This is a genomic window from Sphingomonas soli NBRC 100801, assembly GCF_001591025.1.
Taxonomy (GTDB): Bacteria; Pseudomonadota; Alphaproteobacteria; order Sphingomonadales; family Sphingomonadaceae; genus Sphingomonas; species Sphingomonas soli.
In genome coordinates, this window is sequence record NZ_BCTZ01000014.1 from 55872 (window position 1) to 166116 (window position 110245).

At 66.3% G+C, this 110245-nt stretch carries 116 protein-coding genes and 1 tRNA gene (2 of these 117 only partly in view); 51 read left to right on the plus strand and 66 right to left on the minus strand.

Going from position 1 to position 110245, the window contains the following annotated elements:
- The 3 genes from dapD to SSO01S_RS10925 form a co-directional block, all read left to right on the plus strand.
- On the plus strand, nt 1-272 hold the 3' portion of the coding sequence (gene dapD, locus SSO01S_RS10915; RefSeq protein ID WP_066798726.1) for a 2,3,4,5-tetrahydropyridine-2,6-dicarboxylate N-succinyltransferase. It extends 529 nt beyond the left edge of the window; 272 of the gene's 801 nt are visible here — the last part of the coding sequence; the start codon falls outside the window, past its left edge; the stop codon is at nt 270-272.
- Between the two features lie 112 nt (nt 273-384).
- Nucleotides 385-1152 carry a tryptophan 2,3-dioxygenase gene (locus tag SSO01S_RS10920; protein WP_066798727.1) on the plus strand — a complete coding sequence of 256 codons (768 nt, stop codon included), beginning with the start codon at nt 385-387 and terminating at the stop codon, nt 1150-1152.
- Entirely contained in the window at nt 1149-2255 is a 1107-nt protein-coding gene (locus SSO01S_RS10925; RefSeq protein ID WP_218000366.1) for an aminotransferase class V-fold PLP-dependent enzyme, read from the plus strand. Before SSO01S_RS10920 ends, SSO01S_RS10925 begins: the two co-directional genes overlap by 4 nt.
- Nucleotides 2256-2392: 137 nt before the next feature.
- On the opposite strand, the gene SSO01S_RS10930 is transcribed toward SSO01S_RS10925, so the two are convergent.
- Nucleotides 2393-2821 (minus strand): CoA-binding protein, encoded by a 429-nt coding sequence (locus tag SSO01S_RS10930; protein WP_066798728.1) that lies wholly within the window; start codon nt 2819-2821, stop codon nt 2393-2395.
- A gap of 101 nt (nt 2822-2922) precedes the next feature.
- The gene (locus tag SSO01S_RS10935) at nt 2923-3882 is read right to left on the minus strand and encodes a P-loop NTPase (RefSeq protein WP_066798849.1); all 960 of its coding nucleotides are present in this window, start codon (nt 3880-3882) and stop codon (nt 2923-2925) included.
- 71 nt (nt 3883-3953) lie between these two features.
- On the opposite strand from SSO01S_RS10935, the gene hflK reads away from it, so the two are divergent.
- The 5 genes from hflK to SSO01S_RS10960 all read left to right on the plus strand — a co-directional run bounded on the left by hflK (nt 3954) and on the right by SSO01S_RS10960 (nt 11454).
- Nucleotides 3954-5075 (plus strand): protease modulator HflK, encoded by a 1122-nt coding sequence (gene hflK, locus SSO01S_RS10940; RefSeq protein WP_066798729.1) that lies wholly within the window; start codon nt 3954-3956, stop codon nt 5073-5075.
- Complete coding sequence (hflC, locus tag SSO01S_RS10945) at nt 5072-5923, plus strand: protease modulator HflC (RefSeq protein WP_066798730.1); 852 nt, start codon at nt 5072-5074, stop codon at nt 5921-5923. The genes hflK and hflC overlap by 4 nt, the downstream gene beginning before the upstream one ends.
- 106 nt (nt 5924-6029) lie before the next feature.
- Nucleotides 6030-7538 carry a Do family serine endopeptidase gene (locus SSO01S_RS10950; RefSeq protein ID WP_066798731.1) on the plus strand — a complete coding sequence of 503 codons (1509 nt, stop codon included), beginning with the start codon at nt 6030-6032 and terminating at the stop codon, nt 7536-7538.
- A 66-nt stretch (nt 7539-7604) separates the two neighbouring features.
- Complete coding sequence (locus SSO01S_RS10955) at nt 7605-9266, plus strand: helicase HerA-like domain-containing protein (protein ID WP_066798732.1); 1662 nt, start codon at nt 7605-7607, stop codon at nt 9264-9266.
- 160 nt (nt 9267-9426) lie between these two features.
- Complete coding sequence (locus tag SSO01S_RS10960) at nt 9427-11454, plus strand: OPT family oligopeptide transporter (RefSeq protein ID WP_066798733.1); 2028 nt, start codon at nt 9427-9429, stop codon at nt 11452-11454.
- A 46-nt stretch (nt 11455-11500) separates the two neighbouring features.
- Here SSO01S_RS10960 and SSO01S_RS10965 read toward each other — a convergent pair whose 3' ends face one another.
- From SSO01S_RS10965 to queF, 3 genes are all read right to left on the minus strand, one after another.
- Nucleotides 11501-12787, minus strand: a complete 1287-nt coding sequence (locus tag SSO01S_RS10965; protein WP_066798734.1) for a glycoside hydrolase family 130 protein — start codon at nt 12785-12787, stop codon at nt 11501-11503.
- Between the two features lie 38 nt (nt 12788-12825).
- A complete protein-coding gene (locus SSO01S_RS10970; protein WP_066798735.1) occupies nt 12826-15084 on the minus strand; it encodes a glycosyltransferase family 4 protein in 2259 nt (752 codons plus the stop codon).
- A gap of 156 nt (nt 15085-15240) precedes the next feature.
- Complete coding sequence (gene queF, locus SSO01S_RS10975; RefSeq protein WP_066798850.1) at nt 15241-15687, minus strand: preQ(1) synthase; 447 nt, start codon at nt 15685-15687, stop codon at nt 15241-15243.
- A 53-nt stretch (nt 15688-15740) separates the two neighbouring features.
- Between queF and SSO01S_RS10980 the strand changes: the two genes are divergently transcribed.
- From SSO01S_RS10980 to SSO01S_RS10995, 4 genes are all read left to right on the plus strand, one after another.
- On the plus strand, nt 15741-16565 hold the full coding sequence (locus SSO01S_RS10980; RefSeq protein ID WP_066798736.1) for a sulfurtransferase: 825 nt from the start codon (nt 15741-15743) through the stop codon (nt 16563-16565).
- Nucleotides 16562-17749: a cystathionine beta-lyase gene (gene metC, locus SSO01S_RS10985; RefSeq protein ID WP_066798737.1), complete on the plus strand. Its 1188-nt coding sequence runs from the start codon at nt 16562-16564 to the stop codon at nt 17747-17749. Before SSO01S_RS10980 ends, metC begins: the two co-directional genes overlap by 4 nt.
- The gene (locus tag SSO01S_RS10990; protein WP_066798738.1) at nt 17749-19020 is read left to right on the plus strand and encodes a mechanosensitive ion channel family protein; all 1272 of its coding nucleotides are present in this window, start codon (nt 17749-17751) and stop codon (nt 19018-19020) included. Before metC ends, SSO01S_RS10990 begins: the two co-directional genes overlap by 1 nt.
- A 66-nt stretch (nt 19021-19086) precedes the next feature.
- Nucleotides 19087-20220, plus strand: a complete 1134-nt coding sequence (locus SSO01S_RS10995; protein WP_066798739.1) for a GNAT family N-acetyltransferase — start codon at nt 19087-19089, stop codon at nt 20218-20220.
- On the opposite strand, the gene SSO01S_RS11000 is transcribed toward SSO01S_RS10995, so the two are convergent.
- The 7 genes from SSO01S_RS11000 to SSO01S_RS11030 all read right to left on the minus strand — a co-directional run bounded on the left by SSO01S_RS11000 (nt 20221) and on the right by SSO01S_RS11030 (nt 27985).
- Complete coding sequence (locus SSO01S_RS11000) at nt 20221-21909, minus strand: hypothetical protein (protein ID WP_066798740.1); 1689 nt, start codon at nt 21907-21909, stop codon at nt 20221-20223.
- A gap of 44 nt (nt 21910-21953) precedes the next feature.
- Nucleotides 21954-23714, minus strand: a complete 1761-nt coding sequence (locus tag SSO01S_RS11005; protein WP_066798741.1) for a hypothetical protein — start codon at nt 23712-23714, stop codon at nt 21954-21956.
- A complete protein-coding gene (locus SSO01S_RS11010) occupies nt 23711-25222 on the minus strand; it encodes an NAD(P)/FAD-dependent oxidoreductase (protein WP_066798742.1) in 1512 nt (503 codons plus the stop codon). The genes SSO01S_RS11005 and SSO01S_RS11010 overlap by 4 nt, the downstream gene beginning before the upstream one ends.
- Before the next feature lie 95 nt (nt 25223-25317).
- Nucleotides 25318-25527, minus strand: coding sequence for a helix-turn-helix transcriptional regulator (locus tag SSO01S_RS11015; RefSeq protein ID WP_066798851.1), 210 nt, complete (start codon nt 25525-25527; stop codon nt 25318-25320).
- Complete coding sequence (locus SSO01S_RS11020) at nt 25520-25954, minus strand: hypothetical protein (protein ID WP_157073748.1); 435 nt, start codon at nt 25952-25954, stop codon at nt 25520-25522. Before SSO01S_RS11020 ends, SSO01S_RS11015 begins: the two co-directional genes overlap by 8 nt.
- 11 nt (nt 25955-25965) lie before the next feature.
- Entirely contained in the window at nt 25966-26688 is a 723-nt protein-coding gene (locus tag SSO01S_RS11025; RefSeq protein ID WP_066798744.1) for a CPBP family intramembrane glutamic endopeptidase, read from the minus strand.
- A 79-nt stretch (nt 26689-26767) separates the two neighbouring features.
- Entirely contained in the window at nt 26768-27985 is a 1218-nt protein-coding gene (locus SSO01S_RS11030) for an argininosuccinate synthase (RefSeq protein WP_066798745.1), read from the minus strand.
- 149 nt (nt 27986-28134) lie between these two features.
- On the opposite strand from SSO01S_RS11030, the gene SSO01S_RS11035 reads away from it, so the two are divergent.
- A complete protein-coding gene (locus SSO01S_RS11035; protein ID WP_066798746.1) occupies nt 28135-29211 on the plus strand; it encodes a tetratricopeptide repeat protein in 1077 nt (358 codons plus the stop codon).
- A 9-nt stretch (nt 29212-29220) separates the two neighbouring features.
- On the opposite strand, the gene SSO01S_RS11040 is transcribed toward SSO01S_RS11035, so the two are convergent.
- Genes SSO01S_RS11040 through SSO01S_RS11050 form a run of 3 tightly spaced genes read right to left on the minus strand, consistent with a single transcriptional unit; the run spans nt 29221 to nt 30534 of the window.
- Nucleotides 29221-29613 (minus strand): DoxX family protein, encoded by a 393-nt coding sequence (locus tag SSO01S_RS11040; RefSeq protein ID WP_066798747.1) that lies wholly within the window; start codon nt 29611-29613, stop codon nt 29221-29223.
- Between the two features lie 32 nt (nt 29614-29645).
- Nucleotides 29646-30194, minus strand: a complete 549-nt coding sequence (locus tag SSO01S_RS11045) for an SRPBCC domain-containing protein (protein WP_066798748.1) — start codon at nt 30192-30194, stop codon at nt 29646-29648.
- A complete protein-coding gene (locus tag SSO01S_RS11050; RefSeq protein WP_066798749.1) occupies nt 30187-30534 on the minus strand; it encodes an ArsR/SmtB family transcription factor in 348 nt (115 codons plus the stop codon). Before SSO01S_RS11050 ends, SSO01S_RS11045 begins: the two co-directional genes overlap by 8 nt.
- A gap of 131 nt (nt 30535-30665) precedes the next feature.
- Here SSO01S_RS11050 and SSO01S_RS11055 point away from each other — a divergent pair, with 131 nt between their 5' ends.
- Nucleotides 30666-31076: a DUF1801 domain-containing protein gene (locus SSO01S_RS11055; RefSeq protein ID WP_066798750.1), complete on the plus strand. Its 411-nt coding sequence runs from the start codon at nt 30666-30668 to the stop codon at nt 31074-31076.
- A gap of 4 nt (nt 31077-31080) precedes the next feature.
- On the opposite strand, the gene SSO01S_RS11060 is transcribed toward SSO01S_RS11055, so the two are convergent.
- The 5 genes from SSO01S_RS11060 to rlmN form a co-directional block, all read right to left on the minus strand.
- A complete protein-coding gene (locus SSO01S_RS11060; protein WP_066798751.1) occupies nt 31081-32334 on the minus strand; it encodes an SAM-dependent methyltransferase in 1254 nt (417 codons plus the stop codon).
- A 78-nt stretch (nt 32335-32412) separates the two neighbouring features.
- Complete coding sequence (locus SSO01S_RS11065) at nt 32413-33144, minus strand: molybdopterin-dependent oxidoreductase (protein WP_066798752.1); 732 nt, start codon at nt 33142-33144, stop codon at nt 32413-32415.
- Complete coding sequence (locus SSO01S_RS11070; protein WP_066798753.1) at nt 33141-33815, minus strand: cytochrome b/b6 domain-containing protein; 675 nt, start codon at nt 33813-33815, stop codon at nt 33141-33143. The genes SSO01S_RS11065 and SSO01S_RS11070 overlap by 4 nt, the downstream gene beginning before the upstream one ends.
- Before the next feature lie 16 nt (nt 33816-33831).
- On the minus strand, nt 33832-34581 hold the full coding sequence (locus SSO01S_RS11075) for a sulfite exporter TauE/SafE family protein (protein WP_066798754.1): 750 nt from the start codon (nt 34579-34581) through the stop codon (nt 33832-33834).
- A 91-nt stretch (nt 34582-34672) separates the two neighbouring features.
- On the minus strand, nt 34673-35857 hold the full coding sequence (gene rlmN / locus SSO01S_RS11080) for a dual-specificity RNA methyltransferase RlmN (RefSeq protein ID WP_157073749.1): 1185 nt from the start codon (nt 35855-35857) through the stop codon (nt 34673-34675).
- 197 nt (nt 35858-36054) lie between these two features.
- Between rlmN and SSO01S_RS11085 the strand changes: the two genes are divergently transcribed.
- Nucleotides 36055-36402 (plus strand): DUF4168 domain-containing protein, encoded by a 348-nt coding sequence (locus SSO01S_RS11085; protein ID WP_066798755.1) that lies wholly within the window; start codon nt 36055-36057, stop codon nt 36400-36402.
- Between the two features lie 39 nt (nt 36403-36441).
- Here SSO01S_RS11085 and SSO01S_RS11090 read toward each other — a convergent pair whose 3' ends face one another.
- Both SSO01S_RS11090 and SSO01S_RS11095 read right to left on the minus strand, forming a co-directional pair.
- Nucleotides 36442-36900 (minus strand): invasion associated locus B family protein, encoded by a 459-nt coding sequence (locus tag SSO01S_RS11090; protein WP_066798756.1) that lies wholly within the window; start codon nt 36898-36900, stop codon nt 36442-36444.
- Complete coding sequence (locus SSO01S_RS11095) at nt 36897-37571, minus strand: histidine phosphatase family protein (protein ID WP_066798757.1); 675 nt, start codon at nt 37569-37571, stop codon at nt 36897-36899. Before SSO01S_RS11095 ends, SSO01S_RS11090 begins: the two co-directional genes overlap by 4 nt.
- A gap of 143 nt (nt 37572-37714) precedes the next feature.
- Here SSO01S_RS11095 and SSO01S_RS11100 point away from each other — a divergent pair, with 143 nt between their 5' ends.
- The 3 genes from SSO01S_RS11100 to SSO01S_RS11110 all read left to right on the plus strand — a co-directional run bounded on the left by SSO01S_RS11100 (nt 37715) and on the right by SSO01S_RS11110 (nt 40367).
- The gene (locus SSO01S_RS11100) at nt 37715-38314 is read left to right on the plus strand and encodes an outer membrane protein (protein WP_066798758.1); all 600 of its coding nucleotides are present in this window, start codon (nt 37715-37717) and stop codon (nt 38312-38314) included.
- Nucleotides 38315-38451: 137 nt separating this feature from the next.
- Complete coding sequence (gene dnaN / locus SSO01S_RS11105; protein WP_066798759.1) at nt 38452-39564, plus strand: DNA polymerase III subunit beta; 1113 nt, start codon at nt 38452-38454, stop codon at nt 39562-39564.
- A gap of 44 nt (nt 39565-39608) precedes the next feature.
- Nucleotides 39609-40367, plus strand: coding sequence for a Coq4 family protein (locus tag SSO01S_RS11110; RefSeq protein ID WP_066798760.1), 759 nt, complete (start codon nt 39609-39611; stop codon nt 40365-40367).
- Nucleotides 40368-40371: 4 nt separating this feature from the next.
- Here the strand turns inward: SSO01S_RS11110 and SSO01S_RS11115 are convergent, their stop codons facing one another.
- Both SSO01S_RS11115 and SSO01S_RS11120 read right to left on the minus strand, forming a co-directional pair.
- A complete protein-coding gene (locus SSO01S_RS11115) occupies nt 40372-41082 on the minus strand; it encodes a hypothetical protein (protein WP_157073750.1) in 711 nt (236 codons plus the stop codon).
- Complete coding sequence (locus SSO01S_RS11120) at nt 41079-41765, minus strand: hypothetical protein (protein WP_066798762.1); 687 nt, start codon at nt 41763-41765, stop codon at nt 41079-41081. The genes SSO01S_RS11115 and SSO01S_RS11120 overlap by 4 nt, the downstream gene beginning before the upstream one ends.
- A 48-nt stretch (nt 41766-41813) precedes the next feature.
- Between SSO01S_RS11120 and recF the strand changes: the two genes are divergently transcribed.
- The 3 genes from recF to SSO01S_RS11135 all read left to right on the plus strand — a co-directional run bounded on the left by recF (nt 41814) and on the right by SSO01S_RS11135 (nt 46068).
- Entirely contained in the window at nt 41814-42878 is a 1065-nt protein-coding gene (recF, locus tag SSO01S_RS11125; protein ID WP_066798763.1) for a DNA replication/repair protein RecF, read from the plus strand.
- A gap of 50 nt (nt 42879-42928) precedes the next feature.
- Nucleotides 42929-45499, plus strand: coding sequence for a DNA topoisomerase (ATP-hydrolyzing) subunit B (gyrB, locus tag SSO01S_RS11130; RefSeq protein ID WP_066798764.1), 2571 nt, complete (start codon nt 42929-42931; stop codon nt 45497-45499).
- A gap of 149 nt (nt 45500-45648) precedes the next feature.
- The gene (locus SSO01S_RS11135) at nt 45649-46068 is read left to right on the plus strand and encodes a septal ring lytic transglycosylase RlpA family protein (protein WP_066798765.1); all 420 of its coding nucleotides are present in this window, start codon (nt 45649-45651) and stop codon (nt 46066-46068) included.
- Here SSO01S_RS11135 and SSO01S_RS11140 read toward each other — a convergent pair whose 3' ends face one another.
- Entirely contained in the window at nt 46069-46899 is an 831-nt protein-coding gene (locus tag SSO01S_RS11140) for an oxygenase MpaB family protein (protein ID WP_066798766.1), read from the minus strand. It lies immediately after the preceding gene.
- 6 nt (nt 46900-46905) lie between these two features.
- On the minus strand, nt 46906-47469 hold the full coding sequence (locus SSO01S_RS11145) for a TMEM165/GDT1 family protein (RefSeq protein WP_066798767.1): 564 nt from the start codon (nt 47467-47469) through the stop codon (nt 46906-46908).
- Nucleotides 47470-47755: 286 nt separating this feature from the next.
- Here SSO01S_RS11145 and SSO01S_RS11150 point away from each other — a divergent pair, with 286 nt between their 5' ends.
- Both SSO01S_RS11150 and ppc read left to right on the plus strand, forming a co-directional pair.
- Nucleotides 47756-48781, plus strand: a complete 1026-nt coding sequence (locus tag SSO01S_RS11150) for a L,D-transpeptidase family protein (RefSeq protein ID WP_066798853.1) — start codon at nt 47756-47758, stop codon at nt 48779-48781.
- A 59-nt stretch (nt 48782-48840) separates the two neighbouring features.
- Nucleotides 48841-51513 carry a phosphoenolpyruvate carboxylase gene (ppc, locus tag SSO01S_RS11155; RefSeq protein WP_066798768.1) on the plus strand — a complete coding sequence of 891 codons (2673 nt, stop codon included), beginning with the start codon at nt 48841-48843 and terminating at the stop codon, nt 51511-51513.
- 72 nt (nt 51514-51585) lie between these two features.
- On the opposite strand, the gene glpX is transcribed toward ppc, so the two are convergent.
- Nucleotides 51586-52557 carry a class II fructose-bisphosphatase gene (gene glpX, locus SSO01S_RS11160; RefSeq protein ID WP_066798769.1) on the minus strand — a complete coding sequence of 324 codons (972 nt, stop codon included), beginning with the start codon at nt 52555-52557 and terminating at the stop codon, nt 51586-51588.
- A 191-nt stretch (nt 52558-52748) separates the two neighbouring features.
- Between glpX and SSO01S_RS11165 the strand changes: the two genes are divergently transcribed.
- Complete coding sequence (locus tag SSO01S_RS11165) at nt 52749-53081, plus strand: hypothetical protein (protein WP_066798770.1); 333 nt, start codon at nt 52749-52751, stop codon at nt 53079-53081.
- Here the strand turns inward: SSO01S_RS11165 and SSO01S_RS11170 are convergent.
- The 3 genes from SSO01S_RS11170 to SSO01S_RS11180 form a co-directional block, all read right to left on the minus strand.
- A complete protein-coding gene (locus SSO01S_RS11170; protein WP_066798771.1) occupies nt 53078-54370 on the minus strand; it encodes a homoserine dehydrogenase in 1293 nt (430 codons plus the stop codon). The two genes, SSO01S_RS11165 and SSO01S_RS11170, sit on opposite strands and share 4 nt — an antisense overlap.
- Nucleotides 54371-54501: 131 nt before the next feature.
- Complete coding sequence (locus SSO01S_RS11175; protein ID WP_066798772.1) at nt 54502-55452, minus strand: isopenicillin N synthase family dioxygenase; 951 nt, start codon at nt 55450-55452, stop codon at nt 54502-54504.
- Between the two features lie 81 nt (nt 55453-55533).
- Entirely contained in the window at nt 55534-56031 is a 498-nt protein-coding gene (locus tag SSO01S_RS11180; RefSeq protein ID WP_066798773.1) for a hypothetical protein, read from the minus strand.
- 104 nt (nt 56032-56135) lie between these two features.
- Here SSO01S_RS11180 and SSO01S_RS11185 point away from each other — a divergent pair, with 104 nt between their 5' ends.
- The 6 genes from SSO01S_RS11185 to SSO01S_RS11210 all read left to right on the plus strand — a co-directional run bounded on the left by SSO01S_RS11185 (nt 56136) and on the right by SSO01S_RS11210 (nt 63506).
- Nucleotides 56136-57371 carry a multidrug effflux MFS transporter gene (locus SSO01S_RS11185; RefSeq protein ID WP_066798854.1) on the plus strand — a complete coding sequence of 412 codons (1236 nt, stop codon included), beginning with the start codon at nt 56136-56138 and terminating at the stop codon, nt 57369-57371.
- Nucleotides 57372-57448: 77 nt separating this feature from the next.
- A complete protein-coding gene (locus SSO01S_RS11190) occupies nt 57449-57787 on the plus strand; it encodes a DNA primase (protein WP_066798774.1) in 339 nt (112 codons plus the stop codon).
- Between the two features lie 47 nt (nt 57788-57834).
- Complete coding sequence (locus SSO01S_RS11195) at nt 57835-58428, plus strand: YdeI/OmpD-associated family protein (protein ID WP_066798855.1); 594 nt, start codon at nt 57835-57837, stop codon at nt 58426-58428.
- A 7-nt stretch (nt 58429-58435) separates the two neighbouring features.
- Nucleotides 58436-59959, plus strand: coding sequence for an ABC transporter permease/substrate-binding protein (locus SSO01S_RS11200; protein WP_066798775.1), 1524 nt, complete (start codon nt 58436-58438; stop codon nt 59957-59959).
- 44 nt (nt 59960-60003) lie between these two features.
- Entirely contained in the window at nt 60004-62460 is a 2457-nt protein-coding gene (locus SSO01S_RS11205; protein ID WP_066798776.1) for a glycoside hydrolase family 3 protein, read from the plus strand.
- A complete protein-coding gene (locus tag SSO01S_RS11210) occupies nt 62457-63506 on the plus strand; it encodes an aldose epimerase family protein (protein WP_066798777.1) in 1050 nt (349 codons plus the stop codon). Before SSO01S_RS11205 ends, SSO01S_RS11210 begins: the two co-directional genes overlap by 4 nt.
- 39 nt (nt 63507-63545) lie before the next feature.
- On the opposite strand, the gene SSO01S_RS11215 is transcribed toward SSO01S_RS11210, so the two are convergent.
- The 3 genes from SSO01S_RS11215 to SSO01S_RS11225 form a co-directional block, all read right to left on the minus strand.
- Nucleotides 63546-65120, minus strand: a complete 1575-nt coding sequence (locus SSO01S_RS11215; RefSeq protein ID WP_066798778.1) for an aldehyde dehydrogenase (NADP(+)) — start codon at nt 65118-65120, stop codon at nt 63546-63548.
- 72 nt (nt 65121-65192) lie between these two features.
- Nucleotides 65193-65915 carry a FadR/GntR family transcriptional regulator gene (locus SSO01S_RS11220; RefSeq protein WP_066798779.1) on the minus strand — a complete coding sequence of 241 codons (723 nt, stop codon included), beginning with the start codon at nt 65913-65915 and terminating at the stop codon, nt 65193-65195.
- Nucleotides 65916-65998: 83 nt separating this feature from the next.
- Nucleotides 65999-66091: transfer RNA gene (locus tag SSO01S_RS11225), tRNA-Ser, on the minus strand.
- Nucleotides 66092-66250: 159 nt separating this feature from the next.
- Here SSO01S_RS11225 and SSO01S_RS11230 point away from each other — a divergent pair.
- Complete coding sequence (locus tag SSO01S_RS11230; protein ID WP_174520784.1) at nt 66251-67000, plus strand: DUF1134 domain-containing protein; 750 nt, start codon at nt 66251-66253, stop codon at nt 66998-67000.
- 6 nt (nt 67001-67006) lie between these two features.
- On the plus strand, nt 67007-67276 hold the full coding sequence (locus SSO01S_RS11235) for a DUF1294 domain-containing protein (protein WP_066798781.1): 270 nt from the start codon (nt 67007-67009) through the stop codon (nt 67274-67276).
- Here the strand turns inward: SSO01S_RS11235 and SSO01S_RS11240 are convergent, their stop codons facing one another.
- Genes SSO01S_RS11240 through SSO01S_RS11250 form a run of 3 tightly spaced genes read right to left on the minus strand, consistent with a single transcriptional unit; the run spans nt 67277 to nt 69464 of the window.
- Complete coding sequence (locus SSO01S_RS11240; protein ID WP_066798782.1) at nt 67277-67735, minus strand: SRPBCC family protein; 459 nt, start codon at nt 67733-67735, stop codon at nt 67277-67279. It lies immediately after the preceding gene.
- Nucleotides 67732-68145, minus strand: a complete 414-nt coding sequence (locus SSO01S_RS11245) for a hypothetical protein (RefSeq protein ID WP_157073751.1) — start codon at nt 68143-68145, stop codon at nt 67732-67734. The genes SSO01S_RS11240 and SSO01S_RS11245 overlap by 4 nt, the downstream gene beginning before the upstream one ends.
- On the minus strand, nt 68142-69464 hold the full coding sequence (locus SSO01S_RS11250) for a dihydroorotase (RefSeq protein ID WP_066798784.1): 1323 nt from the start codon (nt 69462-69464) through the stop codon (nt 68142-68144). The genes SSO01S_RS11245 and SSO01S_RS11250 overlap by 4 nt, the downstream gene beginning before the upstream one ends.
- Nucleotides 69465-69510: 46 nt before the next feature.
- Between SSO01S_RS11250 and ygfZ the strand changes: the two genes are divergently transcribed.
- Nucleotides 69511-70242, plus strand: coding sequence for a CAF17-like 4Fe-4S cluster assembly/insertion protein YgfZ (gene ygfZ, locus SSO01S_RS11255; protein WP_066798856.1), 732 nt, complete (start codon nt 69511-69513; stop codon nt 70240-70242).
- 112 nt (nt 70243-70354) lie between these two features.
- On the opposite strand, the gene SSO01S_RS11260 is transcribed toward ygfZ, so the two are convergent.
- The 3 genes from SSO01S_RS11260 to SSO01S_RS11270 all read right to left on the minus strand — a co-directional run bounded on the left by SSO01S_RS11260 (nt 70355) and on the right by SSO01S_RS11270 (nt 74262).
- A complete protein-coding gene (locus SSO01S_RS11260) occupies nt 70355-71479 on the minus strand; it encodes an OmpA family protein (RefSeq protein ID WP_066798785.1) in 1125 nt (374 codons plus the stop codon).
- A 111-nt stretch (nt 71480-71590) separates the two neighbouring features.
- On the minus strand, nt 71591-72094 hold the full coding sequence (locus SSO01S_RS11265; protein WP_066798786.1) for a DUF2793 domain-containing protein: 504 nt from the start codon (nt 72092-72094) through the stop codon (nt 71591-71593).
- Complete coding sequence (locus SSO01S_RS11270; protein ID WP_066798787.1) at nt 72094-74262, minus strand: phage tail protein; 2169 nt, start codon at nt 74260-74262, stop codon at nt 72094-72096. The genes SSO01S_RS11265 and SSO01S_RS11270 overlap by 1 nt, the downstream gene beginning before the upstream one ends.
- Here SSO01S_RS11270 and SSO01S_RS18085 point away from each other — a divergent pair.
- Nucleotides 74261-74587 carry a hypothetical protein gene (locus tag SSO01S_RS18085; RefSeq protein ID WP_157073752.1) on the plus strand — a complete coding sequence of 109 codons (327 nt, stop codon included), beginning with the start codon at nt 74261-74263 and terminating at the stop codon, nt 74585-74587. The genes SSO01S_RS11270 and SSO01S_RS18085 overlap by 2 nt on opposite strands.
- A 41-nt stretch (nt 74588-74628) precedes the next feature.
- Here the strand turns inward: SSO01S_RS18085 and SSO01S_RS11280 are convergent, their stop codons facing one another.
- The 21 genes from SSO01S_RS11280 to SSO01S_RS11380 all read right to left on the minus strand — a co-directional run bounded on the left by SSO01S_RS11280 (nt 74629) and on the right by SSO01S_RS11380 (nt 89059).
- Nucleotides 74629-75432, minus strand: coding sequence for a phage/gene transfer agent baseplate hub protein (locus tag SSO01S_RS11280; RefSeq protein WP_066798789.1), 804 nt, complete (start codon nt 75430-75432; stop codon nt 74629-74631).
- Complete coding sequence (locus SSO01S_RS11285; RefSeq protein WP_066798790.1) at nt 75429-77600, minus strand: DUF2460 domain-containing protein; 2172 nt, start codon at nt 77598-77600, stop codon at nt 75429-75431. The genes SSO01S_RS11280 and SSO01S_RS11285 overlap by 4 nt, the downstream gene beginning before the upstream one ends.
- Before the next feature lie 84 nt (nt 77601-77684).
- Nucleotides 77685-78248 (minus strand): tail tape measure protein, encoded by a 564-nt coding sequence (locus SSO01S_RS11290; RefSeq protein ID WP_066798791.1) that lies wholly within the window; start codon nt 78246-78248, stop codon nt 77685-77687.
- Nucleotides 78241-78432: a phage tail assembly chaperone gene (locus tag SSO01S_RS11295; protein ID WP_066798792.1), complete on the minus strand. Its 192-nt coding sequence runs from the start codon at nt 78430-78432 to the stop codon at nt 78241-78243. Before SSO01S_RS11295 ends, SSO01S_RS11290 begins: the two co-directional genes overlap by 8 nt.
- Nucleotides 78429-78749 carry a gene transfer agent family protein gene (locus SSO01S_RS11300; RefSeq protein ID WP_066798793.1) on the minus strand — a complete coding sequence of 107 codons (321 nt, stop codon included), beginning with the start codon at nt 78747-78749 and terminating at the stop codon, nt 78429-78431. The genes SSO01S_RS11295 and SSO01S_RS11300 overlap by 4 nt, the downstream gene beginning before the upstream one ends.
- Nucleotides 78746-79153 carry a phage major tail protein, TP901-1 family gene (locus SSO01S_RS11305; protein WP_066798794.1) on the minus strand — a complete coding sequence of 136 codons (408 nt, stop codon included), beginning with the start codon at nt 79151-79153 and terminating at the stop codon, nt 78746-78748. Before SSO01S_RS11305 ends, SSO01S_RS11300 begins: the two co-directional genes overlap by 4 nt.
- Before the next feature lie 13 nt (nt 79154-79166).
- The gene (locus tag SSO01S_RS11310) at nt 79167-79553 is read right to left on the minus strand and encodes a DUF3168 domain-containing protein (protein WP_066798795.1); all 387 of its coding nucleotides are present in this window, start codon (nt 79551-79553) and stop codon (nt 79167-79169) included.
- Nucleotides 79550-79735 (minus strand): hypothetical protein, encoded by a 186-nt coding sequence (locus SSO01S_RS11315; RefSeq protein ID WP_083942989.1) that lies wholly within the window; start codon nt 79733-79735, stop codon nt 79550-79552. Before SSO01S_RS11315 ends, SSO01S_RS11310 begins: the two co-directional genes overlap by 4 nt.
- Nucleotides 79732-80283, minus strand: a complete 552-nt coding sequence (locus SSO01S_RS11320; RefSeq protein ID WP_066798797.1) for a head-tail connector protein — start codon at nt 80281-80283, stop codon at nt 79732-79734. The genes SSO01S_RS11315 and SSO01S_RS11320 overlap by 4 nt, the downstream gene beginning before the upstream one ends.
- 21 nt (nt 80284-80304) lie before the next feature.
- Nucleotides 80305-81075, minus strand: coding sequence for a hypothetical protein (locus SSO01S_RS11325; protein WP_066798798.1), 771 nt, complete (start codon nt 81073-81075; stop codon nt 80305-80307).
- On the minus strand, nt 81075-81341 hold the full coding sequence (locus SSO01S_RS11330; RefSeq protein ID WP_066798799.1) for a spike base protein, RCAP_Rcc01079 family: 267 nt from the start codon (nt 81339-81341) through the stop codon (nt 81075-81077). The genes SSO01S_RS11325 and SSO01S_RS11330 overlap by 1 nt, the downstream gene beginning before the upstream one ends.
- 181 nt (nt 81342-81522) lie before the next feature.
- Nucleotides 81523-82581: a phage major capsid protein gene (locus SSO01S_RS11335; protein WP_066798800.1), complete on the minus strand. Its 1059-nt coding sequence runs from the start codon at nt 82579-82581 to the stop codon at nt 81523-81525.
- 105 nt (nt 82582-82686) lie between these two features.
- The gene (locus SSO01S_RS11340) at nt 82687-83184 is read right to left on the minus strand and encodes a hypothetical protein (protein WP_066798801.1); all 498 of its coding nucleotides are present in this window, start codon (nt 83182-83184) and stop codon (nt 82687-82689) included.
- Between the two features lie 57 nt (nt 83185-83241).
- Nucleotides 83242-83613 carry an HK97 family phage prohead protease gene (locus SSO01S_RS11345; protein ID WP_066798802.1) on the minus strand — a complete coding sequence of 124 codons (372 nt, stop codon included), beginning with the start codon at nt 83611-83613 and terminating at the stop codon, nt 83242-83244.
- Nucleotides 83610-83918, minus strand: coding sequence for a DUF6127 family protein (locus SSO01S_RS11350; protein ID WP_066798803.1), 309 nt, complete (start codon nt 83916-83918; stop codon nt 83610-83612). Before SSO01S_RS11350 ends, SSO01S_RS11345 begins: the two co-directional genes overlap by 4 nt.
- The gene (locus SSO01S_RS11355) at nt 83915-85033 is read right to left on the minus strand and encodes a phage portal protein (protein WP_066798804.1); all 1119 of its coding nucleotides are present in this window, start codon (nt 85031-85033) and stop codon (nt 83915-83917) included. Before SSO01S_RS11355 ends, SSO01S_RS11350 begins: the two co-directional genes overlap by 4 nt.
- An 84-nt stretch (nt 85034-85117) precedes the next feature.
- A complete protein-coding gene (locus SSO01S_RS11360) occupies nt 85118-85789 on the minus strand; it encodes a spermine/spermidine synthase domain-containing protein (protein ID WP_066798805.1) in 672 nt (223 codons plus the stop codon).
- Between the two features lie 36 nt (nt 85790-85825).
- Nucleotides 85826-86245 (minus strand): BLUF domain-containing protein, encoded by a 420-nt coding sequence (locus SSO01S_RS11365; protein WP_066798806.1) that lies wholly within the window; start codon nt 86243-86245, stop codon nt 85826-85828.
- Nucleotides 86246-86277: 32 nt separating this feature from the next.
- Nucleotides 86278-86778 (minus strand): EF-hand domain-containing protein, encoded by a 501-nt coding sequence (locus tag SSO01S_RS17790; RefSeq protein ID WP_066798807.1) that lies wholly within the window; start codon nt 86776-86778, stop codon nt 86278-86280.
- 389 nt (nt 86779-87167) lie between these two features.
- Complete coding sequence (locus SSO01S_RS11375) at nt 87168-88487, minus strand: DNA-packaging protein (RefSeq protein WP_066798808.1); 1320 nt, start codon at nt 88485-88487, stop codon at nt 87168-87170.
- Nucleotides 88484-89059: a hypothetical protein gene (locus SSO01S_RS11380; protein ID WP_169798351.1), complete on the minus strand. Its 576-nt coding sequence runs from the start codon at nt 89057-89059 to the stop codon at nt 88484-88486. Before SSO01S_RS11380 ends, SSO01S_RS11375 begins: the two co-directional genes overlap by 4 nt.
- Nucleotides 89060-89401: 342 nt before the next feature.
- Between SSO01S_RS11380 and SSO01S_RS11385 the strand changes: the two genes are divergently transcribed.
- A complete protein-coding gene (locus SSO01S_RS11385) occupies nt 89402-89761 on the plus strand; it encodes a hypothetical protein (RefSeq protein WP_066798810.1) in 360 nt (119 codons plus the stop codon).
- Between the two features lie 53 nt (nt 89762-89814).
- Here the strand turns inward: SSO01S_RS11385 and dapF are convergent, their stop codons facing one another.
- Nucleotides 89815-90711, minus strand: a complete 897-nt coding sequence (gene dapF / locus SSO01S_RS11390) for a diaminopimelate epimerase (RefSeq protein ID WP_066798811.1) — start codon at nt 90709-90711, stop codon at nt 89815-89817.
- 11 nt (nt 90712-90722) lie between these two features.
- Entirely contained in the window at nt 90723-91421 is a 699-nt protein-coding gene (locus SSO01S_RS11395) for a glutathione S-transferase family protein (protein WP_066798812.1), read from the minus strand.
- Nucleotides 91422-91603: 182 nt separating this feature from the next.
- Here SSO01S_RS11395 and SSO01S_RS17600 point away from each other — a divergent pair, with 182 nt between their 5' ends.
- From SSO01S_RS17600 to SSO01S_RS11435, 9 genes are all read left to right on the plus strand, one after another.
- Nucleotides 91604-91741 carry a hypothetical protein gene (locus SSO01S_RS17600; protein ID WP_157073753.1) on the plus strand — a complete coding sequence of 46 codons (138 nt, stop codon included), beginning with the start codon at nt 91604-91606 and terminating at the stop codon, nt 91739-91741.
- A gap of 136 nt (nt 91742-91877) precedes the next feature.
- The gene (gene rpmI / locus SSO01S_RS11400; protein ID WP_044334398.1) at nt 91878-92081 is read left to right on the plus strand and encodes a 50S ribosomal protein L35; all 204 of its coding nucleotides are present in this window, start codon (nt 91878-91880) and stop codon (nt 92079-92081) included.
- Nucleotides 92082-92095: 14 nt separating this feature from the next.
- Nucleotides 92096-92461 carry a 50S ribosomal protein L20 gene (gene rplT / locus SSO01S_RS11405; protein WP_066798813.1) on the plus strand — a complete coding sequence of 122 codons (366 nt, stop codon included), beginning with the start codon at nt 92096-92098 and terminating at the stop codon, nt 92459-92461.
- Nucleotides 92462-92558: 97 nt separating this feature from the next.
- The gene (locus SSO01S_RS11410; RefSeq protein WP_066798814.1) at nt 92559-93182 is read left to right on the plus strand and encodes a LysE family translocator; all 624 of its coding nucleotides are present in this window, start codon (nt 92559-92561) and stop codon (nt 93180-93182) included.
- 59 nt (nt 93183-93241) lie between these two features.
- Nucleotides 93242-94339 (plus strand): phenylalanine--tRNA ligase subunit alpha, encoded by a 1098-nt coding sequence (gene pheS / locus SSO01S_RS11415; RefSeq protein WP_066798815.1) that lies wholly within the window; start codon nt 93242-93244, stop codon nt 94337-94339.
- Complete coding sequence (pheT, locus tag SSO01S_RS11420; RefSeq protein ID WP_066798816.1) at nt 94336-96741, plus strand: phenylalanine--tRNA ligase subunit beta; 2406 nt, start codon at nt 94336-94338, stop codon at nt 96739-96741. The genes pheS and pheT overlap by 4 nt, the downstream gene beginning before the upstream one ends.
- A 128-nt stretch (nt 96742-96869) precedes the next feature.
- Nucleotides 96870-97610: an SDR family NAD(P)-dependent oxidoreductase gene (locus SSO01S_RS11425; protein WP_066798817.1), complete on the plus strand. Its 741-nt coding sequence runs from the start codon at nt 96870-96872 to the stop codon at nt 97608-97610.
- Nucleotides 97607-98431, plus strand: coding sequence for an aldose 1-epimerase family protein (locus SSO01S_RS11430; RefSeq protein WP_066798818.1), 825 nt, complete (start codon nt 97607-97609; stop codon nt 98429-98431). Before SSO01S_RS11425 ends, SSO01S_RS11430 begins: the two co-directional genes overlap by 4 nt.
- 17 nt (nt 98432-98448) lie before the next feature.
- On the plus strand, nt 98449-100017 hold the full coding sequence (locus SSO01S_RS11435) for a peptide chain release factor 3 (protein WP_066798819.1): 1569 nt from the start codon (nt 98449-98451) through the stop codon (nt 100015-100017).
- Between the two features lie 578 nt (nt 100018-100595).
- On the opposite strand, the gene SSO01S_RS11440 is transcribed toward SSO01S_RS11435, so the two are convergent.
- Both SSO01S_RS11440 and SSO01S_RS11445 read right to left on the minus strand, forming a co-directional pair.
- Entirely contained in the window at nt 100596-101855 is a 1260-nt protein-coding gene (locus tag SSO01S_RS11440; protein WP_066798820.1) for a spinster family MFS transporter, read from the minus strand.
- Nucleotides 101856-101938: 83 nt separating this feature from the next.
- A complete protein-coding gene (locus SSO01S_RS11445) occupies nt 101939-104296 on the minus strand; it encodes a TonB-dependent receptor (protein WP_066798821.1) in 2358 nt (785 codons plus the stop codon).
- 133 nt (nt 104297-104429) lie between these two features.
- Between SSO01S_RS11445 and SSO01S_RS11450 the strand changes: the two genes are divergently transcribed.
- From SSO01S_RS11450 to SSO01S_RS11470, 5 genes are all read left to right on the plus strand, one after another.
- On the plus strand, nt 104430-105059 hold the full coding sequence (locus SSO01S_RS11450; RefSeq protein ID WP_066798822.1) for a TetR/AcrR family transcriptional regulator: 630 nt from the start codon (nt 104430-104432) through the stop codon (nt 105057-105059).
- 10 nt (nt 105060-105069) lie between these two features.
- On the plus strand, nt 105070-105534 hold the full coding sequence (locus tag SSO01S_RS11455) for a hypothetical protein (RefSeq protein ID WP_157073754.1): 465 nt from the start codon (nt 105070-105072) through the stop codon (nt 105532-105534).
- A gap of 133 nt (nt 105535-105667) precedes the next feature.
- Nucleotides 105668-106045, plus strand: coding sequence for a hypothetical protein (locus SSO01S_RS11460; protein WP_066798824.1), 378 nt, complete (start codon nt 105668-105670; stop codon nt 106043-106045).
- 15 nt (nt 106046-106060) lie between these two features.
- A complete protein-coding gene (locus SSO01S_RS11465) occupies nt 106061-106333 on the plus strand; it encodes a hypothetical protein (RefSeq protein WP_066798825.1) in 273 nt (90 codons plus the stop codon).
- A 60-nt stretch (nt 106334-106393) separates the two neighbouring features.
- Nucleotides 106394-106876 (plus strand): DUF3592 domain-containing protein, encoded by a 483-nt coding sequence (locus SSO01S_RS11470; protein ID WP_066798826.1) that lies wholly within the window; start codon nt 106394-106396, stop codon nt 106874-106876.
- Nucleotides 106877-106880: 4 nt separating this feature from the next.
- Here SSO01S_RS11470 and SSO01S_RS11475 read toward each other — a convergent pair whose 3' ends face one another.
- Together SSO01S_RS11475 and SSO01S_RS11480 are read right to left on the minus strand one after the other, a co-directional pair.
- A complete protein-coding gene (locus SSO01S_RS11475) occupies nt 106881-107612 on the minus strand; it encodes a LytR/AlgR family response regulator transcription factor (protein WP_066798827.1) in 732 nt (243 codons plus the stop codon).
- Nucleotides 107609-108700 carry a sensor histidine kinase gene (locus tag SSO01S_RS11480; RefSeq protein WP_066798828.1) on the minus strand — a complete coding sequence of 364 codons (1092 nt, stop codon included), beginning with the start codon at nt 108698-108700 and terminating at the stop codon, nt 107609-107611. Before SSO01S_RS11480 ends, SSO01S_RS11475 begins: the two co-directional genes overlap by 4 nt.
- A gap of 218 nt (nt 108701-108918) precedes the next feature.
- On the opposite strand from SSO01S_RS11480, the gene SSO01S_RS11485 reads away from it, so the two are divergent.
- Nucleotides 108919-109842, plus strand: coding sequence for a hypothetical protein (locus tag SSO01S_RS11485; protein ID WP_066798829.1), 924 nt, complete (start codon nt 108919-108921; stop codon nt 109840-109842).
- Nucleotides 109843-109942: 100 nt separating this feature from the next.
- Nucleotides 109943-110245, plus strand: partial view of an alpha/beta fold hydrolase gene (locus tag SSO01S_RS11490; protein WP_245646739.1) — the 5' end (the start) only. Its footprint extends 615 nt past the window's final position; 303 of the gene's 918 nt are visible here — the first part of the coding sequence; it begins with the start codon at nt 109943-109945; the stop codon falls past the right edge of the window.

The following is a 110245-nucleotide window of genomic DNA, read 5'->3' on the forward strand; positions in this document are numbered from 1 at the left end:
TTATCGGCGCGCGTTCGGAAGTGGCCGAAGGCGTGCGTGTGGGCGAAGGCGCGGTGCTTTCGATGGGCGTGTATCTGGGCGCATCGACCAAGATCATCGACCGCGCGACGGGCGAAGTGCATCGCGGCTTCGTGCCGCCCTATTCGGTGGTGGTGCCGGGAACGCTTCCGAGCGCGGGCGGCAAGCCCGGGCTCTACTGCGCGGTGATCGTCAAGACGGTGGACGCGCAGACGCGCAGCAAGACCGGGATCAACGAGCTGCTGCGCGATTGATGTAACCGGCTCAGGCCGTCATCCCCGCGAAAGCGGGGACCCAGTGCCGAAAGCGGTGCCGCCTGTAATCCTGGGTCCCCGCTTCCGCGGGGATGACGTATAGGGTGTCCGTATGACCGAACCCACGAATCCGCCCATGACCTATGGCCGCTATCTCGCGCTCGATCAGTTGCTGAGCGCGCAGCATCCGATCTCGGATCGCGACGACGAGCTGCTGTTCATCATCATCCACCAGACCAAGGAGCTGTGGCTCAAGCAGATGCTGGTGGAGGTGCGCGACGCGATCCGGCTTGTGCGCGCGGACAAGGCCGTGGAGGCGTATAAATCGCTCGCGCGGGTGAGCCGCATCCAGGCGGTGATGACGCTGAGCTGGGACGTGCTCGCGACGATGACGCCGAGCGATTATACCCGCTTTCGCGAAGTGCTGGGCACCTCATCGGGCTTTCAATCGGATCAGTTCCGCGCGGTGGAGACATTGCTCGGCGTGCGCGGCGGCGGGGTGCCGGGGCCGCTTACCGATGCGGCGCTGGCCGCGCCGAGCCTGTGGGACGAAGCCAATGCCGCGCTGGCCCGCGCCGGGCTGGCCCAGCCGATGACGCGCGAGTGGAGCCAGCCCTATCAGCCGAGCAAGGCCGTGGAAGATGCATGGGCCGGAATCTATCGCGATCCGCACCATCACTGGGAATTGTATCAGCTCGCCGAAAAACTGGTCGATATCGACGATGCGCTCGCGACCTGGCGGCACAAGCATGTGCTGACGGTCAGCCGCGTGATCGGGATGAAGACCGGCACCGGCGGCACGGCGGGCGTGCCCTATCTCGAATCGACGCTGTCGAAACGGGCGTTTCCCGAGCTCTGGTCGCTCCGGACCCAGCTTTGACCTATAAGCACCTCTTCCAGCGCGCGCTGGCCGCGGCGCCCGAGCGGCTCCATTTCGCGGCGCACTCGCACCATCTGTGGCCCGACGCTTCCTATGTGGGGCAGATCGCCGCGTGGCAGGACGCGGCGCGGCTTGCCGACCGCAAATGGGAGCGGGTGATGGGCGAGGTCTGGCCTGCGGCGCAGGAGCATGTGGCGCGGGAGCTGGGCCTGCCCGATCCGGGCACGATCACCTTCGCGCCCAACACCCACGACCTGTTGCTGCGCATCGTATCGGCGATGCCGCAGCGCCCGTTGCGCATCCTGACCAGCGATGGCGAGTTCCACAGTTTCCGCCGGCAATCGCTGCGCTGGGAGGAAGCGGGCACCGCGATCGTCGAGCGGGTGACGCTGGAGCGGATCATCGATCGCGCCGGATCGGGCGAGCACGACCTGATCTTCGTCAGCCAGGTGCAGTTCAACAGCGGGCGCGTCTTTGAGGGGCTGGCCGAGCTGGCGGCGCTGGCGCGGCCCGAGGGGCCATGGGTGGTGATCGACGGCTATCACGCGTTCATGGCGATGCCAGTAGATTTGTCGGGGGTGGCTGACCGCGTCTTCTACCTCGCGGGCGGCTATAAATATGCGATGGCGGGCGAGGGCTGCGCCTTCCTCCACGCGCCGGCCGGCTTTGGCGCGCGGCCGGAGATTACGGGCTGGTATGCCGAGTTCGAGGATCTTTCCGCCGCGCCGGGCACGATCGGCTACGCGCCCGATGCGCGGCGCTATATGGGATCGACTTTCGATCCTTCGGGCATCTACCGCTTCGTCGCGGTGCGCGACATGCTGGCCGACGAAGGGCTGACCACGGCGGGGATTGCTGGCCATGTCGCCGGCCTGCGGGCGCGGCTGCTGAACGGGATGAAGCTGGACGCGGAATTGCTCAATCCGGGCTCGCCGGCGCGGTTCGTCGCGCTGCGCAGCCCGCACGCGGGAAGCTGGCAGGCGGCGCTGGAGGCGGAGGACATCATCACCGATGTGCGCGGCGACGTGCTGCGGATCGGGCTGGGCCTGTATCAGGACACGCGCGACGTGGACGCGCTGCTGGAGGCGCTGCACGACCTTTAATATCCCTCTCCCCTCGGGCGAGGGAGGGAGCAGCGAAGCCGCGCAAGGGTGAGGGCCACGCTGGATGGCGGCGAAGCACCCTCATCCTTCCCACCGCTTCGCGGCGGGCCCCTTCCTTCTCCCACCGGGAGAAGGACTTAAGCGATCGGCTTCACCCCCAGCCGGGGTATCTCGATCGCCGGGCAGCGGTCCATCACCACCTTGAGCCCCGCCGATTCGGCGCGATCGGCGGCTTCTTCGTTGACCACGCCCAATTGCATCCACACCGCCTTTGCGCCTGCTGCGATCGCTTCGTCCACCGCTTCGCCCGCGGCCTGGGGACGGCGGAAGATATCGACGAGATCGATGGGCTCGCCGATCTGGCTCAGCTCGCGGAACACGAACTCGCCATGGATGTGCTCGCCGGTGATCTGCGGGTTGACCGGGATCACGCGATAGCCGCGGCTCTGGAGATAGGCCATCACGCCATAGCTTGGCCGGTCGGGCCGGTCGGACGCGCCGATCATCGCGATCGTGCGGGTCTCTTCGAGCAGCGCCTTGATATCCTCGTCACGCGTCAACGGCATGCATCACCTCCACCCTTCGTCATCCCCGCGAACGCGGGGACCCAGAGCCAGGGACCGTGCGCGGTGAAACCCTGGATCCCCGCGTCCGCGGGGATGACGGGTTAGAGCGTGCGCAGCCAGTCACCGACCTTTCCGGCCAGATCTGCAAACACCTGCGCCTCGGGCCCGTTCCCTGCGGCGGGCGGCGTGCCCGCATCGGATGCCGCGCGAATCGCCATTTCGAGCGGGACGCGGCCGAGGAACGGAATCTCCAACGCCGCCGCCGCCGCCTCCGCGCCGCCCTTGCCAAAGGGGTCGCTGACCTCGCCGCAATGCGGGCAGGCATAGCCGCTCATATTCTCGATCAGGCCAATGATCGGGATGCCCGCCTTGCGGAACAGATCGATCGCGCGGGTGGCGTCGATCAGCGCCAGATCCTGTGGGGTGGAGACGATCACCGCGCCCGCCGGCTTGTGCTTCTGGATCATGGTGAGCTGCACGTCGCCGGTGCCCGGCGGCAGATCGAGGACGAGCGTGTCGCATGCACCCCAATCGCCATCGACCAATTGGCCGAGCGCTCCGCCCGCCATGGGCCCGCGCCATGCAATCGCCTGCCCCTCCGCCACCAATCCGCCCATCGAGAGCAAGGGCACGCCATAGGGGGTCTCGACCGGCAGCAGCGTCTTTTCGCGCGCCTTGGGGCGTACGCCTTCCACCCCCAGCAGGCGCGGCTGCGAGGGGCCGTAGATATCGGCATCGACCAGCCCGACCTTGCGCCCGCCCTGCTTGAGCGCGATCGCCAGATTGGCGGCGATGGTGGATTTGCCCACGCCCCCCTTGCCGCTGGCCACGGCGATCAGCCGCCGGGTGCGCCGTTCGCTGGTAAGCAGCACGCGGACCTCGCTGACGCCGTCCACGCCGGATGCGGCCCTCCGCACATCGGCTTCCAGCTCGGCGCGCGCGGCCTCACCCAAGCCGGTCACATCGAGCACGATGCTGGCCCGGCCATCTTCCAGACGGGCAGTTGCGCGGCCCGCCGCCAGCGCGTCCAGCGCCGCCTGAATCGTCACGTTATCGGTCATTGCCAGCCAGATAAGGACGTAATCGCCGCATGCCACTGTAAATTCGCGGCGGCAGCCCTATAAAGACGGCTATGGCAATTTTCACGGGCTGGCGATCATGGGCCGGCGCTCTCAAGAACGAACCTCCCAAGAGCCCCTGGGGCGGCGGCGCCGGTAGCGGCGGCGGCGACAAGGGCAGCGGCGGCGGCGATAACGGGAATGGCGGCGGCGGGCCGCGCAATCCCTGGTCGCTTCCCCCCGGCGGCGGCAGGCGCCCGGGACGCGGCGCGGCCGGCACCCTGGACGATCTGTTGCAGCGCGCGCGCAGCGGCGGCGGCCCGGGCATGCCCGGCATGCCGCAGGGCGCCCGCTTCTGGGGCGCCATCCTGGGCGCTCTGATCCTCGGCTGGATCGCGTTCACATCGATCCACTCGATCGGGCCGCAGGAGCGCGCCGTGGTGCAGACGCTGGGCCGCTTCGCCGGCACGCTGGAGCCCGGCTGGCGCTTCACCCTGCCCGCGCCGCTCTCGGTGGTCGAGACAGTCGACGTCCAGGCGATTCGCGACGAGAAATTCCCCGAATCCGACCGCGAAAACCTGATGCTGACCGGCGATCAGAACATTGTGGATCTCGCTTATCTGGTGCAGTGGCGCGTGCGCAGCCCATCGGACTTCGTCTTCCAGGTGCGAAGCCCGCGCGACACCGTGCGCGACACCGCCGAATCGGCGATGCGCGCCGTGGTCGCCAATGCGACGCTCAACGACACCATCACCTCCGGCCGCGCCAAGATCGAAGCCGAGGTCATCCAGCTGATGCAGAAGATCCTCGACGAATATGGTTCGGGGATCATCATCCAGAGCGTGTCGATCCAGAAGGCCGCCGCTCCGCAGGCGGTGGACGAAGAGTTCAAGCAGGTCACCGCCGCGCAGCAGCAGGCGCAGGCCGCGAAGAACAACGCCAATGCCTATGCGCAGCAGGTGCTCGCCGCCGCGCAGGGCGAGGCCGCCGAGTTCGACAAGATCTATGAGCAGTACAAGCTCGCCCCCGAAGTGACGCGCCGCCGCCTCTATTACGAGACCATGGAGCAGGTGCTGTCCAAGACGAACAAGACGATCGTCGAGGCGCCCGGCGTCACGCCCTATCTGGCGCTGCCCAGCCTCTCCAGAAGCGCCACTGCCGCGCCCGAAAAGCCCGCCCAGGGAGCACAACGATGAACGCCGTGTTTCGCCATCCCATCGCCCTGGCGGTGATCGCGCTGCTCGGGCTGATGCTGGTGTTCAGCTCCTTCTCGATCGTGCCCGAAACGCGCCAGGCAGTCGTGCTGCGGCTCAACGAGCCGTATCAGACGGTCAACGCCTATAAGCCCGGCGAGCAATTCGGCCGCACCGGATCGGGCGTGCTCTTCCACATACCGTTCGTCGACCGGGTCGTATGGGTGGACAAGCGCATCCTGTCGCTCGACCTGAGCAACCAGCCGGTGCTCTCGACCGACCAGCAGCGCATCGAAGTGGATGCGTTCGCGCGCTTCCGCGTGGTCAATCCGCTGCGCATGGCGATCAGCGTCGGATCGGTCGAGCGGCTGACCGAGCGGCTCCAGCCGCTGTTCAGCTCGGCGCTGCGCAACGAGCTGGGCAAGCAGCCTTTCTCTGCCCTGCTCAGCGCGGAACGCGGCCAGGTCATGGATAATATCCAGAAGAACCTGCAGGCCTTCGGCACCCAATATGGTGTCGAGATCGTCGACGTGCGCATCAAGCATGCCGATCTGCCGACCGGATCGCCGCTCGACAGCGCCTATGACCGGATGCGTACCGCGCGCCAGCAGGAAGCGGCGACGATCCGCGCCCAGGGCCTGAAGGAAGCACAGATCATCCGCGCGACCGCGCTTGCCGAAGCCGCGCAGATCTATGCCGCCGCCACCAACAAGGACCCGAAATTCTACGACTTCTTCCGCGCGATGCAGTCGTACCGGACGACCTTCATCCCGGCCGAAGGCAAGGGCGAGACCAACATCATCCTGAGCCCGCAGAACAGCTATCTCAAGGAGTTCATGGGACAGCGATAAGCCGGCAGCCAAAAAGCCTGTCAAAGCGTTCATATTCAAACGCCGTTCAGGAATCCGGCGCGAGAATATGTCCAGATAGTTGCGACTTTTAAGAGGATCTACGCCTGTGCGTTACGCCTATGCTCTTACCACTGCCATCCTGCTGGGTGGCGCCGCCACTGCCCTGACGCTCAACCAGCCCGCCGGCGCGCAGACCGCGCAGAATGAACCGGGCACGATCGCGGCCACCGCGCCGCGGCCCGGCGCGCCGATGAGCTTTGCGGACATGGTGGCGAAGCTCCAGCCCGCCGTGGTCAACATTTCGACCACGCAGCGGGTGAAGGTCGAGAGCATCAATCCGTTCGCGGGCACCCCGTTCGAGCAGTTCGGGCCGCGCGGCGGACCGACCACGCAGAAATCCGAATCGCTCGGCTCGGGCTTCATCATCTCTGCCGACGGCTATGTCGTCACCAACAACCATGTGATCTCGGCCGGCAACCAGAAGGGCGTGGTGGTCGAATCGATCACCGTGACCCTGCCTGACCGGCGCGAGTTCAAGGCGCGGCTGATCGGCAATGACACGCTTTCCGATCTCGCCGTGCTCAAGATCGACGGCCAGACCAACCTGCCCTTCGTCAAGTTCGGCGATTCCAACGCGACCCGCGTCGGCGACTGGGTGGTCGCGATCGGCAATCCGTTCGGCCTCGGCGGCTCCGTGACGGCGGGCATCGTATCGGCAGTCCACCGCGCGGCCGGACAGTTCGACCGCTTCATCCAGACCGACGCGTCGATCAATCGCGGCAATTCGGGCGGACCGATGTTCGACCTGAACGGCAACGTCATCGGCATCAATTCGCAGATCCTGTCGCCCACCGGCGGCAATGTGGGCATCGGCTTCGCGATTCCCGCCGATCAGGCCAAGCCGATCATCGCCACGCTGATGAAGGGCGATGCGGTCAAGCGCGGCTATCTGGGCGTCAGCATCCAGGCGCTCAGCCCGGATATCGCGGACGCGTTCGGCGTGCAGAAGGGCCTGGGCGAGCTGATCACCGACGTGCGATCGGGCGAGGCCGCCGAAAAGGCCGGGATCAAGCGCGGCGATATCGTCGTCAAGATCGGCGACAAGGATGTGACGCCGGATCAGACGCTGTCGCTGCTCACCTCCGCGATCGCGCCGGGCACGCGCGTGCCCTTCGTGGTGGTCCGCGATGGCCAGCGCCTGACGATTCCGGTGACGCTCGGCACGCGCCCGCCGGAAGACAAATTGCGCCAGCTGAGCCCGTCCGACTCGGATTCGAACCCCGGCGGCGGCGATCTGGACTCGATGGCCGCCGCATCGCTGGGCCTCAAGGTCGTGCCGATCACGCCCTCCGTCGCCTATGAAGTCGGCATCGATCCCTCGACCAAGGGCGTGATCGTCGCCGGTGTCGCGCCGAACAGCGACGCCGCCAGCAAGATCCAGCGGCTCGACGTGATCCTGTCGGTCAATCGCAAGCCCGTCACCAATGCGGCCGATATCGCAGCGATCGTCGCAGAGGCGAAGAAGGCCGGACGCAGCAGCGTTGCGCTGTACATCCAGCGCCGGATCGAGGGCCAGGTGATCAGCCAGTTCGTGCCGGTAGAGATCCCGCGCTGATCGCTTCGCGCTAGCAACCAGACCCGTTTCTCCCCTATTGCAGCACCTTGATATGGAGGTGCTGCAATGGCGGGCGAAACGGGTATTTTCATTGGAGCTGCCGGCGGCACGCGGATCGAGCTCAACCTGAAGCGCGCCAATCGCCACGGGCTGATCGCGGGCGCCACCGGCACCGGCAAGACCGTGACCATCCAGGGGATGATCGAGAGCCTTTCCAGGGTTGGCGTGCCCTGCTTCGTTTCCGACGTGAAGGGCGACCTGTCCGGCCTCGCCATGGCAGGTTCGCCGACAAGCAAGACGCACGAGATCTTCGCCGCGCGCGCCGCTGAGATCGGCCAGACCGACTGGGCCTATGCCGAAAGCCCGGTGCAGTTCTGGGACCTTTACGGCGAGCAAGGGCATCCGATCCGCACCACCGTAAGCGAGATGGGGCCGCTGCTTCTGGGGCGGCTGCTCAACCTCAACGACGTGCAGGAAGGCGTGCTCACCATCGCCTTTACGCTGGCCGACAAGGAGGGGCTGCTGCTCCTCGATCTCGACGATCTGCAATCCATGCTGGTCCATTGCGCGGAGCGGGCGGACGAGCTGACCGCGACCTATGGCAATGTTTCCAAGCAATCGGTGGGCGCGATCCAGCGGGCGCTGCTCCAGCTGCGTTCGCAGGGGGGCGAGAACTTCTTCGGCGAACCCGCACTGTCGATGGGCGACTTCCTGGGCCTCGACGATCAGGGGCGCGGGGTGGTCAACATCCTTGCGGCCGACAAATTGATGGCGAGTCCCAAGCTCTACGCCACCTTCCTGCTCTGGCTGCTCTCCTCGCTGTTCGAATCGCTTCCCGAGGTCGGCGATCCGGACAAGCCCAAGCTCGCTTTCTTCTTCGACGAGGCGCATCTGCTGTTCGACGATGCGCCCAAGGCATTGCTCGACAAGATCGAGCAGGTCGTGCGGCTGATCCGGTCGAAGGGCGTGGGCGTCTATTTCATCACGCAGAACCCGATCGACATTCCCGAGACCATCGCCGGGCAGCTGGGCAACCGCGTCCAGCACGCGCTGCGCGCCTATACCCCGCGCGATCAGGCCGCGGTCAAATCGGCGGCGACCACGTTCCGCGCCAATCCCGGCGTGGATGTCGCGACCGTGATCACCGAGCTCAAGGTCGGCGAGGCTTTGGTCTCGATGCTGCAGGCCGATGGCGCCCCCGCCCCGGTCGAACGCGCATTGATAAAGGCGCCGGTCAGCCGCGTCGCGCCGGTGACCGCGGTGGAGCGCGGCGTGCTGATCCAGACCGACGCGATCGGCGCCAAATATGACGAGGTGATCGACCGCGAATCCGCCGAGGAACTGCTGGCGGCCAAGGGCGCGGAGGCAGCCGCCGCCGCTGCCGAAGCCAAGGCCAATAGCGAGGCGGAAAAGGCCGCCGCGCACCAGGCGAAGGAAGACGCACGCCTCGCCAAGGAAGCCGAGCGCCAGCGCCTGGCCGAGCAGCGCGAAGCGGACCGCCAGGCGCGGCTGGAGCGGCAGGCCCAGCGCGACGCCGAGCGTGCGGCGGCGAACAATCCGCTCAACCGCGCAATCAACTCGGCGACCAAATCCGCAACGTCGGCAGCGGGCCGCGCGATCGCAGGCGAAGTCAGCAAGGCCGTGTTCGGCAAGAAGAGCGGCATCGGCGCGAGCGTGATCGGCGGGCTGGTGCGCGGCGTGCTGGGGGGATTGTTCAAGGGGCGATAGGAGCATTCGTCGCAAAAATTGCTGTCCTAGACCGCGGACAAGTGCCACGCTGGGACCATGACGGGGCTTTCGATGCGTGACGGAAACCACCTGGCGGATGCCGGGAGGGGGACACGCACGGGCCCGGACCGCAGCTAACCAATTTGCCGGAGCCGCAAGAATGGCAACCAAGCCCGCAGGCGCCATCGCCGAACTAACGATCCGGGGCATCATCCTCGGCGCGATCATCACCGTGCTGTTTACCGCAGCGAACGTCTATGCGGGGCTGAAGGTCGGCCTGACCTTTGCGACGTCGATCCCCGCCGCAGTGGTTTCGATGGCGATCCTGCGCTTCTTCAAGGGCAGCTCGATCCTGGAGAATAATATCGTCCAGACGATCGCGAGCGCCGCGGGCACGCTCGCCGCTATCGTGTTCGTGCTGCCTGGCCTGATCATGGTCGGCTGGTGGTCGGGCTTCCCTTATTGGGAGACGGTGGCGGTCTGCGTATGCGGCGGTGTGCTGGGCGTGATGTTTTCGGTGCCGCTGCGGCGTGCGCTGGTCACCGGCTCGACGCTTCCCTACCCCGAGGGCGTCGCTGCGGCGGAAGTGCTCAAGGTCGGCTCCAACTCCAGCGCGGGCGATGCCGAGAATGCGCGCGGGCTTCGCACCCTGATCACGGGCGCGCTTTTCTCGGGGCTGTTCGCCCTGCTCGCCAAGATGAAGTTCGTGACCGAGGAAGCGGGCAAGAATTTCGCGGTGGGGGGCACCGCCACAGGCTGGTCGGCAAGCTGGTCGATGCTGCTGATCGGCGTGGGCCATCTGGTCGGCATTTCGGTGGGTGTCGCGATGCTCTTTGGCATGCTGATCTCCTGGACGGTGCTCGTCCCCTATTTCGCGTCGAGCGCGGATTATGCCGCCGGCTCGATCGACGCGATCGTCGGCGGCACGTTCCGCGGGCAGGTGCGCTTTGTCGGCGCGGGCGCGATCGGCGTCGCGGCGATCTGGTCGCTGCTGCGGATCATCGGCCCGATCGTCAGCGGTCTGCGCTCGGCGCTCGCGGCGTCGCAGGCGCGCAAGGGCGGCGAAGCGCTCGACATCACCGAGCGGGACATGCCGATCGGCATCGTCGGCGCGGTGAGCGTGCTGATTCTCGCGCCGATAGCCTGGCTGCTATGGGACTTCTCGGTAGGCGGACCCGTCCACCAGAACACCGCGCTCGTGATCGGCGGTACGCTGCTGTACGTCTTCGTGGTCGGCATCCTGATCGCGGCGATCTGCGGCTATATGGCCGGGCTTATCGGCGCATCGAACTCGCCGGTATCGGGCGTGGGCATCCTTGCCGTGCTCGGCGCATCGCTGCTGCTGGTCGCGATCTTCGGCAATCAGAGCGATCCGGCGAGCACCAGCGCGCTGATCGCCTATGCGCTGTTCACCACCGCGATCATCTTTTCGATCGCGACGATCTCGAACGACAACCTCCAGGATCTGAAGACCGGCCAATTGGTGGGCGCTACGCCGTGGAAGCAGCAATTCGCGCTGATCCTGGGCGTGGGCTTTGGCGCGCTGGCGATCCCGGTGGTGCTCAACCTGCTCAACGACACTCTGGGCTTTGTCGGCACGCCGAACGCCGGGCCCGCCGCGCTGGCCGCGCCGCAAGCCGCATTGATCTCGTCGATCGCGCAGGGCGTTCTGGGCGGCGACCTCAACTGGAACCTGATCGGGCTTGGCGTGGCCATCGGGCTCGGCGTGGTGCTGCTCGACGAGCTGCTCGGGCGTTCGGGCAAGATGCGCCTGCCGCCGCTGGCGGTGGGCATGGGCATCTATCTGCCGATGGCGCTCACGCTGCTGATCCCGGTCGGCGCGGTGATCGGCTATCTCTACAATCGCTGGGCGAAGCGCCAGAGGAACCCCGAATTCGCCGAGCGTATGGGCGTGCTGGCGGCAACCGGCCTGATCGTGGGCGAGAGCCTGTTCGGCGTGGCCTATGCCGGCATCCTCGCCTGGGCCAATCGCGACAACCCGATCCCGCCGAACAACGAGCCGCTGGCGCTGATGGGCGCGGATTGGGAGCATCTGGCGCTGTGGATCGCGCCGCTGATGTTCTTCGGGCTGATCGCGATCGCCTATGCGCTCACCCGCCGGATGGTGCGCAGCGCCCCCGCGCAAAGCGAAGCGCCGGTGGATCAGGATATCGCGACCTTCCGCTGAGCGGACTGCGAACGCTTCCCCCTCCCCTGGCGGGAGGGGGAACGCTTCAGCCCATCTGATCGAGGATCGAGCGGATCGGCACGAAGGCGAAGGCGACCGAGCTGTCTGCCACGCCATATGGGATGAAGAGCTTGTCGCCGTGGCGGATGGCGCCGCAGGTATAGACGACGTTGGGCACATAGCCCTCGCGATCCTGGTCCGCGGCGGCGAGCAGGGGTTCGCGCGAGCGGGCGAGAACCTTTGACGGATCATGCTTGTCGAGCAACGCGGCGCCGATCGAATATTTGCGCATCGCGCCCACGCCATGGGTGAGCACCAGCCAACCCTCGTCGATCTCGATCGGCGGGCCGCAATTGCCCATCTGCACGAGCTCCCAGGGATATTGCGGCTTCATCAGCAGCTCGCCGCCTTCCCAGTCAGTCAGCGAGTCCGATGTGTGGAGGAAGATATTCTCGCCGTCCTGGCGGCCGAGCATCATATATTTGCCGCCCACCTTGCGGGGGAACAGCGCCATGCCCTTGTTGCGCGCGGCGCTGCCGGTCATCGGCACCAGATCGAAACTGCGCCAGTCGCGCGTCCGCATCAGCTCCGACTGGATCTGCGAGCCGTTATAGGCGGTGTAGGTGCCGATCCATTCCTCGGTGCCGTCGTCATGGAAGAAATGGCAGATGCGCAGATCCTCCAGCCCGTTCGACTGCGCCTTGGTGATCGGGAAGATGACCGTGCCCGAAAGCGTTGAATCACGGTGGCGGAAAACGGTCACCGGCCCCTCAGGCATGTGATCCTCTTCCTCCTCGCGCGCATCGGCAGCGGTGGCGAAGGGCGGCTCGGGCGCAAGCGTCAGTTCGTTCGCGTCGGTGATGATCCCCTCTCGAAACGCGACAGACGAGATATGCCCCTCACCCACCGCGCGCAGCGACACCAGGATGCGGAGCGACCCCCGGGGCATACCGGACTGGTCGTAATGCGGCACCGCGCTCGGGTTCATCAGCGCGGCGGCGGCATAGCTATATTCGTGGCAGAAATAGGCGCCGATCAACTGCCGCTTCTCATCGCCGATCTGCGCGCCGTCGAGGTTGAGCAGCCCCTCAATCTCGTCATAGCGCGTCATGAACACGCGGCGCGTCTGCCAGTGCCGCGCCTCGAAATCCTTGAGCACCACCTCCAACTGATGCCGCGCCTCGGCAGGCGTCATCCCGAGCACGTTGGCGACCAGCCGCTCGCTGCGGCTCGGGCCCGATCCGTTCGATTGCCACGCAATGTGGAACGGTCGCACCACTACCCGCGAGGGGTCAGCGCGCAATCGGAGATCATGATTGAACAGATCGAGCATCACACCCCCGGAAAGCCGACCGCCCCTTTGGCCAAAAGTCAGGCCACGGCGCGTTCCGGTCCTGCCACGACTTCCGCCGATTTTGAAAGAGCCGAAATCGCGCAATTGGCCAGCTGGAGCGCCAGAATCGATTCGGCGCCCTGATTCCGGTTGAGCCCATGCGGCATCAGGCCATCGAAGCAGCCGCCGTCCTGCGGGCTGGCCAGGGGCATTTCGAGATCGTTGGCGCCCAGATACCAACGATATGCGCGCTTCGCCTCCGCAACCCAGCGCGGTTCAAGGGTGATCTCATAAGCAGCCGCGCATGCCTCGACCGTTGCCTGCGCCTCCAATGGCTGCTGGTCGAAGATCAGCGGCTCGGCATAAGCGCGCCCGAAGCTCTCGGTCCCGACGGCACGGAAGCGTCCTTCCGGCGAAGTCTGACGCTCGACGATCCACTCCAAAGTCTCCAGCCCAACGCTCACAAATTCGCTTCGGCCGAGCGCCGCACCCGCGCGAAGCAGCGCCTCGGGCAGACGGGCATTGTCATAGGCGAGCACGATTTCGAACCAGCTCCATTCGGGACGGCGGGCGACATCGAGAAGCGCGATAAGTTCGGTGCCGAAGCGATCGAGGATCTCACGGCAAAGCGCATGGCCGGGATGCGCATCGAGCATCGCCGCAGCACCCAGCATCGCGAACGCCTTCGCGCGCGGACTGCCGAGTTCGAGCGCGATCGACGCGGTCGAATCGAACAGCGCGGATGCCCAGTCGCGGTGCTTTTGCGCACGCGCGTCCCGCGCCGTGACGCCGAGTGCCCAGAGCGCGCGCCCGTTCGAATCCTCCGAACCGGCATCCTCGCACCAGCTGCGATCGAAATTCATGAAGTTGCGGAAGCGCCGCTCTTCCGGGTTCCACGCATGCTGGACGAATGCGCCATAGATCGTGGTCCATTTGTCACGCAGCGTATCGTCCACATCGTCGATTTTCGACATGAGGATGAGCGCGCGGGCATTATCGTCGATGCAATAGCCGTGGCGACGATCGGGCACCGAATAGATCGAATGCTGGAGCATGCCGGTGGCGTCGCTCATGCGCTCCACCGCAGAGATATCGGGCTTGAGCGTGGCCAGCTCGCTGTTCTTCTTGGTCAGGCGCTGCGGCCGGGCGGCGACAACGTGCTTCAACTCGCGCATCGCGCGCTCGCTGAGCGCCGACCACAACATGGTACGGCCCCGCGCATAGGCCCGGCGGGACAGGGCGCGGAGCTCCGCCGGGTTCGCCAGCAATCCGCCGATCTCACGCGCGAACGCTGCGCTGTCGCCGAAATCAACCAATATGCCGTGCCCGTCGGCGAGGATTTCGGTGGCGTGGACATAGGGCGTCGAGATGACGGCCTTGCCTACGCCGACCGCATAAGAGAGCGTGCCCGAGGTGATCTGCGCCGGATTGCTGTAGGGCGTGGCATAGATATCCGCTGCCTGCAGATAATCGATCAGCCCATTATGCTCGACGAAGACGTCGATGAACTCGACATTTCCGGCAACGCCCTTCTCGGCAGCCAGCGCCTTGAGGCGATCGCGATAAGCCTCTCCCTCATGCGCCACGAGATTAGGGTGCGTCGCCCCGAGCACGACATAGAGCGCCTGCGGGTGCTTCTCGACGACCGCCGGCATCGCCTCGATCATCGTCTCGATGCCCTTGTTCGGCGCGAGCAGGCCAAAGGTGAGGACGACGTCGCGTCCCTCCCAGCCGAACTGCGGCTTGAAATCGTCGGGATCGGCAAAGCTGCGATCCGGCACGCCATGCGGGATCATCACAACCTTGTTGTCCTCGATCCCATGGACCCGCTTCAGGATATCGCGGCCGCGCTCGGCCATCACAATCACGCGCGAGGAGCGGCGCAGCAACGCTTCCATCACGCGGCGCTCATCGGCGTTGGGGCGTTCGAGAACCGTATGTAGCGTTGCGATGACCGGGATCGACAGACGGTTGATCAGCGCGATCAGGAATTCGCCGGCGGGGCCGCCATAGATGCCATATTCGTGCTGGACCCACAGCGCCTGCGCGCCGCTGGCCTCGATCGCGCGCGCGGCACTCAGATAGGCATCGCGATCATTTTGCGGGATCGCGGCCGTGACTGCCCTGGGATATTCGTAACGTCCGGGATGGTCGTCCATCGCATAGACATCGACCTGAAGCTCGGGGTAGCGCAGCTTGAGCGCATTATAGGTGTCGGTGGTGAACGTCGCGATCCCGCACTTCCGCGGCAGGAAGTTACCGATAAGGGCCAGATGCTGGATTGGCGGACGGTTCATTGTCGAATCTCGCTCCTTCGCTAATGCACATCAATAAATCGGCAGGATTGGCGCGGACGCCTGCTTTCCCCTTCTCAACACTCTGTTTTAAGTATGGTTGCACCCATGCTGCATTGCAACATGATTCAACGCGACGAGTCGTTGTAAATCTGGCGTTCAGCCGCGACCGCGATATCCTGGCACATCCTGCCCAGGTATCCAGACACCGGCAGGAGGCTCGCCGGACTGCCAGAACACGTCGATCGGGATGCCGCCGCGCGGATACCAATAGCCGCCGATCCGCAGCCATACCGGCTTCATCTCGTCGAACAGGCGCTGGCCGATGCCGACCGTGCAATCCTCGTGAAAAGCGCCGTGATTGCGGAAGCTGCTGAGGAAAAGCTTGAGCGACTTGCTCTCGACGATGGTATCACCGGGTACATAATCGATCACCAGATGCGCGAAATCGGGCTGGCCGGTAATCGGGCAGAGCGAGGTGAATTCGGGCGCGGCGAAGCGGATCAGATAGCGCGTACCCAGCCGCGGATTCGGCACATAGTCGAGTTCGGCCTCTTCCGGCGTGGCGGGGAGATGCGATGTCTTTCCGAGATGCTTGGCTTCCATCGCCGCCATGTAGCGATTTGCCCCGCGCTTTGCATCCCACTAGACCGATTGCGATGGACGAACTGGTAACGACCGAGTGGCTGGAAGCCGCGCCGCACGCATTGGTGCTCGACGCAACCTATACTTCCACCATCCCGGGATCGCCGACAAGGAACCCGCGCGCGGAATTTGAAGCCGAACATATCGCGGGCGCGCGCTTTCTCGATCTCGACAGCCTGATCGATGAGACGAGCCCCTTGCCTTCCACCATGCCCAGGGTCGCGAAGATTGCCGAACGGCTCCGCGAGCTGGGCGCCGACACCGAGACGCAGATCGTGCTCTACGATAACAGCCCGCACCACACCGCGTGCCGGGCATGGTGGGTGCTGCGGCTCGCGGGAGTCGATGCAGCATTGCTCGATGGCGGGATGGCGAAGTGGAAAGCCGAAGGCCGCCCGATCGAAAGCGGCCCGCACCGCGCCGCGCCCGGCAACTTCGAGCTGCGCGCGGCGAAATCTCAGGCACGCACACTCGATGCAATGAAGACGACGCGTGAGCAGATCGCCGATGCACGCTCCGCAGCGCGCTTCACCGGCGAGGAAGCCGATCCGCGCGGCGACGTCGCCGCCGGCCATATCCCGGGATCGAAGAACATTCCCTATCCGCGCTTCTTCAATCCGGACGGCACATGGAAGCAGCCCGAGGATATCCGCGCGGTGTTTGAAACAAGCGGGATCGACCTTGCGCGGCCTCTGGTCACCACCTGCGGATCGGGCATCACCGCCGCGATCCTCGCTTTTGGTGCGCATCTGCTTGGCAACGAAGCGGCCCTGTATGACGGAAGCTGGACCGAATGGGGTAGCCGCCCGGAGACGGCCAAGGCATTGGGGCCGGCATGAGCCAAGACAAGAAGCCCGCTACCCGCGTCGTCACCGCCGGCCGCCGCAAGGAATGGACGCAGGGGATCGTCAATCCGCCGGTGTGGCGGGCATCGACGATCCTGTACGACGATGTCGCGGCGCTGCGCGCGAACAACAAGGCCGATACGCACCACACGCTGTTCTACGGCCGCCGCGGTACGCCGACGCAGTGGTCGCTCTCCGACGCGCTGACCGAGCTGGAACCGGGTGCCGAGGCGACCTTGCTCTATCCCTCCGGCGTGGCGGCGATCGCGTCGGCATTGCTCGCGGTGCTTTCGCCCGGCGATCATCTGCTGATCCCGGACAGCGCCTATGATCCGACCCGCAACCTGGCCAACGGGCTGCTGCGCAAGTTCGGGGTTTCGACCAGCTTTTACGATCCGCTGATCGGCGGCGGCATCGCCGCGCTCTGCCAGGAGAATACCCGCGCGATCCTGCTCGAAAGCCCGGGCAGCCTGACCTTCGAAGTACAGGATGTCCCAGCGATCGTCGCGGTCGCCAAGGCGCGCGGCATCACCACGCTGATCGACAATACCTGGGCGACCCCCTTGCTCTTCCCGGTGATCGCGCTGGGCGTCGATTATTCGATCCTGGCCTGCACCAAATATATCGTCGGCCATTCGGACGTGATGCTGGGATCGGTGACGGCGGCGAAGGGCAAATATGACACGCTTCGCAATGCCACCTATCAGCTCGGCCAGATGGCCAGCCCCGACGATGCATGGCTGGGCGCGCGGGGATTGCGCACCATGGCAGTGCGGCTGGAGCAGCATGGGCGATCGGCGCTGGCTATTGCCGAATGGCTGAAGTCGCGGCCCGAGGTGGCGCGGGTGCTGCATCCGGCACTGCCGGATTGCCCGGGCCACGAGATATTCCTGCGCGACTTCAAGGGCGCGTCGGGACTGTTCTCGTTCGTGCTGAACGGCGGAGACGAAGCCGCGCGCGCAGCGCTGATCGACGGACTCGAGCATTTCGGGATCGGCTATAGCTGGGGCGGCTATGAGAGCCTCGCCATCCCCGTGGACCCCGAGAAGATCCGCACGGCTACAAAGTGGCAGGCCGACGGGCCTACGGTGCGGCTCCAGATCGGGCTGGAGGATCCGGGCGACCTGATCGCCGATCTCGAGGCCGGGCTCGCCCGCTTCGCACGGGCGCGGGGTTGATGCAGCAGATCGGCGCGTGGCTTGCGGGGCATGGCCTGCCCACCACCGCCGAACTGACCGAAGCGGCCGTCGCGGGCGTGCTCGTCCTGATCGCGCTGGCGATCGGCTGGCTGGCCGGACGGCATCTGGGCACGCGGATCGCCGATCTGCTCGGGCGGCGGACCAGCGGGCTGGGCGAAGGATTGGGCCCGCGCACCTGCACCATCGTCCGCTACGGCACCGCAGCCTTGTTGCTCTCGATCGTCACCGTGGCGTGGCCGTGGCAACCGCTCGCGGCGCTGGTGCTCGGTCTGGCGGGCGGCACGACAACGGCGCTTTGCGCGGTCGCAGTGCTGCGCGGGCTCAACCTTCCGCGCAGCGCGGCCTGGGCGCTGGCTGCGCTGGCCTTCACCTTCATCTTCAGCCAGGCGCTGGGTGGCTTCGCGATGGTGGAGACCACGCTCGACCGGGTGGGCGTCCAGATCGGCGCGCGACGGTTCACCCTGCTCTCGGCGATCACCGTCACGGTCACGATCCTGCTGCTCTTCGCCGCGGTCCGGCTGGTAAACCGGATGCTGGCGCACTCGATCAGCGAGGCGCGCGGCTTCGACCCCACGCAGAAGCTGCTGATCCAGAAGCTGGCGGGAATCGCAGCGGTGATCGTCGCCTTCTTCATCGGCGTCGATCTGCTGGCGATCGACCTGACCGCCTTTGCAGTATTCTCCGGCGCATTCGGCCTCGCCATCGGCTTCGGCATGCAAAAGACGATCGGCAATCTGATCGCCGGGATCATCCTGTTGATGGATCGATCGATCAAGCCGGGTGACGTGATCGTGGTGGGGGACAGCTTCGGCTGGGTGAACAAGATCGGCGTACGCGCCGTCAGCGTCATCACCCGCGACGGCAAGGAGCATCTGATCCCCAACGAAATCCTGATGACGCAGGAAGTGGAGAACTGGTCGTACACCGATCGCAACGTCCGCGTCCGCATCCCGGTGACCGTCGCCTATGACAGCGACCTGACGCTGGCGCAGGACCTGATGATGCGCGCCGTGGTGGAAAGCCCGCGCGCGCTGATCGATCCCCAGCCGACCGTCCGCCTGGCGGCGTTTGGCGAGAACGGCGTGGAGCATGAGATCTTCTGCTGGATCAGCGACCCCGAAGGCGGCGTCGGCAACGTGAAGAGCGACGTGCTCAACCGGCTATGGGTGATGTTCAAGGAAGCCGGGATCCGGATACCGGTGGCGCAGCGCGAAATTCGGATGGCGAAGGACGCGCCGAAGACTCCCTGAGATTCGCGGCAGGGCATTCTACGCGGTCCATTGCGGAATGCCCTGTCCTGTCCCTAACTAGGCGTCGTGCAGCCCTCCATCACCGCCCGCATCGCCCAAGGAGTCACCGCGATTCCCGCAGCCGAATGGGATGCGTGCGCTGGCACGGGCAACCCGTTCCTGAGCCATAATTTCCTGTCGATACTCGAACGTTCGGGATCGGTTTCGCCGCATGCAGGGTGGCAGGCGCTGCCCATCATCATCGACGGTGCGGACGGTGCCCCCGTCGCGATCGCGCCAGCCTATGCCAAGAGCCACAGCCAGGGCGAATATGTGTTCGATCACGCCTGGGCTGACGCATGGGAGCGGGCGGGCGGGAGTTATTATCCGAAATTGCAGGTCGCGGTGCCGTTTACGCCCGTGCCGGGACCGCGGCTGCTGCTGCGCGATGAAGCGCTGGCACCCGCGCTGATCGGCGCGATCGAGGCGGTAACGCAGCAGAACCAGCTGTCTTCGGCGCACGTCACCTTTCTAGACGAGCGCCAGTTGCACTGGTTCGAGGCGGCGGGATGGCTGGTGCGGGCGGGGACGCAGTTTCACTGGCATAACCGGGGCTATGCCACGTTCGACGCGTTTCTGGCCGCCCTGTCCAGCCGCAAGCGCAAGGCGATCCGCAAGGAGCGCGCCGCTGCGCTGGAGGGGCTGAGCGTCCGGCACCTGACCGGCGGCGAGATCAGCGAGGAGCATTGGGACGCGCTCTGGGAATTCTATCAGGATACCGGCAGCCGGAAATGGGGGCGTCCCTATCTGACGCGCGCATTCTTCTCGCTGCTGGGCGCGGAGATGGCGGACAAGGTGCTGCTGATCTTCGCAGAGCGCGACGGCGTGCCGATCGCGGGCGCGCTCAACCTGATCGGGGAAGACGCGCTCTATGGCCGATATTGGGGATGCAGCGAGGACGTGCCGTTCCTCCATTTCGAGCTTTGCTATTATCAGGCGATCGACGCCGCGATCGCGCGCGGGCTGGCGCGCGTGGAAGCCGGGGCGCAGGGCGAGCACAAATTGGCGCGTGGCTATGCCCCCACCACGACCTGGTCTGCGCATTTCATTCCGGATCCGGGCTTTCGCCGGGCGGTGGCGGATTTCCTCGTTCGCGAGCGCGCGGCGGTGGCGGAGGAGCAGGAATTCCTGGGCGAGCTGATGCCGTTCAGGAAAGGCTGATTATTCGACGGGCGACATGGAATTGCGCACCTCGTCCTCGGGCGTGGCGGCGAGCGGCTTGGGCGGCGGGAGATCGCGGACGGTGGGCTTTGCCGGATCGACGCTGTGATCGACCCGGAACAGGCTGCTCGTGCCGCTGCGCCAGACGGGCACCAGTCCCTGCTCCAGCCGCCGGTCATAAGCGGGCGGGCGGATCACCCAGACATAATCGAAGATGTCGCGCGGGAAATTGGCGAGCATGAACGCCACGGGCCGCCAATATTCGCGCGGGCATTGCACGTCGGTGACGATCTGCGACGGATCGTGGACGAAGCGGCGGCGGATATCGCCGCGCGGCCGATCGCTCTGATAGCGCACCGTGAGCAACTGCCCGCCCGCCATCGACCATTGATCATTGGTGTAGGAGAGCTTTCTTTCCAGCGCGAGGCCAGGGATGTGCTGGAGCCGCGTCATCCGCCACTCATTATAGCAGGTCTCGCCCACCAGGCTGAGCAGACGCGAACCTTCGGGTAGATGTTCGAGCGCCTTCAATTCGCGATCGTAGCTGCGATCGTAGAGGAAGAAGCTCCACGTCGTCGCGGCGATGCGAACGGTGAAGAAGGCCATGCCAAGCATCGCCACCGTCGCCGCGCCCCGGATGGAAAGGCCGGGCTTGGGCCGGATCGCGACGATCGCGATGGCGAGCATGAACGGCACCAGCCGCATGTCCGCATAGGCGGAGCCGAAGACGATGCGGGGGAGGAGGATGTACACCGCGAGGAGGAAGAGGGCGGAAAGGCCCAGATTTCGCGAATATTGGATGTTCGGATCGCGGACTGCCTTCAGCAAAAGCAGGAAAAGCACGCCGACCGAGGCGATGTCGAACAATTGCCAGCGATCGCGGAACACCTGGACCACCCAGAGGATCTTGGCCCGCCAGTTGAACATGTCCGCCGTTTCGCCGCCGACATGCCCGCCGCTGCGCCACAGCACCATCAGCAAGGCTGGCGGCGTGAGCGGCAGGCAGTGGAGCCCGGCATAGAAGCCCGGCTTGGCCCAGCCATTGAACAGATCGCGGTACCAGGGCCGCGACGTATCGCGCGCCAGATCATGCTGACGGATCAGCTCGGCGGAAAATGCCAGCACGCCCAGCACACCCCAGCCAAAGGTGTGCGCCACCCAGATCAGGCACGATACCGGCACGAACACGATCGCGCGGAACACCAGCCTGCCCTGCCGCGCGAGGCAGAGCCACCAGCCGAACGCCAGCAGCGCGAGCGCCATCGACAGCGCGAAATTGACGAAGCCGAAATGGAAGGGGAAGGAATAAGCCAGCGGCAGCGCGAACAATGCCGTCGCCGGGATGCGGCCATGCACTTCGCGCGCGATCCACAGCAGTCCCGCGACCGTCATCGCCGGGATCGAAATGACGATCAGCTTTACCGCGAATTCGAGCCCGAAGACCTTGGCCAGCGGGATGATGAGCAGATCCACGCCCAGATTGCCCATCAGGCTCCACTGGAAATTATACCATTGCTGGAGATGCGGATATTGATCGTAGACCAGCTGAACCCGGTAGCGCCCCATATGGCCGGGCAGATCGACGAGCGGGGGGATTTCGGGCCACAGCAAAGGCACCGTCGCAAGAACGGTGCACAGCGCCACAAACCACCGTGTTTGCCACCAATGCGGCACTTCGCCCCTGTCCATTACCGGCTTCTAAGCGCGTGCCGGGCGCGGCTGCAAGCAGATGCTTAGCGGACGACCCGCCAGACCATGACCGGCGACCCCGGAATGGGAACGGGCTGGAGCCAGGCGAAATGTTCGCCGCGTTCGAGCCGCGCCCAGAAACCATCGGGAGCGGTCGCCTTGTACAGCTCGGTCTCGTTCGTTCCGGGGCAGCCGACGACATAATCGGCATGCGAGGCCAGCACCGCAGCATGCGCAGCTTCGGGCGTGGCGAGGAAGGTGGCGAGCACGCGGCGCATCGCTTCGGAATTGCGGTGATAGCCCGCGCCGATCGCGCTGTGCGGGGTCCAGGCGAGCAGATGCGGGCTGACATCGACCGGTGCGAACATGGTGGCGGCGGGAAGCGCGGCGAGATCGGCGATCTCATGCCCCTGATTGCAGGTCGGCACGCCGGGCGCAGTGGGTGACGCGGCGTCGCCGCCGGCCATTCCGAACAAGGCGCTGGCGGCGAGGCCGGGCGTTGCCGCGAGCAAGGCGGCGGCAGTGGCAAGCGTGCGCTTCGGGATCGAAGGCACGGCGCGCGCGCTGGTGAGTAGCCGGTAAAGCAGCCATGCGCCGCCCGGCAGCGCCAGCGCGTTGGCGGTCGCGCCGGTGCGCATGACGAGGATCGAGAGCGCAAAGGACAGCCCGGCAAGCGCGAGCATCATCGCCCAGCGGGTGCGCGCCTCGCCCCGGCTTTCGCGCCAGGCAAGCACGCCACCGACAAGACCGGCGATGGGAAAGCCGATCGTCATCAGCGCCCAGGCAGGCACCTGTTCCCAGACCGGAAGCCCTTCGGAGACGTTCCTGTACCAGAGCGTATAGGTGAGCGGATCGAGCGTGGCGAAAGGCCCCTGGGTGCAGGAAGGCGCCTTGCTGACGATGATCGCAAGCGCGGCTGCACCGGCGATGGCGAGCATCGCGAGGCGCGCGGGAAGATTGGCGCGGGGCGCGAACATGGCGGCGCATGCGCCGAGCGCGCCGGTGGCCAGCGCGGCGATCCAGACGGGGGCGATCGCATCGCAGGCGAACGCCATCATCGCCGGACCGCGCGTTACTACATGCAGCAGCGCGACCCCCGCTACCAGCGTGGCGAGCGCTGCGACGGCCTGTTCGCGGCGGCCGGGATCGAACACCCAGGCGAGCAGCATCACGCCGATTATCGCGACGGTGATCGGCAATCCTTCGAGCGAGACGGTGAGCAAGGCGGCGAGCGACAGCCCCGTGACCGCGCCCGAGCGCGCATTGGGCCTGCCGAACAACGCGACCACAGCAGCGAGCGCGAGCGCGATCTGCCAGCCATGATGATCGATGCGCATCGGGCGGAGCTGATAGAGGAGCGGCACCGAGAGCGGCGCGAGGAGCACCGCCATCCTGGCGCGCTCCAGCCCGGCGATGCGGCGCGTGAGTTCGGCACCAAGCGCGATCACGACGAGCAAAGTGAGCAGCGGGACTGCGGTGAGCGCGATGCGATCGGCCCACCACGGCCCGACGATCTGCGTGAAAAGCGCGATGACGAATGCGAGCGGGATATCGACGAGGCGCGACCAGTGCATCTCGAACTGGCCGCCCCACAGGCGATGCTGGCTGACGTCCCACCAGCTTTGCCCGCCAAGCCAGTCGCGCACTTCGTTGAGGCGCATCGCGTCATCGGGATCGGGAAACCACAGGTTCACGATCTGCGGCAGGGAGATCGCAGTCAGGACGCAGGCGGCGACGCCCCAGCCGATCAGCACGGTCGGCCAGAGGCGCGCGCCGGCATCCGGCTGGGCCTGCGCGCGGATCATGCCGCCCTCAATTTCTCCGGAACGAGGCGTTCGGACGCGAGCGCTGCCTGTTCGCCCTCGGTGCCGCTCTCGTGATATTCGGCGTCTTCGTTGACGTTCCAGACGTCATAAACGCGCGCACCCGCCTCGATATTCCTGACCGTGAGCATCGCGGTCATCATCGCGTGATCCTGATTGTTGTAGCGATGCATGCCGTTGCGGCCGATCATGTGGAGCGTGGGATAGCGCGTCTCCAGCTCACGGCGCAGCACATCGACATTGTCGCGATAGGTCTCGTCATAGACCGGATAGGCCTTTTCCTGACGAACCACCGCGCCGCCGACGACCGTGGCGGGATCGGCGAGGCCAAGCTTGTGCAGCTCCGCCGTGGCGAGCGCGATCAGATCCTCGTCGGAAGACGACCAGAGGCCATCGCCTTCGAAGCAGAAATATTCGAGGCCGACACAGGCGAGGTTCTCGTCGGGCACCATTTCGGGCGACCAGCTGCGGAAATTCTGGACGCGGCCAACCTTCACGCCCTCTTCGTGGATATAGATCCAGTTATCGGGGAACAGGTCTTTGGAACGGATCATCAGCGCGACGGTGAGGAAGTCGCGGTAATGCAAGTCCATCGCCGCCGGGATGTTTGCGGGCAGCGGCTGGATGCGCCCGGCAAGCTCACGCATCGGTGCCGACGAGATGACATGGCCGGCATTGATCGTGACGATATCGTCGCCATGGCTGGCCTGCACGTTCCATCGGCCGGTCATGTCGTTGTGCGACATCGCCTTGAGGCTATGCCCCATCAGCACGCGATTGCCGCCTTCGACCACCCGATCGCGCGCGGCTTCCCACATCATGCCGGGGCCCTTGCGCGGATAGCGGAAACTTTCCAACAGCGTCTTGGTTTCCATGCCGTCATTGGGCTTGCGATTGAGGTGGAGCGAGCGCTTCAGGCCGTCCATCACGGCCCTCCCGAGGCTGAGCCCCTTGATGCGCTGCGCGGCCCAATCCGCCGACATCTCGTCGCACGGCATGCCCCACACCTTCTCGGTATAGGTCTTGAAGAAGATCGAATAGAGCCGTCGCCCGAACTGGTTGACCACCCAATCCTCGAAGCTCTTCACGTCCTTTTTGGGGAAGAGCTTTGCCCTGGCATAGCTCGCCATGCACAGCGTGGAGGTCCAGATGCCGAGATTGAACAAGGCTTCGAACGCGCGCAGCGGATAGCTGTAGAATTTGCCGCCATAGAAGATGCGGCTCATCCGAGGGCGCTCGATGAAATCGTCCGGCAGGATCTCGTTCCAGAGATCGACCACTTCCTTCGACTTGGAGAAAAAGCGGTGGCCGCCGATATCGAAGCGGAACCCCTGATGCTCGACCGTGCGGCTGATCCCGCCGACATAGACGGGGTCCTTCTCGATCACGGCGACCGAATAACCCGCCTTGGTGAGCAGATATGCCGAAGTCAGCCCCGCGGGACCCGCGCCGATGATGGCCACGTCAACGGCATTCGTGGAAGCGGGCATCCTGGCAATTCCCCCGGCGGTGTGCACCAAAGGGAAATGAAGAGAGAAGGATAATGTTGGGTTAACGAGGGGCGGCCGCCGCGGCGGCGCTGCGGCTATTCCTGAAGGAAGAACAACGCCTCGACCGGCACCCCGAGCGCGCGGGCGAGCTGAAGCGCCAGCGTGGCCGAAGGCGTGAACACGCCGTTCTCGACGGTGTTCACGGTCTTTCGCGACACGCCGACGCGCTCGGCGAGCTCGGCCTGGGTGAGGCCGGCCTGAACCCGCATGCTCTTGAGGTGATTGCCGAGCGTCGCCCTAGCCATCGCCATCGTCTCCCTGCCGCTCGAACCACGTGAAGCTGGCGGCATGGGCGACGACCGCGACGATGACCAGTGCCGTGAGCAGCGGCGTGGCGGGCAGGGACAGCCACGCCGCGACGGGGAGCGACAGGCCCGCCACCGCGAGCGCCGCGACATAGCCGATCGCCATGGCGCGCACCGTGTTGCGCGTCGAAAGCTCGTCATAGAGCATCTCGGCTTCGCGGGGTCGCGCCAGCGCGCCGAGCTGGAGCGCGCTCAGGCCGAGGCTCGCCAGCGCGGCCAGCGCCGCGCCGGACACCGCTCCGGCGAGCAGCGGCGTTCGCGGGCCCGCCCCCGACTGGAGCGCCAGCGCGCAGGGGAGGACGAGGATCAGGCCGAGCGCGAGCGCCGCCATCAGCCGGCGCCGCGTGCGTGCAGGATTCGAAGACATTCCCACCTCCTTCAGTTGATGTAGCCAGGGAACGGCACGCCCGCATAGATCAGCGTCAGCGAGATCGTGTCGGTCGCGCCGTGCGCGAGGATCGGCGCCCAGAGGTTGCGGCCCGAAGCGAGCCAGATTCCGGCGAAGACGAGCCCCGCCCACGCGGTGAGCACGATGCCGGTGGGGCCTTGCAGCGCGTGAAGCCAGCCGAACAAGGCGGCCTGAAGCAGCATCGCCAGGCCGAGCGCGACGCGCCCGCCGCCACAGGCGATCCGCAGCCGATCCAGCACGAAACCGCGCGACAGCAGCTCTTCGCCGAACGCGGCGCTGCCCCACACCACCAACGCGAGCCAGACGATCCAGGCAAGCGTGTCGCCTTGGATCGCGCCGCGAATATAAGCGAGGTCGAGCGGCGGCCAACCGGTGTGGATGCGGATCACCGCGCCGATCGCGAGCGCGCCGAGCCAGGAGATTGCAAGGCCAAGCGCCGCCCAGCCGAGCGTCGCGCGCCAGGAGGCCGGGGCACGCAGGCCGAGCGCGACATAGCCCTGCCCCGATCGCCGGAGCAGCAACGCCCCCGCCCCGACCGCGCCCCACATGCCGAGCGCCATAGCGGGCGTCGAATAGGCCGGGGGCAGCGGGGCGGCGGCTGCGCCCAATATCGCCGCCGAGACGAACAAGGCAGCCAGAACCAGCAGAATCTGGGCAAGCGCGCCGAGCCGCTGCCGCCATCCGATATGCATGACCACCTCCCATGAGCGTGTCACCCATGGGTTACATACGAGGCTATGCAGGTAACGTCAAGGTTACATTCTGACGGGCCTAGCCCTGGCGGCGGCCCAGCAGGCGGAGGCGGAGCGCGTTGAGCTTGATGAAGCCTGCGGCGTCGCGCTGATCGTAGGCGCCCTGATCGTCTTCGAAGGTCACGACCTTTTCGCTGTAGAGCGAGTAAGGCGATTTGCGGCCGGTGACGATCACGCTGCCCTTGTAGAGCTTGAGGCGGACGGTGCCCGTCACCTTTTCCTGGCTGTAATCGATCGCGGCCTGGAGCATCTCGCGCTCGGGAGCAAACCAGAAGCCGTTATAGATCAGCTCGGCATAGCGCGGGGCCAGCTCGTCCTTCAGATGCGCCGCGCCGCGATCGAGCGTGATCTGTTCGATGCCGCGATGCGCGAGGTGATAGATGGTGCCGCCGGGCGTCTCATACATGCCGCGCGACTTCATGCCGACGAAGCGGTTCTCGACCAGATCGAGGCGGCCGATGCCGTGCTTGCGGCCGAGATCGTTGAGGGCTGCCAGCAAGGTTGCAGGCGACATGGCCTGACCGTTGAGCGCGACGCCGTCGCCGCGTTCGAAATCGATCGTGATGACTTCGGGCACGTCCGGCGCGTCTTCCGGATTGACGGTGCGCGAATAGACGTAATCGGGGACTTCCTGCCACGGATCCTCGAGCACCTTGCCCTCCGACGAGGTGTGCAGGAGGTTCGCGTCGGTGGAGAAGGGCGATTCACCGCGCTTGTCCTTGGCGATCGGGATCTGGTGCTTCTCGGCGAACTCGATCAGGCGCTCACGGCTGGTGAGATCCCATTCGCGCCAGGGGGCGATGACCTTGATATCGGGGTTCAGCGCGTAATAGCCGAGCTCGAAGCGGACCTGATCATTGCCCTTGCCGGTCGCGCCATGGCTGACGGCATCGGCGTTCACCAGCTTCGCGATCTCGATCTGGCGCTTGGCGATCAGCGGGCGCGCGATCGAGGTGCCGAGCAGATACAGCCCCTCGTACAGCGCGTTCGAGCGCATCATCGGGAAGACGAAGTCGCGGACGAACTCCTCGCGCAGATCGTCGATGAAGATATGCTCGGGCTTCACGCCGGCCATCTGCGCCTTGCCGCGCACCGGCTCTAGCTCTTCGCCCTGGCCGAGATCGGCGGTGAAGGTCACGACTTCGCACTGATATTCCTGCTGGAGCCATTTCAGGATCACGCTGGTGTCCAGCCCGCCCGAATAAGCGAGGACGACACGGTTGATCTGATCGGACATGAAACGACTCCGGAACGTATTTTGGGGAACCGGCGCGCTCTAAGGTCAGCGGCCCCGGCGTGCAAGCAGCGCGCCTGTCAGGATTTGTAACTTGCTGGTGCCACCCCTTGCTGCAAGGTCGTGCAGGTTGACGGCGAAGGGGGCGGGTGATGCGGATCGGCGGGATTTTGTTTGCGCTGGCGCTGACAGCGGCGGGGACTTTGGGGGCGCTGGCCCAGGGAAAGGGCGTGCCGCTGCCCGATGCGACGCGGCAATATTACCAGCGGCAGAATTGCCACCAGGTCTATGACATGCTCGTCGCGCAGGACCGCGGGGGCAGCCGGCTGAACGACGCCGACGCCGCCTGGGCCAAGGTCTATGAGGAGAATTCGGGGACCGGCAAGCCGTGCCCCGCACCCCCCGAGGCGCTGGCGAAGCGCGCGTCGAACCGCACCGTCGCCACCGCGCAGGGCATCGACAAGATCGCGGGCTATGCCGAGAAGGACGACCCCGCCGCCTTGTACGAGATCGCGCTGGTCGCGATCCAGGGCGGCACCAAGGAAGTCACCCCGCAACAGGGCCTGAACATCCTGAGAAAGGCCGCGGAGATGGGCGACCCTTCCGCCAACTACCAGCTTTCGCAGCAATATTTCGTCGGCAATATGGGCAAGCCGCAGGATTATGCCGGGGGGTTGCCCTGGCTGCTCAAGGCGGCGGAGGCGAACCATGTCGACGCGATCTTCCAGGCCGGCGCGCTCTACGCCAACGGCTTGGGCGTGAAGAAGGACATGGCGAAGGCGTTCGGCTTCTTCCGCCGGGCCGCCGAGCAGGGGCATGTCTTTGGCACCTATCTCGCCGCGCAGATGGCGAATGAAGGCGCGGGCGTGAAGAAGGACCATGCGCTCGCCTATCGGCTGGGCCGCAACCTGGCCGAGGCAGGCGAGACATCGGGCGCGATCTTCGCGGCGAGCGCGCTACTCCAGATGAAGGACGTCAAGAAGCACCAGGACGAGATCCTCTACTGGATGGATCGCGCGCACCGCGAAGGCGCCGACGACATCAAGGCGCATATCAACAAGCTGCGCCCGCAGGTCGTCGCGGTGTTCAACAAGATGAACGCGCCGCCCGAATATCGCCCGCGCGAGCGCAAGGCGTGCCCGATGAAGACGGTTTGCTACGTCAACCAGTTCACGCGCGTGCAGCAATGCACGACCAACAAGGATTATTGGAGCGACTGCGACGGGTGACGGACTGGCTCAGACCTCGCGCCGCTGCATCGGAATCAGGCTGCGTACCACGGGACTTCTGAGCCAGATCGAGCCCCACAGGATCACACCGGCATAGCTGCCGAACAATATGTGACTGAATAGCGGGCTGTTCTGCTGCGCCTGTATCGCGATCGCGCCGCCGAAATATCCGGTCAGAAGGATGGCGCCCAGCACGCGGGTGACCGGGACCAGATAGGCCAGCATCGCGAGCGCGAGCACCCCGCCGAGCAGCCGCGTGGCAGGCGCGGAGAAACCAAGCTCCGCGGTGGCCGAAATCGCCACCTCGGCGCCAGCAAGCTTCAGCCCGGCATCGAGCATGAGAAACGCTGCGAGGAGCGCCATCAGCACGCCGCCGATATGGTTCGATCGGATTTCCTGCATTCTATCCCCCCAATGATGCGACGCCCGTCGTGTCAGGCCATTGTTCCGCCACCGGCGAGCGGCACGCGGGACAATGGCCAGTCCGCGACGCGGCACCGCCTCGGCGTCATCAGGCTCATGATCGGGCTCATCCGCAGCATCATTCGCCCGCCGAACGTCGGCCGCCCGGTCTCGACCACGGCCTTCAGATTATCGACGATATACTGGCCGCTCTTCGACATCTTGGCGGTCTTAGTGCCAGCCAGCGCCTGCGACGTGAGCGTCAATTCGGTGCCGCCCGCTACCTCGACAAGCTCATAGGTCGTCCGAGCAGGTGGCTCATCGGATACCATCGCGAAATTGATCGCGTGGGAAAAGCGATGCGGCGGCGAGAATTCCAGCACCTCGCCATAGGCGATGACATGCTTGCCGTCCTTTGACACCATCCGCATGGGCTTGCCAACGTGAAGGCCATCCTCGGTCTGGCAGGTGGCCCCGAACAGGAAGGGCAGCACCTCATCGGTTTGGACCAAGATATTCCACACGGTCTCGATCGGCGCGGCGATCACCACCCGCCACATCTGGCGATCAAACTCATCCATCGGGTCGTCCTTTCCCGGCAGCGCTTTCCGCCGCCTGCTTGATGCGAGGGAGATGCCCCGCCCAGTGGCCGCTGAACTCGTCGGTCCAGCGCTCGTAGATCATCCGGATGGGCGTAGCGTTGAGGTACAGCTGGCGGGTGGTTCCCGCCTTCTTACTGATGATCAGCCCAGCCCGCTCCAGAACCGTGAGGTGGTTCATGATCGCGATTCTGGTGACGTCGAAATTCGCCGCGAGCAGGCCCACCGCAATGCCCGGCTTCTGCCCGACCAAGTCGAGAATCCGCCGCCGATGCGCGTGCGAGAGCGCATGAAACACGCCATCCATTTCGTCATCCGTCATAATGTAATTACTATCTTACATATGGCGTGAGTCAATGGGCTTCGCGCTTGCGCATAGGTGCATCACTGATAAGCCAAGCGTGGCGCCGGATTGATCAACGAGCCGGCCGCGAAGCGATCGGAGAAACCGCGATGGCTGAAACCAAGACGCTGCCGACCGATGCCAGCGTGGACGGATTCCTCCAAAGCGTTGCCCATCCAGTGCGGCGGGCGGACGGCACGGCCCTGCTGGCGCTGATGGAGCGCGTGACCGGCGAGCGGGCCGTGATGTGGGGGCCAAGCATCGTGGGCTTTGGCAGCTATCACTACCGATATGCCAGCGGGCATGAGGGCGACATGTGCAAAATCGGCTACAGCCCGCGCGCAGCCGAGCTGGTGCTCTATGTCGGCGGATTTGCCGAATATGACTCGCTGCTCGACCGGCTGGGGAAGCACCGCCGCTCCAAGGCGTGCCTCTATGTAAAGAAGCTCGCCGACGTGGACATAAGCGTGCTGGAGGAGATCGTCCGCCGATCGTTCGAGACCGACACGCCGGGCTGCTGAACCCTCAGGCGAACAGCTTCTCGCGCACCGGCGCATCGCCACGCAACGCCTCCTCCGCATCGCGCATATAATCGCGGGTCAGCGGCAGCGCGTCGCGCGAACGCGAGAATTGCAGCTGATAATTGACCAGCCCGCCATGCCGGAAGCTGACGATGCAGCCGGCGAGATAGAAGCACCACATGCGGAAGAAGCGTGCGTCATACAGCGCGGTGATCTCACGCTCGGCGGCAAGCGTGCGCGCGTACCAATGCTCGAGCGTCATCGCATAATGGAGGCGCAGCACCTCCACATCGGTGAGGAAGAAGCGCAGCCCTTCATAGCCGCGCGCAATCTCGCTGAGCGCGGGAATATAGCCGCCGGGGAAGATATATTTCTGGGTGAAGGCGTCGGTGACGCCCGGCGGGCCGGCGCGCCCGATCGTGTGGAGCAGCATCACGCCTTCCGGGGTGAGCAATTCGCGGCATTTGCGGAAGAAGGTGCGGAAATAATGCGTGCCGACATGCTCGAACATGCCGACCGATACGATCCGGTCGAACTGGCCGGTGACATGGCGATAGTCGATCAGCTCGAACCGGACCTTGTCCGCGACGCCCGCATCGGCTGCGCGCTGGCGGGCAACCGCGAGCTGCTCTTCGGACAAGGTGATGCCGAGCACTTCCGCGCCCGTCTTTTCGTGGAGGTAGAGCGCCATGCCGCCCCAGCCGCAGCCGATATCGAGGACGCGCATCCCCGGCTCCAGTGCCAGCTTGGCGGCGATATGCGCCTTTTTGTCGGCCTGGGCCTGTTCAAGGCTGTTGGCGGGATCGGTGAAATAGGCGCAGCTATATTGGCGATCCTTGTCGAGCAAGAGATCGTAGAGCCGCCCCGACAGATCATAATGATGCGCGACATTGCGCTTCGAGCGGCGCGCCATGTTCACCCGCCCGATGCGGTGCGCGACCCAGCCGAGCGCGCGGCTGGCCAGTCCGGCGCGGAGCGCGGCATCGCCTTCCTCCCAGCGATTATTGGCGGCGAAGAGCGTGACCAGCGCGAGGATATCGCCGCGCTCGATCGTCAGGCCACCATCCATAAAGGCCTCGGCCGCGCCGAGCGCGGGATCGCGCAGGATCCGCCCGGCCACGCCAGGCGCGAGACGCATCGTTACGCCGGGGAATTCGGGATCGGGGGCACCGAAGCGCCGCACCGTGCCATCGGCATGGATTACTTCAAGTTCGCCGCGCCGGATCGCGCGCTCAAAAAACCGGTCAATCAACGCCATAAGCAGCCGTAGCTCCCAACCAGCGCCCCCCGGCTCACAGAGACATAGGCCGGTTATGTGTCGGCGCAATATCCCGGATCAGATCCCGGCATACCATTCATAGCCGTTGGTATCTTCCCAGAACCCGCCCTTGCCCTGGCCGACGCCAGCGAGCGAGGCGACGGCTTCGATGCGCATCAGATATTTGGCGTGCTTGTAGCCGAGCTGGCGCTCGACGCGCAGGCGCAGCGGCGCGCCATGGCCGATATTGAGAGTGCGATCGTTGAGCGCCCAGGCGAGGATCGTCTGGGGATGGAAGGCATCCACGAGATCGATCGATTCATAATAAGGCAGCGCGCCGAAGCGATCGGCGCAGTGGAAGACCAGGTAGCGCGCAGTGTCTCGCAGGCCCGCCAGGCGGAGCAAGGTTGCCAGTTGCGGCCCCTGCCATTTGCCGATCGCGCTCCACCCCTCGACGCAATCGTGCCGGGTGATCTGCGCGCGCTGGGGAAGCGACTGGATCTGGGGAAGGCTGAGGCTGAGCGGCCGCGCGACGAGGCCGTCGACCCGCAGCCTCCAATCGGCGAAGCGGTTTGCGGCGAGCGCATAATATTCGGGTGTATTGGGGTTCGCGGTGCCGTTCACCCGGAAGATCGGGCTGCGTTGATCGGGGCGATATTGCTTCGCCAGCGCCGCGCGCCCCGTGATCGATCGCTGGAGGAACCGGTTTGCATCATCGGCGCTGAGCAGCACCGGGCTGTCGGTGAACGAATCGCATCCGGCGAGCATCACCGTGCCGGTGCCGAGGATAAGTGTGCGCCGGGTGATCATTCCGGCACCTTCCACCAGCCGGTGATCATCGAGCGGATCTCGTTGATCGTGCCGGCGAGGAAGACGAGCGCGAGGTGGATAACGATGAATCCGCTCATCGCCGCCATCGCGATGAAATGCACCGATCGCGCCGATTGGCGGCCGCCGAACAGGTCGATCAGCCAGGGCCACATGCCGGGCGCCATGGCGAGGCCGGAAAGGATAAGCAGCGGCAGCAGGACGAAGATGACGCCCGCATAAGCGATCTTCTGGAAGATATTATAGGCGCGCGGATTTTCGGGATCGTGGAAGCGCAGGCCCCAATGCGCCCTCGCGTCCCCGGCCAGATTGGCGGGCGAAAGCTCGGCGGCCCGGATGCGCAGGTCGCGCTGGAAATGGCGGTTGGCGAGGCTCCAGATCATGAAGATCAGCAGCCCGAAGGCGAGCACCAGCGCGAAGAAGAGATGCCAGTGCCGCGCGCCTGCCAGGCTGTAATAAGAGGGGATCGTCATCCAGCCCGGCCAGCGCGGCAATTCGAGCCAGGCGGGATCGAAATTCGCGCCATATTGCCCCCAATAGAGCCGGGGATGCGCGTTGAAGATCATCAGGCCGGATCCGATCAGCACCATCACGGAAAAGGCGTTCAGCCAGTGCCAGATGCGCGTGATCAGCCGGTGGCGATAGACCTGCATTCGGCCATCTATCGCATTATCCGTAGGCGCGCACAAAGAATACCAAGGTAGTAGCCCCGGTGACGAGCAGGGTCCATGCGCGCACCAGCCAGTGGGGCAGCGTCTTGCCCACCCGCGCGCCGAGCCAGCCGCCGATGATGCCGCCCGCGAGCATCGGCAGGCACGCCCACCATTTGACCAGTCCCGTGGCGATGAAGACGAAAGCGGCGGCAAGGTTTGCAGTGGCGAGCATCAGCGTGCGGATCGCGAAGAGCGAGCGGGGGTGCGCACCGGCGAGAAGGCCATATACCGCGGTGGTGATCAGCCCGACGCCGCCGCCGAAATAGCCGCCATAGATGCCGAGCATGCTCTGCGCGGCGATCAGCGTGCGCCGCCCGATGGTGACGCGCGCGTGCAGCCAATCCGATGCGCTCTTGCCGAAGCACATCACGGCGAAAGCGAAGAGCAGCAGCCAGGGGATGATGAGATCGAAGGCTCGGCTGGGGGTGACCGCGAGCAACACGCTGCCGATGAGCCCCCCGGCAAAGGTGATGATCGCGAGCGTTTTGACCGAAAGGCCGCTGATCGGCGCGAGTTCGTCGCGATAGGCCAGCGCGCTCGCCCCCGCGCCGGGGAGCAAGGCGACGTTCGACGTGGCGTTCGCGACATTGGAGGGAAGGCCCAGTGCGATCAAGGCGGGCAAGGTCGCGAAGGTGCCCCCTCCCGCCAGCGCGTTCATCGCACCGCCGACCATGCCGGCAGCAAAAGCGAGGAAGAGCAACTCCATCAGATCGTCGCCCCGGCGAACGCCAGGGTCTCAGGCCGCGCGTGCGAACCGTGTGGCACGAGATCCCGGCTCTCGCCGGGACGACGGTTGCTCATCCGAGCGCCGCCAGCTTCTCTTCCGCCTGACGATCGAGCTCGGCGCGGCTCTTCTTCTCGGCAGCGGTCTTGAGCTGGCCGCAGGCGGCGTCGATATCGCGGCCACGCGGCGTGCGCGTGGGGGCCGAGATGCCGGCTTCGAAGATGATGTTCGAGAAAGCGCGGATCCGCTCCGGCGTGGAGCATTCATAGGGTGCGCCGGGCCAGGGGTTGAACGGGATCAAATTCACCTTGGCGGGCAGATCGTAAAGCTTGAGCAGGCGGACGAGCTCGCGCGCGTCTTCGTCGCTGTCATTCTTGTCCTTGAGCATCACATATTCGAACGTGATGCGCCGGGCATTGTTGGCACCGGGATAATCGGCGCAGGCCTGAAGCAACTCCTCGATCCCGTATTTGCGGTTGAGCGGCACGATCTCATCGCGGACTTCCTTGGTGATCGCGTGGAGCGACACCGCGAGATTGACGCCGATCTCTTCGCCCGCGCGGGCCATCATCGGGACGACCCCCGAGGTGGAAAGCGTGATGCGGCGCTTGGAGAGCGCGAGGCCATCACCATCCATGACGAGCTTCAGCGCATCGCGGACATTGTCGAAATTATAGAGCGGCTCGCCCATGCCCATCATCACGATATTGGTGAGCATGCGGCCCTCGGGCTGCGAAGGCCATTCGCCGAGCGCATCGCGCGCCAGCATCACCTGACCGACAATTTCAGACGGCTCAAGGTTGCGGACAAGGCGCATCGTGCCGGTGTGGCAGAAACGGCAGTTGAGCGTGCAGCCCACCTGCGACGACACACATAACGTGCCGCGATCCGCATCGGGGATGAACACCATCTCGTAATCCTGCCCGTCGGGCGAGCGGAGCAGCCATTTGCGCGTACCGTCGGTCGAGACCTGCGCCTCGACCACCTGCGGGCGCGAGATCACGAAGCGATTGGCCAGCCAGGGCTGCATCGTCTTCGAGATATCGGTCATCAGCGAGAAATCGGTGACGCCGCGATTATAGATCCAGTGGAAGAGCTGCTTGGCGCGCAGCTTGGCCTGCTTGGGCTCAAGCTGCGACGTTTCCAGCGCCATGCGCAATTCGAGCTTGGACAGGCCGAGCAGGTCGATCCGGCCATCGGGACGTGCGACGCGTGCCCGCGGAACGGGCACGGGATCGATGTGCCCGGGAATGGGCATAAGGGCGGCCGACTCTGTTTGCATGGCCGCCACATAGGGGATTTCGCCCGGCTTTTCCACCCATTGGCAAGGAGCCGCGCTGCCAGACAAGGGACTGCGTCCATCGCGCGAATGCCACGGGGCAACGCCTTGGCGGTTGCCCTGCCTGACGCGCCGCCCCCAGCTTATGCGCGGGGGCACCCCAATTGGAGTAGGATATGCAGTTTCTTTCATCGATAGCGCTGGCAGCGGCGCTGATATCGGCGCCCGTCGCGTTCGCGCAGACGGCACCCCAGGCAGCGCCGGCCACCACGCCATCCGCAGCACAGGCAGCCCCGGTGACCGATGCCGAAGTCTCGCAATTCGCCACCGCAGCGGTGGCGGCGGGCAAGATCAACGCGGATGCCGCCGTTCCCGCTGCGGACAAGACCGCCAAGATCGTCGAGGCGATCACCGCCACGGGCCTGACCGCCGAGCGCTTCAACGAGATTGCGAAGGCGGTGCAGGCCGATCCGGCGCTGGAGAAGCGCGTCCAGGACGCTGCGAAGCAATTGCCCGCAGGCTGACCGATCGGGCGGCGGTGCGATCGCCGCCCTGCTTCCCGGCTAGCGCCCGGCGCACCCCAGCGCAGCCGCGTCGATCGCGGTGGCCGCGCCCTTGAGGGCATAGGTGTCGGCAAAGGGTGCGCCATTGGCCGCCACCGTCTCGACGCTCATGCTGCGGCCCGATCGGATCGCGGCGACCACTGCGGCATCGGTGCGCGCGTCGGGGGCCCAGGCATCGGCATCGCCCGCCTTCAGCTCGAACCGGCGCTCGCCGATCGACAGCGTCACCCGCGCATTCGCTGCGCGGGCACGGCTGAGGCGGATGTGGAGCTGATTGCGCACGCCGTCGCGCGGCCAATTGGCGATGCTGGCGAAGGGCTGCGACGCGCTGTGCCTCTCCACCGGCTTGGCGATCGCATAGCAGCGAAGCGGCGGAGCATCGCGGAACGCGCCCCAGCCGCCATAGGTGCCGAGCGCATCGCGGGGGAGCAGCGCAAGGATCAGCGCGAGTGCGATCATGCCGGTGCGGAGTTCCGGCCGCTGCCGGTATGCACGATAGTCTCCACCCCCTTCTCGATCATCACGACCGAACCCTGCGGCAGATCGCGCGCGACCGGCGCGTCGAATCGCGGCGAAACTTCCAGCCCCGTCATCACGCCGCGCAGCACCCGCGAAGACATTCCGTGCATGATCACCAGCCGGTCTCCTGGATCGTCATCGGTGTCTACCAGCCAGGAAGTGACGCGGACCGCAATCTCGTCATACCATTCGCCGCCGGGCGGGCGGCGCGTGTAAAGGCCCTGCGCCATATCGAGGAAGCCGTTCTCCTCGCTCGCCAGATCGGCATAATAGCGCCCGCTATACTCGCCCATGCCGATCTCGATCAGCCGATCGTCGTGCCGCGCCTGATGCCAGTCGAGCTCGAGATGCTCCGCGATGATCGCCAGCGTCTGCAGCGCGCGGCCGGCGCTGGACGACCATAGGGTGAGCTTTGGGCGAGGTCCGAGAATCGCGCGGAGCCCCTCGCCCATCGCATCGGCCTGGGCGAATCCGGCGCGGGTGAGCGGCGTATGCGGATGATGGCCCTGCATTCTTCTGGCGAAATTGAAAACGGTCTCGCCGTGGCGTGCGATAAAATCGCGGCCGCGCCTCTGGGACGGATCACGGGGCAGGGCTGGCTTGGAATCCATCGCCGCTGTTTCAAGCCCCTGTTGCGGGAATGCAACGCTTTTCCTTGTTGTCTGAGGTTCATGAAACATGGGCCGGAGAGTGCCTATTTATGCCCCGACCCGTGCAGTTTGGCGGGCCAGTTTGAGTACCCAAGGAGTTAGTTATGCGTACGAAGTTTATCGCCGCCGCCCTCATCGCATCGTCGGCCGTGGCAGCCCCCGCCTTCGCACAGGACGCCGCGCCGTTCACCGGTCCGCGCGCCGAAGCGATCGTCGGCTGGGATCATGTCAGCGACGATTCGCTCAATGGCGGTTCGCGCGATGGCGTCGTCTATGGCGGCCAGATCGGCTATGATTTCCAGGCCGGCAACGCCGTGATCGGCGTCGAGGGCGAAGCCACCGGCGCGACCACCAAGAACACCGCGAACGGCGTGCTGGTCGCAGGCGACACGCTGCGCACCAAGGCAGGCCGCGATCTGTATGTCGGCGCGCGCGTCGGCTTCACGGTTGGCGAGAATGCGCTGATCTACGCAAAGGGCGGCTACACCAATGCGCAGTTCAAGAACGAGTATCGCTCGGCCGTGACCAACCTTGACGACCGCGACAATGTCGACGGCTGGCGTCTCGGCGCGGGCGCCGAAGTCAAGCTGAACGACAAGGTCTATGCCAAGGCCGAATATCGTTACTCCAAGTATGATTCGGACTCGGCCAATGTCGATGCGAAGCGCCACCAGGTGCTCGCAGGCGTCGGCGTTCGCTTCTAAAGCGCAAAACACGGCAAATATGCTGTGAACAGAAGGGCCGGGGCGCTTGCTCCGGCCCTTTTTGCCGTTAATGTCGTCCCCCAAATCTAGGCCCAGCCAAGCTGGATTCGGGCAGTTTCGGCCCCGGGGGTTTACACATGAAGGCGACGATCGAACGCGCAACTCTGTTGAGGGGCCTCAGCCACGTCCAGTCCGTGGTCGAGCGGCGCAACACGATCCCGATCCTCTCCAACGTGCTGATCGAGGCGCAGGCTTCGGGCGCGCTGCGGCTGATGGCGACCGATCTGGACCTGCAGATCGACGAGACGATCCCGGCGGCGGTGGACCAGCCGGGCGCTACTACCATTTCGGCGCACACTTTGTTCGACATCGTCCGCAAGCTGCCCGAGGGCTCACAGGTCGAACTGAGCGCCGCAGAAGGCCGCATCACGGTCAATGCCGGGCGCGCCAAGTTCACGCTGGCGACGCTGCCGCGCGACGATTTCCCGATGATCGCCGAGGGCGAGCTGCCGACGACGTTCGAGCTGCCGGCCGAAACGCTGAAGCAGATCATCGACAAGACGCGCTTCGCAATCTCGACCGAAGAGACGCGCTATTATCTGAACGGCATCTTCCTGCACGTGGCGGACGAGGCGACTCCGATGCTGCGCGCCGCCGCGACGGACGGGCACCGCCTGGCGCGCGTGACCGTGGCGCGCCCCGATGGTGCCGAATCGATGCCCGACGTGATCATTCCGCGCAAATGCGTCGCGGAGCTGCGCAAGCTGCTCGACGAAGTGGACGGATCGGTCGGCGTATCGCTCTCAGCCTCCAAGATCCGCTTCGACATGGGGCAGGCGATCCTGACCTCGAAGCTGATCGACGGCACCTTCCCCGATTACAGCCGCGTCATCCCGACCGGCAATGACAAGATCCTGAAGATCGACCCAAAGAGCCTGATGGAGGGCGTGGATCGCGTATCGACCATCGCCACCGAAAAGACCCGCGCGGTCAAGATGGCGCTGGATCGCGACAAGGTGGTCCTGTCGGTCACCAGTCCCGAAAACGGCGCGGCGGCGGAAGAAGTGCCGGGCGATTATATCGCGGCAGGCTTCGAGATCGGCTTCAACAGCCGCTATCTGATGGACATTCTCGCCCAGATCGAAGGCGACATGGTGGAAGTCCATCTGGCCGACGCCGCCGCTCCGACGCTGATCCGCGAGAACGACGCCTCGCCCGCGCTGTACGTGCTGATGCCGATGCGGGTGTAATCGCTCACTATTGACATTAATGTAAGTAGCCGTATTTTATCTGCATGGCTACGCAACTGGCACCTGTACCGTTCAATCCCGGCGTTCCGATGAAGCGCGAATGGGGCACTGCCCTGAGCGCGCTCAGGCGGCTGCTCGCCAATGGCGATGATACCGAGCAGGTCTTCAAGATCATGCGCGCGCTGAACGGCGACGTGACGCAGCGCAATTATCGCAAGCTGCTGACCGTGCCGGGCGGCGGGGCGATCGCGTACAAGCGCGTCGAATTGGCCGAGCGGCTGACCGACCGCGCCTGGATCGACAGCTTTGCCGAGGGCACCGTTGGTGCGGCCTATCGCAACTTCCTCGATTCGACCGGCTATTCGGCGGACGGACTCGTCGAGCTGAGCATGGGCGAGTTCGGCGACGCCGATGCCGAGCATCCCTATACCTGGATGGGACGCCGCGAGCGCGACATCCATGACCTGTGGCACGTGCTCACCGGCTATCAGGCCGACGAGCATCTGGGCGAGGCATGCCTCGTCGCCTTTTCCTATGCGCAAACCGGCGGTCTTGGCTGGGGCTTCATCGCGCTCGGCGCGGCGCTCAAGAGCCTGCGTGTTACCGGCAGGGCCGATTTCCTCAAGGCGGTGACCGAAGGCTATCGCCGCGGCAAGCAGGCCAAGTGGCTGCACGGCGAGGATTATGAGGCGTTGATGGCGGAGCCGCTGGACGCGGCGCGCCGCCGCCTGAATATCGCAGAGCCGGTGCGGTATCAGATCGCGCAGGCGAGCCTGGCTGCGGCGGGGCTGAAGGGTATCTGAGCGCTCAGGGGAGCGGGGCTATGTCCGTTCCCGTCACCGGCATGCCCGACGCCGCCATGAACTCGGCAGCGCTGACGGGCGGCGCGGGCAGATCGAAGCGCTTGGGGTCGATTTTGGCGTAGCTGACCGACTGAAGCTCGGTCTTACCGATCCCCAACGGCGCGCCCTTGGCCGCGAGATCGAGCGCCAACAGATGAAATCCACTACCCGGCGGCGCAAACACACTCATCGCCGGCTCTGCCAACCCAACGATCCGCTGAAACAGCACGCCGATCGGCTCCAACTTTGGGTCTGCACTCAGGACCAACTCAAGCATCTCGCCGGGCCGCCCATCGGCTTCCCGCTCCGGCCCGAACGCCCACCGGGTTCCGGCGAAACCGGCGATCGATGCATCGCCCCGGGATGTGAGGACGAACTTATCCGGAGTCTGTCCCTCCGGCATTGCCACTCCGCTGAACATACCCGAAACCAGCGACATCAAATCCGCAAGGTTGACGACCTTGGTGTCACCCGTCGCCTCTTTGATAACGGCATAGTCCACACCGCCACGGCGGATGATGCTGAACTTGTCAGCGAAATCGATTCGCGCATTCCCGCCATCGTCTATCGCGACAATCAACTCCGTCTTGCCCGCCGCATAGCGGGCGGTGACGTCCGCCAGCGCCGGCAAGGGCAGCAGCGCGAGGAGCAGGGCAAAAAGCAGGCGCATGATCATTCCTTTGGCTGCACGCGGAGCCGGGAGCGGAGCGCATCGCGGCCGAGAAGGGGCTGGGGAAGCGCGAACATCGCGGCAGGGATCGGCGCCCTGTCGATCGTCTCGAGCTTCAGTATCTGGTTGAATCGCAGCACCGCGCCTTTCTCGAACAGCGCGATCATCGCTTTCCCGAAATTGCCGGGGCCGCCCGTGGCGGTGCTGTTTCGGACTATCGCGAAACGGGTCTGCATCGCGAGTGCGCGGCCGAGCGGAGCGAGCGCGGGATCGCTGCTGACGACTCCTTCGAACGACGCAAGCGACGGCACTTCGCGGGGATGCCCCATCCAGAGCCGGCCCTTCACGCCGGCAACCGACTCCGTGCCCGCTTCGCTAAGGGCATATTCGGGCTGCGTGGGCGGGCCGGTGATCGCGGGCTGATCCTCGCCGAACAGCGCCAGCGCGTCCTCGATCGTCGCGCTGAAATTGCCCGCGGCATCGTGGAGCACGACATATTCCCGATCGCCCTTGCGCAGGAACAGCGTGTCGCCCGCCGATACGCGCGCATCGCCATTGGCGGCGCTCATCACGACCAGCGCGGGCTGCCCCTCGCGCAGATAGCGCGCGGTCATGTCCTCCGGCGCGGCGGGCGCGCAGGCCGCGAGCAGCAAAAGGGCGAGGAGCGCGCGGATCACGAGCGCGATCATCCGCGAAGCGCTGTCCGGCGGCAAGAGGCTGCGCTAGGGAGGGCCACAATGGCCATCACCCGCCTCGTCCTGACCGATTTCCGCAACCATGCCGATGCCGTGCTGACGCCGGGGCCGGGCTTCGTGGTGCTGACCGGCGAGAATGGCGCGGGGAAGACCAACATATTGGAGGCCGTGTCGCTGCTCGCGCCGGGCCGGGGGCTGCGCCGCGCGGCGCTGGGCGAGATGCCGCGCCAGGGCGGCGGTGGCGGGTTCGGTGTGGCGGCCGAACTGGGCGCGGGTGTCGCGATCGGCACCGGCGTGCAGCCGAGCGCGCCCGAGCGGCGGCTGGTGCGTATCAACGGCGCGGCAGCCTCTGCCACCGCGCTGGCCGAATGGCTGACGGTGCTGTGGCTGACGCCCGCAATGGACCGGCTGTTCGTCGAAGGGCCGGGCGAGCGCCGCCGTTTCCTCGACCGGCTGACGCTGGCGCTGGCGCCCGGCCATGCGCATCATTCGGCGCGCTATGAAGCAGCGATGCGCCAGCGCAACCGGCTGCTTGCCGGTGACGCGCCCCCCGACGCTGACTGGCTCGCCGCGCTGGAGGCGCGCATGGCCGAGCATGGCGCGGCGATCGATGCGGCACGGCGCGAGGCGGTGAGCCTGCTCGGCGAGCGGCTGGCCGATCAGCCCGAGGGTGCCTTTGCCCGGGCCGCGCTGATGCTCGAAGGCTGGCAGGGCGATGCAACGCAACTGGCGCGCGAGCTGGGCGAAGGCCGCCGACGGGATGCGGCGGCGGGCCGGGCGCTGGCCGGGCCGCACCGCGCCGATTTGATCGTCACTCATGTGGCGAAGAACCAGCCGGCGAATCTCTGCTCGACCGGCGAGCAAAAGGCGCTGCTGCTGGGACTCGTCCTCGCCCATGCCGAACTGGTGGGGGAGCGGATCGGGCGCGCGCCGATCCTGCTGCTCGACGAGGTGGCGGCGCATCTTGATCCGCTCCGCCGCGCCGCGCTGTTCGAGCGGCTGGCGGGCGCGGGACAGGTGTGGATGACGGGCACCGAGCCCGAATTGTTCAACGCGGTTCCGGGCGATGCGACGCGATACCGGGTCGCGGACGGAAAGCTGGGCTGAAAGGGCCTGAAACACCCATTTTGCTTTCGTTTTGCCCTCTGCGACCCTATATGCTCGGCATGGCAAATCCCGACGACCAGACCCCCGAAAACACCCCCAATTCGAACAGCTACGGCGCCGACTCGATCAAGGTCCTGAAGGGCCTCGACGCGGTCCGCAAACGGCCGGGCATGTATATCGGCGACACCGACGATGGATCGGGCCTGCACCACATGGTGTTCGAGGTCTCGGACAATGCCATCGACGAGGCGCTGGCCGGGCATTGCGACAAGATCATCATCCAGCTCAACGCCGACGGATCGGTCTCGGTCGAGGATAATGGCCGCGGCATCCCCACCGGCATCCATGCCGAGGAGGGCGTTTCGGCGGCCGAGGTCATCATGACCCAGCTCCATGCCGGCGGTAAGTTCGAGAATACCAGCGACGACAATGCCTATAAGGTCTCGGGCGGCCTCCACGGCGTGGGCGTTTCGGTGGTCAACGCGTTGTCCGAATGGCTCGATCTCAACATCTGGCGCGACGGCGAGGAGCATTACATGCGCTTCGCTTATGGCGACGCGACCGCGCCGCTCAAGGTGATCGGCAAGGCGCCCGAGGGCAAGAAGGGCACGCGCGTGACCTTCCTCGCCTCGACCGAGAAGACACCCGGCGATGGCGGCACCTTCAAGAACCAGATCGAATATGATTTCGACAAGCTCGAGCATCGCTATCGCGAGCTGGCTTTCCTCAATTCGGGCGTGCGCCTGTTCCTGCGCGACGCGCGGCATGAGGAAGTGAAGGAAGTCGAGCTATATTATGAAGGCGGCATCGCCGCGTTCGTGAAGTGGCTCGATCGCAACAAGACGCCGCTTATGCCCGATCCGGTGGCGATCGCCGGCACGCGAGACGATGTGACGATCGACGTCGCGCTGGAGTGGAACGACTCCTATTACGAGAACGTCCTGTGCTTCACCAACAACATCCCGCAGCGCGACGGCGGCACGCATCTGGCGGCGTTCCGCGCAGCGCTGACCCGCACGATCAACAATTATGCCGACAAGTCGGGCCTGCTCAAGAAGGAGAAGGTGACGCTCACCGGCGACGATATGCGCGAGGGGCTCACCGCGATCGTCTCGGTCAAGCTGCCCGATCCGAAGTTCAGCTCGCAGACCAAGGACAAGCTCGTCTCGTCCGAGGTGCGCCAGCCGCTCGAAAGCCTGATGGCCGACAAGCTCGCGGAATGGCTTGAGGAAAACCCGCAAAATGCGCGCCTGATCATCCAGAAGGTGATCGACGCCGCCGCTGCGCGCGAGGCCGCCAAGAAGGCGCGCGAGCTGACCCGGCGCAAGGGCGTGATGGATATCGCCAGCCTGCCCGGCAAGCTGGCCGATTGCCAGGAGCGCGATCCGGCCAAGTCCGAACTGTTCCTGGTCGAGGGTGACTCCGCAGGCGGATCGGCCAAGCAGGGCCGCGACCGCCATTTCCAGGCGATCCTTCCCCTGCGCGGCAAGATCCTGAACGTCGAGCGCGCCCGCTTCGACCGGATGCTGTCGAGCCGCGAGATCGGCACATTGATCCAGGCCATGGGCACCGGCATCGGGCGCGACGACTTCAACCTCGAAAAGCTGCGCTACCACAAGATCGTCATCATGACCGACGCCGACGTGGACGGCGCGCATATCCGCACGCTGCTGCTCACCTTCTTCTATCGCCAGATGCCCGAGATCATCGAGGCCGGGCATCTCTATATCGCGCAGCCGCCGCTCTATAAGGCAACCAAGGGCCGCAGCGAGGTGTATCTGAAGGACGATGGTGCGCTCGATCAGTATCTGGTCGATGCCGGTGTCGGCGGGACGCTGCTCGATACGCAGGGAACGCAGCGTTCGGGCGAGGATCTGCGCACGCTGGTGGAGCATGCGCGCCGGATGCGCACGCTGATGCGCTATGTGCCGCGCCGCTATTCGGCCGACATCATCGAAGTGCTGGCGCTCGGCGGCGGGCTCGATCCCGCGGCATCGCGCGAACAGCGCGGCGAAAGCCTCAAGACCACGATCACCCGGCTCGATGCGGCGGACCCCGAAGCGCGCTGGTCGGCACGGATTACCGAGGACGGCGGCTATCATTTCGAGCGTCGCTGGCGCGGCGTGAGCGACCATCATATCGTGGAAGCGGCATTCCTGGCCTCGGCGGAAGCGCGCAAGCTCCATGCGCTGGCCGCGGAACAGGCTGCGGCCTATCTCGTGCCGTCGAAGCTGGTCTCGGCCAAGACCGCGCTGACCGAGACCGAAGCCGCGCTCGCCGCCGAAGCGGTGGCTGCCGACGAGGGCGAAGAAGCCGAAGCACCGGTGACCGCCGCCAAGGGCGAGACGTTGGTTTCGCGCCCGAGCCAGTTGCTCGATGCGATCCTGGCGTTCGGGCGCAAGGGGCTCGCGATCCAGCGCTACAAGGGCCTTGGCGAAATGAACGCCGAGCAGCTCTGGGAAACCACGCTCGATCCGACGAACCGCTCGATGCTGGTGGTCCAGGTCGATCAGGCCGACGTCGCCGACGAGATCTTCACCCGCCTGATGGGCGATGTGGTCGAGCCGCGCCGCGAGTTCATCCAGGAGAATGCGCTCAGCGTCGCGAATCTCGACGTCTGACAGGGACGCGCGCCGAACCCCGGTTCGGCGCTGCTTTCCGTTCCAAAATCGTCGGCTCGTCGCCTCGCCTGCACCGCGTGTCGCGGTTCGGGCGGTCGCGGCTTGGGACTTTCGGCCGTTCTGCTGCATGAGCGCCCCGGGAGGCGGAGATGGGGCGTTTGGCATTTCGACTGACGATGCTGGCAGCGGCCGCGCTTTGCGCCGGAACCGCTTCGCACGCACGCGCGCCCGGTCTTGAAAGCCCCGACCTCGCTATCAGCACCGGCACGGCGAGCTATTATGCCGACCGTTTTAGCGGCAAGCGCACCGCGAGCGGCGAGGCCTATGATCCGGAGGACTTCACCGCCGCGCACCGTTCGCTGCCCTTTGGCACGCGCGTGCGCGTCACCGACATGGCGAGCGGGCGCAGCGTGGTCGTGCGGGTCAATGATCGCGGGCCATGGGGCAAGGGCCGGCTGATCGATCTGTCGCGCGCCGCCGCGCGCGAACTGGGCTTGATTCAGCGCGGCCATGCACAGGTGCAACTCGATCCCGCGACATCCGGCGGCATCGACGATCCCACCGACTGACTAGCGGAACGCCCAGCGAAACACCCCGGCCATGCCCGCAGTGCCGGTGCGCACCATCGGTCGGGTGAGCAAGGGCGCGGACAGGCCGTGCATCGCGCGCGCCCAGGGCGGCAGCAGATCGACCGCAGCCTGGAAGATCATCTTCTGCGCAGGCCGGGCCGCCAGGCTGGGCGCGGGCTGCTCCAGCACCAGCCGGGCGACTTCGCGGGTGCGCGAATCGGCGCGAAGCTCGGGCCGCATCCCGCAGATCAGCGCCTCCGCCTCGGCACGGCTGCGGGGGACCGGATCGGCACCAAGCTTCTCGGCGATGATCGCGAACTCCGCAAAATAGCGATCCTGATCCGCCATCGTCATGCGCGGCTCAGCATAGCGGATCCACGCATCAAGGAAGCACATCGCCTCTGTGACATGCACCCAGGCGAGCAGGCGCGGATCATCCGCAGCATAAGGAGTGCCATCTGGTAGCACGCCCTTCACGCGGGTGTGCACTTCGCGAACCTTCTGGATCGCGGATTCGGCGGCTTCGCGCGAATCATAGCCGGTGACGGCGATGAACCGCGCGGTGCGCCGGAGCCGGCCCAGCATGTCCTGGCGAAACGCCGAATGATCCCAGACTCCGGCGAGCACCGCCGGATGGAGCATCTGGAGCAGCAGCGCCGAAACCCCGCCGACCATCATCGTCACCACATCGCCATGGACACGCCAGCACACCGATTGCGGGCCGAACAGGCCATCGGGCTGGCGCACCACCGGGGTCTCGCCCCTCGCCTGATCGTTGAAGGTCTTGCGAACCTGCGCGATCAGCATGCGCTTGATGGGATTGGGCGGCATCGCCCCTTAACCTAGCGCCTCCCAGATCGTCCACAAGCCGAGCACGAAGAACAGCAAGGCGGCCGCGCGGCGGACCCAGTCGAAATTGACCTTCGCCAGCAAGCGATTGCCGAGCAGGACGACCGGCGCGTTTGCGATCATCATGCCGAGCGTCGTTCCCGCCGTCACCGCAACCACATCGTCGAAGCGCGCACCCAGCGCGATCGTCGCGATCTGGGTCTTGTCGCCCATTTCCACGAGGAAGAAGACGACCAGCGTAGTGAGGAAGGCACCGTAACGCGGGGTATCCTGCTCCTTCTCGTCGAGCTTGTCGGGCACCAGGGTCCACGCCGCCATGGCGATGAAGGAGAGGCCGACCGAGGCGCGGAACCAGGGGCTCGCCAGCCAACCTGCGGCAACCGTGCCAAGCAACGCAGCCAGGAAATGGTTGGCGAGCGTCGCCACCAGAATGCCCACGATGATCGGCCCCGGCTTGCGAAAGCGCAGCGCGAGGACGGCCGCGAGCAGCTGCGTCTTGTCGCCCATTTCGGCGAGCGCAACCAAGCCGAGCGAAGAGAGAAAGGCTTCCATGTGAATTCCCGGGTCAGGCAAATGGACACGACGGCACCGCTCTCCCCGCCCGACCCGAACGCGAAAGCCAATGCCATCGGTCTCGCCTGAAAGCGGTTCCCGCTTCCCGCGCGCGCCACGGTGTCTCCACCGAGTATGTTGACGCTGCGCTCCGCCGAAAGTCGGCGGCGGCTACTCCCCGAAGGACAAGGGGCCTCTAGGGGCGGCATCCGGCACCGTCAATCCACGCGCTTTGATTCCACACCCGCAATGGTTAATGTTCGGCACACGCAACGGGGGATTCGCCATGCTCAGGTCCAGACGTAGCCGTGCGTTGATCCTTGCCGCGTCGGTGACGCTGCTGGCAACTGCCGGCGCAGCGCAGATGCAGCCGCTCGATGCGGGCAATGTCATGGACGCCGTCGCACGGCTGAAGCCCGGCCAATATATCTGGGCGCCCGATATCGCGCCGGAGGGGCCGATGCTCGTGGTGGTCAATATCGCGACCCAGCGCCTGATCGCCTATCGCAACGGCGTCCCGATCGCCGTATCGACCGTATCGACCGGCAAGCCGGGCCACCGCACGCCGCTGGGCGTGTTCCCGATCCTGCAAAAGGCGAAGCATCACCGTTCGAGCAAATATTCGAACGCGCCCATGCCCTATATGCAGCGGCTGACCTGGTACGGGATCGCGCTGCACGGCGGCCCCCTGCCCGGCTATCCCGCCTCGCACGGCTGCATCCGATTGCCGCACGATTTCGCGCCTTTGCTGTTCGGCGCGACCGAGCTCGGCATGACCGTGGTAATCGTGAACCAGCCCGCCGAATTGCGCATCGCGCCGACGCCGCAACTGACGCGGCAGGCCCCGCCGGGACCGGCAGTGTGGCATCCCGAGCGCTCGCCCAGCGGGCCGGTATCGATCGTGGTGAGCGCGGCGGACCGCCGCATGGTGGTGCTGCGCAACGGGATCGAGATCGGATCGGCCCCCGTGACGTTCGAAGGGGTGATCGACCGGGTGCAGGCCTATGTGCTGCGCGATGTGGTGGGCAGCGATTATCGCTGGGCGAAAGTGCCGCTGCCCGGCCAGTCTTCCGCCGTGGCCCATGACATGTCCGCCCAGGCCGCCGGTCGCTTCCAGGGCAGTGATCCGTTTCGCCGCGCGCTCGCTGCCGTGGTCGGCCCCGGCACGACGATGGTGGTGATCCCAGATACCCTTGGCATGAACGATAAAGCAGGAATTGCGCCGCAGCAGATGGCGGTGATCGAAGACGAGCCGGGCGTTGTCGGATGGCTGGACGATGAAGAATTGAGCCCGGGTTCGCCCGTTCGCTAGGAACCAAGGACCGCATAACTTTGTTGACCCGCGTTCCTATTGCGGTGCAGCAATCGATTATGGCCAGTCTCGCGATCGCAAATAATCCTGACGTCCGCTTTCTGGGCAAGCTGCTCGGTGACGTCATTCGCGCTTATGGCGGCGAGGAACTGTTCAAGCGCATCGAATATATCCGTGCGACATCGGTGGACCGCGCGCGTGGCGTGGCGGGGGCTGGCGCGATCGATCGCGGACTCGACCGGTTGAGCCTCGACGAGACGCTCGATTTCACCCGCGGCTTCATGCTCTTCTCGATGCTCGCCAACCTTGCCGAGGATCGGCAGGGCGTGGCGGCCGAGGCGGACGCGGACCTGGGGGGCGCGCTGGCCCGGCTGGCGAGCGAAGGCATCGGGCACAATGCGGTGATGCAATTGCTCGAACAGGCGCTGGTGGTGCCGGTTTTGACGGCGCACCCCACCGAAGTGCGCCGCAAATCGATGATCGACCACAAGAACCGGATCGCCGAGCTGATGCAGCTCAAGGATCTGGGGATGGAAGAAACCGAGGATGGCGACCGGATAGACGAAGCGATCACCCGCCAGATCGCCCTGCTCTGGCAGACGCGTGTGCTGCGGCGCGAAAAGCTGGGCGTCGCCGACGAGGTCGAGACCGCGCTTTCCTATCTGCGCGACATATTCCTGCCGGTGATGCCCGCGCTCTACGCGCGCTGGGACCGGGCGCTAGGGGAACGTGCGCCGAGCTTCCTCAAGGCCGGAAGCTGGATCGGCGGCGACCGCGACGGCAATCCCTTCGTCACCGCCGAATCGATGCGGCTGGCGCTGGCCCGGTCGGCGGAGGCGGTGCTCGGCTATTATCTGGGCGCGGTGCATGCGCTGGGGGCGGAGCTGTCGATCTCCACCGAGCATGTGACGGTGAGCGACGCGGTGCTGGCGCTGGCGGATGCCAGCCATGACGAGGCAAAGAGCCGCGCCGACGAACCCTATCGCCGCGCGCTTTCGGGCATCTATGCAAGGCTATCAGCGACGCACCAGGCGCTGACCGGCAAGCCTGCGCCGCGCCCCGCGCCGCTTGCCGCGGAGCCCTATCCCAGCCCGGCCGCGTTTCGCGACGAGCTGGTTATCGTGGCGCGGGCGCTTGCCGACGAGGGCAATGGCCCGCTCGCCACCGGGGGCGCGCTGGGGCGGCTGATCCGCGCGGTCGAGACCTTCGGCTTCCATCTCGCCACGCTCGACATGCGCCAGAACAGCGCGGTGCATGAGCGCGTGGTCGCGGAATTGCTCAAGGCGGGCGGGGTCTGCGCAGATTATGCGTCGCTGGATGAGGACACCCGCGTCGCGCTGCTGCGCAAGGAACTGGAGAGCCCGCGCCTGCTGACCAGCCCCTATGCCGAATATAGCGAGGAAACCGCCAGCGAACTGGCGATCGTCCGCGAGGCAGCCGCGAGCCATGCCAAGTATGGCCGCGCCTGCATCACCCATTATATCGTCTCGATGGCGCAGTCGGTTTCCGACCTGCTCGAGGTCCATCTGCTGCTCAAGGAAGCCGGGCTCTATGTGCCGGGCGCCGAGCCGCGTGCAGACGTGATGGCGATCCCGCTGTTCGAGACGATCGCCGATCTGGAGGGCGCGCCGGCGATCATGGAAGGCTGGCTGGGCATCCCCGAAGTCGCACATATCGCCGCCGAACGTGGGCATCAGGAAGTGATGATCGGCTATTCGGATTCGAACAAGGACGGCGGATACCTGACCTCGACCTGGCAGCTTTCGCGCGGATCGACCGCGCTTAAGCCGGTGTTCGAAAAGGCGCATCTGGGAATGCAGCTCTTCCATGGCCGCGGCGGCGCGGTGGGGCGGGGGGGCGGATCATCGTTCGCGGCGATCCTCGCCCAGCCCAAGGGCACCGTGCAGGGCCGCATCCGCATCACCGAACAGGGCGAGGTGATCGCCGCCAAATACGGCACCCGCGAAAGCGCGATGACCAATCTGGAAGCCATGGCATCGGCCACATTGCTCGCGAGCCTCGAGCCCGAAAAGCTCGCCCCCGCCGATGCCGCGCGCTTCGGCGCGGCGATGGACCAGCTCTCGGACAGCGCGTTCAAGGCCTATCGCGGGCTGGTCTATGAGACCGAGGGATTCCGCCGGTTCTTTCGCCAGGCGACGCCGATCGCCGAGATCGCCGGGCTCAAGATCGGATCGCGCCCGGCGAGCCGCAAGAAATCCGACGCGATCGAGGATCTGCGCGCCATCCCCTGGGTGTTCAGCTGGGCACAGGCGCGGATCATGCTGCCGGGCTGGTACGGCGTGGGCGCGGCTTTCGACGCATTCGAGGACAAGGGGCTGCTCCGCGAGATGGCGAGCGCCTGGCCGCTCTTCGCCTCGACGCTCGCCAATATGGAGATGGTGCTCGCCAAGTCCGACATGGAGATTGCCGGCCATTATGCCGCGTTGGTCGAGGATGCCGGGCTGCGCGACGCGATCTTCGGCCAGATCCTGAGCGGCTGGCGGGCGACGCATGACGGGCTGCTCCAGATCACGCGCCAGACGCGATTGCTGGAAAAGCATCCCGGGCTGGAGACGTCGATCCGCCTGCGGCTGCCTTATATCGAGCCGCTGAACCTGCTCCAGATCGAGCTGCTCAAGCGCCACCGCGCGGGCGAGGACGATCCGCGCATCGGCGAGGGGATTTTGCTCTCGATCAACGCGATCGCGACCGCGCTGCGCAATAGCGGCTGATCGCGCTCCCCTCCCTCTGAAGCTCCCCTCCCTGGAAGGGAGGGGAATAAGGGGAAGGCGAAGTGCGCCCGCTCAGGCCGTGCGGTGCTCCGCCTTGACCCAGCGCACCGTGCCCGAGCTGGCGCGCATCACCACGCTTTCGGTGGTCATCTTGCCCTTGAGGCGCTTGACGCCTTCGAGCAGCGAACCGTCGGTCACGCCGGTCGCTGCGAAGATGCAGTCGCCCTTGGCCAGCTCGGTCAGGTCATATTGCTTGTCGAGATCCTCGATACCCCATTTGCGGGCGCGGGCGCGCTCGTCCTCGTTGCGGAACACCAGCCGGCCCTTGAACTGGCCGCCGACGCAGCGCAGCGCCGCGCAGGCGAGCACACCCTCGGGCGCGCCGCCCTGGCCCATATAGACGTCGATCGTCGTGTCGGGATTGGTGGTGGCGATCACGCCCGCCACGTCGCCGTCGCCGATCAGCACCACGCCGCAGCCCAGCGAGCGCAGCTCGGCGATCAGCTTTTCGTGGCGCGGGCGATCGAGCACGCAGGCGATGATCTCATTGGGCTTCACACCCTTGGCGGCGGCGATCGCTTGGATATTCTCGGTCACCGACTTGTCGAGATCGATCACCCCCTGGGGATAGCCCGGGCCGACCGCAATCTTGTCCATATAGACGTCGGGCGCGTTGAGCAGGCCGCCCTCTTCGGCGACCGCGAGCACCGCCAGCGCGTTCGGGCCGGCCTTGGCGCAGATCGTCGTGCCTTCCAGCGGATCGAGCGCGATGTCGATCTTGGGACCGCTGCCCTGCGCCGCGCCGACCTTTTCGCCGATATAGAGCATCGGCGCTTCGTCGCGCTCGCCCTCGCCGATCACCACGGTGCCGTCGAGCGGCAGCTTGTTGAGCGCGTCGCGCATCGCCTCGACCGCTTCATGGTCCGCCGCCTTCTCGTCGCCGCGGCCGATCAGCGTGGACGCGGCGATGGCTGCCGCTTCGGTGACGCGCACCATTTCGAGGACGAGGACGCGATCCAGATTATGACTGGCGGGATGCTGCATGGCGATGTGGATTCCCCTAGAACTTTGGCGACGCGATAGGAGCGGTGGGCCGCGATGTCGATGCCGATACCGTTGTCAGGGCGCGATTCGGCTACATCTTTTGGAGCCCCGCCCCGCCGGACGGATGGAAACATCGCGCACCCGGCACGTTTGATTGCGGGAGCGGATCCGCCGCCCTGAGGTCGCCGTCCATGTTCCTTCTCGCTTTCGCCCTTTCCGTCGCCACTGTCGGCCCCGCGCCCGATCTTCAACGCGCGCAGCAGACCCGGCGCGTGCGTCACACCGCCCGGCGTGCGAAAGTGGTGCGTGTGGCGAAACGCGCCCGGCCCGGCGTTACGCGAATCCCGATCGTGGCGGTCTCGGCGGACCCCAATCAGCGCTACCGCCTGACCGATGTCCGCTCGGAGCGGGCCGATGGCAAGGAGCTCGCGGTGCGCGATACGGGCATGCCGTGCGGGCAGACCGGCGCCCCGGTCTGTCCGAGCAACGGCGTGACCGTCGTGAAGGCGCCGCTCCAGCCCTAATTGCCGAGGATGTGCATCCACATCGGCTCGCCGGCCAGCGCCTGGCTGCCGCGCAGCTTTTCGAGCGCATGGGCGATCGAGCGCTCCGGCGCTTCGTGCGTGACGATCGCGACGAGCACGCTTCCGTCGGGATTAGCGCCGCGCTGGATCAGGCTTTCGATCGAGACGCCCGCGTCGCGCATCGCCGCAGCGATCTCGGCGAGCACGCCTACCTTGTCGGCGACCGTGAAGCGCAGATAGGCCCGACCGCGCCGCTCGCCGCTGTCCGCTGCACCCTGCGCCGCCAGCGCATCGGCTGGCATGGCGTAAGGCGGGCCGAATTCGCCGCGGGCGATATCGATGAGATCGGCGACCACCGCCGATGCGGTCGGCCCGTCACCGGCGCCTGCGCCCTGGAACAGCAGCCGCCCGACGAAATTGCCCTCGGCGACCACCGCATTGGTCGAGCCCAGGACGTGCGCCAGCGGATGGCTGACCGGCACGAGGTGCGGGTGGACGCGCTGGAACAGGCCCTGCGGCCCGGCGTCCGCCACACCGAGCAAGCGGACGCGGTAACCCAGTGCCGCAGCCTCGGCGATGTCGGCGGCGATGACGTGACGCACCCCGTTGATCGCGACATCGTCGAACGCCGGCCGGGTGCCGAAGGCAAGGCTGGCGAGGATCGAAAGCTTGTGCGCGGCGTCGACGCCATCGATGTCGAAGCTCGGATCGGCCTCGGCATAGCCGAGCTGCTGCGCTTCGGAGAGGATATCAGCGAAGTCGCGGCCCTCGGCCTCCATCTTCGACAGGATGAAATTGCAGGTGCCGTTGAGGATGCCATAAACGCGACCGATCGCGTTCGCCGCAGCGCCTTCGCGCAGCCCCTTGATCACCGGAACGCCGCCCGCGACCGCCGCTTCGAACTTGAGCGCCAGGTTTGCGGCCTCGGCCGCGCGCGCGAGCTCCAGACCGTGATGCGCGATCATCGCCTTGTTCGCGGTGACGAGGCTCTTGCCCGCTGCGAGCGTGCCGCGCGCCAGCGCGAGCGCCGGGCCGTCCGATCCGCCGATCAGCTCGACAACGACATCGGCATTGGCATGCCGCGCCAGCTCGGCGGGATCGTCGATCCACTCGAACCGCGCGATATCGACGCCGCGATCCTTGGTCCGGTCGCGCGCAGAGACGGCGACCACTTCGATAGCCCGCCCCGCGCGCCGCGCAATCAGGTCGCCATTGGTGTCGAGCAGGCGGATCACGCCCGCGCCAACGGTGCCAAGGCCGGCCAATGCGATACGAAGCGGTCGGGTCATGCTTTCAAATTCTCCGTCATGCCGGACTCGTTCCGGCATCCAACGCGCCGCAAGGCGCGCAGCCCTGGCTCTAGCGGCACCTTGGACCCCGAAACAAGTTCAGGGTGACGGTAGAATTTCTGTCGCGCCGCCTATTTCTTGATCAGGCCGATCTCGACCAGGCGCTGCTGGAGATAGTCGTGCGAGCTGATCGGCTCCGGATAGAGATTGGGCCGGTCTTCCATGCAGCCGGGCAGCGTCTCGATGACGAAATCGGGCGCAGGATGCAGGAAGAACGGCATCGAATAGCGCGGATGGGCGCGGCGTTCGGGGGGGGGATTTACAACGCGGTGGGTGGTTGAGGGGAGAACGTGGTTGGTGAGGCGCTGAAGCATGTCGCCGACGTTCACGACCATCGCGCCTTCGGGCGGTTTCACCGCAAGCCAGCTGCCATCCTTGTCGAGCAACTCCAGCCCGGCTTCCTCGGCGCCGAGCAGCAGGGTGATGAGGTTGATATCCTCATGCGCACCCGCGCGGACTTCGGGGGCATCGGCGGGCACCGGAGGATAGTGAAGCAGGCGCAGCACCGAATTGCCGTCCTTCACCGCAGGATCGAACCAGTCGGGTGCCAGCTTCAGATAGCGCGCGATCGCCGAGAGCAGCCGGTCGCCCGCATCGTCCAATGCCTGGAACAAGGCGAGGAAGGTCTCCCTGAAACCCTCCGGCCGATCGGGCCAGATATTGGCGGGCATGAACTCCTCGAAGCGGTGCCCCTTGGGCAGCTCGCGCCCGACATGCCAGAATTCCTTCAAATCGACATGGGTCGCGCCCTTGGCGATCTCGGTCTTGAACGGCGTCAGGCCGCGCGCACCGCCCTGGCCGGGCACGAAATATTTGCGCTTCTCGTCCTCGGGCAGCGCGAAGAACGCCTTGGTCGTCGCCCAGGCGCGATCGACGATATCCTGCGGCACACCATGATCCGAGACCATGGCGAAGCCGAAGCGCTGGAAGGATTCGCCGAGCTTCTGCGCGAAGCCTTCGGGATCATCGGCCTGTTCGGCCATCGAGACGAGCGGGACCTGCTCGAGAATATTGGTGGACATGCGAGTCTCCTGATTAAGACCCGGATAGACCCGCAAGCCATGCGCGGACAAGCGCCGCGCACATGGACAAATTGTCCGCCCTCAGCCCTTTACCTGGATCTTGCCCTTGGCCTTGTCCTCGCCATCGGCGGTCAGCTCCAGAGTGAAGGGATCTCCATCCTTGGTCGTGCCGGAAAAGCCATTGCCCTGTGGCTCGACCTTGAAGCCCTGCTTGGCGAGATTGTCACGGAACCATGCCTGAACCGTGGCGAGCGGCGCGGGCGCATCGAACGCGACGGTGACATGGCTGTTCTTCTTCTCGCCGATCTTGTCATTGCCCACCGCGTTCAACTCGCGGATCGATGAGTTGGGGTAGAGCTTCAACCCGTTCACGTCGAAATCCTCGGACGTGAGATTGATCTTGGGAAGCCTGGTGTTGATCGACACGCCCGGCGCTTCGATCGAGACGCCGCCATCGGGCCCGGTCTTGATCGATACATTGCCTTCGCCGCTATCGCTGTTGCCGGTGAGCGAGATCGACGTGCCGCCGTTACAGGCGGCCAGAGCAAGCGGCGCGAGCAGCATGGCGAAGCGGATCATGGGCACCCTCCAGATGTGTATCATTCGAGCAACACAGTATTGTTTGCCGCATTTTGGGTCAAGCCGGGGGTGACGGCGCCGCGCTGATCGGCCATTGGGCCGCTATGGACAGCGAGCCCCATCTCAGCGCAACGAGCGCCAACAAGGCACCGCTGGGGTTTCGCGAATTCGTCGCGCTCGTCGCCGCAATGATGGGGCTGACCGCGCTCGGGATCGATTCGATGCTCCCCGCCTTGCCCGTGATCGGCGAGGAGCTGGGCGTAGCCGAACCCAATCATCGCCAATATGTGGTCACGGCGTTCCTGCTGGGATTCGCCTTCGCGCAGCTAGCATATGGCCCGCTGTCCGACCGGTTCGGCCGCCGGCCAGTGCTGGCGCTGGCGCTGGCCTCCTATGTGCTGACCAGCGCGCTCGCGGCGATATCGGACAGCTTTTCGATCCTCCTGATCTCCCGCGCGCTGATGGGCGCCGCGGCCGCAGGCGCGCGCGTCGTTTCGGTCGCCATGGTCCGCGATTGCTATGCCGGCCGCGCGATGGCCCGGGTGATGAGCCTGGCCTTCATCGTATTCATGGCCGCGCCGATCATCGCCCCCAGCCTGGGCCAGCTTGTGATGTTCATCGGCAGCTGGCGGCTGATCTTCTGGGCCGTGGCGATCGTGGGCGCGATGGTGCTGCTGTGGTTCTGGCTGCGCCTGCCCGAGACGCTGCCCCCGGACGGGCGACTGTCGCTAACGCCGCGTCGCGTGGCGAACGACCTTATGCTCATGCTGCGCGATCGCTGCGCCGTGGGCTATACGATCGCGATCACCCTGATCTCGGGGGCCATGTTCGGCTTTATCGGATCGATCCAGCAAGTGATGGCTGACACGTTCCACCGTGCCGATCTGCTTGCCGTGATCTTCCCCTGCGTCGCGGGTGCGATGGCGGTCGGTTCGTTCTTCAACTCCCGGCTGGTGATGACGATCGGAATGCGGCGCATCTCCCACACCGCGCTCAGCGGGGTGATCCTGTTCACCGCGATCCACCTGGCGATCAGCTGGACCGGCTATGAAACGCTGTGGACCTTCACGATCCTCCAGTCGCTGATGACGGGGTGCATGGGCCTGGCCAATGCCAATTTCTCGGCGATGGCGATGGAGCGGATGGGCGAGATTGCGGGGACGGCATCGAGCCTGCAGGGATTCGTCACCACATTGGGCGGTGCCGTGATCGGCGCGGCGATCGGCCAGGCCTTTGATGGCACCACCGTTCCCCTGTATATGGGCTTCCTGCTCATGGGCATATTGTCGTTCATCGTCATCGCCGTCACCGAGCGCGGCCGCATGTTCAGAACCGCCTGAGGGAACGACTCCGCCCGCCCGCGGTTAGCGCTTGTGAGGCCCGGCCTTTCCCGGGTGCGCAAGGATGAGGACAGGCAATGGGCGGCATTCAGGTTCCGGCGCAGGGCTCCGGCGACGACGGTTTCGATGAAGAGGGCTATGACGAGAGCCAGCGCGCCGAGATACTCGAAGCGACCAGCGGCGGCCCGTCCAACGGCGCGATCCTGACCGATCTGCTGCCCGATCTCGGCCAGGATGCCGACGCTGACGAAGACGATCTTCGCATGGCCGACGACGAAGCCGGCGAAGAGGATGACGATGCCGGGCAGACCCTAACGGCTCAGTCGGAAGACGAACTCCAGGAGGATTTCGACGAAGACCAGCTGGAAGACGATGGAGACCTGGACGACGCGGATGGGGATTCGCTGCAACCCTGACATTCCGCAGCCTTGACGCCCGGGGAATGGCGCGACAGCATCGCTTCATGCCCCATGATATTCGTATCGACGATTATATTGCGGGCCGCGCGGCCTTTGCCCAGCCGATCCTGGCCTGGCTGCGCGAACGCGTTCATGCGGCATGCCCCGATGTGGAGGAAACGATCAAATGGTCGGTCCCCGCCTTCGTCTACAAGGGCAAGCCGCTGGCCAACATGGCCGCGTTCAAGGCGCATGCCACGTTCGGATTCTGGCACCGGCAGGAGCTGAAGACGGGCAAGGAAGGCTCCGCGATGGGGCAATATGGCCGGATCGAATCGCTAGACGATCTGCCCGGTGCCGCGGCGCTGGAACGCCAGATCAGGGAGGCGATGGCGCTGACCGATTCGGGGACCGCCCCGAAACGCGCGGCAAAGCCCCCGAAGCCCGAATTGCCGGTGCCGCCGGAACTGGCGGAGGCGCTTGCGCGCGATGATGCCGCAGCAAGCCACTTCGCCGATTTCCCGCCCGGTGCCCGCCGCGAATATTGCGAGTGGATCGCCGATGCCAAGCGCCCCGAGACCCGGACGAAGCGCGTCGCGGATGCGGTAATCTGGATTCGCGAAGGCAAGCGCCGGAACTGGAAGTACGAAAATTGTTGATGCCGCGGTGAGCGCCGCATTCGCCCGCGTACCGGACCTGCTGGCCCAGCATCTGCTGCTGGCGTTCGCAGCGCTGCTGCTGGGACTTGCGGTCAGCCTGCCGCTGGTGGTGCTTTCCTCCCGCAACCGCATCGTCGCGCGCGTCGCGCTCGGCTTTGCCAGCCTGGTCCAGACGATCCCGTCGCTGGCCTTGCTCGCGCTTTTCTATCCGATCCTTTTGTGGCTCTCCAACCTTGTCGGCGGGGGCATTCCCGCACTCGGCTTCCTGCCCTCGCTGCTCGCGCTCTCGCTTTACGCATTGCTGCCGATCCTGCGGAACGGCGTCACCGGGCTCGCCAATCTCGATCCGGCGGTGATCGAGGCGGCGGACGGCGTGGGGATGACGCGCAACCAGCGGCTCTGGCTGGTCGAAGCGCCGCTCGTGGCGCCGGTCCTGATGGCCGGGGTGCGCACGGCGGCGGTGTGGACGATCGGGGCGGCGACGCTCTCCACCACCGTCGGCCAGCCCAGCCTGGGCGACCTGATCTTCGCGGGGCTCCAGACGCAGAACTGGACCCTGGTGCTTGCCGGCTGCGTGGCGGCGGCGGGTCTGGCCCTGGCCGCCGATGCGCTGCTGGGGATCGCCGAATATGGCATTGCCAGGCGCAGGCGCGCTCTGGTCTGGGCGAGCCTGGGCACGCTATTGCTCGCCGTGATCGTGGCGCTCGCCCCGGCCTGGCCCTCCGCCAAGGGCAGGATCACGATCGGCGCCAAGGGCTTTTCCGAGCAATATATCCTGATCCGCGTGATCGGGCACCGGCTGGAGGAGGCCGGATATGACGTGCGCTACCGCGAGGGCCTGGGCTCCGCAGTCGCGTTCAGCGCGCTAGCGGGCGGCGATATCGACATACTGGTCGATTATTCGGGCACCGTCTGGGCGAACCAGATGAAGCGCACCGACGTGCCGAGCCGCGAAGCGATCGTGGCGGGCGTGGGCGAATGGGTGCAGCGCCAGCACCGGGTGACGATGCTCGGTTCGCTGGGATTCGAGAACACCTATGCCTTTGCGATGCGCGGGGAGGACGCGGCGAAACGCCGCATCACCAGCCTGGAGGATCTTGCGCGCGAGGCAGGCCAGCTCAACTTCGCAACCGATCCCGAATTTCTGGAGCGCCCCGAATGGGCGGCGGTGCGCGACACCTATGGCATCAGGTTCAAGTCTGCCCGGCCGTATCAGCCGACCTTCATGTATCGCGCGCTCTCCAGCGGCGCGGCGGACGTGATCTCGGCCTATAGCTCGGACGGGCGCATCGCGGCCGACAAGCTTACCGTGCTGAGCGACCCGCGCGGCGCGATCCCCGGCTATGACGCCATACTGTTATTGTCGCCGACGCATGCCGATGATGCCAAGCTCAAGGGGCTGCTGAGCGGCCTTGTTGGCGCGATTCCGGTCGAGCGGATGCGCGAGGCCAATTATAGGGTCGATCGCGATATCGACAAAAAGAGCCCCGATCAGGCAGCGCGCTGGCTGGAAAGTGGACTCGCGCCCTGATCCTCTGATAACGCTGTCAGAAAGCAAGATATTGGGAGAGTGAAATGCGCCTGAGCCTGAGCATGCTGTTGTCGACGTCCTGCCTGTTAGCGCTACCGGCCATGGCCCAGCAGGCGCCTGCCGGCCCGACCGTCGCCAATCCCGCAAACTGGCCGGTGGCGAAAAGCGAGGGCCTGATCGATCCGGCGACCGAGAAGTTCGTCGGCGAGCTGATGGCGAAGATGAGCGTGGAGCAGAAGGTCGGCCAGATGATCCAGGGCGACATCGGCAGCGTGAAGCCCGAGGATCTGCGCAAATATCCGCTCGGATCGATCCTGGCGGGGGGCAATTCGCCGCCGCTTTCGGGCGATGACCGTTCGCCCCGCAAGGACTGGATCGACACCTCGCGCGCCTTTGAAAAGGTGGCGATGGAAGAGCGCGCGGGCAATCTGAAGATCCCGCTGATCTTCGGCATCGATTCGGTGCACGGCAACGCGAACGTGATCGGCGCGACCATCTTTCCGCACAATATCGGCCTGGGCGCGGCGCGCGATCCGGCGCTGATCCGCAAGATCGGCGAGATCACCGCGATCGAGACGGCGGCGAGCGGCATCCACTGGGCGTTCGGGCCCACCGTGGCCGCGCCGCAGAACGATCGCTGGGGCCGCACCTATGAAGGCTATTCGGAGGATGGCGCGCTGATCGCCAGCTATTCGGGCGAGATGGTGAAAGGGTTGCAGGGGCCGCCCGGCACCGAGCGCCGCATCCAGAGCGGCTATGTCGCCGCGAGCATCAAGCATTTCCTGGGCGATGGCGGCACCACCGACGGGATCGACCAGGGCGATACCCAAGTGGACGAAGCCACGCTCGCCCGCGTCCATGGCGCAGGCTATCCGCCCGCGATCAACGCCGGCGCGATGACCGCGATGGCTTCGTACAACAGCTGGAACGGCGTGAAGATGCACGGCAACAAATCGCTGCTGACCGGCGTGCTGAAAGGGCGGATGGGCTTTGACGGGTTCATCGTCGGCGACTGGAACGGCCATGGCCAGATCCCCGGCTGCACCCCCACCGATTGCGCCGCGACGTTCAACGCCGGGCTCGACATGGCGATGGCGCCGGACAGCTGGAAGGGGCTGTTCGAATCCACCGTGCGCGATGTGAAATCGGGCAAGCTGCCGATGGCGCGCGTGGATGACGCGGTGCGCCGCATCCTGCGCGTCAAGGTCAAGCTGGGCCTGTTCGATCCCGCTCGCCCGATCGAGGACAAGGCCGATGCGATGGGCTCGCCCGAGCATCGCGCGGTGGCGCGCGAGGCGGTGGCGAAGAGCCTGGTGCTGCTCAAGAATAATGGCGTGCTGCCGCTCAAGGCATCGGCCAATGTGCTGGTCGCCGGGCCGGGCGCGGATTCGCTCCAGATGCAGACCGGCGGCTGGACGCTGAGCTGGCAGGGCGACGGCAATCCGAACAGCCTGTTTCCCGGCGCGACCTCTATCTATGGCGGGCTCAAGCAGGCGATCGAAGCGGGCGGCGGCAAGGCGATCCTGTCCGAAGACGGCAGCTTCACCGCGAAGCCCGATGTCGCGATCGTCGTGTTCGGCGAGCAGCCTTATGCCGAAATGCGCGGCGACACCCGCACGCTGGAATTCCAGCCCGGCGACAAGCAGGCGCTGGCGCTGCTCCGGAAATTGAAGGCTGCGGGCGTGCCGACGGTGTCGGTGTTCCTCTCGGGCCGTCCGCTCTGGGTCAATCCCGAGCTCAACCAGTCCGACGCGTTCGTCGCGGCGTGGCTGCCGGGGAGCGAAGGGCAGGGCGTTGCCGACGTGCTGGTCGGCGATGCGGCCGGCAAGCCTCGCCGCGATTTCCACGGCACGCTCTCGTTCAGCTGGCCCAAGACCGCGGGCCAGTTCGTGCTGAACAAGGGCGATGCGAATTACGATCCGCTCTTCGCGTTCGGCTATGGCCTGACCTACGCCAAACCGGCCAGCGTCGCGGCGCTAAGCGAGGATGCGGGCGTCGATGCCTCGCTCGCCAACACCACCATCTATTTCACCAAGGGCGTGACCCCCGCCCCCTTCTCCTTCGCGACCGACAGCAAGATCGCGCGCCGCGCGGTCGACGGACCGGCCACGCAGGAAGGCGCGCAACTGCTGACCTGGCCTGCCGGTGCGGCCACGCTGCGTATCGGCGGCGGCGAGCTTGATCTGACGCGCGAGGCGAATGCCGACCTGTCGATCCAGATCAGCTACAAGCTCGTCACCTCCGCCACCGGCAAGGTCGAGCTGCTGATGGAGGGCGGCACGAACAAGGGTGCGATCGACGCGACCAGCCTGTTCACCGGCCAGACCGATAGCTGGCGGACCGCCAAGATCCTGCTCAAATGCTATGTCCAGAACGGCGTGGACCTGAGCAAGGTGACCGCACCGTTCGCTGTGCGGGCAAGCGGTCCGCTGAGCTTCGCGGTGGCGGATATCCGGATCATCTCGGATCCCAACAATTCGACCTGCCCCGGCGGACAATGAACTGGCTGGTTGAAGGCGGCCGGATCGAGACGGTCGAGATCGCGCACGGGGCGTTTCGCGCCGAACTGCTCAATCTCGGCGCATCGCTCCGCCGCCTCGACGTGCCAGGGCGCGACGGCGGCATCGCCAATGTCACGCTCGGCTATCAGGATCTGGAGGAATATCGCGGCCATCCCCGCTTCTACGGCGCAGTCGCGGGGCGCTACGCCAACCGGATCGGCGGCGCGACGTTCAGCCTTGATGGCCGCGAGTACCGCCTGACCGCAAACAACGGCCCGAACAGCCTTCATTCGGGGCCATTGGGCTTCGATCAGCAATTCTGGACGCTCAGCCATCACGACGCGCATTCGGCGGTGTTCACCCTGCTCAGCCCCGCCGGGTTCAACGGCTTCCCCGGCAATCTGCAGGTGGAGACGCGCTACACGATGGAGGAAGATGGCCTCGTCCTATCCTTCACCGCCACCACCGATGCGCCCACCGTCGTCAATCTAACCCAACACGCTTATTTCAATCTGGCTGGTGAGGGGCGTGGCACGATCCTCGATCACCTGCTCCAGATCCCCGCGAGCCGGATAACACCATCCGACGCCGGGCAGATCCCAACCGGGCAGTTTCTGGACGTGACCGGCACGCCCTTCGATTTCCGCACGCCAAAGCCCGTAGGGCGCGATATCGCGATGGAGGACGTGCAGCTGAAGATCGGGCGCGGCTACGATCATAATTTCGTGCTCGATACGCCGGGCGGAAAGCAGCGGCGCGTCGCGACCTTGTACGATCCCGGCTCGGGGCGCGTGCTCGATGTGCTATCGACCGCGCCGGGCGTCCAGCTCTACACCGGCAACCATCTTGCGGACGGGGCGCCCGGCACGGGGGGTGCCGTCTATCAAGCGCGCGGCGGCCTGTGCCTTGAGCCGCAGAATTTCCCCGATGCGCCGAACAAGCCCGGCTTCCCCTCTGCGCGGCTCGATCCGGGCGCGACCTATCGCCACGACATGGCGTTTCGGTTTCGCACCGCAGACACCATGGAAAAGGCCTTCCCCGGCTGATCCCAGGAAAGGCCCAATCCTCTTCACAGGGATTGCCGCTTACAGCGTCGGCTTGCCGTCGACGCGGCGCGGGATGCCCGCATCGCCGTCCTGCAGATCGGCCGGCAGTAGCGCGGCGGGCAGGTCCTGATACGCCACCGGGCGCAGGAAGCGGTCGATCGCCAGCGTACCCACAGACGTGCTGCGGCCATCCGAGGTCGATGGATAGGGACCGCCATGCACCTGCGCGTCGGTCACTTCGACGCCCGTCGGCCAGCCATTGGCGAGGATGCGCCCGGCCAGGCGCTCCAGCGTCGGCAACAGCCGCTTCGCCAGTTCGACATCACCGTCATCGACATGCAACGTCGCGGTAAGCTGGCCTTCGAGCAGGCCCACCACCGCCAGCAGTTCGTCGAGATCGGCACAACGCACGAGCAGCGAAGCCGCACCGAACACTTCCTCGGCATGGCTCGGATCGGCGATGAAGTCCTTGCCGCTCATCGTGAAGAGCGCGGCCTGCCCACAGGTCGGTCCGGTGGCTTCCTGGCCCTGCGCCACCTGGCTGAGCGCGGGCGCGGAGGCCCAGCGCGCAACGCCGCTGGCATAGGCCCTTTGGATGCCCGGGGTAAGCATCACCTGCGACGGCGCACCTGCCATCGCATCGCTGGCAGCCGTCACGAAGCGGCTGAGCGCAGGGCTCTCGATCGCCAGCACCAGCCCGGGATTGGTGCAGAACTGCCCCGCGCCCATCGTCACGCTCGCGACAAACGCCGCGCCCAAAGCCTCCGCACGCGCTTCGAGCGCGGCGGGAAGCAGGAACACCGGATTGACGCTGCTCATCTCGGCATAGACCGGGATCGGCACGGGGCGATTGGCCGCCAACTTCATCAGCTGGGTGCCGCCGCCGCGCGAACCGGTGAAGCCCACCGCCTTGATGCGCGGATCGGTGACGAGCGCCGCGCCCACTGAGTTTCCGGGGCCGTTGATCAGCGAGAATACGCCCTCTGGCATGCCGGTCTTTGCCGCCGCGCGGGTGATCGCGCCTGCCACCAGTTCGGCCGTGCCCGGATGCGCCGAATGCCCCTTCACGACGACGGGGCAGCCTGCGGCAAGCGCAGAAGCCGTGTCGCCGCCGCCCACCGAGAAAGCGAGCGGGAAATTGCTGGCGCCGAATACCGTCACGGGGCCGAGCGGCACCATGCGCAGGCGCAGATCGGGCTTGGGCGCGGGCGCGCGATCGGGAATGGCATGATCGATTCGCGCGCGCAGATATTCGCCCAGCCGAAGCTCGCGCGCGAAGAGGCGCATCTGGCCCGAGGTGCGGCCCCGCTCGCCATTCAGCCGCGCGGCGGGAAGGCCGCTTTCGGCATGCGCGCGTTCGGTCAGCGTATCGCCCAGCGCATCGATCTCGTCTGCGATCGCTTCGAGGAATTCGGCGCGCTTCTCGCGCGGCAGTTGCGAATAGACCGGAAAGGCCGCTTCGGCGGCAGCAACGGCGGTGTCGACGTCATCGGTGGTCGCGACGCTGAATGCGGGCTCGATCTCCTGGCCAGTGGCCGCGGCCACTGCGCGAAAACCCGCGCCGTCCCGCTTCACGCGCCTGGAAGCAATGAACAATTCCCCTGTCAGCGCCATTCTATCTCTCCTGGACTCGCTAAAGTTAGCGGTAACATCAGTCCAGCGATGTAGGCATCGTTCCGCCTGGGATCAACAGCAGACCGCGATGGGGCCCTTCCGTCCGCCTGCGGGATCGCGCGCTTCCATCGTGTCGGTCAGCCCGCGATCGACCAGCTTCGCCATCGCGTCATGCGCGCCCTGCGCATCGCGCGCCTCGATCGCCTCCAGCACGCGCAGATGCACGGGCAGCGCATCATGCGGCGCGGGCAGGCGATGCTGCTTGAAGGCCGTGGTGATCGCGATAGCCGCAGCAACGCCGCTGGTCAGCGATACGATGAAATCGTTGCCCGACGCTTCGAGCAGGGCGGAATGGAAGCTCTGGTCGCAGCGCCGCCCTTCTTCCGAATGGAAGCCATGCCTGGCCACGCCGTCCAGCCCGGCCTTCATCCGCGCCAGTTGATCCTCGCTCCGGCGAATCGCCGCCAGCCGCGCCGCATCGGGCTCCACGATCCGGCGCAGTTCGAACAGGCTCTCGATCAGCCCCTCATCGGGCTCGCCCACGAAGATCCAGCCCAGCACATCGGGATCGAGCAAATGCCATTCGCTACGCGGAGAGACCTGCGTGCCGATCTTGGGCCGCGAATGCACCAGCCCCTTGGCAGCCAGGATACGGATCGCCTCGCGATAGGCGGTGCGGGAAACCTTGAACTGTTCGCTCGCCGCGATCTCGCCTTCCAGTATCTCGCCCGGCGTGAGCACGCCCGAGACGATCCGGATCCCCAGTTCCCGCGCTACCGTGCCGTGCAGCCGCAAGGAGCGCGGCCGCGGAGGCCGCTTCCGGGCTTTCTTCGGAACTGGGAGGGACTGGGCTTTCGGCATCCAGCTTTCTGCAGGAGTGGCGGAGACGGAGGGATTCGAACCCTCGGTAGGAGTAATCCCCCTACGGCGGTTTAGCAAACCGCTGGTTTCAGCCACTCACCCACGTCTCCGGAAGAAGGCCAGAAGGCGGCCCTATAGCGGCGGCTTTCGCAGCTATCAACCGATAGAAACCCCCGGGCGCGAAATCGACTCGTGTCGTCGTGTGTTCATTGCGGGGTCAGGCGCACGGGAATAGCGTTCGCTGCATTATTTTTGGGTGGGGAATGAAGATGCGCGTGCGAACTGGGATGCTGTGGGCGATGGCCGCCCTGCTCGGCATGAGCGCGGCGCCTGTCGCGGCCCAGGAAATGACCAAGATCGATCCGAACACCGCGATCGATTCGGATCTGGCTCCCCCGCCGCCTGCGCCGGATTCGCCGCGGGTCCAGGATTATAACCAGCCCCCGCTCGATCCGGCTGCGCCGCCCGCGCAACCGCCGGCGCAGCCGCCCGCGAGCGATGCCCGCGCGCTGGCCAAGGAGCGCGTCAAATCACCCGACACCTTCGACCAGCAGGAGCTCATCGTCGCGGCGGAAGGCGTGTTCGGGAAGGGCGCGTCCGGCCTTGCCGGGATCATCGAGGATATTCTGAAGGATCAGGGCCGCCCCAATGCCTATATCGCCGGTGGTGAAGGCGGCGCGGCGGTCGGCGTCGGGCTGCGCTATGGCCGCGGGGACCTGTTCCACAAGATCGAGGGGCAACGGAAGGTTTACTGGACCGGCCCATCGGTCGGGTTCGATCTCGGCGGCGACGCGAGCAAGGTCTTCGTGCTCGTCTATAATCTCTACGACAGCCAGGACCTGTACAAGCGCTTCCCCGCCGGTGAGGGTCGGGCCTATTTCGTCGGAGGCTTCTCGGCGGCCTATATGCGGCGGGGGGATGTCGTGCTCATCCCGGTCCGCCTGGGTGTCGGCTGGCGCGTCGGCATCAACGCCGGCTATATGAAGTTCACCGAAAAGCGGCGCATCGTTCCGTTCTGATCGGGCGTGATCGTCGCTGCGGCGCTTGCGCTGCTGATCGTGAATCTGTGGACGGTCTGGCGGTTCGCCGATGACAAAAGCCGCGCGATCAGGGGCCAAAGGCGGGTACCCGAAGCCAATTTACTTGCGCTTGCGCTTATCGGTGGCACCCCCGGGGCATTCTTCGCCCGCGCGCGCTTCCGCCACAAGACGCGCAAGCAGCCTTTCTCCACCTGGCTCTGGCTGATCGCGATGATTCAGGCCGGCACCTTGATCGGCTTCGCCTGGCCCCGTTGACTATTCGGCGAAGGCCGCCAGGTTCGCCAGCGTGGAGCGCAATCCGTCGAGATGATCCTTGCGGCGGATACCGGGCGGCACGCCCTCGGCAGTCACCGTCACGCGCGTACCCCCGTCGACCGGGTCGAAGCGCCAGGTGAAGGTCATCGTACCCGCCATCGACGGGTCTTCCGATTCGAATGTGCCGCGCTGCACCACGCGCACATTCTGTACCAGCTCGACGAATTCGCCTGCGCTCACATCGCTGTCGTCATCGGTCTTGCCTTCCGCCGCGCCCGGCGCGTCATAGGTCAGGCGGATCCGGTAGATACCGCCGGGCCGTGGATCGAACGCCTCGATCCGGCCGCTCATTCCCTCGGGCGGCAGCCATTGCACCAGCGCATCCGGATCGATCAGCGCGGCATAGAGCCTGTCGGCCGGTGCCGCGATCACGCGGAAGGCAGCGTCGGTGCGGCTCATTGCGGCGGGACGAGGCCGACGCGCACGAGCTCGTTATAATAGACGTCCGCCATATTCAGATATTGGTGCGGCGCCTCACCGTTGAGGAACATGCGCCCCTGCGCTCCCGGCTCGGCATCGCCAAGACCGCATGCCGGTCCTTCCGCGGTCCATATCCGAAGCACCGCACCCACGCGCGTGGTGCGCTTATAGGATCGCGTCACCCGGATCGCGCCCAGCCGATCACGCGTTGCGCGCCGCACCACGACATAATCGATCAGGTCCTTAGCGTTCGCAAAGGTCGCGCGAAGGGCGCCGTCTATCTCCTCCTGCGTGGGCGGAGTCTCTGGCGGGGTTGCCGGGGAGCAGGCAAAAGCCGGCACGGGGATGCCCAGCGTCAGCGCCAATCCAATCGCCCAGCCCCGCGTCATTCGAAGTCCACGCTCTCGAACCGGATCGGCTCGCCGATCGCCTGGGCCGCGAGCGCGCCCTCCCACATCACCCGATTCCCACGTACGACGGTGCCCACCGGCTTGCCGGTCAGCGTCATTCCGGTGAAGGGCGACCAGCCGCAGCGCGAGGCGAGCCAGCTTTCCTCGATCGCCCACTGCTTCTTCAAGTCCACCACGGTGAAATCGGCATCGTATCCCACTGCGATCCGCCCCTTGCCGGTAATGCCGAACACGCGCTGCGGGCCGGCGCTGGTCAGGTCGATCAGACGCTGCAGGGTGAGGCGCCCCTCGGCGACATGGTTGAGCATCAGCGGCAGAAGCGTCTGCACGCCGGGCATGCCGCTCGGCGAATCGGGATAAGGCTTGGCCTTTTCCTCCTTCGTATGCGGCGCATGATCCGATCCGATCACGTCGGGCACCCCCTGGCGCAGCCAGTCCCACAATCCGTCGCGGTGCGCGCCCGATCGGATCGGAGGGTTCATCTGCGCATAGCTGCCGAGGCGCGGATAGGCGTTCTCGCCCGCCAGCGTCAGGTGCTGCGGCGTCACCTCGCAGGTGGCGATGTCCTTGTTCCGCCCGATGACTTCGAGTTCGGCGGGCGTCGTGACGTGGAGGATATGGATGCGGCGCTTCGCCGCCCGCGCCAGACCCAGGATGCGCCGCGTCGCCAGCATCGCGCTCTCATCGTCGCGCCACACCGGGTGGGAGGAGGGATCGCCGGCCACGCGCTCGCCCAGCCGGTCCTGCATGCGGAACTCGTCCTCGGCATGGATCGCCACGCGGCGATGCCCGCTCGCCAGCACCCGCGCGAGATTCGCGTCGTCGGAGACCAGCAAATCCCCGGTCGACGCGCCCATGAAGATCTTGACGCCCGCCGTGCCCGGCATCCGCTCGAGATCGGCCAGGCTTTCGGCATTATGATTGGTCGCGCCGACATAGAATGCGTGATCGCACCACATCCGGTGGCGCGCACGGGCGAGCTTGTCGTTCACCGCTTCGGCCGAATCGGTGTTGGGCTTGGTGTTCGGCATCTCGAACACTGCGGTCACGCCGCCCAGCACCGCCGATCGCGCGCCGCTCTCCAGATCTTCCTTTGCCTCGAGCCCCGGCTCGCGGAAATGCACCTGGCTGTCGATCACGCCGGGCAGCACGTCGAGCCCCGCGCAGTCGATGGTCTCGCCCGCATCGCCCACCCGGCCGATCGCCACGATCTTGCCGCCGCTTACGCCGACATCCACCTGTGCGGGGCCACCGGGCAGATGCACGGTTCCGCCCGTCAGCTTCAGATCCACGTTCATGGGGCCGCCTCTTCCGTTGTGCGATGCAGACCCCTACCTCTTCACCATGTCCGATGCCACCCCAGCCACCGCCCTCCACGATCGCGCGCTTGTCCGCCTCAGCGGGGAGGACGTCCGCGGCTTCCTGCAAGGGCTGGTGACGCAGGATATCGGCAGCGTCGCGCCCGGCGCGCCGCAATATGGCGGGCTGCTGACGCCGCAGGGCAAGGCGTTGTTCGACTTCATCATCTGGGATGACGGCGCGAATCTGCTGCTCGACTGCGAGGATCGCGAAGTCGAGTCGCTGATCCGCCGCCTAACGATCTACCGGCTGCGGAGGCCGGTGCAGATCATGCTCGAACCCTATCTGAAGGTGCACTGGTCGGCGGCGAAGCGCGAAGGCGCCGCCCGCGATCCGCGCCTGCCCGAGCTCGGCTGGCGCTGGCTGAGCGAGTCCGATACCGCCGACGCGAGCGCCGCCTGGCGTGCCCACCGCCTCGCGCTCGGCGTCACCGAAGGCGCAGCCGAGCTGGGTCAAGACAAGACTTTGTGGCTGGAGGCCAATACCGCCGAGCTGAACGGCGTGAGCTTCGCCAAAGGCTGCTATGTCGGCCAGGAAAACACCGCGCGCATGCATTATCGCGCGAAGGTCAACCGTCGGCTGGTCGTCGTGCCGCTCGGCGAGCCGGGCGAGCGCACCCGCGCGCGCTATCCGGAACTTGGCCTGATGGTGGAGTTGCGCCGGGTCGAGGCGCTGGGGGACGCGATCCTCCCCGATTGGCTCGCACCCGCACTCTAGGCGAGCCCGCCACTCCGCCTCGCTCGAAAGGGGCTCTCAAATCGGCAAAGAAAAAGGGAGGCCGGTCGCCCGGCCTCCCTTAATCTTGTCAGTCCGTCTGGACCGGCCTGGCTCAGTAGCCCGAGCCGGGGCCGTACATGACTTCCACGCGACGGTTCTGCAGTTCGCGAACGCCGTCGGCGGTGTCGACACGCGGGCGGCTCTCGCCGAACGCTTCGGTACCGATGACGCCACCCGGGATGCCGCGCGAGGTGAGGTAAGCCTTCACCGAGTCCGCACGACGCTGCGAGAGACCAACGTTGTAGCTGGCCGAACCCGAACGGTCGGCGTGGCCTGCCAGCATCACCTGTGCGTTGCCGCAATTCTGGTAGTTGCTGATGGCGTTGTCGAGGATCGAGGCCGCTTCCGGCGTGATGTCCGACTTATCCCAGTCGAAGAACACGATGTACGGTCCGGGCGTGCACTGCACGATCACCGGGGCCGGGGTCGGTTCGGGAGTCGGGGTCCAGGTCGGGGTCGGGGTCGGTTCCGGCGTCGGGATCGGCTCCGGTTCCGGCGCACGTCCGCCGAAGTTGAAGGTCAGACCGCCCAGGATGCTGTGCGAGCGGAAACGGCCTTCGTGGCGGCGACCGAACGAATCAACCGTGGTCACGCCATCGGCGTTGAAGAAGCGATACTTCAGCGACACGTCGATCGAGTCGGAGATCGGCGCGCGGATGCCGGCGATTGCCTGCCATGCGAACACGGTGTCCGAATCGTTCATGAAGCCGGCGCGCGACGAGGCGAGACCATACTTCTCCTTGACGCGAGCGACACCGACGCCGCCGCCCAGGAAGCCCTGCACGCCGTCATCGTCGCCGAAGTCGAACATGCCGTTGACCATGAAGCTGAGCGCCGAGGTACGGCCGCCAGCACGCGGATAATTGCCTGCTGCAACGAGTACGTTGCCGTTGCCAATCGTGGTGGTCGACTGAATGCCGGTCACGTCAGCCTGACGATAGCCCACTTCGGCTTCGGCGCGGAAACCGCCGAAGTCGTAGCCGACCGTCGCATCGACGTCCCAGCCTGCACGGTGATCGATCGTGGCGGCGTCCTTCAGCACACCAACGTCGAACCGAATATCCTCAACCAGCATGGCGCCGCCTTCGATACCCACATACCACGCGTCGTCGCGGGCGAGAGCGGGCGTGCTGAGCGCGGTGGTCGCAAGTGCCAGAGTAATGGCGAGCTTCCGCATCTAAAATCCCCTTTCAAAGTTGTCCGTTAGGACAGCGACAAACTCAGTACCGAAACGATGGTTTCCACGCAAGCGCACAAATCCCGCCACTGTTGCATGAACGTCACAGATTCAGCCAGGATCGACCAGTCCATGTCCGCGCATTACATCCAGCATCGCCAGGATCGCGGCGCGTGCTTCGGCATCAACCACCGCGCCGCCGCTAGGTTCCGCGATTGCATCCGCGCGCGGCCCGATGATCTGCCGGCCTTCCACGAACAGCCGTCCATGCGCCTCCCCGATCCGCCATTCGCCACCGGAAAACAGTGCGAATCCAGTATCTAGGCCCAGCCATAGCTGCATTCCCTCACATGGGGCCACAAAGCGCCATCCCCCGCCCGTCCATCCCGCCACTTCACCCGCATGCCCCGCCCAGTCCCCATCGGGGGCATCGCCGAGCAACCAGCATTGGCCCGGTTCCGGATCTTCGGGCGGCGTTGCGGCGCCCGTCGCGATAATGTTTCCGTGAAGTGTCAGGTCGATCCGCGCCAGCGCCTCATTATGAGACATCTCCTTTTGCGCCTGACCCGCCCAAAGCATCGGCAGGGCCAGTCGGGGCGTGAGAGAATCGGTCATCAAACTTCTCCAATCGCTGAAAGTGTCAGAGTCGCAGGTGGCGACAGACCATGGCTCCCGATCTGGCGCAGCGTGATCGTGACCGCTGCGGCACGGTCCGCCGGGGAGAGCAGGAAGCTCGCCTCCGTCACTTCCTCGAACCTCTCCGGCCCCTCCTCGGGGGCGATGCGGAGTTGATAGCGTTCAGCTTCCTCGCCCATCGGCGCGTCCATTCCGTCGATCCAGCGCCAGCCGCTTCTGCTGCGCCGCACCCAGGTCAGTTGCGTCTCCCCCTCGCCCGTTTCCGCAGCTGCGAAGTGAACCGGCGAGGGTGGCACCAAAGCCACACCTGTGATCAGCGCATCCGCAACTGCTGACTCGCTGCCGTCGCCCGCGCCCTGGGCCAGCACCAGGGCAGAGGCGCCGATCGCGGAAAGCGGCAGGTCGCGCACCGCCAGCGTGTCGGCGTCGATCAGCACGAATCGATCGCCCCCCGCCTGCGTGCCGATCGCCCCCTCGCTTCCGCGCCGCCCGCGCCATAACCGGGTCAGCCGCCAGATTCCGTCCCCGAGCGATTCGGCTCGCCCGAACTGGATCAGCTCATCCCCCGCGATCGCCAGATTTGCACCCGCGTCGAGCGCCGCGAAGCTTGCGTCCTCCAGCACCATCGCATCATGCGCCAGCTCGATCACGATGCTCGCCTGCAGATCTTCGATTCCCGCAGGTCCATCCCCCGGCGGCACCAGGATGGTTCCCAGCACTGCCGGCGCAGCAGTGCCTCCTGCCTCCGCCCAGCGCGCTCCGCCGTCCAGGCTGGTCAGCAGCGCCGCGCTCCGCCAGCCGGGCGCACTGCCCGCCGCAGCGATCGCCAGCCGGGACACGCTGGAAAGCGGCTCGTCGAGCATCGGCAATTCGAACGCGTGAAGTCTTGTGCTCCCGATCGCGATGTCGGTGGCAGCCAGCACCCGCCCGGCGCTGGCTGCCACCGGGCGTGCGCCGGGTGACACGGCGACGCAATCGAGCGTCACCACCATGCCCTCCAGCGACCAGCGATCGACCCGCCACAATCCCGGTGCGCCTGCGATGGTCACGCGTTCTCCGGGCCGGATGCCCAGCCGGTCCCAGCCGAGCGCCACGCCGCGCCGCTCGCGCTCGCTGTCGAAGCGCGCCAGCGCGGCTTCGGCGATGCCCTTTGCCGCGTTCGCGCCGATCGCAGCGGGCAGCTCCAGCCGCGCCTCGCGGTTTCCCGCGCCGGGCCGCGCCGCGCGCTGTATCCCCGCCTGATAATCGCGCGCCGGATCATAATAGGTCAGCGTCAGCGTGCGCGGCGCCGAATCGGCTGCGGCAATCGCCCGTTTCGCGCCGGCGCCCTCGCGCGCGTGCGCGCGCGTTCCTTTGTCCTCCAGCGCCACCGCGGCTCCCGGCCCTCCGATCAGCGTGGGCCCGCCATCGCTCAGAAACCATCCGCCGCTCGCCCCGGCCAGCGTCTCGGCCACCGCGCGCACGCTGGCCCCATGCGCCGAAAAGCCATCGAGCGCCGCCGTCGCCTCGCTGCATCCGATCCCGATCTCGCGCAGGATCGCACCCGCCTCCACCGGCCCGGCATCGGCGGTGACTTCGAAGGTCAGCGACGGAATCCGGTTGCCGAAATCACCCAGCTCCAGGTCTTCGAACACGGCATAGGCGATGCCGCGATGCGCGGGTGCCGCGCCCGCCCCCTCAGCCGCGGCAATCAACGGATCGGGCGTCTGCTCCTCGCTCCCCGGATGCACGCGGAAGCCCGTTCGCGCCTTCCAGTCACCGGCCGCCCCGCGCAGCAATTTGCCGTCGGCCCAGATTCGCCCGATGCCCAGGATCGGCCGCATCGAAAGCGCCACTGCAAAGCTCGCCGTGTACGAATAGCTTGTCGTGCTCGCCCGACCCTTGCCCCCGCCGGACGTGCTGCGATGCTCGATCAGGTCGGTCGCCCAGATCACCGATCCCGCGACGCGCATCGTTCCAAACAGTTTCGGGATCTGCGTGCCATAGGCGCTGGTCTGCAATTTGAGTTCGCTCAGCCGCGGCCCTTCTCGCCCCTTGGGTTTGAACAGCACTTCGCGGTCGATCACATTGCCGGCCGCCGATCCGATCGCCGCGCCCACCGGCCCGCCGATCAGCCCGCCCGCGACCGTAAGCACCAACGTCGCCATGCTGCTTCCCCTTTCTCCAGCGCGCGATCACCGCGCCCGGTATCGCCCCGGGTCGCTCGACCACGCGGCGGAGCATCGCATCGGCGTGGATCACGCCGGTCCCGCTATCGATTGCCAGATGGAGCTGCCCCGGCCCCATGCGCAGCAGCAGCAGGTCCCCCGCGTGTCGCGCGTCCACCGGCACCAGCCCGAGCGCGTCAGCGACTGCCCGTACCCGCTCCACATCGCCGCTGCGCAGCGCATAATCGCGCGGCGCTTCCGCTTCGAACGCCCATGCGGCCAGCCCCACACAATCCAGCCCCGTCGCCGGATCGCGCCCGTGTAGCCGGAAGCGCGCGCCGATCGCGGCACGCGCGCGTTCGACGATCATCCTCCCGGATAGCGCGTCAGCAGATCGGTGCCCGGCAGATAGGGCTCGCCGCGAAAGTTCAGGACATTGCCGAAGCGCCCCATGCACGTTGCCAGGCTCTTGTCGCACCCCTCGATCAGCTCGACCCGACCCATGCTTTCGAAACGCGGCGGCCGCCGCAGCGTCACCGTCGCGCCCTCCGAATGGGCGATTGCATCCTCCAGTCCCGCATTCGCGCCACCGAACCAGCGCAACCGCCCCCCGCCATAGCAATTGGCAGAAGACTCCTCGCTATCCAGCGTCAGCGCCGCGCCCTCGATAGCGGTCACCACGGCGAAGCGCCGCCGTCCCGCCATCGCGACCCGGCATCTCTTGTCGCCCAGCTCGGCGCGACATTCGGGGGACGTCTCCTCCACCACTGCGCCTTCCAGCGCCGCCGCCACACCCTTCAGCTCGGCAGTCAGCATGCCCTCGGCGGTTTCCACCGCCCCGATCACGCCCTCGCCCAGCGCCACGCGCGCGGTCGGCATTGTCCAGTCCGTGGCGAACACCTCCACCCGCGCGCCGTCCCAGCGCCCCGCCAGCAGGTCCGCCTCGCTGATCGCGGCGCTGCTCAACGCGCCTGTCACGTCCATGCTGTCGGCGTCGAGCGCGGCGCTGCGCGTGATTGCGCTGGGCGTCATTCCGGGCGCCGCGCGATACACCAGCCCCTCGATCACCAGGTCGCGGTCATGCGCGGTCAGCCCGATTGTCACGCCATCCCGCCGCTCGATCCGCCAGCACAGGGCCACGGTCGTGACTTCGCCGTCGAGCCAGCTCATTCGCGTATCTCCACCAGCGGCACGCTAGCCGCAGCCCCCGCCAGAAAAGTCGCGCGGCTCACCGTCAGCCGGTCCTCGGCAAAGCGCACCGGCACGTCGAACACGAAGCTCGCACGCACCTCGGATCCTTCCGCGGGCGGCTCATCAAGCGTCACCATACCGGCTTCGCCCAGCACGAAATCCTCGGTCTCCTCGCCATCCACAGATACGCGAACTGTGCCACTCACCGGCCGCGTGATCCGCCGCGTCGCGCCGCCATAGTTCCGCACCAGCGGGAACGTGGTCGTCACGCCGTCGCCCACCCCGATCAGCTCACCCTCGCCTTCCCAATCGAACGGATCGCGCAGGCGAAAGCCGCGCGCGGGGCCCATCCTTGCGCGAAAGAATCCCAGCAGTTCCGCGATGTCCGCCTCGCTGCGCACACCCGGCCCCACGTCATAATGCGTGCGCGCCTCGGCCCATTCCACGTTGCGCGTTTCCGCGCCGCCCGCGCTCGTCACGATGGCGGTCCGCGTCTCCGGCGCCACCTCCGCGTCGCGGCCCAGCGCGATCGGAAACAGCACGTCGTCAAAGGCGTCCACTGCATTCTCCTTGTTCTCGAAATGCACAAAGCCGTCGCGCAGCACCTGCGGCAGCGCCCAGATAAAGGTCTGCCCCACGCCCCGCCTCCGCGCGCGCTCTGCTGCCGCGTCGATGTGCCGCCACTGATCGCGATCCTCGGGCGCGAGCACAAAGCCGCTCAGATAATGCTGCTCGGCCACCGCATAGCCCAACCGCGCCTCGGCCAGCGCCAGCCCGCGCGCGCTCGCCGCTTCGTTCCCCGCCGCCGCCCAGTCATAATCCTCGAGCTGCAGCACATCGAAGGCCGGGCTTGCCCAGCCCTCCGGCATGTTCACCTCCGGATTGCGCTCGACGGTCGGCAGATAGACGAGCAGCATCACCTCGGCCCCGGGATGTGCGGCTTTGACGGCATCGCGCAGATCGAGCGTCGAATCCGCCAGCCACGCCCCCGGATCGCCCTCGCCGACCGAGGCGTCGTGGACGCACAGGCTCCCATCGGGCAAAGTCCACCACCAGGGCTCGCCGATCTGGAACCGAACCGCCAGCCCCGCCTCCGCCGCGATTCCGCAAAACGCCAGCGCCACCGCCTGCAGATAGGCCATCGCTCCCGAATGCGCGGGAGAGAGCAAAGTCGAGGGCGGCTCCCATCCCGTCAGCGCCGGCGATCCGTCCGCCGCGCGCTGCTTCCAGTCGCCCCAACTATGCTGGTCGAGCAACTCATAGCTCAGCGACCAGATCACGCCATATCCCAGCGCCTTGGCCCTGGCCGCAAAGTCCGCATGCCAGGCCGCGCACGCAGTGTTGAGCGCGCTGTCCCCGATCGCGACAAACCCGCCGCTCAACCGGAAATAATGGCTCATCCCCACATAATGGAGGATGCTCCCGCGATACCCCAGTTGCGCGATGTTCCGCAGCACGCGCGCGGGCGTCAGGTGGTAGCAATCGTCATATCCGTTCGCGATTGCCAGCCCGTGCTCGGGCACCACCACGTCGCCGATCGCGAGCACGCTCCCCGGCCCTTCGCACGCGATTTCCGAAAGCTCGGCCCAGCCCTCCACCGGCCCGATCGCTTCATCCTCGCCGGTATAGCCATCGGGCACCAGCGATACGAACATCCGGTCGACATCCCCGGCCCAGACCGGATCCGCCTCGCCGGGCAGCAGAAACCCGCCTGCGACGCTGGCAAAGTCGATCGAGACCAGCGCATCCCCGGGCGTGCCCGTCGCATAATTCCACAGCCGCACATACCAGGCGCGCGCCTCCCCGGCGGGCCCGCGGCCCTCGATCGTCAGCACCGGGCCGTTGACCGCATCCAGCCCGCGCAGCCCCGAAGACCGCCAGCGGAAGCGCAGGCTGCACCCGCGAAAATCCCTGCTCGTCTCGTATCGCAGCAGCGGATGATCGTGCCGGTCCTCCGCTTCCCAGATCAGCCCGCCCATCTGGTCGGCGCGATAGAAGACCGCATCCACCCGCAGCGCATCCGGCGCGGTAGTGGTGACCGACGCCATCATCGGCCGCGGAAAATCCACCGTCCAATATGCAGGATCGAAACGCGACAGCACGCCCTCGATCTGCCCCTTCCGCTCGGAAGCCAGCCACCAGCCCATAACCCCTCCTGAACATTCTCCTCCCCTTCAGGGGAGGGGCAAGGGGAGGGGATGTTTCACCGAGTCCCCCCTCCCCGCCGAGCATCACTCCACGCCCGCCAGCGCCGCCTTCACCGCCCGAGCCACCTGTCGGCTCGATTGCGCCAGCGCATGCGGGGCATCCTGTCCCCGCGCATTCACGGTGATCGCCACGCGCACCTCGCGCGCGCCGCCGCTCGCGGGCGGCACCACCTGTCCCGCGCTCGCTGGCACGAACAATTCGGGCCCACGCTCGCCCACCCAATAGGGTCGCATCGGGCTCACCGGGCCGCCGGTCGCCCGCCCCGGGGCACCCGCAAGTCCGCCGATCAGCCCCGCCAGCACGCCGCCCAGCCCGCCCGCCTGCCCGGTCATCGCCGCGATGCCGCCACGCATCGATGCCCGGGCGATCTCGTCCATCACGCTCAGCGCCACCTTGGCCAGATCGTCAAAGCCCAATTTGCCGGTGCGCACCGCCCGCAGCAGCGCGCCTTCGATCGCCCGCCCGGCGCGGTGCGCGCCCGCTTCCATCGGCCCCTCCAGCGTGCCGCGCATCTCCGCCACGTCGCGCGCAAAGCCGGCCGTGTCGGCGCGCACCGACACGATCAGCCGCTCGATTTCTTCATCCATCGGGAAATTGCTCCTTGAGCCGCGCCAGCAGCGCGCCATTCACCGGCTCGGCCGCTTCGCCGCCCAGCGCGCTCACCAGCGCGCCCAGCTCCCCCGGCGTCGCCTGCCAGAACTCCTCTGGGCGCCAGCCGAACGCCAGCCCCGCCGCGCCCGCCAGCCGCGCGGCACATTCCGAAAAGGTCACCGCCCCGCCAATATCTGGCCGATCAGCAGCTTCAGCGCCGGCGTGTTCGCCGCCAGCCCGCGCGTCGCCACCACATCGGCAAAGGCCGCGCGGGTCAGCCCCTCGGGCCTGTCGCGCAGGCAATGCCAGAACAACGCCACCATCTCGGAAAGCGTCAGCCGCCCGTCCGCCGCGCGCTCGATCATCGCGAACAGCGGGCCCACTTCCTGCTCCGCCGCCACCAGCGCCTGAAAGCTGGGACGCAGCACCAGCGTCTCGCCGCCCACGCGCAGCTCCGCCTCGCCCCGCGCAGGATTGCCGGATGATGCCGCGCTCATGCGCTCACCACCGCGCCCGAGCTTTCCAGGCTCAGCGTGTACGAACGCTCGCCGTTGAAATCCCCGGCATAATCCAGCCGCGTGACCAGGAACTTGCCCGTCATCGTCTCGCCGCTTTCGAAGCTCAGCCGGTAATCGTCGAGCACGCCCGACAGCGCATTCGCCTTCAACCGCGCCTCCGCCGCCGATCCGGTGAACACCCCCGCACCGGTCACGCTCACCGAACGCACCCCTGCGCCGGACAGCAGTTCGCGCCACCCGCCGCTGTCCTTCGACGTGATCGTCACCGCTTCACCGTTCACGCTCAGCTGCGTGGTCCTGAGCCCCGCCACGGTCGCATAGACCACCGGCGATGCCCCGTTGCCGACCTTCAACAGGAACGCGCTACCCTTTTCCGCCGCCATGTCCTTGTCTCCCTCAAAGCTCGGTGCGCAGCATCCGCACCCGGAATTCCGAAACCGAAGTCCAACCCTCGCCGTCGCGGCTGATCCGCGCGCGCAGGAAGATCAGGCTCGCCACCGCCCAGCCCTCGCCCAGCATGCGCGGCATCGCCTCCACGGCATCCTCCACCGCGCCCGCCAATGCCCGCAGCCGCACCGGGCGCTCGCCCGAATCGAGCACGCGCACTGCGAACCGGCCCTCGCGCCCGGCAAGATCCTTGGTTCCCCAATCGGCCAGCACGGCTTCCTCGATCACCGCAAAGGGCCGCGCAGCGCGCACCGGCGGGCAATCGAACACGCCCGTCACCGGCAGCTCCGCCAGCGCGCCCGCCACGGCCGCCTGCAACAACGCCTGCACGCTCATCGCAGCAGCCCTCCGATCCAGCGCAGCCGTTCGTCGGCGGAAAGCCGCCGACCCTCGATCCGCACATCGCCGCCTTCCACCGAAACCCGCAGGCCCGGTGCCGCCTCGCGCACCGCCGCCGCCACGCGTCCCGCCAGCGCGTCGGCGCGGCGCTCTGCTTGCCGCTCGATCCGCGCGTTCATGCCGCCCGCTCCGGCCCCGCCAGCCTCAGCCTGCGCCAGGGCCGCCACAATGCGCTCACCGCAGCCGGCGGGCTCGCCCCCTCGCGCGCTTCAAACAGATGCGCGATCAGCAGCACCACGCCTTGCGCGATCGGCGCGGGAAGCTCGGCCCATTCCTCGGCCATGCCGGCGCTGAACGTCACCGATATCCGCCCCGCCACGCCCGGCGCGATCGTCCGCACCCAGCCGATTCCCCCGGCATCGACATCCACGGCATAGGCGTCGGATGAAAACGCGATCGTATCGCCATCCGCCGAAAGCCCGGCCACCCCGGTGATCGCGGAAACCCCCGCCACCTCCAATGCCTGCCAGGCGCGGCTCACGGGCATCACGTCGCGCCATTCGCGCAGTATCGTTGCCCGGCCGGTAAAGGCTTCGCATAGCGCCAGTGCGCTCGCCGCATAGCCCTGGATCAGCGCATCCTCGGCATCGCCCGCGATGCGCAGCTGCGCCTTGGCTGCGTCGCGCGCAGCCTCCAGCGCCGCCGCCGGAATAGGCGGAGCATCCATGTCTCTCTCCCAGAATTGAGTTCAGGCCGCGCCGAGCGCCGCCAGATAGGCGCGGAGCGTCCGGTGCAGCGCCGACTGCTCGTCCGCATTCAGCGCCGCGCCGATCGTCGCCGCCGCGATCATCGTGCCGTTATAGGCCGGCGTGCCCGCCGCATTGCGCCCGCAAATATATACCGGGTGCACCCCGCCAAACTCGCTCGACGCCGCAGCCGGCGCATCGGCCAATATGCCGTTATGGTACCGGCTATAGCCGCTCCCCGATGCGCGCGAGATCAGCCACATGCCGCGCCCGTCCAGGCTCGGGCCGGGATCGACTCCCACGCTGGCAGACCGCGTCGCTAGGGTGTCGATCGGGGTTCGCGAGGCGATCGAGAGCGTATCGGTGGCGATCTGCGCGATGCTGTCGCGCGCTTCGCTCAGGCACCACACGCTCAGATGATGGTTATTGGTTAGCGTCATGCCGGCCCCGGGAACGAAGCCGGTATCCAGCAATTGCGTCGCGCCGTCGCCCTGATAGCCGCGATCCGCAGTGAAGGCGGGCATGGCGCCCAGCGCCGCCAGCATATTGCCCGCGCCCTTCCAGTTGAGCAGCCCCGCCTGGGCATGGTGCGCCGCCATCACCCAGCAGCAGTCCATCTTGTCCCAGACGCCGCTCGCCTTCAGCGCGCGCACCGCCGTGTCGATCAGCGATGCCCGCGCCGCGCCGGGCGCTTCGCTCATCCGTCCGATCAGCGCCGCCGCCGCCGGATCGGGCGGTCGCCCGATCCGGTCCATCAGCCCCAGCCCCAGCATCAGTACAGCGCCAGGATGTCGTCAGCGGTCGTGCCCGTCGCACGCACATATTCCGCACGCAGCGGCACGATCGTTCCGCTCGCCACATTCTTCCACACCGCATCGTCTCCGCCGCCCACGCCACGCAGCGTCAGGTCGCCTCCGGTGCCGACGAACAGCGCCTTGGGAATATCGCCCAGCGCGTCCTCGTCATGCGGCGTCACGTGCACCGCACGCGTCGCCGGTGCAGACACATGGTCCGCCGCATTTGCAAATTGATCCGCCATAAATCCTCCCCGGCACGGGGAGGGGGACCGCCGAAGGCGGTGGAGGGGGCGCGCCCCACATCCCTCGCTCGCGGCCCTCCCCCTCCGTCGTACTTCGCATGCCACCTCCCCGCCCCGGGGGAGGATCGAGATCGCTGCGCCTCAGTCCGCACTGAACTTCAGCAGCGTGCCGCCGCCTCCGTCACGTGGCGCTGAACTTGAGCAGCTTGATCGCCTCGGAGTTGCTCACCATCCCGCCCACGCGCTTGGTCGCGTAGAAGTGCACGAACGGCTTGTTGCTGTACGGGTCGCGAAGGATCTGCGTCTCGCCGCGCTCGGCGATCAGATAGCCCGCCTTGAAATTGCCGAACGCGATCGACAGCGCATTGGCCCCGATGTCCGGCATGTCCTCGGCCTCGACCACCGGATAGCCAAGCAAGGTCGCGGGCTGGCCCGCTGCCAGCGAAGGCGACCACAGCAACGCACCGTCGCTCGTCTTGAACTTGCGGATCTTCGCCAGCGTCGCCGAATTCATCACCCAGCTCGCACCCTGGCGATAGGGCGAACGCAGGGTCTGGACCAGGTCGATCAGTTTCTCCTCGGGGTTCGCGGCAAACGCGCCGGCCGCGCCCGTCGGCACATATTGCAGTTGGCCGAACGTCCGCGAGGAATCGCCCAGCGACGACGTGGTCGCCTGAAGAAAGCCCTTGGGCTTGTTCGTCCCGTTGCCGTTCACGAACGCCGATCCCTCGGCCACTGCAAACTCGCGCGCGATCTCGTCCGCCAGCCATTGCTCCACGTCGAACGCGGCGTCGTCGAGCATCGCCTGGCTCGCCGCCGGATTGGCGAAGAGATCGCCCATCGGCGGCGCGACTTCGTGGAACGCGGGCGTCTCGGTCTCGTCGCGCTCCGCCGTCTCGGATGCCCAGCCGCTTTCGAAGCCACCGCTGGTCACCAGCTTGCGATAGCCGCTCGTCCCCACCTGAACGACATTGGCGATTGCGCGGATCGGCGAGATGCTTTTCAACGTCGCGTCCACCAGCTGGTCGATCTCGCGCGGCACGGCATAGCCGCCATCGCCGCCGCTAGTGCCTTCGATCGCCTTCATCTCCAGGCCGCCGCCGCCCGATCGCAGGAACGTCTCGAACGCCGCACTCGCCATCGGGCGTCCGCCCATCAGCATCGGGCGCGCCGCCGGCAGCCCCGATTTCTCCACCGCCTCGAAGCTCGCTTCGAGACTGTCCGCCTTCACTTCGATCATTCACCTTCTCCCGCTCAGAAACGAAAAGGCCCTCCCCGGAAAGCCGGGAAGGGCCATGCAATTCTCAAAACTTCTCGGGCGGGCCGGGCCCGCGCGTCGTCGCGCTTACAGCGCCTCGGGTGCGCTCCCGCGCGAACAGGCCGCGATCGCCTCGGCCAGCACGGTGGTGAAGACATCGTCGTCATCCACCACTTCGCGGCCGATCGCCTCCAGCATCGGCAGCAGCGACGGATCGGCGACATAGGCCGCCGCCTCCAGCGCCATCGAATCCACCGTGTCTCCGTCCAGCAATTCGAGCACCCGGGGCAGCGCCTTTTCCGGCGCGCGCATCGCCACGCCGATCACGGCTTCCAGCGCCGCTTCATGCTCCGGATCGTCCATGCCCGCCACCAGCGCGGCCAGTGCCTCGTCCGTCTCCAGCTCGGATTGGCCCAGGAGCAGCAGCGCCCAGTCGCGATTGGCGGGATCCGCATCCCGCGTCAGCGCGATCAGCTCGGCCGCCCGGGCATCTGCCTCGGCGCTGCCGCTCAGTTCGGGTTCCTCGTCGATCAGCATCTGCAGAAACGGCGAGGGCGGGCGATATTCTTCGATTTCGTCGGTCATGCGTCTGCGTTGCGCCTTCCCTGCGCCGAGCGCAATCCGTCCCGGGCACCGGCGGCTTCAGCGCGCCACCGCATGCACCCTGGCCAGCGGCTGCATCGGGCTCGCGACCAGGCTCACCTCCACCAGGTCGAGCGCCGTGATCTCGCGGTGCCTCCCCCGTGTCGCCGCCAGCACCCGGTATCCGAACGAAAGCCCCCGCACCGTTCCTGCCTCGACCAGCCCGGCAAGCGTCGCATCCGCCACCCGCCCGATCACCCGCAGCCCGCGGCTATCCTCCGCCAGCGCCTCGATCTCGCCCACCGGCTTGCCCGAATGCTGCCAGAGCAGCGGCACCCGGCCCGTCGCGCGGAACGCCCCGCGCCGCACCACATCGCCGCCCCGATCCACCGCGTCGAACACCGCCGCATAGCCGGCAAAGCGCACGCTCATTTCAGCCATCCCGGAAAGCCCAGCTTCACCGCCAGCCCGACCAGCACCAACGCCGCGAGCATCCGCCCGCCCCACGCGAAGGCCGCCTTCAGCGCCGATCGCTTGGCGTCGCGCCACGCGCCCAGCAGCTCGCGCAGTTCCGCCATGTCCTTGCCCGCGCCTGCATCCTCCAGCCCCAGCCGCGCCAGCGCCCGCCTGGCCCCCAGCTCGCCCGCTTCCTCGACGATCGCGCGCAGCGTCACCAGATCGGCGCCTTCCTCCCCGGCCTGCCCGATCAGTTGCGCGAGCACCATGTCCCCGCTCATGCCAGCCCCACCATCGCGCGCTTTTCCTCGGGCGTCAGGAAATCCGCCGCGCTCACCTGCCGCCACAGCCGCTCGCGATCCTCGGCCAGTGCCGTCACCCGATCCACGTCGATCGCCAGGCTCGCCCCGGGAAACCAGGGCAGCAGCGCCTGGCACAGCCCGCCCAGGATATTCTCCGCCAGCGGCAGGATCGCGAGCCGCCAGAGAGCGCGATTGGCCTCGCGGTAATTGGCATAGCCATTGTCGCCCGGCAGCCCCAGCAGCATCGGCGGCACGCCGAACGCCAGCGCAATCTCCCGCGCCGCCGCCGCCTTCAGCCCCACGAAATCCATGTCCGCGGGTGACAGGCTCATCGCCTGCCATTTCAGGCCGCCTTCCAGCAGCATCGGCCGCCCGGCATTGCCCGCGCCGCCAAACCCCGCCTCCATCTCGCGCTTCAGCCGCTCGAACTGCTCACCCGAAAGCGCCGCGCCGTCGCCCGTCTCATAGACCAGAGCCCCGCTCGGGCGCGCCGCATTGTCGAGCAGCGCCTTGTTCCACCGCGACGCCGCGTTGTGGATCGCCACCGCCCCCGCCGCGGCGCTCAGGCACCCCAGCCCATAATGGTCGTCGCTGGGCGAGAAGGCGCGGATATGCGCCACCGCCGCGCGCCCCGTACCGTCTTCGGAGGCCAGCCGCGAGACATGCCTGCCCGTCCGATAGGCATAGGCCACCGGCCAGCCATTGGCGTCGAGCTCGACCGTCACCCGCTCGGGCCGCAGCGCATATAGCTCGCGCACCCGCCCGGCATCGTCGCACAGCAATTCGACATAGGCGTTGCCGTGCAGCAGCAGGTGCGCGGCCACCGTCTCGATCAGCCGCTGTCCGCCCGATCGTGCCTGCACCAGCGCCGCCAGCGCCGGATCGGATGCGGTCAGCGGCGCGCCGCTTACGCCTTCGGAAACCAGCTTCACCGCGCGCTGCGCCACCGGATTGTGGCAATAGGCGTCGCGCACCATCGTTTCATAGCGTTGCGGCCATTCGCCCGCCGCGCCCATCCCCGCGCCACGCGCCATCGCCAGCCGCACGCCCCAAATGCCATTGGCGCGCGCGGACTTTCGTCCGAACCATTTCATCCTGAAATCTCCCGAAAACCCGTTCTGGGGCGACGCGCGCTTTTCCGTCAGGCGGGCGCCGGGGTCAGCGTCGCTGAAACGCCCCTAGCGCTTCGTCCCGAACCAGATCACATGGCGCGGCCCCTTGCCGTTGCTGCGCGCGCGCACCCCCACTTCATCCACCTGATAGCCCGCATCCTTGAAGCGCCGGGCAAAGCGCGGATCGGGCGCGGCAGACCAGACCGCCAATATCCCGCCGGGCCGCAGCGCAGTCCGCGCCTGCGCCAGGCCCCGGTCCGAATAGAGCCCGTCATTGCCCGCGCGGGTCAGCCCGTCCGGGCCGTTATCCACGTCGAGCAATATGCCGTCATAGCCGCCCGGGCTCTCGCGGATCACGCGCCCCACATCGTCGATCACCACATCGACGCGCGGATCGTCCAGCGCCTCGCCGGTCAGCTCCGCCATCGGCCCCGTCGCCCAGTCGATGATCTTGGGCACCAGTTCGGCCACCGTCACCAGCGCGTCCTTCTTCAGCATCGGCAGCGCCGCGCGCAGCGTGAATCCCATGCCATAGCCGCCGATCAGCAGGCGCAGCCCGGCCCGCGCGCCCAGCCGCTCGATCGTCATCACCGCCAATTGTTCTTCCGAACCGCTCATCCGGCTGTTCATCAGCTCGTTGCGCTCGAGCACGATCATATGGTCCGCGCCGCGGCGAAACAGCCGCAGCGGCTCGCCGCCGGGTACCTCTGCGGTGTCGATCAGTTCGCGTGGGGTCATGCCGCGCGCCTTACACGCGCGCCCGCGCCTTGTCCCCTATCGCTCGCCCGTCGCGATCAGATTCAGAAAGCGCTCGCGCACCGGCTCGGATGCATTTTCCAGCAGCCGCCGCATCTGCGCGTCATAGGCGTCGGCCGGCGCGTCGGCACGCCGATGCACCATGGACCATTCGCCGAATTCGCGCGCCGCCACCGCTTCGTCGCGCAGCACCACGATCGCGCTGTGCCGGTGATCGGACAGGATCCGCCCCATCGTCGCGCCGACATGGTCATGCTCGCCTTCCAGCACCTGCAGGAAATGCGTCCCGTCCGACCAGAGCAGCCCGGTGATCCCGTCCGCAGCGTTGTGGCGCTGCGATTCCTCCAATATCTCTTCGATATCGGCCATGTTGCCGGGCAGCGTGCTCGAGCTGATGTACAAAAGCTGCCGCACCGGGGCCTCGCGATCTTGGGGCATGGCGGACAAGCTATGGCGAGTTCCGGCGCGGATCAATTCCCCAGCGCGTTGGCCGGCACCATATCCGGCCCTTCCGGCGCAGGCAGCATCCCCGCCGGGCATCGCCCGATGCTGGCCGCCGCCTCCACGTCCGAGAGCATGCCGTCGCCGTCCAGATCACCGCACACCGCCGATCCGCCCTTCAGCAATTCGCCCAGCGTCAGCCGCCCGTCTCCGTTCGTGTCCTGCGCCATATATCCCGCGATCAGCCAGGCTCGCAGCGTCCCCCAGCTCTTCCCGCTGCGCTGCTCGGGCGGAAAGGCGCGCTCGACCATCCCCGCCACTTCGCCGCGATCGAGCGCACCGTCGCCGTTCAGGTCCTGCGTCGTCAGTACCGCGGCATAGCCCGCGCGCAGCATCTGGTTCGCCCCCAGCCCCGCGCACCCGCTCGTCGCCAGCCCCACCACGGTCAGCAACCCCCCGCCCATCGCCACGCACAACGCCGCCATCCCGTGGCGCATGTCCATGCGCCCCGCCCAAGGCCAATTGACCATCTTCGCTCTCCTATTTGGTTATCCGAATTCCTCCCCCGCAGGGGGAGGGGGACCGCCGCAGGCGGTGGAGGGGGCACGCCCCAGGCGACACGCCATCAACCACGCGCACCCCCGCTCCCCCTCGCCCGCAAGCCACCCAGCCATCAACGCGCTCGTCGCCCGCGCTTCGGTCCACCCATGTTCGTCATCCCCGCGAAAGCGGGGACCCAGAGCCACGCAGGGTGTCGGCTGGTGACCCTGGATCCCCGCTTTCGCGGGGATGACGATTGAACCCACCCGATCACCCCCCATTCCTCCCCCGCAGGGGGAGGGGGACCGCCGCAGGCGGTGGAGGTGGCACGCCCCAGGCGACACGCCATCAACCACGCGAACCCCCGTTATTCGCCCCTTCAAACCAGCCGCAGCATCGGCTTCGCGCGCCTGCGCAGCATCAGCTCGCTCATCGCCCATACCAGCGCATCGGCGCGGTCGGGCGAGCGTCCCGGCCCCTGATAGCCGCCGCCCGTCAGCAAGCCGCAAAGCTCGTCCTCGAGCGCGGGGAAGCGCCCGGCATGATGCACCTTGCCCGCTTCGTACAGCGTCGATACCGGCTCGGCGCGCGCGCTCTTGCCCCGGCTGGCATGCACCAGCCGCACCGGCAGCACCGCGTCCGCCGCCCGCAGCACGCTCTCCACCATCGAACCACCCTGGTTCTTTTCCGCCACCACGCGATCCGCCTTATGCCGCGCCGCGCAGGCCGCCACGGCGCGCGCCCAGCCCTCTGGTGCCAGCCCGCGCACGCTCGCATCCTCGATCACATAGCCCATGCCGTCCGCGCCCAGCCCGGCGGCAACGATCCCGCAGGCATCGCCCCCGGTTCCCGCCGGCGGATCGACGCCCACCACGACGCGCACAAGCTCGGGCGCGGCCTCCACGCGCTGCCGCTCGATCAGCGCGCGCGACCACAAGGCGCCCTCCAGCTCCTCGATCAGCTCGCCGTCCAGCTCCTGCCGCCCGGTCAGCGTGCCGCCATATTCGGCGATCATCGCCTCGACGAAGCTGGCGGGCAGATGCGGGTTGTCTTTGGTCCTGCCCAGCGTCTGCACGCTGCTCGGCAGCGCCATCACCCGGCGCATCAGCGCGGTCGGGCGCGGCGTGGTGGTGATCACGATCTGCGGCTGGTCGCCCCGCCGCATCGTCATCACCAGATTGTCCCACACCGTCTCGCCGTTGCGCCATTTGCCCAGTTCGTCGCACCATGCCGCGTGATGCTCGGGCCCGCGCAGCCGCTCGGGCGCTTCGGCCGAATAGACGGTGGCGATCGCGCCATTGGGCCATCGCACTTCGCCCGCGCTCCTGCTCCAGCGCGGGCGCTCGTCGGATCGGGCTACCTCCACCACGCCGCTCGGCCCCTCGATCATCACCTGGCGCACATCATCGGCATTGGCGCCCACCAGCGCGATCCGCGCCTCGTGTACGGTGCGCGCCACTTCGCACACCCATTCGGCGCCCGCCCGCGTCTTGCCGAATCCGCGCCCGGCGCGAATCAGCCACACGCGCCATTCGCCGGGCGGCATCAATTGTCCCGAATGCGCCCAGGCATCCCAGCGCCCGATAAACTCGCGGCGCTGCGCGGCGGTCATCGCGCGCACCGCCCCCAGTCGTTCGTCCACCGGGAGCGCCAGCAGTCGCTGGATCAGCGCATCGGCTGCCGCCTGCGCGCTGCTCATGGTTCCTGCCCCTTCTCTTGCCCCTCGCCCTGGCCTTGGCCCTGCGGGTCCTCGCGTGCAGCTTCGCCGTCCGCGCTCGCCGCCTCCGCCTTTTCGCGGGCCAGCCGCCCCTCGATCTGCGCCAGCTTCTTCATCAGCACCGCGTCGGTCTCGTCGCGCGGCGCGAACTGCGGCTTCGGGCCGCCGCGCCGCGGCTTGCCCTCGGCATGGCGATGCGCCGACAATAGCCGCATGGCGAGGTCGACCGTCACCGGCCCGGCGCGCGTCTCCACCCCGCAATTGAGCACATCGCCGGTGTCGCCGGACAGCGCATGGCCGACCAGCAGCGTCTCCAGCATCTCATAGCCGAGCGCCAGCGCCTCGCCCCAATCGTCGGCGAACTTCGCGTCGCGCCGCCGCAGCGCATAGACCGATACCGGGTCCACCCCGATGAACTCGGCCGATGCCCTGACGTTGCAGGTGGCCGCCAGGTGATCGAGGAAGCTCGCGCGCATCTTCGCGGTCCACCGCACCCATTTGCGCCCCGTAAACGCGCCATAGCCCTCGGCAATCACTGCCCGGTGCGTCCCCATCATCCTCTCCCGTGAAAGCAACAGGGGCCGGTCAGCCCGCAGACCGGCCCCCGGACGCCGCAAACGCGAAAAGGGCCGGCGCACCCATCGGTGTTCCAGCCCGTTCAAGAAGCCCAAGGGCCCCGACTCGCAATTCTGCAGCGTGCCTATCTAGTGCCAGATTAGCGTCACGTTGTCAAGACAAAAGTACCATATAGGTTATCTTGTTCCGTCGGCTGCCGAGGCGGCAGGGCAGGATGGGGGCGCGCAATCATAAGGAAAATCGCGTCGCGATTCGCCGAAGATATGTCACTATCGAGAGGGGGAAGGCCCTTTCCGGGCCTGTCGAAAATGGGGGTAATCATGAAGTCACTGTTCGCCGCGTCGGCATTGCTGTTCGCGACCATGGCCGCGCCTGCGCTCGCCAGCGACGAGACGCTGCACGTCACCAATCGCACCGGCTACACCATCTCCGAAATCTATATCGCGCCCAGCAGCACCACTGACTGGGAAGAGGATATCATGGGCGGCGACGAGCTGGAGCCCAACACCTCGGTCGATATCGACTTCAGCCGTTCGGAAGATACCTGCAAATGGGATCTGAAGGCGGTGTATGACGATGGCACCAGCGCGGTCTGGTACAATATCGATCTGTGCAAGATCTCGTCGATCACGATGTTCTATAACGCGAACACCAACGTGACGAGCGCCAAGTACGAATGATCCGGATGGCGGGTCCGGCTCCGGCCGGGCCCGTCGCCACGCGCCTCGCCGGGTCAGGCCAGCACGGCGTCCCACGCGGCGATCTCGTCATCGCGGCGGCGCGTGATGGTCAGGTCGGTGCCGTCGGCGTTGATCTCGCCGTCATATTCGAACGTGGCGTTGCCGGTGATGGTCACGTCCGCGCCCTGTTCGGGCGATGCGGCGCTGCCCAGCACCAGCCCGCCTTTGTTGAAGATGCGGATTTCGCGGCCCCAGGGCACGGCTCGGGCGAGGCCGGCGGCGAATACCGACGCCGCCATCGCGCTGCCGCAGGCGTTGGTCAGGCCCACGCCGCGCTCGAAGGTGCGCACGTACAGGTCGTCGCCGCGCTTTTCCACGAACGAGACGTTGGCGCGTTCGGGCAATAGCGGCGGGGCGGCTTCGCACCACGTGCCCAGCGCGACCAGCTCGTCCTCGTCCACCGCGTCGACAAAGGTGATCAGGTGCGGGTTGGGCATGGATACGGGGATGAAGTCGCGGTTGCTGGGCAGGCCGCTCAGCGGTCCGGTGGCGGCGATGCCCATGGTCGCACGCGCCTGGGTGCGCACGCTATATACGCCGGGCGCGATGTCGGGCGCGCGCGATACCTGCGCGGTGCTCGCCTTCAGCGCCACCTCCGCCGCCTCGATCCCCAGCGCCTCAAACCCCGCCCGCGCCACGCACCGCAGCCCATTCAGACAAGTCTCCGCCTCCGACCCGTCCGAATTGAACATCCGCATCCCAAACCCACAATTTCTTCTCCTATCACATTGATATAACAGAAGAATACCGTCCCCCCCAATCGAGCCGCCGCGATCCGAAAGTATACGCGCGATCGCCGCCCATTCCGGGTCGGGAAGACGGAGTCGGCGTGCGTCGACCAGCGGGAAATCATTCCCGGAGCCATGGCATTTGGTAAAGGCTATCCGCATCGCCGCGGCATCTAGCTCTTCTTGCCTCCGTTTCCAACGCGTGGTGCGTCCTGAGCTGGCACCGGACCGCCCATTGCCGAAATTAGCTCCTGATCCTTCTGGAGCGCGCCAGCGAAACTGGGCCGAGCGAGGATCGTCGCTGCCCAGGCGGTCAGTCTCGGATGACGCTCCGGGCAACTCTCGACACCAATGCATCCCAGCGTCGCCATCGGGCTGGCGATAGCAATGTCCGCGAGGGTGATACGGTCCTCGACCAGGAAGCCGCTCACCGGGATCACCCCTTCCAGATAATCGAAGATTGGGGGGAGGAGGTCGCGTTGGGCGGTTTCGGCGGCGACGGGGTCGGCTTCCACTTTCAGGACGCGGGGACGGATGAAGCGGTTGACGAAGATTGCACCGCCCGCCGCCATCATCAGCGTGTCTGCCAACTCTTCATACCAGATTGTACGAGCGCGGGCACGCGGCTCTGCGGGAATCAGATTCGGCTCGGGGAATTTGGCTTCGAGATAGGTGATGATCGCCGATGAATCGGAGATCAGAAAGTCATCGTCCTTGAAACCCGGCATCTTGCGGAACGGGCTCGCCGCCTCGAAATCGGGCCCGCCGCGCCCCATACCGGCAGGCTGCAGCTCCAGGCTCAGCCCCTTCTCCGCGCCAAATGCCATGACCTTGCGCACATAAGGCGACAGCGTCGATCCAAAGACAATCATTTCGGCCTCTCCCAGCTATCCGCGCAATCTGGAACAGGCGCCGCGCCAAGTCGAATCGCGGCTAGAAAACCCGCAGGAGCCTCCTGCGCAGCTTCCTGCGCTCCCTCGCTCACGTGCCAGAGTCGCTAAGCCCGTGTTTACGTTTCAAGGCGCATATGGATTGACCGATCCAGGAGAGTTGCATGAAGCCGCTTCCTCTGCCGCACCAGGCCCCGATTACCGCATATTCCGACGCGCCCGCGCTCAATCGCACCGGCGTCGCCATCGTGCTGGGTGGATCGATGCTGTTCTGGGGGCTGGTCGCCGTCTTCATGATCTGACGGCCCCGCCGTCTCCGGTTGCATCGCGGCGCGACTCTCGCTATGCGCCCCGCTTTCCTCGAGCACATCAGGAACACGCCCGGCCATCAAGGGCTGCCGCGGCTGTTCGCGCGCTCGAGCTGTTAAGGAGACCAAAATGCCCAAGCTCAAGACGAAGAGCGGCGTGAAGAAGCGCTTCAAGTTCACCGCCACTGGCAAGGTGAAGCACGGAGTTGCCGGCAAGCGCCACCGCCTGATCTCGCACAACGCGAAGTATATCCGCCAGAATCGCGGCACCTCGGTGCTCGCCGATGCCGATGTTGCCCACGTGCGCCAGTGGGCGCCGTACGGCCTGAAGTAAGGAGGGCCTGACACATGGCACGAGTGAAGCGTGGCACGACCACCAAGGCGAAGCACAAGCGGATTCTGGAACAGGCGAAGGGCTATTATGGCCGTCGCAAGAACACCATCCGCATCGCGCGCCAGGCCGTCGAAAAGGCCGGCCAGTACGCCTATCGCGACCGCAAGGTTAAGAAGCGCACGTTCCGCGGTCTGTGGATCCAGCGCATCAACGCCGGCGTTCGCGCCGAAGGCCTGACCTATTCGCAGTTCATGCATGGCCTGAAGCTGGCCGGCATCGAACTCGACCGGAAGGTGCTGGCCGACATCGCAATGCACGAAGGTGAAGCGTTTACCGCCATCGTCGCGCAGGCGAAGGCGGCTCTGCCCCAGGCCGCCTAAAGCGACCTGTTGCAGAACATGAATTGGGGCGCCGGTGGCAACACCGGCGCCCTTTTCATTTGACCCGGCCAAACGTCCGGGGATTGGAAGGCAGATTATGGCGCTCCACACCTGGTGGCTCTATGTCACCGCCGTGTTCCTGATCTCGGCAACGCCGGGACCCAATATGCTTCATGTGACGGTGCAGAGCATCCATCACGGCGCACGCCGCGCGCTCGCTTCGATGGCCGGGCTGATGAGCGCCAATTTCCTGTGCCTGGTCGCGTCCGCCGCCGGGCTCGGCGCGCTGCTAAAGGCATCGCCTGCGCTCTATGACATGCTGCGCTATGCGGGCGTCGCCTATCTGATCTGGCTGGGCATCAAGGCGTGGCGTGCGCCGGTGCGCGAGGGCGAGCAGGAGCTGAGCGGCAAGCCCGCACGATCGCTTGGCGCGCTCTATCTGATCGGGCTGGGCACCGGCCTGTCCAACCCCAAGCTGATCATCTTCGCCGCCGCATTGTTCCCGCAATTCATCGATGTCTCGCGCCCATTCTGGGTGCAGGTTGCGATCCTCACCGCGACCTTTGCGGTGATCGAGGGCTTCTGGTTCGGCATGTATGCGGTAGGCGGCCGGGGCATGGCGCGCTGGCTGGCGCCCGCCAATCGCCAGCGCTGGTTCAACCGCGCGACGGGCGGCTTGTTCGTCGCCTTTGGCGCTGCGCTGCTCGGCAGCAGAGTTTAGAAGGCTTGACCTGAGGCCGGGACTGCGGTTCGGCCACAGAAAATGAAGAACGGAAAGCGATGACCACCGATCTCGACCAACTTCGCACGGATCTGCTCGGCTCGATTGAAGCCGCCACCGCACTCGACGCCATCGAAGCCGTGCGCGTTTCCACGCTCGGCAAGCAGGGCAGCGTCACCGGCCTGCTCAAGACCTTGGGCGGCATGAGCCCCGAAGAACGCCAGCAGACCGGCCCGCGCATCCATGCGCTCCGCGAAGCCGTCAGCGAAGCCCTCGGCGCGCGCAAGGCGAGCCTTGAGGCGGAAGCGCTCAACGCCAAGCTCGCCAGCGAAACGCTCGACATGACCCTGCCGGTCGATGGCGTGCCCGCGGGCAGCGTCCACCCGGTCAGCCAGGTGATGGACGAACTGGCCGAGATCTTCGCCGATCTGGGCTTCGCGGTCGCCACCGGCCCCGAGATCGAGGACGATTGGCACAATTTCAGCGCACTCAACATTCCGGAGACCCATCCGGCGCGCGCGATGCACGACACCTTCTATCTGGCGGGCGACCACGCCACGCCGATGGTGCTGCGCACCCACACCTCGCCGGTGCAGATCCGCGCGATGAAGGCGGCGGGCGGCAACAAGCCGGTGCGCATCATCGCCCCCGGCCGCACCTATCGTTCGGATTCCGACGCGACCCACACCCCGATGTTCCATCAGGTCGAAGGGCTGGTGATCGACAAGGGTATCACCCTTGGCCATCTGAAGTGGACGCTGGAGACCTTCCTCAAGGCCTTCTTCGAGCGCGACGATATCGTGCTGCGCCTGCGCCCGTCCTATTTCCCCTTCACCGAGCCTTCGGCAGAGGTCGATATCGGCTTCACCGTCATCAACGGTAAGCGCGTCATCGGCGGCGATCCGACCAAGGGCGAAGGCGGCTGGATGGAAGTGCTGGGCAGCGGCATGGTCCATAGCAAGGTGATCGAGGCCGGCGGCTTCGATCCCAACGAATGGCAGGGCTTTGCCTTTGGCTGCGGGATCGATCGTCTCGCGATGCTCAAATATGGAATGGATGACTTGCGCGCTTTCTTCGACGGCGATCTGCGCTGGCTCAAGCATTATGGCTTCTCGGCGCTCGACGTACCCACGCTGAGCGGGGGAGTCGGCGCATGAAGTTCACGCTTAGCTGGCTCCACGAGCATCTCGACACCGAAGCATCGCTCGATGCGATCCTCGAAGCGCTGACCCGCGTCGGCCTTGAGGTCGAAGGCGTCGAAAATCCCGGCGAGAAGCTCAACGGCTTCCGCGTCGCCAAGGTGCTGACCGCGGAACCTCACCCGCAGGCCGACAAGCTGCAGGTGCTCACCGTCGATACCGGCGCCGAAGTGCTGCAGGTGGTTTGCGGCGCGCCCAATGCGCGCGCGGGCCTGGTCGGCGTGCTCGGCACCCCCGGCGCGGTCGTCCCCGCCAACGGCATGCAGCTCAAGGTTGCAGCGGTGCGCGGCGTCGAATCGAACGGCATGATGTGCTCGACGCGCGAACTCGAGCTGGGCGAAGACCATGAGGGTATCATCGAGCTTCCCGCCGATGCGCCGGTTGGTACCGCTTTCTCGGAATATGCCGGTCTCAACGATCCGGTTATCGACGTGTCGATCACGCCGAACCGGCAGGACTGCATGGGCGTGCGCGGCATCGCGCGCGATCTCGCCGCAGCAGGCCTCGGCACGCTCAAGCCTTTGGACGTCACGCCGGTAGCAGGCGAGGGCGCAGGCCCCGATGTGCGCACCGACGATGCAGAAGGCTGCCCGGCATTCTTCGGCCAGTCGGTCTCGGGCGTGACGAACGGCGAAGCGCCCGAATGGATGCGCAACCGCCTGACCGCGATCGGCCAGAAGCCGATCTCGGCTTTGGTCGACATCACCAATTATGTGATGATCGATCTTGGCCGTCCGCTGCACGTCTATGACCGCGCCAAGCTTTCGGGCGGCCTCGTCGCGCGCAAGGCGAAGGATGGCGAAGAGGTGCTGGCCCTCAACGGCAAGACCTACGCGCTCACCTCGACCATGACCGTGATCGCCGACGATGCGGCAGTGCACGACATTGGCGGCATCATGGGCGGCGAGCATTCGGGCTGTTCCGAAACGACGACCGACGTGCTCATCGAATGCGCCTATTTCGATCCCGAGCATATCGCCCGCACCGGCCAGAAATTGCTGCTGACCAGCGACGCACGCACCCGTTTCGAGCGCGGCGTCGATCCGGCTTTCCTGGAGGATGGTCTTGCGATCGCGACCCGTCTCGTCACGCAGATTTGCGGTGGCAAGGCCAGCGGTATCACCCGTTCGGGCGCAGCGCCCACCGATCGCCGGATCATCGGCTATGATCCGAACCTTGCGGAAACGCTGGGCGGTCTCGCCGTGCCTGTCTCGCGGCAGGAGGAAATCCTCGAATCGCTCGGCTTCACCGTCGAGCCGCTCGACAATAATGGCGATCCCTGCGATCTCGACGCCGTCGATGCGCTGCGCGTCACCGTGCCAAGCTGGCGCGGCGACGTGGAGGGCGCGCCCGATCTGGTCGAGGAAGTGATCCGCATCGAGGGCATCGACAATGTCCCCTCGACGCCGCTGCCCCGCGTCCCCGGCGTCGCCCGCCCGACCGCGACCGCCGAGCAGAAGCTCGAGCGCAAGGTGCGCCGCACCGCCGCCGCGCGCGGCCTGCACGAAGCGGTCACCTGGAGCTTCATTTCCGAATCCGAAGCCGCGCCCTTCGGTGGCGGCGCCTGGACGCTGGCCAACCCGATCAGCGAGGACATGAAGGTGATGCGCCCGTCGCTGCTGCCGGGCCTGCTCGCCGCTGCGGAACGCAACCTCAAGCGAGGCGCATCGTCCGTCCGCCTGTTCGAACTCGGCCGCCGCTATCTGGCGGACAAGGAGCGGCTGACCCTCGGCATCGTCCTCGCCGGTTCGCGCTCCCCGCGTGGTTGGCAGGCCGGCAAGGCGCAGGGCTTCGACGCTTTCGATGCCAAGGCCGAAGCACTCGCTTTGCTCGAAGCCGCCGGCGCCCCCGTCGCGAACCTTCAGGTGATGGGTGAGGCGGGTGACGTCTATCATCCCGGTCAGTCGGCCACGCTCCGCCTCGGCCCCAAGAATGTCGTCGCCGCCTTCGGCAAGGTCCACCCGAGCGTCCTCAAGGCGTTCGATCTCGACGGCGATGTCGTCGCGCTCGAGCTCTATCTCGATGCCCTCCCGGCCAGGAAGGCCAGCGGCTTCATGCGCGTGCCCTATACGCCCCCGGCGCTCCAGGCCGTGACCCGCGACTTCGCCTTCCTCGTCGGCAACGACGTGGCGGCGGGCGATCTCGTCCGCGCGGTAAAGGGCGCGGACAAGGCGCTGATCGTCGATGCCCGCCTGTTCGACGTCTTCACCGGCCAGGGCGTGCCCGAAGGCCAGAAGTCGCTCGCGATCGAAGTGACGCTCCAGCCGGGTGAAAAGAGCTTCACCGACGCGGACTTGAAGGCCCTCGCCGACAAGGTCGTCGCCGCCGCCGCCAAGCAGGGCGCAACCCTGCGCGGCTAGGCCCCGGCACCCCGGCCTTGTGTCGGGGTCCCCCGGGCGGCAAGAAATACGCATTAGCGCCGCGCGCAGGTGCTCGCGGCTCAGTGGATCCCGGCACAAGGCCGGGATGACGGATCGGAGTTTGGACGATGCCCACCGCACTCATCACCGGCGCAACCTCGGGGATCGGCGAGGCCGCGGCGCGCGCGTTCGTGGATGCGGGCTGGCACGTCATCGGCACCGGCCGCCGCGCCGAGCGACTGGAGGCGCTCAAGGCCGAACTGGGCGATCGCTTCCACGCCGCGGTGTTCGATGTGCGCGACGAGGCCGCCCGCGATGCCGCGCTCGATGCGCTGCCTGCTACGTTTCGCGGCATCGATCTGCTGATCAACAATGCCGGGCTCGCGCTGGGTCTTGAGCCCGCGCAAAAGGCGTCGCTTTCCAACTGGAAGACGATGATCGACACCAATGTCACCGCTTTGGCTTCGATCACCCACAAGCTTCTGCCGATGCTGGTCGAGCGCAAGGGCGCGATCATCAATCTGTCGTCGGTGGCGGCGACCTATCCCTATCCGGGCGGCAATGTGTATGCGGCGACCAAGGCGTTCGTCCGCCAGCTCAGCCTCGATCTGCGCGCCGACCTCCACGGCACGGGCGTGCGCGTCACCTCGATCGAGCCGGGCATGGCGGAGACCGAGTTCACGCTGGTGCGCACCGGCAGCCAGGAGACATCGGACAAGCTGTATGGCGGCATGAATCCGATGACCGCCGAGGATATCGCCGAGACCCTGCTCTGGGTCGCGACGCTGCCGCCGCATCTCAACATCAACACGCTCGAGCTGATGCCGGTCAACCAGAGCTGGCAGGCATTCGCCGTTCACCGCGAATGATCGAGATTTCCAGCGGCGCGCTGTCCGCGAGCATCGATCCGCTCGGGGCCGAACTTTCCTCTCTGCGCACTGCCGACGGCGCAGAGCTGATGACCGACGCCGATCCCGCTTTCTGGGCCGGCCGCGCGCCCCTGCTCTTCCCGATCGTCGGCGCGCTGAACGGCGGCGTCTATCGGCTCGATGGCCGCGAATATCCCCTTCCCCAGCACGGCTTCGCCCGGCGGCAGCCCTTCGCCTGCGTCGATCACACCCCGGACCGCGCCGTCTTCCGCCTTACCGACAATGAAGAGACCCGCGCGGTCTATCCCTTCGCCTTTGCGCTCGACGCGGCATTCACGCTGAGAGGCCCGACACTCACGATGGACGTGACCGTCACCAACAGAGGCGCTGGCGACATGCCGGCCAGCTTCGGCTTCCACCCGGCCTTTGCCTGGGAAGGCGGCGGCAGCGTGGAATTCGAGAAGCCCGAACCCTCGCCGCTCGCAGGCCTGGGCACAAACGGCCTGATCGGTCCCGACGCCCCTAGCCCGCTCGATGGCCGGACGCTCCCGCTCAGTCATGCGCTGTTCGAAAGCGGCGCGCTGATCTGGCCGCGCGTCGAGAGCCGATCAGTGCGCTTCGGCGATCTCGACATCGGCTTCGACTGCCCGATGCTCGGCATCTGGACCAAGCCCGGCGCGCGCTTCGTCTGCATCGAGCCGTGGCACGGCATCGCCGACCCAGAGGGGTTCGAGGGCGAGATCTGGGACAAGCCGGGCATGATGCGCTTCGCGCCCGGCGCGGCGAGGACCTTCAGCATGCAGGTGACGCTAAGCGATTGAGTCGCTAGAGGGCCGCGATGCCTTCCAACGACCGTAGAACTTTCGCGATCATCTCGCACCCCGATGCGGGCAAGACCACGCTGACCGAAAAGCTGCTGCTGTTCGGCGGCGCGATCCATCTTGCCGGCGAAGTGAAGGCGCGTGGCCAGGCGCGCCGCGCCCGCTCTGACTGGATGAAGATCGAGCAGCAGCGCGGCATCTCGGTCACATCTTCGGTGATGACCTTCGAGCGGGACGGAGTGACCTTCAACCTGCTCGACACGCCGGGCCACGAGGATTTCTCCGAAGACACCTATCGCACGCTCACCGCCGTCGATTCGGCGGTGATGGTGATCGACGTCGCCAAGGGCATCGAGAGCCAGACGCGCAAGCTGTTCGAGGTCTGCCGCCTGCGCAACGTGCCGATCATCACCTTCGTCAACAAGGTGGATCGCGAGGGCCGCGAGGTCTTCGACATTCTCGATGAGGTGGCGAACCTGCTCGCGCTCGACGTTACCCCGATGACCTGGCCGGTCGGCATGGGCGGGAGCTTCGAGGGCATCTACGATCTCGCCACCAATCGCCTGCTGCTACCCGAGGGGGACAGCCGCGAGTTCCACGGCAAGGTCGTCCAGTGCACCGGCACCGACGATCCGCAGCTCGATGCGATCGTCTCGGCCGACAACCTCGCCAAGCTGCGCGAAGAGGTCGAGCTGGCGAGCGTCGGCTATCCCGAATTCGATGCGGAAGCCTACCGCAACGGCGATCTGACGCCCGTCTATTTCGGATCGGCGCTCAAGGAGTTCGGCGTCGATTCGCTGATCGACGCGATTGCCCGTTTCGCGCCACCGCCACACGCGCTGCCGGCCGAACCCGCGCCCGTCTCGCCCGACGAGCCGCAGGTCACCGGTTTCGTGTTCAAGGTGCAGGCGAACATGGACCCCAATCACCGCGATCGCATCGCGTTCATGCGATTGGTCTCGGGCACCTTCAAGCGCGGCATGAAGCTGACCCCTACCGGGCATGGCAAGCCGATCGCGATCCACTCGCCGATCCTGTTCTTCGCCCGCGAGCGCGAACTGGCTGACGAAGCGTTCCCCGGCGACATCATCGGCATCCCGAATCACGGCGTGCTGCGCGTCGGCGATACGCTGAGCGAAAAGGCCGATGTCCGTTTCACCGGCCTGCCCAATTTCGCCCCCGAAATCCTGCGCCGCGTCGCGCTCAAGGATCCGACCAAGACCAAGCAGCTCCGCAAGGCGCTGGACGACATGGCCGAAGAGGGCGTGACCCAGGTCTTCTATCCCGAGATCGGCTCCAACTGGATCATCGGCGTGGTCGGCCAGCTCCAGTTGGAGGTGCTGCTCAGCCGGCTCGAGGTGGAATATAAGGTCGCGGCCGGGCTCGAGATGGCACCGTTCGAAACCGCGCGCTGGGTAAGTTCGGAAGACCCCAAGGACCTGGCCGACTTCGCCGCGCTCCATCGCGGCGCGATGGCGAAGGACCGCGACGGCAATCTGGTCTTCCTCGCCAAATCGGCCTGGGAAGTCGGCTATATTGCCGATCGCTATGCCAAGGTTAAGTTCGCCGCCACGCGCGAACGCTGATCAGGAAACGGACCGGACGCCTTCAAGACGAGGAGAGCGCCCGGCCCGCCGATAACCCGTAAGGTGCGCCCCTCGGGTTGACACTCTTATCGGCCGGCTGGGGCGCGCTGGCGATTCAGGAAAAGCGCGACTCGGTGAACTACCTAGAGACGCGTTAAGTCGGGGCGCAGCCCGAGTCCCCACCTCACCGGTCATGCCAGCGGCTGGTATCTTCTGCGGCTTCGGCGGCGCGCTGTCGCGGGGGACCCCAGCTTTCGCTGGGGTGACGGCGGGGGTGCGGCCGGGGTTGGGAGGCGCGCCATCGCCACCAGCCATCATGCCCGCGAAGACTGGCATCTTTGGCGGCTCTGGCAGCACGCTGTCGCAGAAGACCCCAGCTTTCGCTGGGGTGACGGCGGAGGTGCGGCCGGGGTTGAGAGTTGGGCCATTGCCACCAGCCGTCATGCCAGCGGACGCTGGCATCTCTTGCGGCTCCGGCGGCGCGCTGTCGCGGGAGACCCCAGCTTTCGCTGGGGTGACGGGTGGGGCGGGGTGACGGCCGGGCTCTGTCGATCCCGACCGCCGAAGTCGCGTAACCGCTAGTCGACCCATTCCTCGCGCAGCGGCTTGGCCGCCAGCCACATCAGCAATGCGGCGAGCAGATAGCAGCTGAGGCTGAACAGCATCGCATAGCGCAGCGCCTCGCCCCCATAGACGGGTGCCAGCGCATCGGCGAGCCCGCCCAGCACATAGATGCCCACCCCGATCCCGATCAGGTTGTTGATCAGCAGGAAGCTGGCCGAGGCGGTCGCGCGCATATGCGGCGGGACGAGATGCTGGATCGCGGCGATCACCGGGGCGAGCCAGATATAGGCCAGCGCCTGCGGCACGACGAAGAACAGGAAGGCCGCCATCACCGTTGACGACATGACGCCACCGGCGAAAAGCGGCACGGCGAGGACAAAGGCGATCGCGGGCAGGCGGGCATAATTGCCCCGGTCGCCGCGCGCGACGCGGTCACCGATAAAGCCACCCGCAAGCACGCCGGCGATTCCGCCGAGCAACAGGATCGCGCCATAGAAATTACCCGTCTCTGCCGGATCGAGCCCGAAGCTCTCCTTCATCAGCGTCGGCAGCCAGAAAGCGAGGCCATAGCCCAGCATCGAACTGGCAGAGGCGCCGAACGAGAGCAGCCAGAAGCTCTTCTTGCGCGCGAGGATGGCAAAGACCTGGCTCACCGGGGTCGCGGCTTCGGCGCTGCGCTCGCGCGGGGCCTCACGAACGATCAGCCGGAACAGCGGCGCGATCAGCACGCCCAGCACGCCGACGACGATGAAGGCGGTGCGCCAGTCGATCGATTTGGCGATATGCCCGCCCAGCATCACACCCGCCGCCGAACCCAGCGGAATGCCCAGCGAATAGATTGCGAGCGCCCGCGCGCGGCTGCCCGCCGGGAAATAATCGGCGATCACGGCATAGGAGGGCGCGACGCCCCCCGCCTCGCCGACACCGACGCCGAGCCGGAACAGGAACAATTGGGTAAAGCTCGTCGCCATGCCGCAAAGCGCGGTGAATCCGCTCCACACCGCAAGGCTGCCGGTGATCACCCAGGTCCGGCTGGTGCGATCGGCGAGCATCGAAAGCGGTATCGCCAGCGTCGAGTAGACCGAGGCAAAGGCAATGCCGCCCAGCAGGCCCATCTGGCTTTTGGTCAGGTTCATGTCCTCCATGATCCCGGGCGCCAGGATGCTGAGGATCTGCCGGTCGACGAAGTTGAAGGTGTAAACCAGCAACAGCATCGCCAGCACGACTCCGCGATAGGCGGGGCTGGCGGGCGCGGAAGTTTCGGCAGAGGTCATTCGCGGGCATCCTGAAACAAAAGAGCCGGACGTCTGGAGTGGACGTCCGGCTCGCGAAGTTGAAGCTCTTGGGAGAGAGCGGATCAGAACTTGAGGCTGAACGTGCCGAACACCTGGCGCGGATTGCCGTAGAAGGCGGTTGCGACGCCCTCAAGCCCCAGCGTCGAGGCATAGGTCTTCGTCACCGGGTTGTACGTCAGATAGTTATAGCCCGACGTGATATAGCGCTGGTTGGCCAGGTTCTTGCCATGCACGCCGATCGTGTAGCGCCCGTCCTCGCCAAAGCTGTAGGTCAGGTTGGCGTCCCACAGCGCATAGCCGTCCTGATCGAGCCAGGGGATCGCGGTTTCGAACTGATAGGTCTTGCTGCGATAGGAGACGCTGGTCGAGACGTTGAGACGGCCGTCACCCACCGGCAGATAGGTGCCGAGCGTGCCCGACAGCGTCCATTCCGGCGTATTCTGGATATGGCGCTGGCCGGCGACGTTCACGCCGTTGACGTAGAATTCCTTGTACCTGGCATCGATATAGCCAAGCGAACCGTCGAGCGTGAAGGCCGAGCCGGGGCCGGCATAATCGCGGGCCAGGCGGGCATTGAACTCTGCTTCGATACCCTTGAAATCGGCACGCGCGGCGTTGGTGGTGACGCCGGCGAAGCTTTCGAAGATGCCGTCCTTGTTGGCATCGACACCCACCGATCCCGGGATCTGCACGTTGTTATACTTCGCGTAGAAGCCGTTGATCGCGAAGTTCAGGCTGCGATCGAACAGCGAGCCCTTCCAGCCGATTTCATAGCTGTCGACGGTTTCCGGATCGAAGCCGATGAAATTGTAGATTTCGTCATACTGGATGCCGGGCGTGCCGTTGGTCTCCGGCGCGATATTGGCGCTGCCGCGCGGATCGAAGCCGCCGCCCTTGAAGCCCTTCGAATAGGAGGCATAGAGCGTGTGATCGGGGCTCGGCTTGAAGCTGAGCGAGGCGCGCGGCGTGAACTTCTGGAAGTTGGCCTTGCCGTTGAAGTTGGTGGAGGGGGCGCCCAGCACCGTGGCCGTGCCGCCGAATTCGGGCGAAGTGCCGCCCAGCTTGCTCGCCTTGTAAACCCAGGCGTCGCGCTTGTCCCAGGTGTAGCGGCCGCCCACCGAGATACTGAACTGCGGAGTCAGATCATAGGTGAAGTCGCCATAGATCGACGGCGTCTGGGTCTTCACCCGGCCGGCGGTATAGGCGTTGAAGCCGGGCAGGCTGAGCGCTGCGCCGGTGGTGCCCAGGATCACGTCGAACGCGGTCGATGCCTCGGCGTCGAGATAATAGAAGCCCAGGATGCCGTTCAGCTTCTCGCTCGAATAAGCGAGCTGGAATTCCTGGCTGATCTGCTCGTTGCGATAGACCGCGGGCACGTCGACATCGACGCTGGGCAGCGAATCGAAATCGATCGGCGCGTAGCTGCGGTCCTTGCGCCATGCGCTGATCGACTTGATCGTGATATTGTCGCTGAGCTCCGCGCGCGCGGTCATGGCGAGGCCGCCGCCCTGCACGTCCTGCTTCGGATTGTTGAGCCCGGCGCGGGTATCGAACACGTTGGAGAGCACCGGCGCGTTGGTCAGCATCGACGGGAACAGGCGGTGGCCGTTGCGCGGGTTCGACTTGTCCCAGCTATAATCGCCAGCGACGCGGATCGACATGCGGTTGTCGGGCGATTCGAACTCGAGCGTGCCGCGCGTCGCCCACACGTCCTTGTTGTAGTTCTCGAGCCCGTTGTGGAGGTTCTTGCCGAAGCCGTCGCGGGTCAGCCGCGCGACCGAGCCGCCGAACTTGAAGCCTGCGCCGACCGGACCGCTGACAGTGAGCACGCCGTCGAGCTGGTTGTACGAGCCATAGGTGCCGCGCGCGCTGACGGTCAGCTGGTCGGGCAGCGCCTTGGTGACATACTTCAGCGCACCGCCGATCGTGTTGCGGCCATAGAGCGTGCCCTGCGGGCCGCGCAGCACTTCGATGCGCTCGACTTCATAGATGTCGAGCACCGCGGCCTGCGGACGGTTGAGATAGATGTCGTCGAGATAGATGCCGACGCCGGCTTCGAAGCCCGGCACCGGATCCTGCTGGCCGACGCCGCGGATGAAGGCAGTGAGCGTCGAATTGGTGCCGCGCGAATTCTCGAAGGTGACGTTCGGGGCGAGGTTCGAAATGTCGGTGACGTCGATCGCGCCCTGCGCTTCGAGCTTGGCGCCGGAGATTGCGGTGACGGCACCCGGAACGTCGAGCAGGCGTTCCTCGCGGCGGCGCGCGGTGACGACGATATCGCCATCATATTCGGTCGCTTCCTCGGTCTGGCTGGGGGCGGCAGGCGTGCTATCCTGCGCAAAGGCGGGCGCAGCGACGAGCCCGGCAAAGGCGGCTCCGGCGAAAAGCGCGGTACGAACGGACGGGCTATAGCGTGACATCAGGTCTTCCTCCCCAATTGGACCCGTTCTCAAAGACGGGTTGTATGCGGTTGCCGGACGCTATACTGAAACATGAACCGGGTTTCAACTTGGGATTATTGGGGGAGGATGTAGAATGGCGAGAGGGCGTGGCATGACGGCCACACACCCGCTGGACGCCGCCGAGGTGGCGAGCGCCGGAAAGGCGCCTCGCACCGAGCGCGGACGCCGCACGCTGCGCGCCATCCTTGATGCCGCGGCAGAGGAATTCGGGGAAAAGGGCTTCCACGAGGGATCGATCAGCGGGATCACGCGCCGCGCCGGCGTCGCGCTGGGCAGCTTCTATACCTATTTCGATTCGAAGGACGCGGTGTTCCGCGCGCTGGTGCGCGACATGAGCGAGCAGGTGAAGGAACATGTCGGCCCCGCGATCCGCGCCGCCCAGGGCCAGATCGAAGCCGAGCGCGCCGGCCTCCTCCACTTCATCAAGTTCGCACGCGCGCACAAGGAGATCTACCGGATCATCGATGAAGCGGAATTCGTCGATCCGGAGAGCTTCCGGATGCACTACGCCACCACCGCCGAACGCATCCACACGCGCCTGCGCGCCGCCGCCGCGCGCGGCGAGATTCGCGGCGACATTTCCGAGGTCCATGCCTGGGCGATCATGGGGATGAACGTGTTCCTGGGGCTGCGCTACAGCGTATGGGCCGATGAAGAGGATGCCGAGGACATCGCCGACACGATCGCATCGATGCTGGCGCGGGGGATCGCTGCAGACTAATCGCGCCGCCATGGAATTGGGCCCTGACCTGCGCCGCGCCTTTGCGATGACCGCCCGCGCGATGGCGGATGCACGGGAGGACTGGTGGATCATCGGCAGCGCTGCGGCAGTGCTGCACGGGGCCGGCCTGGATGAGATTGCCGACATAGACGTGATGCTCAGCGTCGCGGACGCCCGCCGCATCCTGCCCGGCCTCGGTGTTCCGCTGACCCCCGGCGTCGCGGACCGGCGCTTCCATTCGCAATTCTACTGCCAGTGGACCAGCCCGCCTGTCGCGGTCGACTTCATGGCTGGCTTCACAGCGCATGGCGCGCCGCTTCGCATCACTACGCGTGAAGCGATCATGATCGGGGAGCATGGCCTGTACACCCCCGCCCGCGACGAGCTGATCGCGATCCTCCACTATTTCGGACGCCCCCAGGATCTGGAGAGCGCCCGCCTGCTGGCCGCACGGAGCAGTTCTCGACGAAACTGAATCCGCACCTTCGTCGTGGAACCGGCATTTTCATCGTGCGGGCGGGATGCGTGATCGTATCGTGATGGCAGGGCGAGCAGGAATGAGCTGGGAGGCATTCTGGACAGTCACCCATACGACCCAAGGAGCGCCCATGACTTCGACGCATCTCAAGCTTGCAGCTGTGGCGATCGCATTCGCCGCGACCGGCCTTGCCGCGACGCCTGCTTATGCCGGCACCGGCTGCAACGGGGTGGTGAACATCTTCGTGTGGGGCTGCGCGCCCTGGGACAATAATAACGGACCGAAATATCCCTATTACAAGAAGCGCGCGACCGCCGTCCAAGCGCCGCGTGGGAGCAAGATCACCATCAAGGACGGCCACGCGATGGTGAACATTAACGGCAAGGAATATCCGGTCGTGGGCGGGGCGGCCAGCGTGGTCTCGGCCGGCGGAGCAAATGTCGTCTCCGCGGGCGGCGGCAACGTCGTTGCGGCCGGCGGGCTGAACCTGCGCGTCTGGGTCGAATAGACCCCGGAAGTGCGGATGCCGGGCAAGCGCCTGCGGTGGCCCGCACGGGCGGCGAGGATCGCCATATTCGTGCTTGTCGAGCTGCTCGGCATCGCCGCCGCCTTCGGCATAGCCGCCATACGATGCTGCGGAGCAGGCGGCCCGGTGGTCCCCCAGGATGCGGGGGAGTGGATCGGCCTCGCCTTGCTTGTCATCGGCCTACTCTTGCTGGGGCTGGCACTTGCCGCGCTCGTCGCGCTGCTAGTCGAAGGCGTGCAGCGCATAGCCGAACGGAGCGCGCGCCGGTGACGGCAGCGCTGGGCGACGGTTCGATGGCCGTCCTGGCCGGCATGCCGATGGGAGTCAGCAATGGACATATTCATCACGATCGGGCTGGGGCTGGCGCTCGTCGGGGCGCCACTCGCCTGGTATGGAATCCACAGCTACCGCAAGCATGGCAGGCGCTACGCCAGCGCCCTGTCCGGCTGGACAAAGACCGCCGCCACGGTGATCGACGCCCGGTTGATCGACCGCGAGATGCGCGACAGCCAAGGCGATAGCAGCCTGTGCTACGAACCGCGCCTCCACTATCGCTATTCGGTGAGCGGCGCGGAGCTTGAGGGCAAGGCAACGGCGCTCTGCGTCACGCCCCTGTTCACGCTGTTCGATACCGCGCAGCAATGGTTGCTGGCGCATGCGCCGGGAAAGCAGATCGATCTCTGGTACGATCCAGCGCGCCCGGAAGACAGCACGCCATTGCTCGACAAGCCCAGCGCGCTGCGTACCACCGCCATGGTTGCCGTCGGCATCGTCTTCATGGTCTTTGGCGGCGCGCTGATGCTCACGCTCTGACCGGTCAGCCTGTTGCGATCGCCTCCAGCGCCGCCGTGCGATAATTGGGACCCACGACCACGTCGCCACCATCGGCGAGCGACAGCACCAGCACCTTGCCGCGGCGGATCGTGCCGGTGACGCGCTCGATGCGGACAAAGGCCGAGCGATGGATGCGGATCAGCCCCGTGCGGTGCAGCCGCTTCTCCAGATCCGCCATGGTGCTGCGATAGAGATAGGCGCGCTCCGCAGTATGTAGATAGACATGGTCCCCGGCAGCCTCGACGCGGACGATATCCGCGATCGGCACCCGCGCCGTACCCCCCATCACCGGTACCCAGAACGCATCGGCGACAGGAACCGGCGTCTGCGGCGGCTGCGGCGACGGAGGCTCGGCCCGCGCGCGGTGCCTCAGGCGCGCACGCTCCATGGCCTTGGCCAGGCGCGGCCGGCGCACGGGTTTGAGCACATAATCGATGGCACCGATCTCGAACGCGTCGATCGCATGCTCCTCATGCGCCGTGACGAAGATCACCTCCACCCCGTCTCCGGCGAGTTCGATCGCCGCCTGGATACCGTTGCGGTGCGGCATGTCGATATCGAGAATGACGAGATCGGGCCGATGCTCGCGCACCACGGTGATTGCGCTGGCAACATCCTCCGCCTCGCCCATAACTTCCACGCCGGGCAATTCCAGCAACAGCGCACGAAGCAACTCGCGGGCCAGCGGCTCGTCATCAGCAATCACGACCTTCATGCAGCATCCGCCATGCCATTGAGGGGAAGGCCGATCTCGGCACGATAGCCATCGGCGAGCGGCCGGCATTCGAGCCAGGCGCGCTGGCCATATTCGCCGGCCAGCCGAAGCCGGGTATTGGTGAGGCCGATGCCGCGCCGTACCTCGGCCTCTACCGGCTGCTCGCTGGAGAGGGGCGCGCCGCCACGATGGCCGCTGCGATTGACGACGCTCAGCAGAGCACCGCCTTCGCCCCGGCGGGCCGCGATGCTGATCGTGACCGCACCGCGCACCTGTGCCGCGCCATGCTTTATCGCGTTTTCCACCAGCGGCTGGAGGATGAAGTTGGGGACTTCGAGGCGGCGCAGTTCGGGATCGATCGCATAATCCACCTGCAGCCGCTCCCCAAAGCGCGCTTCCTCGATCGTCAGATAGGCTCGGATCGTCGCCAGTTCCTGATCGAGTGGCACCAGCGCCGACGGGTTCGACGAAAGCGAGGAGCGCAGAAAGTCGGCAAGGCGGCCGATCATCTCCTCGGCCTGATCGTGCCGTCCCCGCACCACCAGGCTGGCGATCCCGTTGAGCGTGTTGAACAGGAAATGCGGGTTGAGCTGCAGCCGCAGCGCAGCCGCTTCGGCGCGCGAGGCCGCTGCTTCGAACGCAGAGGCGCGGGCAGCGTTCATCCGCGCGGAATCGGCGCTCCGCGAGGCCCAGAGCAACGCCACCGAGAGGAACATCGTCCAGGTATAGAGGATCAGCACCAGCAACAGGCGCTGCGGCTGGAAATCCAGCGCCCATGCCTGCAGGCTCGGCAACAGCATGCGCGCAAGCATGCGCAGCCAGGCCGCATCGGCCAGCGTCTGGACGGCGCCCGCGACGAGCCCCGCAATCGCCATCAGCCCCCAGCGCTGCCACCCTGGACGGGATTCGAGATGATCGAGCAGCAGCCCCAGCCCCACCGATTGCACGATCCCGAGTGCCAGCAGCGGGAGATAGGCGAGGAACATTACGCCATAAGGCGTGCGGCCCTGAACCTGGGCGCCAAGCTCCACCAGGATATAGCCGAACACCCACACCACCGCGCACAGGCGCAGCGCGGTTCCCCGCATGGTTTGGCGCAATAATGCTTCCAAGCCGCTCTCCCCTCACCCCGCATCTGTTTACGGCGGGTGCGGGCGCAACCCAAGCCCCGTTCACCGTACGCCGGGAATATTCGTCGCAGGATCGCGCACTTCGGTGGCGTTCCTCGACATTTCATCGCGCGCCGCTGGGGCAGATGCAACCAGGCGCGCATGATGCCGCCATCATTCGGGAGGGAGCACAGCGCATGAAGACGGCTGCATTGGGAACGGCTGCACTGGGAATCGCGATGGCGCTCACCCTCGCCGCCTGCACCGAACGCGACTATGGAGACCTGCCCAAGGATCCGAAGGAACGCGCCCAGGCCTGCCTCCGCGCATCGATCCTCCACGTCGGCACCCGCACTGAGGCCGGGGACAAAGCGGGCACCGAAGCGGCCACCGCCAAGATGCGGGAGCTCATGGAGGCGATCGACTTTGCCCGGCACTTCCCCGATGCGAAAAGCGATCCCGCCAAGGCATTCGGCACCAATGAGGAGATCGCCAACGCCGCGCAGGCCGATTGGCTGACGACTCTCAATCGGTGTTTCGCCGCTTATGAAATCGCCCTGGAGCCCGAACCGTCGCTGCCCGCTGCGCCGTATGAGCAGGCGCTGACTTGTGCCGCCGCGACTTCGCTAGACAATTCGCGCGGCAAGGCGATTAACCCCAATTCGCGCACCGTGAGCGATCCCGAAGGTTATTACTTCGTCCACAAGGCAGCGAAACTGAAGGGTGGGGCAGACGGCGTGGTGGCGGCGTCGGACGCCGCGATCGAAGCGCTCAAACAGTTGCTAGGAACAGGCGCCGGGCATCTTCTCGCCAAACGCTGCCGCGAGACGGACCCCAAGGCCGTCAAGGGCTCGGCCGCCGCACTCCCGGCGGATCCGCTGACCGCCGGCGCGGTCTGCTCGCCGTTGCTCGGGCAGCTCAAGCAGGGCGGACTGGCCGTAGGGGCCGGAGACACCGAACTGGGCGGCCGCTACGCCGCAGCCGAGGCCAAATGGGATGCCGAGCTCAATACGATAGCGGCAAGCGACGCGCAGATCGCCGCGGCACAGGGCGCGGCTCTGGATTATGTGGTCGCATCGGGGCGTTCGGACGCGGTCGCGGGGCTTTGCGTGAAAAAATGATTGTGGCCGCGGCGTGGCTTGCGCGCTGAGCTTCACAGTGGACGGATAGCCGTGCTCCTGTAATCTTGGCCGGATGCATCCCAATCCCATCCGACGCGCAGTGCCGCGCGATGCGACGATTTCCTATTGGGCGGCGCGCGACGGATGGCCGATCCGGCGCTTCGACTGGCCTGCGGACGCGGCGCGCGGATCGATCCTGTTGATCGGCGGGCGCGGCGACATTTTCGAAAAATATCTCGAAGCCTTTGAGCATTGGCGGCTTCAGGGCTGGTCGGTCACCGCGCTCGACCTGCGCGGCCATGGCGGTTCGGGCCGGGCAAGCGAGAGCGAACTGGTCGGCCATACCGAATCCTTCGCGGCGCTGGTCGATGATCTGGCGGACTTCTGGCGGGATTGGCGGGGC

Excerpts from the sequence above, each read along its gene's own strand:
- SSO01S_RS10920 (WP_066798727.1), top strand. The coding sequence starts at position 385 with ATGACCGAACCCACGAATCCGCCCATGACCTATGGCCGCTATCTCGCG.
- SSO01S_RS10930 (WP_066798728.1), bottom strand. The coding sequence starts at position 2,821 with ATGCCGTTGACGCGTGACGAGGATATCAAGGCGCTGCTCGAAGAGACC.
- SSO01S_RS10935 (WP_066798849.1), bottom strand. The coding sequence starts at position 3,882 with ATGACCGATAACGTGACGATTCAGGCGGCGCTGGACGCGCTGGCGGCG.
- hflK (WP_066798729.1), top strand. The coding sequence starts at position 3,954 with ATGGCAATTTTCACGGGCTGGCGATCATGGGCCGGCGCTCTCAAGAAC.
- hflC (WP_066798730.1), top strand. The coding sequence starts at position 5,072 with ATGAACGCCGTGTTTCGCCATCCCATCGCCCTGGCGGTGATCGCGCTG.
- SSO01S_RS10955 (WP_066798732.1), top strand. The coding sequence starts at position 7,605 with ATGGCGGGCGAAACGGGTATTTTCATTGGAGCTGCCGGCGGCACGCGG.
- SSO01S_RS10960 (WP_066798733.1), top strand. The coding sequence starts at position 9,427 with ATGGCAACCAAGCCCGCAGGCGCCATCGCCGAACTAACGATCCGGGGC.
- SSO01S_RS10965 (WP_066798734.1), bottom strand. The coding sequence starts at position 12,787 with ATGCTCGATCTGTTCAATCATGATCTCCGATTGCGCGCTGACCCCTCG.
- SSO01S_RS10970 (WP_066798735.1), bottom strand. The coding sequence starts at position 15,084 with ATGAACCGTCCGCCAATCCAGCATCTGGCCCTTATCGGTAACTTCCTG.
- queF (WP_066798850.1), bottom strand. The coding sequence starts at position 15,687 with ATGGAAGCCAAGCATCTCGGAAAGACATCGCATCTCCCCGCCACGCCG.
- SSO01S_RS10980 (WP_066798736.1), top strand. The coding sequence starts at position 15,741 with ATGGACGAACTGGTAACGACCGAGTGGCTGGAAGCCGCGCCGCACGCA.
- metC (WP_066798737.1), top strand. The coding sequence starts at position 16,562 with ATGAGCCAAGACAAGAAGCCCGCTACCCGCGTCGTCACCGCCGGCCGC.
- SSO01S_RS10990 (WP_066798738.1), top strand. The coding sequence starts at position 17,749 with ATGCAGCAGATCGGCGCGTGGCTTGCGGGGCATGGCCTGCCCACCACC.
- SSO01S_RS11000 (WP_066798740.1), bottom strand. The coding sequence starts at position 21,909 with ATGGACAGGGGCGAAGTGCCGCATTGGTGGCAAACACGGTGGTTTGTG.
- SSO01S_RS11005 (WP_066798741.1), bottom strand. The coding sequence starts at position 23,714 with ATGATCCGCGCGCAGGCCCAGCCGGATGCCGGCGCGCGCCTCTGGCCG.
- SSO01S_RS11010 (WP_066798742.1), bottom strand. The coding sequence starts at position 25,222 with ATGCCCGCTTCCACGAATGCCGTTGACGTGGCCATCATCGGCGCGGGT.
- SSO01S_RS11015 (WP_066798851.1), bottom strand. The coding sequence starts at position 25,527 with ATGGCTAGGGCGACGCTCGGCAATCACCTCAAGAGCATGCGGGTTCAG.
- SSO01S_RS11020 (WP_157073748.1), bottom strand. The coding sequence starts at position 25,954 with ATGTCTTCGAATCCTGCACGCACGCGGCGCCGGCTGATGGCGGCGCTC.
- SSO01S_RS11025 (WP_066798744.1), bottom strand. The coding sequence starts at position 26,688 with ATGCATATCGGATGGCGGCAGCGGCTCGGCGCGCTTGCCCAGATTCTG.
- SSO01S_RS11030 (WP_066798745.1), bottom strand. The coding sequence starts at position 27,985 with ATGTCCGATCAGATCAACCGTGTCGTCCTCGCTTATTCGGGCGGGCTG.
- SSO01S_RS11035 (WP_066798746.1), top strand. The coding sequence starts at position 28,135 with ATGCGGATCGGCGGGATTTTGTTTGCGCTGGCGCTGACAGCGGCGGGG.
- SSO01S_RS11040 (WP_066798747.1), bottom strand. The coding sequence starts at position 29,613 with ATGCAGGAAATCCGATCGAACCATATCGGCGGCGTGCTGATGGCGCTC.
- SSO01S_RS11045 (WP_066798748.1), bottom strand. The coding sequence starts at position 30,194 with ATGGATGAGTTTGATCGCCAGATGTGGCGGGTGGTGATCGCCGCGCCG.
- SSO01S_RS11050 (WP_066798749.1), bottom strand. The coding sequence starts at position 30,534 with ATGACGGATGACGAAATGGATGGCGTGTTTCATGCGCTCTCGCACGCG.
- SSO01S_RS11055 (WP_066798750.1), top strand. The coding sequence starts at position 30,666 with ATGGCTGAAACCAAGACGCTGCCGACCGATGCCAGCGTGGACGGATTC.
- SSO01S_RS11060 (WP_066798751.1), bottom strand. The coding sequence starts at position 32,334 with ATGGCGTTGATTGACCGGTTTTTTGAGCGCGCGATCCGGCGCGGCGAA.
- SSO01S_RS11065 (WP_066798752.1), bottom strand. The coding sequence starts at position 33,144 with ATGATCACCCGGCGCACACTTATCCTCGGCACCGGCACGGTGATGCTC.
- SSO01S_RS11070 (WP_066798753.1), bottom strand. The coding sequence starts at position 33,815 with ATGCAGGTCTATCGCCACCGGCTGATCACGCGCATCTGGCACTGGCTG.
- SSO01S_RS11075 (WP_066798754.1), bottom strand. The coding sequence starts at position 34,581 with ATGGAGTTGCTCTTCCTCGCTTTTGCTGCCGGCATGGTCGGCGGTGCG.
- rlmN (WP_157073749.1), bottom strand. The coding sequence starts at position 35,857 with ATGCCCATTCCCGGGCACATCGATCCCGTGCCCGTTCCGCGGGCACGC.
- SSO01S_RS11085 (WP_066798755.1), top strand. The coding sequence starts at position 36,055 with ATGCAGTTTCTTTCATCGATAGCGCTGGCAGCGGCGCTGATATCGGCG.
- SSO01S_RS11090 (WP_066798756.1), bottom strand. The coding sequence starts at position 36,900 with ATGATCGCACTCGCGCTGATCCTTGCGCTGCTCCCCCGCGATGCGCTC.
- SSO01S_RS11095 (WP_066798757.1), bottom strand. The coding sequence starts at position 37,571 with ATGGATTCCAAGCCAGCCCTGCCCCGTGATCCGTCCCAGAGGCGCGGC.
- SSO01S_RS11100 (WP_066798758.1), top strand. The coding sequence starts at position 37,715 with ATGCGTACGAAGTTTATCGCCGCCGCCCTCATCGCATCGTCGGCCGTG.
- dnaN (WP_066798759.1), top strand. The coding sequence starts at position 38,452 with ATGAAGGCGACGATCGAACGCGCAACTCTGTTGAGGGGCCTCAGCCAC.
- SSO01S_RS11110 (WP_066798760.1), top strand. The coding sequence starts at position 39,609 with ATGGCTACGCAACTGGCACCTGTACCGTTCAATCCCGGCGTTCCGATG.
- SSO01S_RS11115 (WP_157073750.1), bottom strand. The coding sequence starts at position 41,082 with ATGATCATGCGCCTGCTTTTTGCCCTGCTCCTCGCGCTGCTGCCCTTG.
- SSO01S_RS11120 (WP_066798762.1), bottom strand. The coding sequence starts at position 41,765 with ATGATCGCGCTCGTGATCCGCGCGCTCCTCGCCCTTTTGCTGCTCGCG.
- recF (WP_066798763.1), top strand. The coding sequence starts at position 41,814 with ATGGCCATCACCCGCCTCGTCCTGACCGATTTCCGCAACCATGCCGAT.
- gyrB (WP_066798764.1), top strand. The coding sequence starts at position 42,929 with ATGCTCGGCATGGCAAATCCCGACGACCAGACCCCCGAAAACACCCCC.
- SSO01S_RS11135 (WP_066798765.1), top strand. The coding sequence starts at position 45,649 with ATGGGGCGTTTGGCATTTCGACTGACGATGCTGGCAGCGGCCGCGCTT.
- SSO01S_RS11140 (WP_066798766.1), bottom strand. The coding sequence starts at position 46,899 with ATGCCGCCCAATCCCATCAAGCGCATGCTGATCGCGCAGGTTCGCAAG.
- SSO01S_RS11145 (WP_066798767.1), bottom strand. The coding sequence starts at position 47,469 with ATGGAAGCCTTTCTCTCTTCGCTCGGCTTGGTTGCGCTCGCCGAAATG.
- SSO01S_RS11150 (WP_066798853.1), top strand. The coding sequence starts at position 47,756 with ATGCTCAGGTCCAGACGTAGCCGTGCGTTGATCCTTGCCGCGTCGGTG.
- ppc (WP_066798768.1), top strand. The coding sequence starts at position 48,841 with ATGGCCAGTCTCGCGATCGCAAATAATCCTGACGTCCGCTTTCTGGGC.
- glpX (WP_066798769.1), bottom strand. The coding sequence starts at position 52,557 with ATGCAGCATCCCGCCAGTCATAATCTGGATCGCGTCCTCGTCCTCGAA.
- SSO01S_RS11165 (WP_066798770.1), top strand. The coding sequence starts at position 52,749 with ATGTTCCTTCTCGCTTTCGCCCTTTCCGTCGCCACTGTCGGCCCCGCG.
- SSO01S_RS11170 (WP_066798771.1), bottom strand. The coding sequence starts at position 54,370 with ATGACCCGACCGCTTCGTATCGCATTGGCCGGCCTTGGCACCGTTGGC.
- SSO01S_RS11175 (WP_066798772.1), bottom strand. The coding sequence starts at position 55,452 with ATGTCCACCAATATTCTCGAGCAGGTCCCGCTCGTCTCGATGGCCGAA.
- SSO01S_RS11180 (WP_066798773.1), bottom strand. The coding sequence starts at position 56,031 with ATGATCCGCTTCGCCATGCTGCTCGCGCCGCTTGCTCTGGCCGCCTGT.
- SSO01S_RS11185 (WP_066798854.1), top strand. The coding sequence starts at position 56,136 with ATGGACAGCGAGCCCCATCTCAGCGCAACGAGCGCCAACAAGGCACCG.
- SSO01S_RS11190 (WP_066798774.1), top strand. The coding sequence starts at position 57,449 with ATGGGCGGCATTCAGGTTCCGGCGCAGGGCTCCGGCGACGACGGTTTC.
- SSO01S_RS11195 (WP_066798855.1), top strand. The coding sequence starts at position 57,835 with ATGCCCCATGATATTCGTATCGACGATTATATTGCGGGCCGCGCGGCC.
- SSO01S_RS11205 (WP_066798776.1), top strand. The coding sequence starts at position 60,004 with ATGCGCCTGAGCCTGAGCATGCTGTTGTCGACGTCCTGCCTGTTAGCG.
- SSO01S_RS11210 (WP_066798777.1), top strand. The coding sequence starts at position 62,457 with ATGAACTGGCTGGTTGAAGGCGGCCGGATCGAGACGGTCGAGATCGCG.
- SSO01S_RS11215 (WP_066798778.1), bottom strand. The coding sequence starts at position 65,120 with ATGGCGCTGACAGGGGAATTGTTCATTGCTTCCAGGCGCGTGAAGCGG.
- SSO01S_RS11230 (WP_174520784.1), top strand. The coding sequence starts at position 66,251 with ATGCGCGTGCGAACTGGGATGCTGTGGGCGATGGCCGCCCTGCTCGGC.
- SSO01S_RS11240 (WP_066798782.1), bottom strand. The coding sequence starts at position 67,735 with ATGAGCCGCACCGACGCTGCCTTCCGCGTGATCGCGGCACCGGCCGAC.
- SSO01S_RS11245 (WP_157073751.1), bottom strand. The coding sequence starts at position 68,145 with ATGACGCGGGGCTGGGCGATTGGATTGGCGCTGACGCTGGGCATCCCC.
- SSO01S_RS11250 (WP_066798784.1), bottom strand. The coding sequence starts at position 69,464 with ATGAACGTGGATCTGAAGCTGACGGGCGGAACCGTGCATCTGCCCGGT.
- ygfZ (WP_066798856.1), top strand. The coding sequence starts at position 69,511 with ATGTCCGATGCCACCCCAGCCACCGCCCTCCACGATCGCGCGCTTGTC.
- SSO01S_RS11260 (WP_066798785.1), bottom strand. The coding sequence starts at position 71,479 with ATGCGGAAGCTCGCCATTACTCTGGCACTTGCGACCACCGCGCTCAGC.
- SSO01S_RS11265 (WP_066798786.1), bottom strand. The coding sequence starts at position 72,094 with ATGACCGATTCTCTCACGCCCCGACTGGCCCTGCCGATGCTTTGGGCG.
- SSO01S_RS18085 (WP_157073752.1), top strand. The coding sequence starts at position 74,261 with ATGCTGCTTCCCCTTTCTCCAGCGCGCGATCACCGCGCCCGGTATCGC.
- SSO01S_RS11270 (WP_066798787.1), bottom strand. The coding sequence starts at position 74,262 with ATGGCGACGTTGGTGCTTACGGTCGCGGGCGGGCTGATCGGCGGGCCG.
- SSO01S_RS11280 (WP_066798789.1), bottom strand. The coding sequence starts at position 75,432 with ATGAGCTGGCTCGACGGCGAAGTCACGACCGTGGCCCTGTGCTGGCGG.
- SSO01S_RS11285 (WP_066798790.1), bottom strand. The coding sequence starts at position 77,600 with ATGGGCTGGTGGCTGGCTTCCGAGCGGAAGGGGCAGATCGAGGGCGTG.
- SSO01S_RS11290 (WP_066798791.1), bottom strand. The coding sequence starts at position 78,248 with ATGGATGAAGAAATCGAGCGGCTGATCGTGTCGGTGCGCGCCGACACG.
- SSO01S_RS11300 (WP_066798793.1), bottom strand. The coding sequence starts at position 78,749 with ATGAGCGCGGCATCATCCGGCAATCCTGCGCGGGGCGAGGCGGAGCTG.
- SSO01S_RS11305 (WP_066798794.1), bottom strand. The coding sequence starts at position 79,153 with ATGGCGGCGGAAAAGGGTAGCGCGTTCCTGTTGAAGGTCGGCAACGGG.
- SSO01S_RS11310 (WP_066798795.1), bottom strand. The coding sequence starts at position 79,553 with ATGAGCGTGCAGGCGTTGTTGCAGGCGGCCGTGGCGGGCGCGCTGGCG.
- SSO01S_RS11315 (WP_083942989.1), bottom strand. The coding sequence starts at position 79,735 with ATGAACGCGCGGATCGAGCGGCAAGCAGAGCGCCGCGCCGACGCGCTG.
- SSO01S_RS11320 (WP_066798797.1), bottom strand. The coding sequence starts at position 80,283 with ATGGATGCTCCGCCTATTCCGGCGGCGGCGCTGGAGGCTGCGCGCGAC.
- SSO01S_RS11325 (WP_066798798.1), bottom strand. The coding sequence starts at position 81,075 with ATGCTGGGGCTGGGGCTGATGGACCGGATCGGGCGACCGCCCGATCCG.
- SSO01S_RS11330 (WP_066798799.1), bottom strand. The coding sequence starts at position 81,341 with ATGGCGGATCAATTTGCAAATGCGGCGGACCATGTGTCTGCACCGGCG.
- SSO01S_RS11335 (WP_066798800.1), bottom strand. The coding sequence starts at position 82,581 with ATGATCGAAGTGAAGGCGGACAGTCTCGAAGCGAGCTTCGAGGCGGTG.
- SSO01S_RS11340 (WP_066798801.1), bottom strand. The coding sequence starts at position 83,184 with ATGACCGACGAAATCGAAGAATATCGCCCGCCCTCGCCGTTTCTGCAG.
- SSO01S_RS11345 (WP_066798802.1), bottom strand. The coding sequence starts at position 83,613 with ATGAGCGTGCGCTTTGCCGGCTATGCGGCGGTGTTCGACGCGGTGGAT.
- SSO01S_RS11350 (WP_066798803.1), bottom strand. The coding sequence starts at position 83,918 with ATGAGCGGGGACATGGTGCTCGCGCAACTGATCGGGCAGGCCGGGGAG.
- SSO01S_RS11355 (WP_066798804.1), bottom strand. The coding sequence starts at position 85,033 with ATGAAATGGTTCGGACGAAAGTCCGCGCGCGCCAATGGCATTTGGGGC.
- SSO01S_RS11360 (WP_066798805.1), bottom strand. The coding sequence starts at position 85,789 with ATGACCCCACGCGAACTGATCGACACCGCAGAGGTACCCGGCGGCGAG.
- SSO01S_RS11365 (WP_066798806.1), bottom strand. The coding sequence starts at position 86,245 with ATGCCCCAAGATCGCGAGGCCCCGGTGCGGCAGCTTTTGTACATCAGC.
- SSO01S_RS17790 (WP_066798807.1), bottom strand. The coding sequence starts at position 86,778 with ATGGTCAATTGGCCTTGGGCGGGGCGCATGGACATGCGCCACGGGATG.
- SSO01S_RS11375 (WP_066798808.1), bottom strand. The coding sequence starts at position 88,487 with ATGAGCAGCGCGCAGGCGGCAGCCGATGCGCTGATCCAGCGACTGCTG.
- SSO01S_RS11380 (WP_169798351.1), bottom strand. The coding sequence starts at position 89,059 with ATGGGGACGCACCGGGCAGTGATTGCCGAGGGCTATGGCGCGTTTACG.
- SSO01S_RS11385 (WP_066798810.1), top strand. The coding sequence starts at position 89,402 with ATGAAGTCACTGTTCGCCGCGTCGGCATTGCTGTTCGCGACCATGGCC.
- dapF (WP_066798811.1), bottom strand. The coding sequence starts at position 90,711 with ATGCGGATAGCCTTTACCAAATGCCATGGCTCCGGGAATGATTTCCCG.
- SSO01S_RS11395 (WP_066798812.1), bottom strand. The coding sequence starts at position 91,421 with ATGATTGTCTTTGGATCGACGCTGTCGCCTTATGTGCGCAAGGTCATG.
- SSO01S_RS17600 (WP_157073753.1), top strand. The coding sequence starts at position 91,604 with ATGAAGCCGCTTCCTCTGCCGCACCAGGCCCCGATTACCGCATATTCC.
- rpmI (WP_044334398.1), top strand. The coding sequence starts at position 91,878 with ATGCCCAAGCTCAAGACGAAGAGCGGCGTGAAGAAGCGCTTCAAGTTC.
- rplT (WP_066798813.1), top strand. The coding sequence starts at position 92,096 with ATGGCACGAGTGAAGCGTGGCACGACCACCAAGGCGAAGCACAAGCGG.
- SSO01S_RS11410 (WP_066798814.1), top strand. The coding sequence starts at position 92,559 with ATGGCGCTCCACACCTGGTGGCTCTATGTCACCGCCGTGTTCCTGATC.
- pheS (WP_066798815.1), top strand. The coding sequence starts at position 93,242 with ATGACCACCGATCTCGACCAACTTCGCACGGATCTGCTCGGCTCGATT.
- pheT (WP_066798816.1), top strand. The coding sequence starts at position 94,336 with ATGAAGTTCACGCTTAGCTGGCTCCACGAGCATCTCGACACCGAAGCA.
- SSO01S_RS11425 (WP_066798817.1), top strand. The coding sequence starts at position 96,870 with ATGCCCACCGCACTCATCACCGGCGCAACCTCGGGGATCGGCGAGGCC.
- SSO01S_RS11430 (WP_066798818.1), top strand. The coding sequence starts at position 97,607 with ATGATCGAGATTTCCAGCGGCGCGCTGTCCGCGAGCATCGATCCGCTC.
- SSO01S_RS11435 (WP_066798819.1), top strand. The coding sequence starts at position 98,449 with ATGCCTTCCAACGACCGTAGAACTTTCGCGATCATCTCGCACCCCGAT.
- SSO01S_RS11440 (WP_066798820.1), bottom strand. The coding sequence starts at position 101,855 with ATGACCTCTGCCGAAACTTCCGCGCCCGCCAGCCCCGCCTATCGCGGA.
- SSO01S_RS11445 (WP_066798821.1), bottom strand. The coding sequence starts at position 104,296 with ATGTCACGCTATAGCCCGTCCGTTCGTACCGCGCTTTTCGCCGGAGCC.
- SSO01S_RS11450 (WP_066798822.1), top strand. The coding sequence starts at position 104,430 with ATGACGGCCACACACCCGCTGGACGCCGCCGAGGTGGCGAGCGCCGGA.
- SSO01S_RS11455 (WP_157073754.1), top strand. The coding sequence starts at position 105,070 with ATGGAATTGGGCCCTGACCTGCGCCGCGCCTTTGCGATGACCGCCCGC.
- SSO01S_RS11460 (WP_066798824.1), top strand. The coding sequence starts at position 105,668 with ATGACTTCGACGCATCTCAAGCTTGCAGCTGTGGCGATCGCATTCGCC.
- SSO01S_RS11465 (WP_066798825.1), top strand. The coding sequence starts at position 106,061 with ATGCCGGGCAAGCGCCTGCGGTGGCCCGCACGGGCGGCGAGGATCGCC.
- SSO01S_RS11470 (WP_066798826.1), top strand. The coding sequence starts at position 106,394 with ATGGACATATTCATCACGATCGGGCTGGGGCTGGCGCTCGTCGGGGCG.
- SSO01S_RS11475 (WP_066798827.1), bottom strand. The coding sequence starts at position 107,612 with ATGAAGGTCGTGATTGCTGATGACGAGCCGCTGGCCCGCGAGTTGCTT.
- SSO01S_RS11480 (WP_066798828.1), bottom strand. The coding sequence starts at position 108,700 with ATGCGGGGAACCGCGCTGCGCCTGTGCGCGGTGGTGTGGGTGTTCGGC.
- SSO01S_RS11485 (WP_066798829.1), top strand. The coding sequence starts at position 108,919 with ATGAAGACGGCTGCATTGGGAACGGCTGCACTGGGAATCGCGATGGCG.